At 71.0% G+C, this 100,188-nt stretch carries 95 protein-coding genes and 1 pseudogene; 68 read left to right on the top strand and 28 right to left on the bottom strand.

Going from position 1 to position 100,188, the window contains the following annotated elements; genetic code table 11:
• Positions 1-1,166, top strand: a 1,166-nt coding sequence (locus tag VLJ82_RS05035; RefSeq protein WP_408662226.1) for a glycerol-3-phosphate dehydrogenase/oxidase, incomplete at its 5' end; no start/stop codon positions are given.
• A 183-nt stretch (positions 1,167-1,349) separates the two neighbouring features.
• Positions 1,350-2,261 carry a hypothetical protein gene (locus tag VLJ82_RS05030; protein ID WP_408662225.1) on the top strand — a complete coding sequence of 304 codons (912 nt, stop codon included), beginning with the start codon at positions 1,350-1,352 and terminating at the stop codon, positions 2,259-2,261.
• 72 nt (positions 2,262-2,333) lie between these two features.
• Here VLJ82_RS05030 and VLJ82_RS05025 read toward each other — a convergent pair whose 3' ends face one another.
• The 4 genes from VLJ82_RS05025 to sdhC form a co-directional block, all read right to left on the bottom strand.
• Positions 2,334-3,080 (bottom strand): succinate dehydrogenase iron-sulfur subunit, encoded by a 747-nt coding sequence (locus VLJ82_RS05025; protein WP_408662224.1) that lies wholly within the window; start codon positions 3,078-3,080, stop codon positions 2,334-2,336.
• Between the two features lie 31 nt (positions 3,081-3,111).
• Entirely contained in the window at positions 3,112-4,857 is a 1,746-nt protein-coding gene (gene sdhA / locus VLJ82_RS05020) for a succinate dehydrogenase flavoprotein subunit (protein WP_408662223.1), read from the bottom strand.
• 129 nt (positions 4,858-4,986) lie between these two features.
• Complete coding sequence (locus VLJ82_RS05015; protein WP_408662222.1) at positions 4,987-5,406, bottom strand: succinate dehydrogenase hydrophobic membrane anchor subunit; 420 nt, start codon at positions 5,404-5,406, stop codon at positions 4,987-4,989.
• Positions 5,403-5,831 carry a succinate dehydrogenase, cytochrome b556 subunit gene (gene sdhC, locus VLJ82_RS05010; protein ID WP_408662231.1) on the bottom strand — a complete coding sequence of 143 codons (429 nt, stop codon included), beginning with the start codon at positions 5,829-5,831 and terminating at the stop codon, positions 5,403-5,405. Before sdhC ends, VLJ82_RS05015 begins: the two co-directional genes overlap by 4 nt.
• 416 nt (positions 5,832-6,247) lie before the next feature.
• Between sdhC and VLJ82_RS05005 the strand changes: the two genes are divergently transcribed.
• The 11 genes from VLJ82_RS05005 (at position 6,248) to VLJ82_RS04955 (ending at position 16,775) form a co-directional block, all read left to right on the top strand.
• Positions 6,248-7,330: a BMP family lipoprotein gene (locus VLJ82_RS05005; RefSeq protein ID WP_408662221.1), complete on the top strand. Its 1,083-nt coding sequence runs from the start codon at positions 6,248-6,250 to the stop codon at positions 7,328-7,330.
• A gap of 188 nt (positions 7,331-7,518) precedes the next feature.
• Complete coding sequence (locus tag VLJ82_RS05000; protein WP_408662220.1) at positions 7,519-9,087, top strand: ABC transporter ATP-binding protein; 1,569 nt, start codon at positions 7,519-7,521, stop codon at positions 9,085-9,087.
• A complete protein-coding gene (locus VLJ82_RS04995; protein ID WP_408662219.1) occupies positions 9,084-10,241 on the top strand; it encodes an ABC transporter permease in 1,158 nt (385 codons plus the stop codon). The genes VLJ82_RS05000 and VLJ82_RS04995 overlap by 4 nt, the downstream gene beginning before the upstream one ends.
• Positions 10,238-11,497 (top strand): ABC transporter permease, encoded by a 1,260-nt coding sequence (locus VLJ82_RS04990; RefSeq protein ID WP_408662218.1) that lies wholly within the window; start codon positions 10,238-10,240, stop codon positions 11,495-11,497. The genes VLJ82_RS04995 and VLJ82_RS04990 overlap by 4 nt, the downstream gene beginning before the upstream one ends.
• Positions 11,494-11,934, top strand: a complete 441-nt coding sequence (locus VLJ82_RS04985) for a cytidine deaminase (RefSeq protein ID WP_408662217.1) — start codon at positions 11,494-11,496, stop codon at positions 11,932-11,934. The genes VLJ82_RS04990 and VLJ82_RS04985 overlap by 4 nt, the downstream gene beginning before the upstream one ends.
• Complete coding sequence (locus tag VLJ82_RS04980; protein WP_408662216.1) at positions 11,931-13,148, top strand: cytochrome P450; 1,218 nt, start codon at positions 11,931-11,933, stop codon at positions 13,146-13,148. Before VLJ82_RS04985 ends, VLJ82_RS04980 begins: the two co-directional genes overlap by 4 nt.
• 43 nt (positions 13,149-13,191) lie before the next feature.
• The gene (locus VLJ82_RS04975; protein ID WP_408662215.1) at positions 13,192-13,461 is read left to right on the top strand and encodes a DUF2191 domain-containing protein; all 270 of its coding nucleotides are present in this window, start codon (positions 13,192-13,194) and stop codon (positions 13,459-13,461) included.
• On the top strand, positions 13,458-13,889 hold the full coding sequence (locus VLJ82_RS04970) for a TA system VapC family ribonuclease toxin (protein ID WP_408662214.1): 432 nt from the start codon (positions 13,458-13,460) through the stop codon (positions 13,887-13,889). The genes VLJ82_RS04975 and VLJ82_RS04970 overlap by 4 nt, the downstream gene beginning before the upstream one ends.
• 12 nt (positions 13,890-13,901) lie before the next feature.
• Complete coding sequence (locus tag VLJ82_RS04965; RefSeq protein ID WP_408662213.1) at positions 13,902-15,203, top strand: thymidine phosphorylase; 1,302 nt, start codon at positions 13,902-13,904, stop codon at positions 15,201-15,203.
• Positions 15,190-15,873, top strand: coding sequence for an acVLRF1 family peptidyl-tRNA hydrolase (locus VLJ82_RS04960; RefSeq protein WP_408662212.1), 684 nt, complete (start codon positions 15,190-15,192; stop codon positions 15,871-15,873). Before VLJ82_RS04965 ends, VLJ82_RS04960 begins: the two co-directional genes overlap by 14 nt.
• Before the next feature lie 59 nt (positions 15,874-15,932).
• Positions 15,933-16,775 carry an alpha/beta fold hydrolase gene (locus VLJ82_RS04955; RefSeq protein ID WP_408662211.1) on the top strand — a complete coding sequence of 281 codons (843 nt, stop codon included), beginning with the start codon at positions 15,933-15,935 and terminating at the stop codon, positions 16,773-16,775.
• A 17-nt stretch (positions 16,776-16,792) separates the two neighbouring features.
• On the opposite strand, the gene VLJ82_RS04950 is transcribed toward VLJ82_RS04955, so the two are convergent.
• Complete coding sequence (locus VLJ82_RS04950) at positions 16,793-18,556, bottom strand: DNA polymerase (protein WP_408662210.1); 1,764 nt, start codon at positions 18,554-18,556, stop codon at positions 16,793-16,795.
• A gap of 72 nt (positions 18,557-18,628) precedes the next feature.
• Positions 18,629-19,318: a class I SAM-dependent methyltransferase gene (locus tag VLJ82_RS04945; RefSeq protein WP_408662209.1), complete on the bottom strand. Its 690-nt coding sequence runs from the start codon at positions 19,316-19,318 to the stop codon at positions 18,629-18,631.
• A 152-nt stretch (positions 19,319-19,470) separates the two neighbouring features.
• On the opposite strand from VLJ82_RS04945, the gene VLJ82_RS04940 reads away from it, so the two are divergent.
• Together VLJ82_RS04940 and VLJ82_RS04935 are read left to right on the top strand one after the other, a co-directional pair.
• Positions 19,471-21,444, top strand: coding sequence for a thioredoxin domain-containing protein (locus VLJ82_RS04940; RefSeq protein WP_408662208.1), 1,974 nt, complete (start codon positions 19,471-19,473; stop codon positions 21,442-21,444).
• Positions 21,445-21,479: 35 nt separating this feature from the next.
• Positions 21,480-21,656, top strand: coding sequence for a hypothetical protein (locus VLJ82_RS04935; protein WP_408662207.1), 177 nt, complete (start codon positions 21,480-21,482; stop codon positions 21,654-21,656).
• Positions 21,657-22,169: 513 nt separating this feature from the next.
• Here VLJ82_RS04935 and VLJ82_RS04930 read toward each other — a convergent pair.
• Positions 22,170-23,741, bottom strand: a complete 1,572-nt coding sequence (locus VLJ82_RS04930; RefSeq protein ID WP_408662206.1) for an FAD-dependent oxidoreductase — start codon at positions 23,739-23,741, stop codon at positions 22,170-22,172.
• Positions 23,742-23,808: 67 nt separating this feature from the next.
• Here VLJ82_RS04930 and VLJ82_RS04925 point away from each other — a divergent pair, with 67 nt between their 5' ends.
• The 3 genes from VLJ82_RS04925 to VLJ82_RS04915 all read left to right on the top strand — a co-directional run bounded on the left by VLJ82_RS04925 (position 23,809) and on the right by VLJ82_RS04915 (position 26,812).
• Positions 23,809-24,375: a helix-turn-helix domain-containing protein gene (locus VLJ82_RS04925; protein ID WP_408662205.1), complete on the top strand. Its 567-nt coding sequence runs from the start codon at positions 23,809-23,811 to the stop codon at positions 24,373-24,375.
• 82 nt (positions 24,376-24,457) lie between these two features.
• Positions 24,458-25,219: an isoprenyl transferase gene (locus VLJ82_RS04920; RefSeq protein WP_408662230.1), complete on the top strand. Its 762-nt coding sequence runs from the start codon at positions 24,458-24,460 to the stop codon at positions 25,217-25,219.
• A 255-nt stretch (positions 25,220-25,474) separates the two neighbouring features.
• Complete coding sequence (locus tag VLJ82_RS04915) at positions 25,475-26,812, top strand: PhoH family protein (RefSeq protein WP_408662204.1); 1,338 nt, start codon at positions 25,475-25,477, stop codon at positions 26,810-26,812.
• 54 nt (positions 26,813-26,866) lie between these two features.
• Here the strand turns inward: VLJ82_RS04915 and VLJ82_RS04910 are convergent, their stop codons facing one another.
• The 4 genes and pseudogenes from VLJ82_RS04910 to glpX form a co-directional block, all read right to left on the bottom strand.
• Positions 26,867-27,460 (bottom strand): pyridoxamine 5'-phosphate oxidase family protein, encoded by a 594-nt coding sequence (locus tag VLJ82_RS04910; RefSeq protein WP_408662203.1) that lies wholly within the window; start codon positions 27,458-27,460, stop codon positions 26,867-26,869.
• Between the two features lie 15 nt (positions 27,461-27,475).
• Positions 27,476-28,927 carry a class II fumarate hydratase gene (locus tag VLJ82_RS04905; RefSeq protein ID WP_408662202.1) on the bottom strand — a complete coding sequence of 484 codons (1,452 nt, stop codon included), beginning with the start codon at positions 28,925-28,927 and terminating at the stop codon, positions 27,476-27,478.
• A 301-nt stretch (positions 28,928-29,228) separates the two neighbouring features.
• Positions 29,229-29,588: pseudogene (locus VLJ82_RS04900) on the bottom strand (YbjQ family protein); the annotation flags it as partial.
• 56 nt (positions 29,589-29,644) lie between these two features.
• Entirely contained in the window at positions 29,645-30,685 is a 1,041-nt protein-coding gene (glpX, locus tag VLJ82_RS04895) for a class II fructose-bisphosphatase (protein WP_408662201.1), read from the bottom strand.
• Between the two features lie 175 nt (positions 30,686-30,860).
• Here glpX and VLJ82_RS04890 point away from each other — a divergent pair, with 175 nt between their 5' ends.
• Entirely contained in the window at positions 30,861-31,400 is a 540-nt protein-coding gene (locus VLJ82_RS04890) for a DUF4245 family protein (RefSeq protein WP_408662200.1), read from the top strand.
• A 279-nt stretch (positions 31,401-31,679) separates the two neighbouring features.
• Positions 31,680-33,584, top strand: a complete 1,905-nt coding sequence (locus tag VLJ82_RS04885; protein WP_408662199.1) for a KedN5 family methylcobalamin-dependent radical SAM C-methyltransferase — start codon at positions 31,680-31,682, stop codon at positions 33,582-33,584.
• 65 nt (positions 33,585-33,649) lie between these two features.
• Here the strand turns inward: VLJ82_RS04885 and VLJ82_RS04880 are convergent, their stop codons facing one another.
• Genes VLJ82_RS04880 through VLJ82_RS04870 form a run of 3 tightly spaced genes read right to left on the bottom strand, consistent with a single transcriptional unit; the run spans position 33,650 to position 35,939 of the window.
• Positions 33,650-33,865 (bottom strand): exodeoxyribonuclease VII small subunit, encoded by a 216-nt coding sequence (locus VLJ82_RS04880; RefSeq protein ID WP_408662198.1) that lies wholly within the window; start codon positions 33,863-33,865, stop codon positions 33,650-33,652.
• A 26-nt stretch (positions 33,866-33,891) separates the two neighbouring features.
• Positions 33,892-35,091, bottom strand: coding sequence for an exodeoxyribonuclease VII large subunit (gene xseA, locus VLJ82_RS04875; RefSeq protein WP_408662197.1), 1,200 nt, complete (start codon positions 35,089-35,091; stop codon positions 33,892-33,894).
• Positions 35,088-35,939, bottom strand: a complete 852-nt coding sequence (locus VLJ82_RS04870) for a hypothetical protein (RefSeq protein ID WP_408662196.1) — start codon at positions 35,937-35,939, stop codon at positions 35,088-35,090. The genes xseA and VLJ82_RS04870 overlap by 4 nt, the downstream gene beginning before the upstream one ends.
• A 162-nt stretch (positions 35,940-36,101) precedes the next feature.
• Between VLJ82_RS04870 and VLJ82_RS04865 the strand changes: the two genes are divergently transcribed.
• Positions 36,102-37,085 carry a 4-hydroxy-3-methylbut-2-enyl diphosphate reductase gene (locus VLJ82_RS04865; RefSeq protein WP_408662195.1) on the top strand — a complete coding sequence of 328 codons (984 nt, stop codon included), beginning with the start codon at positions 36,102-36,104 and terminating at the stop codon, positions 37,083-37,085.
• A gap of 98 nt (positions 37,086-37,183) precedes the next feature.
• On the opposite strand, the gene VLJ82_RS04860 is transcribed toward VLJ82_RS04865, so the two are convergent.
• Positions 37,184-37,675 (bottom strand): DUF6542 domain-containing protein, encoded by a 492-nt coding sequence (locus VLJ82_RS04860; RefSeq protein WP_408662194.1) that lies wholly within the window; start codon positions 37,673-37,675, stop codon positions 37,184-37,186.
• A gap of 33 nt (positions 37,676-37,708) precedes the next feature.
• A complete protein-coding gene (locus VLJ82_RS04855; protein ID WP_408662193.1) occupies positions 37,709-38,845 on the bottom strand; it encodes a DNA recombination protein RmuC in 1,137 nt (378 codons plus the stop codon).
• Between the two features lie 109 nt (positions 38,846-38,954).
• Between VLJ82_RS04855 and ychF the strand changes: the two genes are divergently transcribed.
• Positions 38,955-40,061, top strand: coding sequence for a redox-regulated ATPase YchF (gene ychF, locus VLJ82_RS04850; protein ID WP_408662192.1), 1,107 nt, complete (start codon positions 38,955-38,957; stop codon positions 40,059-40,061).
• Positions 40,062-40,068: 7 nt separating this feature from the next.
• On the opposite strand, the gene VLJ82_RS04845 is transcribed toward ychF, so the two are convergent.
• On the bottom strand, positions 40,069-40,290 hold the full coding sequence (locus tag VLJ82_RS04845) for a hypothetical protein (protein ID WP_408662191.1): 222 nt from the start codon (positions 40,288-40,290) through the stop codon (positions 40,069-40,071).
• Positions 40,291-40,606: 316 nt separating this feature from the next.
• Here VLJ82_RS04845 and VLJ82_RS04840 point away from each other — a divergent pair, with 316 nt between their 5' ends.
• From VLJ82_RS04840 to VLJ82_RS04800, 9 genes are all read left to right on the top strand, one after another.
• On the top strand, positions 40,607-40,837 hold the full coding sequence (locus tag VLJ82_RS04840) for a hypothetical protein (protein WP_408662190.1): 231 nt from the start codon (positions 40,607-40,609) through the stop codon (positions 40,835-40,837).
• Between the two features lie 268 nt (positions 40,838-41,105).
• The gene (locus VLJ82_RS04835) at positions 41,106-41,924 is read left to right on the top strand and encodes an alpha/beta fold hydrolase (RefSeq protein ID WP_408662189.1); all 819 of its coding nucleotides are present in this window, start codon (positions 41,106-41,108) and stop codon (positions 41,922-41,924) included.
• 61 nt (positions 41,925-41,985) lie between these two features.
• Positions 41,986-42,747 (top strand): SGNH/GDSL hydrolase family protein, encoded by a 762-nt coding sequence (locus tag VLJ82_RS04830; protein ID WP_408662188.1) that lies wholly within the window; start codon positions 41,986-41,988, stop codon positions 42,745-42,747.
• A 130-nt stretch (positions 42,748-42,877) separates the two neighbouring features.
• The gene (gene ygiD, locus VLJ82_RS04825; protein WP_408662187.1) at positions 42,878-43,756 is read left to right on the top strand and encodes a 4,5-DOPA dioxygenase extradiol; all 879 of its coding nucleotides are present in this window, start codon (positions 42,878-42,880) and stop codon (positions 43,754-43,756) included.
• A 114-nt stretch (positions 43,757-43,870) separates the two neighbouring features.
• Positions 43,871-44,110, top strand: coding sequence for a type II toxin-antitoxin system Phd/YefM family antitoxin (locus VLJ82_RS04820; RefSeq protein ID WP_408662186.1), 240 nt, complete (start codon positions 43,871-43,873; stop codon positions 44,108-44,110).
• Entirely contained in the window at positions 44,110-44,523 is a 414-nt protein-coding gene (locus VLJ82_RS04815) for a type II toxin-antitoxin system VapC family toxin (RefSeq protein ID WP_408662185.1), read from the top strand. Before VLJ82_RS04820 ends, VLJ82_RS04815 begins: the two co-directional genes overlap by 1 nt.
• Before the next feature lie 76 nt (positions 44,524-44,599).
• Positions 44,600-45,499 carry an MSMEG_6728 family protein gene (locus VLJ82_RS04810; protein WP_408662184.1) on the top strand — a complete coding sequence of 300 codons (900 nt, stop codon included), beginning with the start codon at positions 44,600-44,602 and terminating at the stop codon, positions 45,497-45,499.
• A 301-nt stretch (positions 45,500-45,800) separates the two neighbouring features.
• A complete protein-coding gene (locus tag VLJ82_RS04805; protein WP_408662229.1) occupies positions 45,801-46,151 on the top strand; it encodes a histone-like nucleoid-structuring protein Lsr2 in 351 nt (116 codons plus the stop codon).
• 157 nt (positions 46,152-46,308) lie between these two features.
• Complete coding sequence (locus tag VLJ82_RS04800) at positions 46,309-46,665, top strand: YciI family protein (protein WP_408662183.1); 357 nt, start codon at positions 46,309-46,311, stop codon at positions 46,663-46,665.
• Between the two features lie 21 nt (positions 46,666-46,686).
• Here the strand turns inward: VLJ82_RS04800 and VLJ82_RS04795 are convergent, their stop codons facing one another.
• Positions 46,687-47,166: a hypothetical protein gene (locus VLJ82_RS04795; RefSeq protein ID WP_408662182.1), complete on the bottom strand. Its 480-nt coding sequence runs from the start codon at positions 47,164-47,166 to the stop codon at positions 46,687-46,689.
• Positions 47,167-47,384: 218 nt separating this feature from the next.
• Here VLJ82_RS04795 and VLJ82_RS04790 point away from each other — a divergent pair, with 218 nt between their 5' ends.
• The gene (locus VLJ82_RS04790) at positions 47,385-48,860 is read left to right on the top strand and encodes an MFS transporter (protein WP_408662181.1); all 1,476 of its coding nucleotides are present in this window, start codon (positions 47,385-47,387) and stop codon (positions 48,858-48,860) included.
• A gap of 4 nt (positions 48,861-48,864) precedes the next feature.
• On the opposite strand, the gene VLJ82_RS04785 is transcribed toward VLJ82_RS04790, so the two are convergent.
• Positions 48,865-49,764: a GNAT family N-acetyltransferase gene (locus VLJ82_RS04785; protein WP_408662180.1), complete on the bottom strand. Its 900-nt coding sequence runs from the start codon at positions 49,762-49,764 to the stop codon at positions 48,865-48,867.
• Positions 49,765-49,902: 138 nt separating this feature from the next.
• Between VLJ82_RS04785 and VLJ82_RS04780 the strand changes: the two genes are divergently transcribed.
• The 3 genes from VLJ82_RS04780 (at position 49,903) to typA (ending at position 55,841) form a co-directional block, all read left to right on the top strand.
• The gene (locus VLJ82_RS04780) at positions 49,903-53,148 is read left to right on the top strand and encodes a S41 family peptidase (RefSeq protein WP_408662179.1); all 3,246 of its coding nucleotides are present in this window, start codon (positions 49,903-49,905) and stop codon (positions 53,146-53,148) included.
• A gap of 45 nt (positions 53,149-53,193) precedes the next feature.
• Positions 53,194-53,700, top strand: coding sequence for a hypothetical protein (locus tag VLJ82_RS04775; protein ID WP_408662178.1), 507 nt, complete (start codon positions 53,194-53,196; stop codon positions 53,698-53,700).
• Positions 53,701-53,969: 269 nt separating this feature from the next.
• On the top strand, positions 53,970-55,841 hold the full coding sequence (gene typA / locus VLJ82_RS04770; protein ID WP_408662177.1) for a translational GTPase TypA: 1,872 nt from the start codon (positions 53,970-53,972) through the stop codon (positions 55,839-55,841).
• 85 nt (positions 55,842-55,926) lie between these two features.
• Here typA and VLJ82_RS04765 read toward each other — a convergent pair whose 3' ends face one another.
• Entirely contained in the window at positions 55,927-56,607 is a 681-nt protein-coding gene (locus tag VLJ82_RS04765; protein ID WP_408662176.1) for a hypothetical protein, read from the bottom strand.
• A 173-nt stretch (positions 56,608-56,780) separates the two neighbouring features.
• Here VLJ82_RS04765 and VLJ82_RS04760 point away from each other — a divergent pair, with 173 nt between their 5' ends.
• From VLJ82_RS04760 to VLJ82_RS04700, 13 genes are all read left to right on the top strand, one after another.
• Entirely contained in the window at positions 56,781-57,545 is a 765-nt protein-coding gene (locus tag VLJ82_RS04760; RefSeq protein WP_408662175.1) for a carbon-nitrogen family hydrolase, read from the top strand.
• 16 nt (positions 57,546-57,561) lie between these two features.
• On the top strand, positions 57,562-58,194 hold the full coding sequence (locus tag VLJ82_RS04755) for a (deoxy)nucleoside triphosphate pyrophosphohydrolase (protein WP_408662174.1): 633 nt from the start codon (positions 57,562-57,564) through the stop codon (positions 58,192-58,194).
• Positions 58,195-58,282: 88 nt separating this feature from the next.
• On the top strand, positions 58,283-59,266 hold the full coding sequence (locus VLJ82_RS04750; protein ID WP_408662173.1) for an ABC transporter permease: 984 nt from the start codon (positions 58,283-58,285) through the stop codon (positions 59,264-59,266).
• A 2-nt stretch (positions 59,267-59,268) separates the two neighbouring features.
• Positions 59,269-60,213 (top strand): ABC transporter permease, encoded by a 945-nt coding sequence (locus VLJ82_RS04745; RefSeq protein WP_408662172.1) that lies wholly within the window; start codon positions 59,269-59,271, stop codon positions 60,211-60,213.
• Positions 60,210-62,327 carry a dipeptide ABC transporter ATP-binding protein gene (locus VLJ82_RS04740; RefSeq protein WP_408662171.1) on the top strand — a complete coding sequence of 706 codons (2,118 nt, stop codon included), beginning with the start codon at positions 60,210-60,212 and terminating at the stop codon, positions 62,325-62,327. The genes VLJ82_RS04745 and VLJ82_RS04740 overlap by 4 nt, the downstream gene beginning before the upstream one ends.
• A gap of 181 nt (positions 62,328-62,508) precedes the next feature.
• Positions 62,509-64,197, top strand: a complete 1,689-nt coding sequence (locus tag VLJ82_RS04735) for an ABC transporter family substrate-binding protein (protein ID WP_408662170.1) — start codon at positions 62,509-62,511, stop codon at positions 64,195-64,197.
• Positions 64,198-64,540: 343 nt separating this feature from the next.
• Positions 64,541-65,539 (top strand): ABC transporter permease, encoded by a 999-nt coding sequence (locus VLJ82_RS04730; RefSeq protein WP_408662169.1) that lies wholly within the window; start codon positions 64,541-64,543, stop codon positions 65,537-65,539.
• Positions 65,540-65,683: 144 nt separating this feature from the next.
• Positions 65,684-67,474 carry an ABC transporter substrate-binding protein gene (locus VLJ82_RS04725; RefSeq protein ID WP_408662168.1) on the top strand — a complete coding sequence of 597 codons (1,791 nt, stop codon included), beginning with the start codon at positions 65,684-65,686 and terminating at the stop codon, positions 67,472-67,474.
• A 97-nt stretch (positions 67,475-67,571) separates the two neighbouring features.
• Entirely contained in the window at positions 67,572-68,579 is a 1,008-nt protein-coding gene (locus VLJ82_RS04720) for an ABC transporter permease (RefSeq protein ID WP_408662167.1), read from the top strand.
• Between the two features lie 13 nt (positions 68,580-68,592).
• Positions 68,593-69,672, top strand: a complete 1,080-nt coding sequence (locus VLJ82_RS04715; protein WP_408662166.1) for an ABC transporter ATP-binding protein — start codon at positions 68,593-68,595, stop codon at positions 69,670-69,672.
• Between the two features lie 21 nt (positions 69,673-69,693).
• Complete coding sequence (locus VLJ82_RS04710) at positions 69,694-70,842, top strand: ABC transporter ATP-binding protein (protein ID WP_408662165.1); 1,149 nt, start codon at positions 69,694-69,696, stop codon at positions 70,840-70,842.
• A gap of 43 nt (positions 70,843-70,885) precedes the next feature.
• Positions 70,886-71,815: an N-acetyl-1-D-myo-inositol-2-amino-2-deoxy-alpha-D-glucopyranoside deacetylase gene (gene mshB, locus VLJ82_RS04705; protein ID WP_408662164.1), complete on the top strand. Its 930-nt coding sequence runs from the start codon at positions 70,886-70,888 to the stop codon at positions 71,813-71,815.
• Entirely contained in the window at positions 71,812-72,315 is a 504-nt protein-coding gene (locus tag VLJ82_RS04700; protein WP_408662163.1) for a DUF6113 family protein, read from the top strand. The genes mshB and VLJ82_RS04700 overlap by 4 nt, the downstream gene beginning before the upstream one ends.
• Here VLJ82_RS04700 and VLJ82_RS04695 read toward each other — a convergent pair.
• Positions 72,266-73,201 carry a GNAT family N-acetyltransferase gene (locus tag VLJ82_RS04695; RefSeq protein WP_408662162.1) on the bottom strand — a complete coding sequence of 312 codons (936 nt, stop codon included), beginning with the start codon at positions 73,199-73,201 and terminating at the stop codon, positions 72,266-72,268. The two genes, VLJ82_RS04700 and VLJ82_RS04695, sit on opposite strands and share 50 nt — an antisense overlap.
• A gap of 88 nt (positions 73,202-73,289) precedes the next feature.
• Here VLJ82_RS04695 and fdxA point away from each other — a divergent pair, with 88 nt between their 5' ends.
• On the top strand, positions 73,290-73,616 hold the full coding sequence (fdxA, locus tag VLJ82_RS04690; protein ID WP_408662161.1) for a ferredoxin: 327 nt from the start codon (positions 73,290-73,292) through the stop codon (positions 73,614-73,616).
• Positions 73,617-73,727: 111 nt separating this feature from the next.
• Here fdxA and VLJ82_RS04685 read toward each other — a convergent pair whose 3' ends face one another.
• Both VLJ82_RS04685 and dapD read right to left on the bottom strand, forming a co-directional pair.
• On the bottom strand, positions 73,728-74,546 hold the full coding sequence (locus tag VLJ82_RS04685; RefSeq protein WP_408662160.1) for a hypothetical protein: 819 nt from the start codon (positions 74,544-74,546) through the stop codon (positions 73,728-73,730).
• 30 nt (positions 74,547-74,576) lie between these two features.
• A complete protein-coding gene (gene dapD / locus VLJ82_RS04680; protein ID WP_408662159.1) occupies positions 74,577-75,569 on the bottom strand; it encodes a 2,3,4,5-tetrahydropyridine-2,6-dicarboxylate N-succinyltransferase in 993 nt (330 codons plus the stop codon).
• 53 nt (positions 75,570-75,622) lie between these two features.
• On the opposite strand from dapD, the gene dapE reads away from it, so the two are divergent.
• The 5 genes from dapE to VLJ82_RS04655 are packed head-to-tail and all read left to right on the top strand — an operon-like array spanning position 75,623 to position 79,174.
• Positions 75,623-76,738, top strand: coding sequence for a succinyl-diaminopimelate desuccinylase (dapE, locus tag VLJ82_RS04675; protein ID WP_408662158.1), 1,116 nt, complete (start codon positions 75,623-75,625; stop codon positions 76,736-76,738).
• Between the two features lie 9 nt (positions 76,739-76,747).
• Positions 76,748-77,578: a TIGR00730 family Rossman fold protein gene (locus VLJ82_RS04670; protein ID WP_408662157.1), complete on the top strand. Its 831-nt coding sequence runs from the start codon at positions 76,748-76,750 to the stop codon at positions 77,576-77,578.
• A 47-nt stretch (positions 77,579-77,625) separates the two neighbouring features.
• Entirely contained in the window at positions 77,626-78,156 is a 531-nt protein-coding gene (locus VLJ82_RS04665) for a TIGR00730 family Rossman fold protein (RefSeq protein ID WP_408662156.1), read from the top strand.
• Positions 78,157-78,214: 58 nt separating this feature from the next.
• Positions 78,215-78,592 (top strand): DivIVA domain-containing protein, encoded by a 378-nt coding sequence (locus VLJ82_RS04660; RefSeq protein WP_408662155.1) that lies wholly within the window; start codon positions 78,215-78,217, stop codon positions 78,590-78,592.
• Positions 78,593-79,174 carry a DNA-3-methyladenine glycosylase I gene (locus VLJ82_RS04655; protein ID WP_408662154.1) on the top strand — a complete coding sequence of 194 codons (582 nt, stop codon included), beginning with the start codon at positions 78,593-78,595 and terminating at the stop codon, positions 79,172-79,174.
• A 7-nt stretch (positions 79,175-79,181) separates the two neighbouring features.
• Here VLJ82_RS04655 and VLJ82_RS04650 read toward each other — a convergent pair whose 3' ends face one another.
• The gene (locus VLJ82_RS04650; RefSeq protein WP_408662153.1) at positions 79,182-79,970 is read right to left on the bottom strand and encodes an enoyl-CoA hydratase-related protein; all 789 of its coding nucleotides are present in this window, start codon (positions 79,968-79,970) and stop codon (positions 79,182-79,184) included.
• Between the two features lie 156 nt (positions 79,971-80,126).
• On the opposite strand from VLJ82_RS04650, the gene VLJ82_RS04645 reads away from it, so the two are divergent.
• Together VLJ82_RS04645 and VLJ82_RS04640 are read left to right on the top strand one after the other, a co-directional pair.
• Positions 80,127-80,294 carry a DUF3117 domain-containing protein gene (locus VLJ82_RS04645; protein WP_408657127.1) on the top strand — a complete coding sequence of 56 codons (168 nt, stop codon included), beginning with the start codon at positions 80,127-80,129 and terminating at the stop codon, positions 80,292-80,294.
• A 143-nt stretch (positions 80,295-80,437) separates the two neighbouring features.
• Positions 80,438-81,898: a leucyl aminopeptidase family protein gene (locus tag VLJ82_RS04640; protein ID WP_408662152.1), complete on the top strand. Its 1,461-nt coding sequence runs from the start codon at positions 80,438-80,440 to the stop codon at positions 81,896-81,898.
• 57 nt (positions 81,899-81,955) lie between these two features.
• Here VLJ82_RS04640 and glgA read toward each other — a convergent pair whose 3' ends face one another.
• A complete protein-coding gene (gene glgA / locus VLJ82_RS04635; protein WP_408662151.1) occupies positions 81,956-83,128 on the bottom strand; it encodes a glycogen synthase in 1,173 nt (390 codons plus the stop codon).
• A 63-nt stretch (positions 83,129-83,191) separates the two neighbouring features.
• On the opposite strand from glgA, the gene glgC reads away from it, so the two are divergent.
• The 5 genes from glgC to VLJ82_RS04610 all read left to right on the top strand — a co-directional run bounded on the left by glgC (position 83,192) and on the right by VLJ82_RS04610 (position 88,456).
• Positions 83,192-84,412, top strand: coding sequence for a glucose-1-phosphate adenylyltransferase (gene glgC, locus VLJ82_RS04630; RefSeq protein WP_408662150.1), 1,221 nt, complete (start codon positions 83,192-83,194; stop codon positions 84,410-84,412).
• A 189-nt stretch (positions 84,413-84,601) separates the two neighbouring features.
• Positions 84,602-85,501, top strand: a complete 900-nt coding sequence (locus VLJ82_RS04625) for an ABC transporter substrate-binding protein (protein ID WP_408662149.1) — start codon at positions 84,602-84,604, stop codon at positions 85,499-85,501.
• A gap of 3 nt (positions 85,502-85,504) precedes the next feature.
• Positions 85,505-86,497, top strand: coding sequence for an amino acid ABC transporter permease (locus VLJ82_RS04620; RefSeq protein ID WP_408662148.1), 993 nt, complete (start codon positions 85,505-85,507; stop codon positions 86,495-86,497).
• 11 nt (positions 86,498-86,508) lie between these two features.
• Positions 86,509-87,261 (top strand): amino acid ABC transporter ATP-binding protein, encoded by a 753-nt coding sequence (locus VLJ82_RS04615; protein WP_408662228.1) that lies wholly within the window; start codon positions 86,509-86,511, stop codon positions 87,259-87,261.
• A gap of 13 nt (positions 87,262-87,274) precedes the next feature.
• Complete coding sequence (locus tag VLJ82_RS04610) at positions 87,275-88,456, top strand: NAD(P)/FAD-dependent oxidoreductase (RefSeq protein WP_408662147.1); 1,182 nt, start codon at positions 87,275-87,277, stop codon at positions 88,454-88,456.
• A gap of 29 nt (positions 88,457-88,485) precedes the next feature.
• Here the strand turns inward: VLJ82_RS04610 and VLJ82_RS04605 are convergent, their stop codons facing one another.
• Positions 88,486-89,385, bottom strand: a complete 900-nt coding sequence (locus VLJ82_RS04605; RefSeq protein ID WP_408662146.1) for a LysR substrate-binding domain-containing protein — start codon at positions 89,383-89,385, stop codon at positions 88,486-88,488.
• 104 nt (positions 89,386-89,489) lie between these two features.
• Between VLJ82_RS04605 and VLJ82_RS04600 the strand changes: the two genes are divergently transcribed.
• The 6 genes from VLJ82_RS04600 to VLJ82_RS04575 all read left to right on the top strand — a co-directional run bounded on the left by VLJ82_RS04600 (position 89,490) and on the right by VLJ82_RS04575 (position 96,391).
• Positions 89,490-90,827, top strand: a complete 1,338-nt coding sequence (locus VLJ82_RS04600) for a hypothetical protein (protein WP_408662145.1) — start codon at positions 89,490-89,492, stop codon at positions 90,825-90,827.
• An 80-nt stretch (positions 90,828-90,907) separates the two neighbouring features.
• Positions 90,908-93,775, top strand: coding sequence for an FAD-binding and (Fe-S)-binding domain-containing protein (locus VLJ82_RS04595; protein ID WP_408662144.1), 2,868 nt, complete (start codon positions 90,908-90,910; stop codon positions 93,773-93,775).
• A complete protein-coding gene (locus VLJ82_RS04590) occupies positions 93,772-94,866 on the top strand; it encodes an aminotransferase class I/II-fold pyridoxal phosphate-dependent enzyme (RefSeq protein ID WP_408662143.1) in 1,095 nt (364 codons plus the stop codon). The genes VLJ82_RS04595 and VLJ82_RS04590 overlap by 4 nt, the downstream gene beginning before the upstream one ends.
• 56 nt (positions 94,867-94,922) lie before the next feature.
• The gene (locus tag VLJ82_RS04585; RefSeq protein ID WP_408662142.1) at positions 94,923-95,246 is read left to right on the top strand and encodes a hypothetical protein; all 324 of its coding nucleotides are present in this window, start codon (positions 94,923-94,925) and stop codon (positions 95,244-95,246) included.
• Positions 95,247-95,331: 85 nt separating this feature from the next.
• A complete protein-coding gene (locus tag VLJ82_RS04580; RefSeq protein WP_408662141.1) occupies positions 95,332-95,847 on the top strand; it encodes a hypothetical protein in 516 nt (171 codons plus the stop codon).
• 37 nt (positions 95,848-95,884) lie between these two features.
• Positions 95,885-96,391, top strand: coding sequence for a hypothetical protein (locus VLJ82_RS04575; RefSeq protein ID WP_408662140.1), 507 nt, complete (start codon positions 95,885-95,887; stop codon positions 96,389-96,391).
• Positions 96,392-96,576: 185 nt separating this feature from the next.
• On the opposite strand, the gene VLJ82_RS04570 is transcribed toward VLJ82_RS04575, so the two are convergent.
• Positions 96,577-98,067, bottom strand: coding sequence for an aldehyde dehydrogenase family protein (locus tag VLJ82_RS04570; protein ID WP_408662227.1), 1,491 nt, complete (start codon positions 98,065-98,067; stop codon positions 96,577-96,579).
• A gap of 52 nt (positions 98,068-98,119) precedes the next feature.
• Positions 98,120-99,214 carry a saccharopine dehydrogenase family protein gene (locus VLJ82_RS04565; protein WP_408662139.1) on the bottom strand — a complete coding sequence of 365 codons (1,095 nt, stop codon included), beginning with the start codon at positions 99,212-99,214 and terminating at the stop codon, positions 98,120-98,122.
• Positions 99,215-99,372: 158 nt separating this feature from the next.
• On the opposite strand from VLJ82_RS04565, the gene VLJ82_RS04560 reads away from it, so the two are divergent.
• Positions 99,373-100,188: LysR family transcriptional regulator (locus VLJ82_RS04560; RefSeq protein ID WP_408662138.1), on the top strand; the 816-nt coding region annotated here is incomplete at its 3' end.

Here is a 100,188-nt window from a genome sequence, read left to right as displayed (position 1 = left end):
TGACGGTGGTGCGGACGGCGGTCGCCTTCGGGGCGCTGGCGGCCAACCGCACCCGGGTGCTGGACTTTCTCCACCAGGCCGGCCGGGTGACCGGCGCCCGGGTGGTCGACCTGGAGACCGGTGTGGAGTTCGACGTCCGGGCCAAGCAGGTGATCAACGCCACCGGGGTCTGGACCGATGAGACCCAGCAACTGGCTGACACCCGTGGCCAGTTCCACGTCCGGGCGTCCAAGGGCGTGCACCTGGTGGTGCCCCGGGACCGGCTGCAGTCCAGCACCGGGCTGATCCTGCGCACCGAGACCAGCGTGCTGTTCGTGATCCCGTGGGGCCGGCACTGGATCATCGGCACCACCGACACCGACTGGAACCTGGACCTGGCGCACCCGGCGGCCAGCGCCCGCGACATCGACTACCTGCTCGAGCAGGTGAACACGGTGCTGTCCGCGCCGCTGGGCCGCGACGACGTGGAGGGCGTCTACGCCGGGCTCCGGCCGCTGCTGTCGGGGGAGTCCGAGCTGACCTCGAAGCTGTCCCGCGAGCACGTGGTGGGACATCCGGTGCCGGGGCTGGTGGTGGTGGCCGGCGGCAAGTACACCACCTACCGGGTGATGGCCCGGGACGCGGTGGACGAGGCGGCCCGGGGGATGGACGCACCGGTGCCGGACTCGGTCACCGAGCGGATCCCGCTGGTCGGGGCGGAGGGCTGGCAGGGGGTGCGCAACCAGCGCCACCAGCTGGCCGCCCGGTCCGGACTGCACCTGGTCCGCATCGACCACCTGCTGGCCCGCTACGGCAGCCTGGTGCACGAGGTGCTGGACCTGATCGCCGCGGACCCGTCGCTGGCCGAGCCGCTGCCCGGAGCCGACGACTACCTGCGGGCCGAGGCGGTGTACGCGGTGACGCACGAGGGCGCCCGGCACCTGGACGACGTGCTGGCCCGGCGCACCCGGACCTCGATCGAGGCGTGGGACCGGGGCGTGGCCGCGGCACCGGTGGTGGCCTCGCTGATGGCGCCGGTGCTGGGCTGGGACTCCGCGCACACCGCGACCGAGGTGGAGCACTACCTGGCCCGGGTGGCCGCCGAGCGCGAGTCCCAGGAGCAACCGGACGACGCCACCGCCGACGCCGCCCGGCTCGGCGCCGCCGACATCGTCCCGCTCCGCTGACCTCCGCCGCTCCCTGCTCCCCGCCTTCTTTCCGCCGTTACTCCCGCCGCTGATCCGGTTCCCGCCGAACTGTCATAACGATCGATCGCTATAGCGTTCGAATTTTCTGACAGTCGGTACGAGGCCGTCCACAATCGTCGATTGACTACGCCGGAAAGTAGGTGGGCCGGCGAGACTCGCTGAGTGTCCACCAAGGCAGCTCAGCGCGCGGAACGAGCGCGCACGATTGGCCGGCGCGTGATGTCGCCGGCCGAGCTCACATTGCTGGGCGTCAGCCGATCCCAGTTGGCGGCAAACCTTGCCGCCAACCGATGGCAACGATGTGGCCGTGCGGTAGTACTCCATTCCGGCCAGCTCACCCAGCACGAGCGCTGGCATGCGGCACTGATCAATTGCGGCCCGCGGAGTGTGCTGACCGCCTTCACCGCCGCCGAACTCGCAGGTTTGCGTGGTTGGGAACGCCCGGTGATCCATGTACTCGGCCCGCAAGGTGCCGTGCTGGCTCGCGGGCACAACCTGCCGGTGCGGCTGCACCGCACCCGCTTCTGGCCGGTGGAAAGGCATCGACGATTTCGCTGTCAGGGATTGCCCGGCGCGCTGGTAGTGGCGGCCGGCACCATGTCCTCCGAACGGCCCGCCGCCGGCATCCTTGCCGCGGCGGTTCAGCAGCGGTTGGTGACGCCGGCGCAGTTGTTGACCGCGCTGCAGCATGCGCGGCGGATCCGGCATCGAGTCGCGTTGTGCCAAGCGGTGCACGACATCGCAGGCGGAGCCCAAGCACTCAGCGAGATCGACTTCGTACGGCTGTGTCGTCGAGCCGGTCTACCCATGCCGGAGAGGCAGAAGGTCCGGCGCGACAGCTCAGGGCGCAGACGCTACCTCGATGCAGCCTGGCGGCGCGGCGACGGCCGGTTGGTGGTCGTCGAGGTGGATGGTGCGCTGCACCTGAGTCCCCAGCGCTGGTGGGACGACCAGGCCCGGCAGAACGAGTTGAGTTTGGCCGACGCTCTCGTTTTGCGTTTTCCGAGCGCAATGATCCGGGCCGAGGAGAAGCTGGTCGTGGCTCAACTCCGGCGTGCCTTGCAACTGTCATAAGGATGGCAGGCCATAGCGACCGATACTTATGACAGAGGAGAACGATACGAAACCGAGAGAAGTGGGGGGCTGTCAGACGCGGCGGTACAGCAGCGCCTGCTTGACCTCCTTGATCGCCTTGGTGATCTCGATGCCACGCGGGCAGGCTTCGGTGCAGTTGAAGGTGGTCCGGCAGCGCCACACCCCTTCGCGGTCGTTGAGGATCTCCAGCCGTTCCTCGCCGCCCTGGTCGCGGGAGTCGAAGATGAACCGGTGCGCGTTGACGATCGCGGCCGGGCCGAAGTACGAGCCGTCGGTCCAGAACACCGGGCAGGACGTGGTGCACGCCGCGCACAGGATGCACTTGGTGGTGTCGTCGAAGCGGTCCCGGTCGGCCTGGGACTGCAGCCATTCCCGGGTGGGCGGGTTGCCGCCGGTGATCAGGAACGGCTTGACCGCCCGGTAGGCCTCGAAGAACGGTTCCATGTCGACGACCAGGTCCTTCTCGACCGGCAGTCCCTTGATCGGCTCGACGGTGAGCTTGGCCGGCATGTCCTTCATAAGCACCTTGCACGCCAGCCGGTTGACCCCGTTGATCCGCATCGCGTCCGACCCGCACACGCCGTGCGCGCAGGACCGGCGGAAGGTCAGCGTGCCGTCCTGCTCGTCCTTGATCTTCATCAGCAGGTTCAGCACCCGATCGGTCGGGTAGGCCTGCACCTGGTAGGTCACCCAGCGCACCTCGTCGGAGATCTCCGGGTTGTACCGGCGGATCCTCACCTCGACGGTGCGCGGCTGCGGCGCCTCGACGGCGGCCGGACGGTCGGCTACGGCGGTCATGTCAGCTCTTTCCCATGGTGAGGCAAGCAGATCAGTACTTGCGGGCCATCGGCTGGTAGCGGGTCTGCACGACCGGCTTCCAGTCCAGCACGATGCTGCCGTCGGCCTGGCGGTAGGCCATGGTGTGCTTCATGTAGTTCTCGTCGTCGCGCTCGAGGTAATCCTCGCGGGCATGGCCGCCGCGTGACTCCTTGCGGTTGCGCGCGCTGACCACCAGCACCTCGGCGAGGTCGAGCAGGAAGCCGAGCTCGACCGCCTCCAGCAGCTCGGAGTTGTAGCGTTTCCCCTTGTCGGATATGGCCACATCGGCATACCGCTCCTTGAGCTTGGCGATGTCGGCCTGCGCCTCGGCCAGCGACTCCTCGGTGCGGAAGACCTGGGCATTGCGGTCCATGCTGTTCTGCAGTTCGCCGCGCAGCACGCTGACCCGCTCGGCTCCGGTGGAGGTCAGCAGCCGCTGCACCATCGCGACGACCCCGGACTCGGGCTCCGGCGGCAGGTCGGGCAGGGCTACGCCGAGCGCGTACTCGGCGGCGGCGATCCCGGCCCGGCGGCCGAAGACGTTGATGTCCAGCAGCGAGTTGGTGCCCAGCCGGTTCGAGCCGTGCACCGACACGCAGGCCACCTCGCCGGCCGCGTACAGTCCCGGCACCACATCGGTGTTGGTACGCAGCACCTCGGCCTCGATGGTGGTCGGCACCCCGCCCATCGCGTAGTGCGCGGTGGGATAGACCGGAACCGGTTCGGTGTAGGGCTCCACGCCGAGATAGGTGCGGGCGAACTCGGTGATGTCGGGCAGCTTGGCGTCGATCTGCGCACGCGGCAGGTGCGTCAGGTCGAGCAGCACGTAGTCCTTGTCCGGGCCGGCGCCGCGCCCCTCGCGTACCTCGTTGGCCATCGACCGGGCCACGATGTCGCGCGGCGCCAGGTCCTTGATGGTGGGTGCGTAGCGCTCCATGAACCGCTCGCCCTCGCAGTTGCGCAGGATCGCGCCCTCGCCGCGGGCCGCCTCGGACAGCAGGATGCCGAGCCCGGCCAGGCCGGTCGGGTGGAACTGGAAGAACTCCATGTCCTCCAGGGGCAATCCCTTGCGCAACACCACGCCCATGCCGTCACCGGTCAGGGTGTGGGCGTTCGAGGTGGTCTTGAACACCTTGCCGAAACCGCCGGTGGCCAGCACCACCGACTTGGCGTTGAACACGTGGATCTCGCCGGTGGCCAACTGGTAGGCGACCACGCCGGAGGCGACCTCCACGCCGTCGGAGCGCCGGGTCAGCAGCAGGTCCAGCACGTAGAACTCGTTGAAGAACTCCACGCCCTGCTTGACGCAGTTCTGGTACAGCGTCTGCAGGATCATGTGGCCGGTCCGGTCCGCGGCATAACACGAGCGCCGGACGGGTGCCTCACCGTGGTTGCGGGTGTGGCCGCCGAAGCGGCGCTGGTCGATCCGGCCGGCCGGGGTGCGGTTGAACGGCAGGCCCATCTTCTCCAGGTCCAGCACCGCGTCGATGGCCTCCCGGCACATCACCTCGGCGGCGTCCTGGTCGACGAGGTAGTCACCGCCCTTGACGGTGTCGAAGGTGTGCCACTCCCAGTTGTCCTCCTCGACGTTGGCCAGCGCGGCGCACATGCCGCCCTGCGCCGCGCCGGTGTGCGACCGGGTCGGGTACAGCTTGGTCAGGACCGCGGTCCGGGCCCGGTGCGAGGACTCCAGCGCGGCACGCATCCCGGCGCCGCCGGCGCCCACGATCACCACGTCATACCTGTGCGTCTGCACTGTTCCTCCTGCTCTTCGTGCGAGCGCTCATCGCTGGCGTTCGCTCCGGTCCTCGCCCGCGAGCGGGCTGCGATCCTCGCTCACGGCCCTCCTGCTCTTCGCGCGAGCGCTCATCGCCCGAAGCCGCACCTAGCCGATGCCCGGATCGAAGGTGAAGATCACCAGCGTGCCCAGCGCGATCACCAGCGCCGATGCGGCGTACAGCGCCATCTTCAGCCAGAACCTGACCGCATCCTTGCGGGTGTAGTCGTTGATCACGGTGCGCAGGCCGTTGGTGCCGTGCAGTTGCGCCAGCCACAGCATCAGCAGGTCCCACACCTGCCAGAACGGCGACGCCCAGCGTCCTGCCACGAAACCGAAATTGATGCGCTGCACCCCGCCGTCGAGGATGTTCATGATGAACAGGTGCCCGAGCACCAGCACCACCAGCAGGATTCCCGAGACCCGCATGAACAGCCAGGCGTACAGCTCGGTGTTGGTGCGCCCGCGCAGCCGGCGGGTGTAGCCGCTGCGCGGCGGGTCGATGCGGACGCCTCCGGTGCCGCTCATGAGCCGAACAGCGTCTGGAAGGAATGCCGGAACATGAAGAACGCGCCCGGCACCATCACCACGATCCAGACCACCACGATCGCCCACAGCATCTGGCGCTGCAGGCGCGGCCCACGGCTCCAGAAGTCCACCGCCACGATGCGAAGTCCGTTGAGGGCGTGGAAGAGCACCGCACCGACCAGCCCGATCTCCATCAGGTTGACGAACGGGTTCTTGTAGGTGTCGATCACGGTGTCGTAGGACTCGGGTGACACCCGTACCAGCGCGGTGTCGAGAACATGGGCGAACAGGAAGAAGAAGGTCAGCACGCCAGTGATCCGGTGTGCCACCCACGACCACATGCCCTCCCGGCCTCGGTAGAGGGTGCCGCCGAGCTTCGTCCTGCCGCGGGGAGGACGGTCGGTGGCTGCAGTCGGCACCCCGATCTCCTCCCGACTGGCCTGCTACGTCCGGACCGCCGCCCGGGCCGGTTCCGGCACCTCGTTCTGCCGGGCGGGGCCACCTGTCGCACCCGTCGCGACGGCAACGATCCGGCACCGTCGAGCCTAGTCGGGGCCCGGGAGGCTGCCGAGGAATCCGGCGCCGTTTGTGACCGGCCGGACAGTCGCCCGAACGGACCCGACAGTCACTCCGGGGCCTGCCGGACAGTCAGCGGTGCAACCCGGCGAAGGCCAGCCGGACAGTTGCCGGAAATCACGCGAACCGGCCGCCGAACCGGCAACCGCACAACAATGTGATGACAACCAGCACGCCGGTTCCGGCGGAAATCCCCGGACCGGTTACCGTAGCGCCGGTCGTGAGGCGCGGTGCCTCCCGCTAACCGTTCATTGAGGAGATTGTTTTGCGCCGACTCAGTTCCTACCGGGTGGCTGCGATCGCCGGCGTCACGGTGTCTGCGATGCTGCTCACCGCGTGTGGCAGCGACGAAACCCCCGGCACCTCGCCCGGAACTTCCAACCCCGGCGGTTCCAGCTCGGCCGCCGGTGGCAGCGGTCTGAAGATCGGCCTGGCATACGACATCGGCGGGCGGGGCGACAAGTCGTTCAACGACTCCGCCGCGACCGGCCTGGACGCCGCCAAGAAGAAGTACGGCCTCTCCGACTCCGACGTCAAGGAGCTCGAAGCGGCCCAGGGCGAGGCCGAGGCCGACAAGGAGGCCCGGCTCACCCAGCTCGCCGACAACGGCTTCACCACCATCATCGCGGTCGGCTTCGCCTACGCCGACGCGATCAAGGCCGTGGTGGGCAAGTACCCCAACGTCAAGTTCGCGATCATCGACGACAGCTCGGTGCAGGCGCCCAACCTGGCCGACCTGACCTTCGCCGAGGAGCAGGGCTCGTTCCTGGTCGGCGTGATCGCCGCGCTCAAGAGCACCAAGCACCACGTGGGCTTCATCGGCGGCGTGAACGTGGCGCTGATCCAGAAGTTCCAGGCCGGCTTCGACGCCGGTGCGAAGGCCGCCGATTCGTCGGTCAAGCTGGAGGACAAGTACCTGACCCAGCCGCCGGACTTCGGTGGCTTCAACGACCCGACCAAGGGTGAGACCGCCGCCAACGGCATCTACGACGCCGGCGCCGACGTCATCTTCGCCGCCGCGGGCGGTTCGGGCAGCGGGGTGTTCAAGGCCGCCAAGGCCAAGGGTGCACTGGCCATCGGCACCGACTCCGACCAGTACCTGACGGCAGCCGACGACGTGAAGGACGTGGTCATCTCCTCGATGGTCAAGCGGGTCGACGTGGCCGTCGAAAAGTTCATCGACTCGGTCAAGGACGGCACCTTCAAGCCCGGCAACACCGTCTTCGACCTCAAGGCCGGTGGCGTGGACTACTCCACCTCCGGCGGCAAGATCGACGACATCAAGTCCAAGGTGGACGAGTTCAAGGCCAAGATCATCGACGGCTCCATCACGGTGCCCACCAAGTAACAAGGGTGGCCGAGTAGTCGGACCCCCGGCACCGTTGCACTGTTTGTACCGGTTCATCGGCGCCAAACTCCCGTAGTTGTCGACGGGCCCGAGGTGACTCGCTAGCGTCACCTCGGGCCCGTCTTCGTCAGTAGCGACGCCAGGGGAAACGGCCCCGCCGCGGCGGCCCAGCGCAGGAGGTTTGCAGGATGTCCCAGCCAGACCATCCCGGAACCGCCGGCTCGCCGGCCGGGTCCGAGCTGGCCATCGAGGTTCGCGGGGTCACCAAGCGGTTCCCCGGCGTGATCGCCAACGCCAACGTCAACATCGCGGTGCGGCGCGGCACGGTGCACGCCATCGTCGGGGAGAACGGCGCCGGCAAGTCCACCCTGATGAAGATGCTCTACGGCATGCAGCGCCCGGACGAGGGCGAGATCCGCATCGACGGCAAGCCGGTCACCTTCTCCTCACCCTCGGACGCGATCGCGGCCGGCGTCGGCATGGTGCACCAGCACTTCATGCTGGCCGACAACTTCACCGTGCTGGAGAACATCGTGCTGGGCAGCGAGCCGACCGCGCGCGGGGCGCTGAACTTCGGCGCCGCCCGCCGCCGGATCACCGAGCTGAGCCGCACCTACGGCCTGGACCTGGAACCGGACGCGCTGGTCGAGCACCTCGGCGTCGGCGACCGGCAGCGGGTCGAGATCGCCAAGGTGCTCTACCGCGGCGCCCGGCTGCTGATCCTGGACGAGCCCACCGCGGTGCTGGTCCCGCACGAGGTCGAGGAACTGTTCCAGAACCTGCGCGAGCTCAAGAACGAGGGGCTGACCATCCTGTTCATCTCGCACAAGCTGGACGAGGTGATCTCGGTCGCCGACGACATCACGGTGATCCGGCGCGGGCGCACCGTCGGCACCGCCAACCCGCGCTCGATCACTCCCCGGCAGCTGGCCGAGATGATGGTCGGGTCGGAGCTGCCGAGCCCGGAGACCCGCTCCGACACCGTCTCCGACCGCACCGTGCTCTCGGTCCAGGGCCTGACGGTGACCGGGGACGGCGGCCGCAAGGTGCTAGACAACCTGTCCTTCGACATCCACGCCGGTGAGATCTACGGGATCGCCGGCGTGGAGGGCAACGGCCAGAGCGAGCTGGTCGAGGCGCTGATGGGCATCCGGCCGATCGCCGCGGGCAGCATCACGCTCAACGACCGCGACATCAGCGCCGCCTCCACCCGCAACCGCCGGCTGGCCGGCGTCGGCTACATCCCGGAGGACCGGCAGCGGCAGGGGCTGCTGCTGGAGGCCACCCTGTGGGAGAACCGGGTGCTCGGGCACTCGGAATCGGCGCCCAACGTCCGGGGACCGCTGATCGACCGGGCCGGGGCCCGCCGGGACACCGAGCGGATCGTGTCCGAGTTCGACGTGCGCACCCCGGGCATCGACGTGCCGGCGCTGGCGCTGTCGGGCGGCAACCAGCAGAAGCTCATCGTGGGACGCGAGCTGTCCGGCGACCCGGTGCTGCTGATCGCCTCCCAGCCCACCCGCGGGGTGGACGTCGGGGCGCAGGCCGCCATCTGGGACCACGTCCGCCGGGCCCGGGCCGCCGGGCTCGCCGTCCTGCTGATCTCGGCAGACCTGGAGGAACTGATCGGGATGTCCGACTCGATCCGAGTGATCCTGCGCGGCCGGTTCGTCGCCGAGGCCGACCCCGCGACGGTCACCGCCGAGGACCTCGGCGCGGCGATGACCGGTGCCGGCGCCGCGGCAGGTGCCGCATGAGCGCGACCAGCGGGGCAGTGGGCACGCCGAGCCTGGCCAGCCGGTTGCGCCAGCGCTACCCGCTGCGCTCGGTGCTGCTGGGCCTGGCCGCACCGCTCGGCGCGGTGCTGTTCGCGCTGCTGGCCAGCTCGGTGATCCTGAGCCTGGGCGGGCACAGCCCGTCGACGGTCTTCCACACCATGCTCAAGCAGGCCGGACGCCCGACCTCCTTCGTCGACATGGTCAACCAGGCGATGGTGTACTACCTGTCCGCGGTGGCGGTCTCGATCGGGTTCCGGATGAACCTGTTCAACATCGGCGTGGAGGGCCAGTACAGCCTGGCCGCGCTCGGGGCGGCCTACGTCGGCGGCCAGCTGACCGGCGGCGGCCCGCTGCACGTGGTGGCCGAGGTGCTGGTGGCGGTGCTGGTGGGCGCCGCCTGGGCCGGCATCGCCGGGGTGCTCAAGGTCACCCGCGGGGTCAGCGAGGTGATCTCGACGATCATGCTCAACGCCATCGCGGTGGGCCTGGGCTCCTACCTGCTGCACAAGCTGGGCGAGTCCAGCGGCAACAACATCCGGACCAAGCCGATCAGCGGGTCCGGCCAGGTGCCGGGGCTGAGCTACTCCGGCACCCAGACCAAGATCTTCGGCTTCCTGTTCGTGGCGATCGCGGTCGGGGTGGCGTACTGGTTCGTCGCCGGGCGCACCCGGTTCGGCTTCCGGATCAAGGCGACCGGCCTGAACGAGCAGGCGGCGGTCGCCAGCGGGATCAACGTCAAGCGGATGACGTTGCTGGCGATGCTGATGTCCGGTGGCGTCGCGGGGCTGGTGGGACTGCCGGAGCTGCTCGGCCAGACCCACACCTTCAGCCAGACCGCGCAGTCCGGGCTCGGCTTCGCCGGCATCGCCATCGCGCTGCTGGGCCGCAACTCGCCGGTCGGCATGGCGCTGGCCGCGGTGCTGTGGTCCTTCCTCGGCAAGTCGGCCAACCAGCTGGACTTCATCGGGGTGCCCCGCGAGATCGCCGCGATCATGCAGGGCGTGATCCTGCTGTCGGTGGTCATCGCCTACGAGCTGGTACGCCGGTACCGGCTGGTGCTGCAACAGAAGGACGTCGCGGCCCAGCTGGCCGAGGTCCCGGCCGCTCCGGTCAGCCAGGCGGTGACCGCATGAGCATCCCGATCAGCACCAGCAGCCTCGTCCAGCCGGAGGTCCGCCCACGCCGCCGGTCCCGGCTGTCACCGCCGCTGCTGATCGCCTTCGCCCTCGGTGCCTTCCTGGTGCTGTCGGCGGTGCGCGCGTTCACCGGCGGCAACGACCTGACCAGCAGCGGCACGATCGCGGCCGGCCTGTCGGCTGCGGTGCCGATCGGGCTGGCCGGCCTCGGCGGGCTGTGGTCGGAGCGGGCCGGCGTGGTCAACATCGGCCTGGAAGGCATGATGATCCTGGGCACCTGGGGTTGTGCCTACCTGGGCTGGGAGCACGGCGCCTGGGCCGGGCTGGTGTTCGGCACCCTGCTGGGCGCGGCCGGCGGCCTGGTGCACGCGGTGGCCACCGTGACCTTCGGGGTGGATCACATCATCTCCGGCGTCGCGATCAACATCATCGCGCCCGGCCTGGCGCTGTACCTGACCAAGGTGACCTTCGCCCACTACCCGGGCGGCGGGCAGAAGCAGTCCCCGCCGATCGACGACGCGGGCACCATCACGCTGCCGTTCGCGGACTGGCTGCACACCGTGGAGGACAAGCACTGGTTCGCGGTGTCGGACCTGGCCGGCGTGCTCGGCGGGCTGGTCACCCGGCTGTCGCTGGTGACGGTGCTGGCGCTGCTGGTGGTGCTGGCCTCGGCCTGGATCCTGTGGCGGACCGCGTTCGGGCTGCGGCTGCGCTCCTGCGGCGAGGCGCCGTACGCCGCCGAGTCCCTCGGCGTCAACGTCTACAAGTACAAGTACATCGCGGTGGTGGTCTCCGGCGCGCTGGCCGGCTTCGGCGGCGCGGCGCTGGCGATCGCCGCCCACCAGTTCCGGGACGGCCAGACCGGCGGCCGCGGCTTCATCGGCCTGGCCGCGCTGATCTTCGGCAACTGGCGCCCTGGGGCGCTGGCCGCCGGCGCCGGGCTGTTCGGCTACACCGACGCGATCCAGCTGCGCAGCTCCTCGGCGGTGCACCCGCTGCTGCTGCTGATGGCGATCGCCCTGGCCCTGGTGGCGATCTGGCAGTGGCGGTCCGGCCAGCGGGCCATCGCGGCGGTCGCCGTGGTGATCGCGGTGCTGGCGGTGTTCTGGTACGTCGACACCGACCGGGTGCCCGACGAGCTGGTCGGCACCACCCCGTACGTGGTCACCATCCTGGTGCTGGCACTGGCCTCCCAGCGGCTGCGGATGCCCAAGGCCGACGGCCGGGTGTACCGCCGGGGCGAGGAGACGTGACGGCCACTCCCGAGGTCGACTGGGAGCTGTTGCGCCGCGAGGCGGTGGCGGTGATGGGCCGCGCCTATGCGCCGTACTCCAACTACCCGGTGGGCGCCGCGGCGCTGGTGTCCGACGGCCGGCTGGTGACCGGCTGCAACGTCGAGAACGCCTCCTACGGGCTGGGCCTGTGCGCCGAGTGCGGGCTGGTGTCGGCGCTGACGGCAAGCGGTGGCGGCCGGCTGGTCGCGATGGTGTGCGTCGACGGCGCGGGCGCGCTGCTGATGCCGTGCGGGCGGTGCCGTCAGCTGCTGTTCGAGCACGGCGGCCCGGAGATGCTGGTGGCTGCCGACGGCGGCCCGATCCCGGTGTCCGGCCTGCTGCCGGCGGCCTTCGGCCCGCAGGACCTGGCTGCGCTGGCGAGCAAGGCCGCTGACAGGCAGCCGGACGCGGGGTGACCAGCGAGCTGGCGTTCAGCTCGGCCGAGGTGATCGGCGATCCGTACCCGCACTTCGCAGCGGCCCGTGCCCGAGCCGGCGTGCAGTGGCACGACCGGACCGGGATGTGGCTCGCCTTCGGCTACGCCGAGGCCAACGCGGTGCTGCGCAGCCGCACCCTCGGCCGGATCTGGACGCCGCGCTGGCCGGACGTCCCGATGCCCGGCTTCGAGCTGATCCACCGCAACTCGATGCTGGAGAACGAGCCGCCGGCGCACACCCGGCTGCGCCGGCTGGTGGCGGGCGCGTTCGCCCGCGGGCACGTCGAGCGGCTGCGGCCCCGGGTGGCAGCCCTTGCCGACCGGCTGGCCGACGGGCTGGCCGAGGCCGGCCGCGACGGCCGGGCGGTGGACCTCATCGCCGGCTTCGCCGAACCGCTGCCGGTGCAGGTGATCGCCGAGCTGCTGGGCGTTCCGGAGGCCGACCGGGCGCTGCTGCGGCCGTGGTCCAACGCCATCGTGAAGATGTACGAGTACCAGGTCAGCGACGCCCAGCGGAACGCGGCCGAGACCGCCGCGCGGGAGTTCGTGGCCTACCTGCGCGAGCTGGTGGCGCAGCGGCGCCGCCGCCCGGAGCCGGACCTGATCAGCTCGCTGTTCGCCGAGACCGACTCGGCCGGCGCCCGGCTCGACGAGGACGAGCTGGTCACCACCTGCACCCTGCTGCTCAACGCCGGGCACGAGGCCAGCGTGAACGTGGTCGGCAACGGCGTGCTGGCCCTGTTCGGCCATCCCGAGCAGTGGCAGCGGCTGCTGGAGGCCGAGGCCGCGGGCCGGTCGCTGGTGGATACCGGCGTCGAGGAGCTGATCCGGTTCGACTCGCCGCTGCAGCTGTTCGAACGCACCGCGATCGCCGACACCCGGATCGGCGAGGTGACGGTCCGGACCGGGGAGAAGGTCGCCGCGCTGCTCGGCTCGGCCAACCGCGACCCGGCGGTCTTCGACGACCCGGACCGGCTGGACGTCGGGCGGACGGACAACCCGCACCTGGGCTTCGGGGCGGGCATCCACTTCTGCCTCGGCGCGCCGCTGGCCCGGGTAGAGCTGCAGACCTCGCTGCGCACCCTGCTGCGCCGCTTCCCCGGGCTGCGTCCTGCGGTCGTAGACCTGACCGGGCTGCGGCGGGCCGAGTTCGTGATCAGGGGCGTGTCGTCGCTGCCGGTGCACCTGTCCTGAGCCATGAATACCGCTAGCGGTATTTCATGGTACGGTGAGCGGTATGAAGACCAGCTTCGACCTGTCCGAGTCGCTGCTGCACCAGGTGAAGCAGCTGGCCAAGCAGCGCGGCACCACCACCAAGAGTCTGGTCGAGGAGGCGTTGATGAAACTGCTCGCCGAAGTGCAGGAGGAAGAGGCGCCCCGTTTCACTCTGCGGGATGTCAGCTTCGGCAGCGGCGGGATGACTATCGAGTTCGCCAACGCCGGCTGGGAACGGATCCGGGACGAGATCTACCCGGTGCCAGAGCCGTTCCGCTCCCAGCTCCGATGATCGCCGTTGACGCCAATGTGCTGGTGTACGCCCACCGGCCGGACAGTGCCTTCCACTCCCAAGCCGCGGTGGTCGTCCGGGGTCTTGCGGAGAGCGGCGAGTCCTGGGCATTGCCGTGGCCGTGCCTGCACGAGTTCTACGGGGTGGTGACGAACCCCCGACTGTTCTCCCAACCCACGCCGCCGGCCGTCGCGCTGGATCAGATCCTCGCGTGGTCGGAGTCGCCCACGGTGCGGTTGCTCGCCGAGTCGCCCCTGCACCTGCGCACCCTCGGTCAGCTGCTGGAATCGGCGGGGCTGGCCGGGTCGGCGGTGCAGGACGCGAAGATCGCCGCGATCTGCCTGGACCACGGGGTGCGCGCGCTGCTGACCATGGACCGCGACTTCAGCCGGTTTCCGGCCCTGACGACTCGCAGCCTGCTGGCATGAGAGGCTTCTGCCATGTCCTCCAGCCGCGCTGAACCCTTCGACGCGATCAGTGTGATCAGCACCAAGCGGGACCGCGGCCGGATCCCCGACGAGCAGATCGACTGGGTGATCGACGCCTACACCCGCGGGGTGGTGGCCGACGAGCAGATGTCGGCGCTGGCCATGGCGATCCTGCTCAACGGCATGGCGCCGGACGAGCTGGCCCGCTGGACCCGGGCAATGATCGCCTCCGGCGAGCGGCTGGACCTGTCCGGGGTCCGCCGGCCGACCACCGACAAGCACTCCACCGGCGGGGTGGGGGACAAGATCACCCTGCCGCTGGCGCCGCTGGTGGCGGCCCTGGGGGCGGCGGTGCCCCAGCTGTCCGGCCGCGGCCTCGGGCACACCGGCGGCACCCTGGACAAGCTCGAGTCGATCCCCGGCTGGCGGGCGAACCTGTCCAACGCCGAGTTCGTGGCCCAGCTGAACTCGGTCGGCGCGGTGATCTGCGCCGCCGGGGACGAGCTGGCGCCGGCCGACCGCAAGCTCTACGCGCTGCGCGACGTCACCGGCACCGTCGAGGCGATCCCGCTGATCGCCAGCTCCATCATGAGCAAGAAGATCGCCGAGGGTTCGGCCGCGCTGGTGCTCGACGTCAAGGTCGGCACCGGGGCCTTCATGAAGACGCCCGAGGACGCCCGGCGGCTGGCCGAGACCATGGTCGAGCTCGGCACCGCGGCCGGCACCCACACGGTCGCGCTGCTCACCGACATGAACACCCCGCTCGGACTGACCGCCGGCAACGCGCTGGAGGTGGCCGAGGCCGTCGAGGTGCTGGCCGGCGGCGGCCCGCCGGACGTGGTGGAGCTGACGGTGGCGCTGGCGGCGGAGATGCTGGCCGGCGCCGGCATCCCGGACGCCGACCCGGCGGCGGCGCTGGCCGACGGCCGGGCGATGGACGTCTGGCGCGCGATGATCGCCGCCCAGGGCGGGGACCCGGACGCGGCCCTGCCGGTGGCCCGGGACAAGCACGTGCTCACCGCCCCGGCCACCGGGGTGCTCACCCGGCTGGACGCCTACGCCGTCGGGGTGGCGGCCTGGCGGCTCGGTGCCGGCCGGGCCCGCAAGGAGGATCCGGTGTCGGCCGGCGCGGGTGTGGTGCTGCTGGCCAAGCCGGGCGAGCAGGTACGCGCCGGCCAGCCGCTGATGGAGTTGCACGCCGACGACCCGGACCGGTTCGCCCGGGCACTGGAGGCTCTCGACGGCGGCTTCGACATCGGCGAGCAGGCGGGTTGGTCTACCCCGCCGCTGGTGATCGAGCGTGTGTCCGCCTGAGCCGGCCGACGATCTGGAGATCCCGCAGGACGCCCGCCGGCTGACGGTGCCGGCCGCCCGGTTGCCCAAGTGGCTGGACGGCTTCGCCGACCGGCACGGCGGCCTGCAGACCCGGCTGCTGCCGACGTCGGCCGCCCCCGAGCAGGTGGTGGTCAGCGCCGCGGACGGTTCCCGGGTCTGGATCGAGGTGCCGTTCCGGCCCTGGCAGCCGGCCGCGTCCCGGCCGCTCACCTCGCTGCAGCTGCACCTGAACTCCCCGCGCCGGATCGGCGTGCTGCTGGTGCGCCGCGGCGGGTACGCCGCCGGGGTGTTCGACGGCACCCGGCTGGTCTCGTCCAAGGTCGGCTCGGCCTACGTCCAGGGCGGCACCAAGGCCGGCGGCTGGTCCCAGCAGCGCTTCGCGCGGCGCCGGGAGAACCAGGCCCGGCAGGCGTTCGCCGAGGCCGCCGAGGTCGCGGTGCGGATCCTACTGCCCGAGGCTGGCCGGCTGGCGGCGCTGATCTGCGGCGGCGACCGGGCGGCGGTGGACGCAGCGCTGTCCGACCCGCGGCTGGCGCCGCTGCTGCCACTGCGGACCGGGCCGTTCCTGCCCGTCCCGGACCCGCGGCTGAAGGTGTTGCAGGCCACTCCCGAGCAGTTCCTGGCGGTCTCGCTGGCGATCTTTCCCTGACCGGCTCCCTGACCGAGCAGGCCGCGCCGGACCGGGACCGGATGAGGCATCATGAGCCGGTGGCCACGCGCGGTGTGATCCGGCACCAGGGCAGGCTGATGTCCTACCAGGATCTCGGCCCAGTCGATGCGCCGGTGGTGTTGCTGATCCACGGCATCATGTCCGACAGCACCACCTGGACCCGCGCGGCCGGCCTGCTCGCCGACAACGGCTACCGGGTGCTGGCGCCGGACCTGCCCGGCCACGGTGAGTCCGACAAGGTCGCCGACGGCTACCAGCTGGCGGATTTCGCCGCCAGCCTGGTCACCCTGCTCACCGAGCTGCAGGCCACCGAGGTGACCGTGGTCGGCCACTCGTTCGGCGGCGCGGTCGCCATGCAGCTGGCCTACGACCATCCCGAGCTGGTGCGCCGGCTGGTGCTGGTGTCGGCCGGCGGGCTGGGCCGGCGGGTGCATCCGGTGCTGCGGGCGGCGACGCTGCCCGGCGCGCACAACCTGGTGCGGATGGTGGTCAACTCCCGCACCGCCGCGCTGTACTCGCGGCCCCGGCTGCACCGCTCGCTGCGGCTGAGCCCGGACGTGGTCACCACCCTCAGCCGGGCCGGCCGGGGGCTGTCCTCTCCGGACGGCCGGACGGCGTTCTTCCAGACCGTGCGAGGGGTGATCAGCCCGTTCGGGCAACGCGGTTCATTGCTGGAGCTCGACTACGTCCAGCTGGAGCTGCCCACCCTGATCGTCTGGTCCGAGCGGGATCCGGTGCTGCCGGTGGCGCACGCGTACGAGACCCACGCCCACCTGCGCAACAGCAGCCTGGAGGTCTTTCCCGGGGCCAGCCACCAGCCGCACCACCACCTGGCGCGGCGGTTCGTGCAGGTGCTGTCGAACTTCATCGCCACTACCTGACGCGCCACCCAGACGGGTCAGTCCTTGGCCTCCGACCAGCGCTCGATCACGCTGACGTCGGCGACGAAGCGCACCGAGCCGTCCGGTGCCCAGCGGGCCGCCGCCTCGGTGAGGCAGTCGGTGAGCAACCGCTGCACCGCCGGGCCGTGCTCGGCCGGCGTCTGGACCAGCAGCTCGTCGTGCAGGCAGAGCACCACCCGGGCCTGCAGGGGCAGCCCGCGGGCCCGGACCGTCACCGCCCAGGCCTTGAACAGCTCGGCGGCCGCACCCTGCACCACCGCGTTGCGGGCGAACCGGCCGCGGCTGGCGGAATTGGCCCGTTCCTGCTCGGCGTCCAGGCCGGCAGGGGTCTGCCACATCCGCACCAGCCGGCCGCCGTAGGTGCGCACCGACCGGCCGGCGCGGCCGGCCTCATACGCCTCGCGCAGGTAGCGCATCGCCACCGGGTAGGCCGATTCCATGTTCTGCAACGCCTGGCCGGCGGCACCGGAGGTCTGGCCGTACATGGCGGCCAGCACGGCGATCTTGGCGACCGGGCGGTCCACGCCCAGCCGGCCGGCCACCGGCGCGTACAGGTCGTCGTCCTGGGTGGCCTTGGCCAGCGCCCGGTCCCCGGAGACCGCGGCCAGCACCCGGGGTTCGATCTGGCCGAGGTCGGCGCGCACCAGTACGTGGCCGGCGGGCGCGGCGACCGCCGGCCGCAGGTCGGCCGGCAGGTTGTGCAGGCCGGCCTGCGCGGTCATCCGGCCGGCGGCGCCGTCCGAGCCGCTCCAGGCGCCGCGCAACCGGGCGTCCGGGCCGACGTTGCGGGCCAGCCACTCGTAGCCGAAGGTGGTGGCGATCCGCTCGGCCTTGCGCCAGGCCAGCAGTGCCTCGACGACCGGGTGGGCGCCGGCGAAGCGTTCCAGCCGCCACGACCGGGTGTCCGGGACGTCGATGCCGACCCGGGCCAGCAGGGTGCGCACCTGGGCCGGGTTGCGCAGGTCGATGTCGGAGGAGTTCGGCACCAGCCGCAGCACCGTGCTGTCGCGGCGCTCGCGGACCGCGGCGGCCTCGGCGGCGTCGCGCGGCCGGGGGCCGGCGAAGGAGGCGATGATCTGCTCGGCGCGCTCGGTGTCGATCGGCAGGCCGTCCACGGTCAGCTCGGCGCACAGCAGTTCCGCGGCCGACTCCGAGCGCGCGGTGGCCGGCCCGTCCCCGGTCGCGGGCGCGGCGGCCAGTCGCCGCTGCTGCAACGCACTGGCCCGCAGCGCGGTCCGGGCCCAGCCGGCCAGCCGCCGCGGGTCGCGGGCCCAGCCGCCGCCGGCCCATTCCGGGCGCAGGTGCCCGTCCGGACGTATCGGGTCCTCGGGGTCGGTGCCCTCGTCGCCGGCGCTGTCGAACAGGTCCAGCTGGCCGGTGGTCGGCATCGAGGCCGGGTCGAGATCGTGCAGGGCGGCCCAGATCAGGGCCGGATCGGCGCGCCAGCCGCCGAAGATCAGCCGGTGCACCGCGACCAGGTCCCAGCAGGTGGCCACCCGGACGCCGGCCCGGGCCAGCTCCAGCGGGGTCTGCTGCGACCACCACACCCAGCGCGGCCGGAACTCGGCCTCCAGCCGGGCCACCGCGGCCGCCGGCCGGCCAGTGGCCAGCGCCCACTGGCCACCGGACGGCTCGGCAATGCCGATGCCGGGCTCGCCGCGCTCGTCGGCCAGGCTCAGGGCGAGAAAGCCGCCCCGGACCAAGCCGTGCCGCTGGAGCGCTGCCACCAGCTCGTCGGCGGTTGCGAGCTCCGGTGGCACCGGTCCATCCTGCCAAAGCCGGCGCTCACCCGGCGGCCTTCTCGCCGGCAGCGAGGCGCTACCGGCCGCGGCTCACCTGCGGCCGACGACCACGATCCGGTCCCGCGGACCGGTCAGCGGCTTCTCGAAGGTGAACACCTGGCTCGAGACGTCGGAGAAGCCGCACTCGGCGACCTGCCGCTCCATGTAGGACTGGGAGAGGAACCAGTACGCCAGGTCGGGGTGCTTCTCCACGTCGGCATCGCCGGTCCACGGCGGATCGTTGGACAGCACCAGCAGGCTGCCCTCGGGCAACCAGGACCGGAACCGGCTGAGCACGTGCTGCAGGCCGGTGTCGGCGTCGTAGAGGTGGCCCAGGCTGCCGTCGGCAAACAGCATGGTCCACGGCTCGGCCGGCGGCGTCCAGTTCAGCACGTCCGCGCACACCGCATCGAGGCCCTTGGCCCTGGCCAGCTCGATCGCCGGCTCCATGGCGTCCACCGCGAGCACCCGGGTGCCGTCGCCGGCGATGATCGCCTCGACCATGCCGTTTCCGCAGCCCACACTGAGCATCCGGGGATCGGAGCTGTCGGCCAGCAGCCCGCGCAGCAGGCCGACGATCCAGTCCCGGTACGGCTCGCTGGAGGTGGCCGGCGTGGTCACGTTGCCCCGGCCGCCGCCTTTCTCCCAGATGTGGTAGATGCTCGGTTCGGGCCCGTTGCTGTCGTCGTCCACGTAGTACTCGCGGACCGCTCGTACCTGCTCGGTGTCTGACCTGGACATGGAGAACACCCTTTCCCGGATTACCACGCGGTACTCCAACCGACCACGTCTACCGCCCGTCGGACGGTTCGTCAACTCGGACGTGCGCGACCGATCGGCGGCCGCCGCAACGGAGGTAACCCCCGCGGGGAGGTAACCGTTAGGTTGGAACCATGGCAAACCGGCTCGCCGACGCGACCAGCCCGTACCTGGCCCAGCATGCCGACAACCCGGTGGACTGGTGGCCGTGGTGCGAGGAGGCGTTCGCCGAAGCCCGCCGGCGCAACGTCCCGGTGCTGCTGTCGGTGGGCTACGCCGCCTGCCACTGGTGCCACGTGATGGCGCACGAGTCCTTCTCCGACGCCGAGGTGGCGGCGGCCCTCAACGCGCGGTTCGTGGCGATCAAGGTCGATCGCGAGGAACGTCCCGACATCGACGCGGTCTACATGGCCGCGACCACCGCGATGACCGGCCACGGCGGCTGGCCGATGACCTGCCTGCTGACCCCGTCCGGCGAGCCGTTCTTCTGCGGAACCTACTTTCCCAAGGACGGATTCCTGCGGTTGCTGGCGGCGGCGAACCAGGCCTGGACCGAGCAGCAGGACGAGGTGCTGGCCACCGGCGGCCGGATCGTGCAGGCGCTGCAGGCGGCACTGGCCACCGGCGCCCCGCGCACGCTCGGCGTTGATGTGCTGGACCAGGCGGTAGCCCGGCTCGGCCAGCACTTCGACCGCACCTCCGGCGGCTACGGCTCGGCGCCGAAGTTCCCGCCCTCGATGGTGCTGGAGTTCCTGCTGCGCCACCATGCCCGCACCGGTTCCGCCGCCGCGCTGGAGCAGGTCCGGCACACCTGCGAGGCGATGGCCCGCGGCGGCATCTACGACCAGCTGGCCGGCGGGTTCGCCCGGTACTCCGTCGACGCGCAGTGGGTGGTGCCGCACTTCGAGAAGATGCTCTACGACAATGCCCAGCTGCTGCGGGTCTACCTGCACCTGTGGCGGGCCACCCGCTCGCCGCTGGCGGAGCGGATCGCCCACGAGACCGCGCAGTTCCTGCTGCGGGACCTGCGCACTCCCGAGGGGGTGTTCGCCTCGGCGCTGGACGCCGACACCGAGGGCGTGGAGGGCCTGACCTACGCCTGGACGCCGGACCAGCTGAGCGAGGTGCTCGGCGAGGCGGACGGTTCTTCGGCGGCCGGCCTGCTCGGGGTCACCGCGCAGGGCAGCTTCGAGCTGGGCAGCTCCACCCTGCAACTGCGCAGCGATCCGCACGATCCCGCGTGGTGGTCGGCGGTCCGGGCCCGGTTGCTGGCCGCCCGCAACCAGCGGCCGCAACCCGCCCGGGACGACAAGGCGATCACCGCCTGGAACGGGCTGGCCATCGCCGGCCTCGCCGAGGCGGGCGTGCTGCTCCAGCGGCCGGATTACCTTGCCGCCGCACGGGATTGTGCCGGTTTCCTGCTCGACCGGCACCTGGTGGACGGCCGGTTGCACCGCTCGTCGCGGGCCGGTTCGGTCAGCGCCGCAATGGGGGTGGCCGAGGACTACGGCGACCTGGCCGAAGGGCTGCTGGCGTTGCACCAGGCCACCGCCGAGCCACGCTGGCTGGCGGCGGCGGGGGAGTTGCTGGAGGTGGCGCTGACCCGGTTCGCCGACGGCGCCGGCGGTTTCTTCGACACCGCCGACGATGCCGAGGCGCTGTTCAGTCGGCCACGCGACGCCTCGGACACCGCGGCGCCGTCCGGGCAGTCGGCGCTGGCCGGTGCCCTGCTCGGTTACGCCGCGCTGACCGGTTCGGCCCGGCACCGCGAGGCCGCCGAGGCCGCGCTGGCCGCGGCCGGTGAGCTGGCGGCGGCCGAACCCCGATTCGCCGGCTGGAGCCTGGCGGTCGCCGAGGCGGCGGTGGCCGGGCCGCTGCAGGTCGCCGTCGTCGGCTCCGGCCCGGCGGCCGACGCGCTGCTGGCCGCCGCCCGGATGAGTACCTCGCCGGGGCTGGTGCTGGCCTTCGGCGAACCGGACGCCGCCGGGGTGCCACTGCTGGCCGACCGGCCGCTGCTGGCCGGCGAGCCCGCCGCCTATGTCTGCCGGGGGTTCGTGTGCGAGCGGCCGGTCGGCACTCCGGCCGAGCTGCTGGCAGCCCTCGGCTGAAGGCAGGACCCCGTCCGGGCGCCTAGGGTGATCGCATGATGAGGACGCAGCCGCCCGGCTTCCGGTGGCTGGTGGGCGGGTTCGCCCTGGTCGCCGCGATCGCTCTCGGCTGGCACTACCACACGGCCGGTGACCGGGGTGCCCTGGTGTTCGCGGTGCTGTGCCTGCTGGCTGCCGGCTACTGGTTGATCATCGACCGGGAACCGGAGTGAGCCGGCTGTCCGGGATCGGGCGGGAGGCCGCGACCCGGCCCTGGCGGTAGCGAATCCGATGGTCAGGGCGGCAGAAAAAGGAGTGCTCCGCAGGTGCCGGCAGTCCCGTACCGGTACCTGCGGAGCACCCCGGGCCCCCGCGCTTGTAGTGCTCCCCCGCTTGTACTGCATTCCCCCGTGCTTGGTACTGCCTTTCCCGCGCTGGTACTGCTTCCCCCCGTGCTGTGGTGCTCCCCGTGCTGGTACTGCATTCCCCCGTGCTGGTAGTGCTACCCCCGTTCGTACCGCATTTCCCCGTGCGGCACTGCTTCCCCCGTGCTGGTACTGCATCCCCCGCGGTCCTGCTTCCCAGGCCGGCCCGCGCAACTGCTGGTACTGCTTCCCCCGGCGGCGCTGGTCTCCCAGTTCCGCTTTCGTGTTTCCCCGTGGGCACAAGTATGGGGATCTTACGTAGACCACACAAGACGCAATCCAGTCACCAGGTCACTACGGAGCGTGCCCGGTGCGAGGGGTTCAGCTCGCCCGGTGGGCGCGCAGCACCAGGTCCTCGACGTGATGGGCGGCGGTGGCCGAGCCCGGCGGACGGGGCCGCTTGTCGTTGACCTCGATGGCCCAGCCGGGGGTGTCCCGCAGTGCCGCCACGAAGTCCTCGATCTGCAGGTAGGCGTCGGGATCGAACGGTATGCCGTGGCGGTGCGGGTCGCGCATGGCCGCCATGTCGTGACTGATGACGAGCAACCTGCCGCCCGGGGCGACGGCGGCGAGGATGTTGCAGACCCCGCGGCCATCGGGCGTCCGGGGAATCGAGGCGTAGCTGGCCGTGACGAGGTCGAACGCGCCACGGGGGAACGGCTCGAACGCGTTGGCGTCGCCCTGCCGGCAGGTGACCTGCAGCCCGCGCCGCGCCGCTTCGGCCCGGACCCGGTCGAGCGCCCGCGAGGAGATGTCGCTCGCGGTCACGTTCCAGCCCTGCTCGGCCAGCCAGATCGCGTCGCCGCCCTCGCCGGCGCCGACATCGAGCACCCGGCCGGCGGTCAGTCCGGCCGCTTCGGCGACGAGTGAGCCGTTGGGATTTCCGCTCCACATCTGCTCGCCGGAGTAGCGGTGGTCCCAGTCCGATGCCTGCCCGGAGGGGCGGCCGGCGGTGCGCACGTCCTCGTCCGCGAGGCTGAACGCGACCATTCCGCCGACCCGGCTGCCGTCCGCCGCGGCCTGCAGCAACTGCTGGCTGGGATCGGTGATGTTGCCGGCGGCGTAGATCCCCTCGACGGACGTGGCACCGGTCGCGTCGACGGCAAGCACCTCACCCAGCCCGCTGGGATGCGGCTCGGGCCGCAGTCCCAGGGCGAGGAGCGGCTCGGCCCGGGGACGGAAGCGCGGACTGACGGCGACCGCGTCGGCGCCGATCCGGGATCCGTCGGCCAGCTCGACCCCGGCCAGCCGGCCGTCAGCCCCGGCGACGACGGCCCGGACCGTGGCCGGGCGGATGTCCACCCCGGCGGCCCGCAGGGCATCGACCTGGGCGGCGTCGACCTCGACCCCGTCCTGCAGCAGCACGGTGAGCCGCTCGGTGAGCTGGCGGAACAGCGGAGCGGTGTGCAGGCCCATGGGGTGCGTGACGAGCTGCACGATCCGCTGGTCGCGGACCTCGTAGCCGTGACAGAACGGGCAATGGATCACCGCGCCGCCCCAGTGGCCGGCGAGGCCCTCGATATCGGGCAGCTCGTCGACCAGGCCGGTGGCCACGACCAGCCGCCGGGCGAGAACGGTGTGCCCCTCGGCAAGCTCGACGCGGTAGCGCTCGCCGGCCCGGCTCACCGCGAGCGCCCGTCCGGACAGGATCTCGCCGCCGTAGCCGCGCACCTCTGCCCGGCCCGCGGCGAGCAGTTCGGCCGTCGGCGTGCCGTCCCGGCCGAGGAAGCTGTGCAGGTGGGCGGCAGCCGCGTTGCGCGGCTCGCCGGAGTCGACCACGACGATGGAGCGGCGTTGCCGGCTGAGCTGCAGGGCGGCTGCCAGGCCGGCCGCCGAGCCGCCGATCACGGCGACGTCGCAGTGCCGGACGGTGGGTGCGGGAGTGTGGCTCATGCCAGCGACAGTAGCGGCGCCTGTCGATATATGCGATCCTCCTTGCAGTATCTGCAAGGAGGATTCGATGGCCGAGCTCGCCGACATCGAACATGTGGTGCGAACCCGGCTGCGCAGCCTGCGCACCACGCTCGGCCTCTCGCTGGACGAGCTTGCTGCCCGTACCAATCTCAGCCCGTCCACGATCAGCCGGGTCGAGACCGGCAAGCGCAGCATCAGCCTCGACATCCTGTTGCCGCTGGCGGCCGGACTGCAGGTCGGGCTGGATGCGCTGCTGGAGATGAGCACCGACGACGACGTGGTCATCCGGCCGGTCCCGAACCGGACGGCGGGCCGCACCACCTGGCTGCTGAGCCGGCCCGGTGGCAGCACGGTCGCGGTGAAGATGCGCCTGGAGCCGACCCGGGCGCCGGTGCGGCAGCGGGTGCATCCCGGCCATGACTGGTTGTTCGTGCTCACCGGGCGCATCCGGCTGCTGCTCGGCGAGCGCGAGATAGTCCTGGACACCGGCGAGGCGGCCGAGTTCGCCACCATGACCCCGCACGCGTTCGCCGCGATCGGCCGGCCGGCCGAGGTGGTGATGGTCTTCGACCGCGACGGGCAGCACGCCCACGTGCACAGCGGCACCGAGTGATCGCCGGCCGCGCCGCCCGGCGGGTCACTTCGAGGTTGTCCGGTAGGCCCGCCCGCCGGGTCTAGGCTAGAAAGCCGTGGACCTGCGCGCCGGGCTGTACTCGCTGTACGAGCGCCGGCTGCTGAAGGCCCTGGCGGGCCGCCCGGTTCCCCGGCACGTGGCGGTGATGCTGGACGGCAACCGGCGCTGGGCCCGGGCGGCCGGCTTCGAGGACGTCAACGACGGGCACCTGGTGGGCGCCCGCCACATCGACAACCTGCTCGCCTGGTGTGCCGAGGCCGGCGTCGAGCACGTCACCCTGTGGCTGCTGTCCACCGACAACCTGCACCGGGACCCGGCCGAGGTCGGCCCGCTGCTGGGCATCATCGCCGCCGTCGCCCAGGCGCTGTCGGCACCCGAGGAGCCGTGGCGGCTCAACGTGGTGGGCGCGCTGGACACCCTGCCCGCCGGCACCGCCGAGGCGCTCAAGACCGCGGCCGAGCGGTCGGCCGGCAAGCGGGGGATGACGGTCAACCTGGCGGTCGGCTACGGCGGCCGCCGCGAGATCGCCGACGCGGTGCGCTCGCTGCTGCAGTCGCACGCCCAGGCCGGCACGTCGATCGAGGAGCTGGCCGAGATCATCGACGTCGAGCACATCGCCGAGCACCTCTACACCCGGGGCCAGCCCGATCCGGACCTGGTGATCAGGACGTCGGGGGAGCAGCGGCTGTCCGGGTTCCTGCTGTGGCAGTCGGCGCATTCGGAGTTCTACTTCTGCGACGCCCTGTGGCCGGACTTCCGCAAGACCGACTTCCTGCGCGCGCTGCGCGACTTCTCCGAGCGGCACCGGCGCTTCGGCAGCTGAGCCCGGTACCCGCTCACCGCGGTTACGGCGTGGCGCGGGCCCGGCGCCGGTAGGCAGACGTAGCGTCCCCGGCAGGCGTCCGACCGGCAAGGGCGGGCGCTCGGGAGGTCCCTTGACGGTGGTGAAAAGCCAGCGGGGGGCCGGCATCGCCCCCGTACCATGGGGGATGACCGGAACCCTCGACCGGGCAGGCGGCGGTGCCACGCCTGTCCACGGTGTCGGTAGTGCGCGACACCGCAGCGCTCAGGAGCCCTAGTGACCCACCCTTCTTCCCCGTCCGGCCCGGCCGTCAAGACCTTCGTGCTGGACACCTCGGTACTGCTGTCGGATCCCGGAGCGCTGGCCCGCTTCGGTGAGCACCAGGTCGTCCTGCCACTGGTCGTGATCGGCGAGCTGGAAGGCAAGCGGCACCACCCCGAACTCGGCTGGTTCGCCCGCGAGACGTTGCGTGCCCTGGACGACCTGCGCATCCGGCACGGCCGGCTGGACGCGCCGGTGCCGGTGGGCGAGCAGGGCGGCACCCTGCATGTCGAGCTGAACCACTCCGACCTGGCGCTGCTGCCGGCCGGTTTCCGGGTGGAGAGCAACGACTCGCGGATCCTGGCGGTGGCGCTGAACCTGGCCAACGAGGGCCGCGAGGTGGTGCTGGTCTCCAAGGACATGCCGCTGCGGGTCAAGGCCGCGGCCGTGGGGCTGGCGTCGGACGAGTACCGGGTGCACCCGGGGATCGACTCCGGCTGGACCGGCATGGCCGAGCTGGAGGTGTCCACCGCGGTCATCGACTCGCTGTACAACGCCGACCGGGTGGAGGCCGCCGAGACCGAGGAACTGTTGGCGGTGGGCGAGCTGCCCTGCCACACCGGCCTGGTGCTGCACTCGGCCCGGGGCTCGGCGCTGGCCCGAGTGACCGCCGACAAGCAGCTGAAGCTGGTGCGCGGCGACCGGGAGGCGTTCGGCCTGCGCGGCCGGTCGGCCGAGCAGCGGATCGCGCTGGACCTGCTGCTGGACCCCGAGGTCGGCATCGTGTCCCTGGGCGGGCGGGCCGGCACCGGCAAGTCGGCACTGGCGCTGTGCGCGGGCCTGGACGCGGTGATGGAACGGCGGGCGCACAAGAAGGTGGTGGTGTTCCGGCCGCTCTACGCCGTCGGCGGCCAGGAGCTGGGCTACCTGCCGGGCAGCGAGAACGAGAAGATGGCGCCGTGGGCGCAGGCGGTCTTCGACACCCTCGGCGCGCTGGTCAGCAAGGACGTGATGGACGAGGTGATGGACCGTGGCATGGTCGAGGTGCTGCCGCTGACCCACATCCGCGGCCGCTCGCTGCACGACTCGTTCGTCATCGTGGACGAGGCGCAGTCGCTGGAGCGCAACGTGCTGCTGACCGTGCTGTCCCGGATCGGCTCGGGATCCCGGGTGGTGCTCACCCACGACGTGGCCCAGCGGGACAACCTGCGGGTCGGCCGGCACGACGGGGTGGCCGCGGTGATCGAGGCGCTGCGCGGGCACCCGCTGTTCGCGCACGTCACGCTCACCCGCTCCGAGCGCTCGCCGATCGCCGCGCTGGTCACCGAGCTGCTCGAGGACGTCGGCCTGTAGGTCCGACCGGTGCCGGGCTGGTAGCCGCTACCGGCCCGGCACACCTTCGGGGGCTCAGTCCGCCGGCGGTGCCAGTGGCTCCCGGGTCCGGTCGCCGAGGTCGCCGAGGGCGGGCAGGCCGTCGATGGACACCGCGTTCTTGGTCTCCGGGTACTCCCGGTAGACCGCCGGCCCCTTCTTCTCCTGGCGCAGGTCGAGCACGTCACGGTGCGCGGCGAAGTCCATCAGCGGCACCGCGTAGCCGCAGGAGTCGCTGACCCGGTCCAGGTCGACCAGCACGATGGCACGCTGGGCGGTGGTGCGCTGCTTGGCGAAGGCGGGCCGGAGCTCGGCGAACTCGGGATCCTGGGTGAGCACGATCCGGCCGGTGCCCGACAGCCGGACGATGGTGGGCCGGCCGGTGAAGGCGGCGAACATCAGGGTGATCCGGCCGTTCTCACGCAAGTGGGCGATGGTCTCCGCACCCGAGCCGTAGTAGTCGAGGTAGCCGACCCGGTGGGAGTCGAAGACCACGAAGGTGCCGGCCATCCCCTTCGGGGAGACGTTGACGTGGCCGTCGGCGGCCAGCGGGGCGGTGGCCACGAAGAACACCGGCTGGCTGGTCAGCCAGGCTGCCAGCTTGTCGTCGATGCCGTCGTAGACGTTCACCGCCCGCCCGGTCTGCTAGGGCTGCCCGGCCGGCCGGGTCATCGACAGCACGTCCAGCACCTCGTCCAGCTTGTCCTCGGTGATGGCGCCGGAGCTGACGTGGCCGCGCTCGATGACCACCTGCCGGATGGTCTTGCGCTCGGCCAGCGCCTGCTTGGCGATCTTGGCGGCCTCGTCGTAGCCGACGTAGTGGTTGAGCGGGGTGACGATCGAGGGCGAGGACTCGGCGTACTCGCGGCAGCGCTCGACGTTGGCCTCGATGCCGGCCACGCACCGGTCGGCGAACACCGTGCTGACGTTGCCGATCAGCCGGATCGACTCCAGCACGTTGCGGGCCATCACCGGCAGCATGACGTTCAGCTCGAAGTTGCCGGCGGCACCGGCGAAGGCCACCGCGGCGTCGTTGCCGATCACCTGGGCCACCACCTGGCAGACCGCCTCGCACAGCACCGGGTTGACCTTGCCGGGCATGATCGACGAGCCCGGCTGCAGGTCGGGCAGGAACAGCTCGGTCAACCCGGTCCGCGGGCCGGAGCCCATCCAGCGGATGTCGTTGCTGATCTTGTTGAGGCTGACCGCGACGGTGCGCAGCACGCCGGACAGCTCCACCAGCGCGTCCCGGGCGCCCTGGGCTTCGAAGTGGTCGCGTGCCTCGGTCAGCGGCAGCCCGGTCTCGGCGGCGATCAGGGCGATGACGTCGGCGGCGAAGCCGGCCGGGGCGTTGATGCCGGTGCCCACCGCGGTGCCGCCCAGCGGCAGCTCGGCCACCCGCGGCAGGCAGGCCTGCAGGCGCTCGATGCCGTAGCGGACCTGCGCGGCGTAACCGGCGAACTCCTGGCCCAGGGTGACCGGGGTGGCGTCCATCAGGTGGGTACGCCCGGACTTCACCACGGTGGCGAACTCGCCGGCCTTGGCCTCCAGCGCGCCGGCCAGGTGGTCCAGCGCGGGGATCAGGTCGGTGACCACGCCCTTGGTGGCGGCGACGTGGATCGCCGACGGGAACTGGTCGTTGGACGACAGCGGGTCGTTGACGTCGTCGTTGGGGTGCACGCTCGCGCCGAGTCTCTCGGCGCCCAGCGAGGCCAGCACCTCGTTGGCGTTCATGTTCGAGGAGGTGCCCGACCCGGTCTGGAACACGTCGATCGGGAACTCGGCGTCCCAGTCGCCGCGGGCCACCTCGGCGGCCGCGGCGGCGATGGCCTCGGCCTTGGCCGCATCCAGCAGCCCGCGCTCGGCTCGCACCCGCGCCCCGGCGCCCTTGATCAGGGCCAGCCCCGCGATCAGCTCCCGCTCGATCGGCTGGCCGGAGATCGGGAAGTTCTGCACCGCCCGCTGGGTCTGGGCCCGCCACTTGGCGCGGGCCGGCACTTCGACCTCGCCCATCGAGTCCTTCTCGATCCGGTACTCGACCGCTGCGGCGTCCGGCGAAACCTGCGGGTTCGAGTGCGCGCTGGGCTGCTCAGACATCAGCCGATGCTCCCTGGGTGTCGGCGTTCCTACCAAACAATTGGACACTCCAGAGCCTAGCCAGCCCGGCCTCGGCGAGCGTGCGGCTGTGGCGGGACTAACCCTGCCGTCCCGGCTCGTGCGAAAGGGGCTACTGCCCGCCCTGCGGCTGCTGCCAGCCGGACTGGCCGGCCGGCTGCTCCCAGGCCGGCCGGGCCGGCTGCTGCCAGCCGCCGGCGGGCTGGCCGGCGCTGGGCTGGCCCTGGCCACCGGGCTGGCTGGCGCCGGGCTGGCCCTGGCCGCCGGCGGCGCTGCCCGGCTGGCCGTAGCCCAGCTGCAGGGCGGTCTGCTTGGCGGCCTCGGTGACCGGAACCGCCACCACCGCGGTGGCGTAGGCGCAGATCTCGCTCCAGTTGCCGCCCAGCTCGGTGGTGTCGAACCGCATCGCGACCAGGGCGTTGCCGCCCCGGGCCTGGGCCTCGGCGAACAGCCGGGTCATCGCCTCGTTGCGGCTGGCCAGCACGTTGCGGGTCATGCCCTGCAACTCACCACCCACCAGGGACTTGAACCCGGCGCCCATCTGGGAGAAGGCGTTGCGGGAGCGCACGGTCACTCCGAACACCTCGCCGCAGACCCGCTGGATCTCCCAACCCGGGATGTCGTTCATGGTGACGCAGAGCATGCTGGCTCTCCCCTGGTAGCTGTCAGCCGGTGGTAACCGCTGTCCGACGGGACAGCCTAGTTCCGATCGAAGTCCACCGAGGCGTAAGCCCGCAGCTTGGACAGCTGGTGCAGCGAGTCGACGGTGCGGATGGTGCCGGACTTCGAGCGCATCACGATCGAGGAGGTGGCGACCGCGCCGCGGTCGTAGCGCACCCCGCGCAGCAGCTCCCCGTCGGTGATGCCGGTGGCGCAGAAGAAGACGTTCTCCCCGGTGACCAGGTCGCGGGTGGTGAGCACCCGGGACAGGTCGTGCCCGGCGTCGATGGCCTTCTCGCGTTCCTCGGGGGTCTGCGGCCAGAGCCGGCCCTGGATGGCGCCGCCCATGCAGCTGATCGCGGCGGCCGCGATGATGCCCTCCGGGGTGCCGCCGATGCCCAGCAGCAGGTCCACGCCGGTGCCGGCCCGGGCCGCCATGATGGCGCCGGCCACGTCCCCGTCGGAGATGAACTTGATCCGGGCTCCGGACGCGCGCACCTCGGAGACCAGGTCGGCATGCCGGGGCCGGTCCAGGATCACCACCGTGACGTCCTCGGGCTTGCCGCCCTTGGCCTTGGCCACCCGGGCGACGTTCTCCCGCACCGGCGCGGTGAGGTCGATGACGTCGGCGGCCTCCGGCCCGGTGGCGATCTTCTCCATGTAGAACACCGCGGACGGGTCGAACATCGAGCCGCGCTCGGCCACCGCGATCACCGCGATCGCGTTGGGCATGCCCTTGGCCATCAGGGTGGTGCCGTCGATCGGGTCGACCGCCACGTCGCACTCGGGCCCGGTGCCGTCCCCCACCCGCTCGCCGTTGTAGAGCATCGGGGCGTGGTCCTTCTCGCCCTCGCCGATCACCACCACGCCGTCCATCGCGACGGTGCCGATCAGGGTGCGCATCGCGTCGACCGCGGCGCCGTCACCACCGTTCTTGTCCCCCCGGCCGACCCAGCGGGCCGCGGCCATCGCGGCGGCCTCGGTGACCCGCACCAGCTCCAGCGCGAGGTTGCGGTCCGGTGCCTGGTGGCTGACGGCCAGTTCCGGAGGGACGTGACCGGACGGTGCGGGGTCAGTCATGCAAGTTCGGCCCTTCTCGACGTCGGCGGCTTCAGGCTCGATGAGCTGCACCCTATCCGGGGTCCGGGACGGCCAGCCACCGGTAGGCCTGCTCGGCGGGCCCGTCCGTCCGGCGGCCAGCCGTGGCCGGCCACCCGGTTGGCGGCCGGCCACCGGCACCGGTGACCATGGAGGGGTGACCCGTCCGCCCGACCCGGCTGCCCGGCAACGGCTGCGCACCCCGGCGAACCTGTGGCGGGCGCTGATCCCGCTGCTGGTGATCGTCGGCCTGGTGGTGCTGCTGAACCGGCCGGCCGGGCAGGGCAGCGACGGGGTGCACGTCATCGACCCCGGTCCGGCGATCGCGGCCGCCCGGCAACAGTCCGGCTTCGCGGTGCTGGTGCCGACCGGGCTGCCCGCCGGCTGGCGGCCGACCTCGAGCGAGCTGGTCCCGGCCGAGCCTGCCGCCCCGGCCGGCCTGCGGATCGGCTACGTCAGCCCGGCCGGCAAGTACGCCGAGCTGTTCGAGAGCCCGGACGCCCCGGAGGCGGTGGCGGCCCGGTACGGGCCGCTGACCACCGACGGCACCGCGCCGGTGGCCGGAGCCAGCTGGCAGCGGTACCAGACCTCGGCCGGCCGGCTGCTGTTGCGCCACACCGTGGGCACGGTCACCGCCGTGGTCACCGGCAGTGCCTCGCAGGCCGAACTGGTCGAGCTGGCGGGTTCGCTGCGCTGACCCGGCTGGCCGGTTAGCGCGCATCCGGGTCGGCGGGGGAGCGCGCCGGAGGTACGCCCGAGGCTGCCGTCCGGGCTTTCGCGACCGGGTCGCCCGCGACCGGTGGCACTAACCCCAGCCGCATCGCAATGACTGCGCGTGGCGCATCTTTTGCCGGGCTGTTACCGAATTAGCCATTCCGGACGGCCGGGTCAGCAGGTAGGGTGACGCCACCCCCGTTGTGACGGCGGTCACCTGCTTTGGCCGTCCTTCCGCTCACGCTGAAGCAGGAGATCACCCATGCGCCGTAAGCGTATTGCTCTCGTTCAACAAGGCGTGTGGGCAATGCCCCTGGAATCGATGCCGCTGGCAATCGGGTATATGAAAGCCGCTGTCGACGCCGATGAAATACTGCGCGACGAATTCGAGACCAGGATTGTCAATTTCCGGGGTGCCACCACTGTCGGCACCGCCATCGCCGCAATCTTCGGCGAGGCCGTTCCAGATGTGCTGGCAATCTCGGTGTTCGGCTGGAACTTCCGCGAGGCCCTGGTGCTGTCGGAGACGTTCAAGCAGCTCAACCCCGCCGGCCTGGTGGTGCTCGGCGGAACCCATGTCGCCAACCAGGGCGAACGAATTTTCCGGTTGTGTCCCGAAGTGGACGTCGTCGTCAACGGCGAGGGGGAGCTGGCGCTGCCCGAACTGCTGCGCGCCTGGGTGGCTGGTGAGTTCCCGCAGCCACGCGGGCCGGAGATCGCCGGCATCTCCTACCGGGCACCGGACGGCACCGCGGTGACTACAAAGAACCGGCCGGGAATCGCCGATCTTTCTCTGATCGTGTCACCCTTCCTGTCCGGCGCCATCGAGATGACCGACCCGGCGGGCCGGTTCCGCTACGACGTGGCGATCATGGAAACCAATCGCGGTTGCCCGTACCACTGTGCCTTCTGTTACTGGGGTGGCGCGATCGGCCAGAAATTCCGCAACTTCCCGCGCGAACGGCTGCTCGCCGAATTGGAGATATTCGCGCACTACAAGGTGCACAGCGTCATCCTGTGCGATTCGAACTTCGGTATGCAGGCCGCCGACGAACAATTCCTAGAAGACGTGATCAAGCTCCGGGAGCGGACCGGATATCCGCGCTCGATCGAATCGTCCTGGACCAAGAACAAGTCCCAGACCTTCTACCGCATCGTGCAGAAGATGAAGGCCGCCGGCCTGCACACCTCGTTCACCATCGCCCTGCAGACCCTCGACGATACCGCGCTGCGCGGCATGAACCGGCGCAACATGAAGCTCAACGACTGGCAGGCGCTGGCCCGGTGGCTGGCCGCGGAGGGCCTGGACACCTATGCCGAGATCCTCTGGGGCGCGCCGGGGGAGACCACCGAGTCCTTCCTGCGCGGCTACGACGAGCTGTCGCTGCACGTGCCGCGGATCGCGGCCTACCCGCTGATGCTGCTGCCCAACACCGAGTACTCCGACCGGCGCGCGCAGTTCGGCCTGGTCACCACCCGGGGCCAGTCGGACGACTTCGAGTACGTGCTGGCCTCCAACACCATGACCTTCGCCGAGAACCTCGCCATGCAGGGCTTCCTGCTGTGGGCCCGGGCCTGCGCGGAGAACTCCTTCTTCCGCTACATCTGGCGCCCGCTGCGCAGCTACGCCGGGCTCACCCAGTCCCAGGTGCTGTTCTCCCTGGCCGGCTGGTTCGACCGCTGCACCGACCCGGCGGCGCGGGCGCTGACCTCGCCGACCACCATCCTGGAGCCCGCCGCGGTGAACGCCGCGGTCCGCGCGCTGCTACTGGACCCGCGGGTGCGCGAGCTGCTGGTGCAGTGGTGGGCCGAGGAGATCCGTCCCCAGGTGCCGGCCGCCCGCCAGGCGCTGCTGGACGAGGTCTTCCGGTTCGACATGACGACGCTGCCGCTGATCGCCGGCCAGCTGGACCCGGCCGAGCTGACCGAGGAGGACGGGATGCTGCTGCACCGGCGCAGCGAGCCGTTCGACCTCGACGTCCCGGCGTTGGTGGCGGCGCTGCGGGCCGACCCGGCCGGCGAGCTGCCGGCGCCGGCGCCGACCATGTTCGAGCTGTGCTGGCGGCTGGGCCTGGAGGCCTACGTCGACAACCACGAGGAGGCCCTGCAGTACATGGGCCAGATCGTGCGTACCGACCAGCTGGAGGACCTGCCGGCCGCAGGCTGAGACCGTCCCGGCGGGGTTCGTCCGGGCTGGTCGAGACTTTCCTGGCCGCGTTCGGCCAGCCGGTTTCAGCCGCGCTCGTCGCTGGTCGCGATGGCCGCGTCCAGCCGGGCGCGGGCGCCGTCGAGCCAGCGCTGGCAGATGCCGGCCAGCTCCTCGCCGCGCTGCCACAGCGACAGCGACTCCTCCAGCGGCTGGCCGCCGCTCTCCAGCGCCTGCACGATCTCGCGCAGCTCGGCGCGGGCGGCCTCGTAGCTGATCTCCGGTTCGGGGTGTGCGCTCATCGCAGGCAAGGTTAGCCCGCTGAAAGTCAGTGGCTGACCTGCACTCCGAACTCCCCGTCGGCCACCCGCACCTGCAGCAGCTCGCCGGCCTGCGCCTGGCCGGTGCTGCGCACCAGCTCGCCGGCGGAGTTCCACAGCACCGCGTAGCCACGGTTGAGCACCGCCTGCGGCGACAGGCTCACCACCCGGGCCAGCAGCTGCGCGGTGTCGGCCTCGGCCAGTTGCAGCCGGCCGGCCAGGATGGCCCGGTTGCGCTGCACGGCCCGCTCGCACTCCTCGGCGCCCAGCGCGATCAGCCGGCCCACCCCGCGCCGCAGCCGCTGCGGCAGCCCCGCCATCAGCTGGTCCTCGGTGTCGAGCCGGCGGTGCACGCTGGCCCGCAGCCGGGCCCGGGCATCGGCCAGCTGGTCGAGCTCGGCGGCGAGGTCCGGCACGATCCGCTTGGCGGCGTCGGTGGGGGTGGAGACCGCCAGGTCCGCGACCAGGTCCAGCAACGGCTGGTCGGTCTCGTGGCCGATGGCGCTGACCACCGGCGTGCGCAGCTCGGCGACCGCGCGCAGCAGCCCCTCGTTGGAGAACGGCAGCAGGTCCTCCACGCTGCCGCCGCCGCGGGCGATCACGATCACCTCGACGTCCGGCCGGGCATCCAGGCGGCGCAGCGCGGCGATGATCTCCGACACCGCGGTGCTGCCCTGGGTGGCGGTGTTCTCGATCGCGAACACCGCACCGGGCAACCGCCGCAGGGTGTTCTCGACCACGTCCCGTTCGGCGGCGCTGGCCCGGCCGGTGACCAGGCCGATGGCGCGGGGCAGGAAGGGCAGCGGGCGCTTGCGGGCGGCCGCGAACAGGCCCTCGGCGGCCAGCAGCTGCTTCAACCGCTCGATGCGGGCCAGCAGCTCACCCAGTCCCACCTGCCGGATCTCGGTCGCGCGCAGGCTGAGGGTGCCCCGCTCGGCGTAGAAGTCCGGGCGGGCCCGCAGCACCACCCGGGTGCCCTCGGCGAGCGGTTCCACCAGCACCGAACGGTGGCAGGTGACCTGGATGGAGATGTTGGCGTCGACGTCGCGCAGCGTCAGGAAGTAGGTGGCCACGCCGGGCCGGCGGACGAACTGGGCGACCTGGCCCTCCACCCACACCTCGCCGAGCCGGCCGATCCAGTCCGCGAGGGCCTGGCTGATCCGCCGTAACGGCAGCGGAGCTTCCGGGCTGGACTCCAGCTTGCTCACTCGTCGGCGGGGTTGGCTTCGTGTGCGTGCAGGATCTCTGCGGCCATGGTGGACGGGGTCGGCGCTCCGGACGGGTCGGCCTTGCTGGCTGCCACCTCGAGCGGCTCGGCCTTGCGGGGGGCCCGCTTGGCCTTGGCCGGGCCGGTCTTGGCCGGGCTGGCCTTGGTTCCAGCCGCCTTGGCGGGTGCCTTGGCCGGTGCAGCCTTGGCGGCCTTCTTCGCGGCCTTCGCGGGCGCCTTGGCCGGGGCTGCCGGCAGGTCGGGGTGGGACACCGCGTCGGCCAGCGACGCAGCGGGCGGGGCCGGCTCGACGCCGCTCGGCGGCGGCGCGGTCCCGTCGTCGGCACCGGCTGCGCCAGCACCGGCGGTATCAGCACCAGCTGCGCCAGCACCGGCTGCGCCAGTACCGGCTGCGGCGGTGCCGGTCGTATCGAGGTCGGGAGTGGCGGTGCTGGCATCCGACTGGGTGCCGCCCACTCCGACGGCGTCCCAGCGGTCCTGGCCGTCGTCGGAGTTGCTCTCGGCGAAGCCGGTGCCGTCGTAGTCGATCCGGTCGAAGGCCGCCTTGCCGGCCTGCGGGTCGGCAGTGGCGGGCGACTCGTCGAAGGTCGCCCAGCTCGGCGGCTCCGCGGAGCTGCCGCGCAGCTGGCTGAGCACCTCGTCGCCGCGGGCGCTGAGGGTGGCCAGGTGCTGCTGCAGTCGCAACGACGCCTGCATGGCCGTCGAGACCGCGCGCAGCGGGACCGTGCTGACCATCTGCGGCAGCGTCTCAGGAAGTTTGCGTGCCTCGTCCACGGCGGTGGCGGCCAGGCCGAGGGCTGCTCTGATCGGAGTCGGGATGTTCGGCATGCCTCCAGCCTGCACCACGGCTTGACGGTGCGCGAGAGCGGGCCGTCCGCGGTGCCCGGTTGCCGGTAGCGGACGGGCCGGTGGGCCGGGCTACCGGACGAACCGCTCAGGCCGCCGGGTGAACGGCTCATGGTCCCCGCGCCGGTACGTAAGATTGGGCACATGCCCGAAGCTGCAACCCCGCCCGCCCCCGCCAAGCGGGTCCTGCTCGCCATCCCCCGTGGCTACTGCGCGGGGGTGGATCGGGCCGTCCAGACGGTGGAACGGGCGCTGGAGCACTACGGTGCGCCGGTCTACGTCCGCAAGCAGATCGTGCACAACCTGTACGTGGTGCGCTCGCTGGAGGCGCGCGGGGCGATCTTCGTCGACGAGACCGACGAGGTTCCCGAGGGTGCGATCGTGGTGTTCTCGGCGCACGGGGTGGCGCCCGAGGTGCACACCGAGGCGGCCGGCCGCGGCCTGCGGACCATCGACGCGACCTGCCCGCTGGTGACCAAGGTCCACCAGGAGGCCCGCCGGTTCGCCGCCGAGGACTACGACATCGTGCTGATCGGCCACGAGGGCCATGAAGAGGTGGTCGGCACCACCGGCGAGGCGCCCGAGCACATCAAGCTGGTGGACGGCCCGGCCGACGTCGCCGAGGTCGAGGTGCGCGACCCGGAGCGGGTGGTGTGGCTGTCCCAGACCACGCTCTCGGTGGACGAGACGATGGAGACCGTCGCCGCGCTGCAGCAGCGGTTCCCGTTGCTGCAGTCCCCGCCCAGCGACGACATCTGCTACGCCACCCAGAACCGGCAGGCCGCGGTCAAGGCCATCGCGCCGCAGGCGGAGCTGTTCCTGGTGGTCGGCTCGGCGAACTCCTCCAACTCGGTGCGGATGGTCGAGGTGGCCCGGGCCGCCGGCGCCCGGCAGGCCCACCTGATCGACAGCGCCGCCGACATCCGGCCGGAATGGCTGGCCGGGGTGACCACGGTGGGGCTCTCGTCCGGTGCCTCGGTCCCCGAGGTGCTGGTGCGTGAGGTGGCGGACTGGCTGGCCGCCCGCGGCTGGAGCGACCTGCAGGAGGTCACCCACACCGAGGAGCGGCTGACGTTCGCGCTGCCCCAGGAACTGCGCCGGGACCTGAAGCTGGCCGCCAAGCGCTGAGCCTGCGGTTTGCCGGTACACCGGCAGCGTTCCAGGGTCAGGGCCAGCCGGGCCCCGCCGGTCGATCCCGTCAGGCCGCTTCGTCGGTCAGCTGAGAGTCAGCGCCGCGCCATCAGCCGGATGCCGGCGACCACCAGCACCACCGCCGTGGCGCCCGCGATGGCCGGAAAGCCGTAGACGATCCAGTTGGTCGCCGCGTCGATCAGCTTGCCCCGGTTGTGCAGGCCGCCGCTGCGTACGTAGAGCAGCCCGGCCGAGGCGGCGAAGTACACCAGCGGCGGTGCGATCACCACGCTGAACATCTCGCTGCGCCGCACCGCCAGGATGGCCACCAGCGACGCGAGCACCAGGCTGTAGTTGAACACGCCCCGGATCGCGGAGCCGCTCACCGAGTCGATCAGGCCGCCGATCCCGGCGATGGCCACCAGCAGCAGCACCGCCAACCAGCCGGGCAGGCCGGGTTCGCGCCGGCTGCGTTGCTCCAGCCGGGTGCGCCGGGGAACCTCACCCGGCGCGGGAGAGCGGTAGGCCGGCTCGCCGTACGGACGCTGGCCGGCGACGCGGGAGTACGTCTCTGGCTGGTCCGGCACGGACGTCGCTCCGTTCGCAGGGTGCACGGAGGCCTACGGTACTCGGCTCATCAGTTCTTCCGCCGTGAGCGTGCGGGTGGCCGCCAGGATCTGTTCGGTCTCGGCAAGCTCGCCGTCGACGGCCGGGTCGACGACCGACAGCTCGGCCAGCCGCCGGGCGCTGACCAGCACCCGGCCCTCCAGGGTTCCCACCGTGTTGTTGAAGCTGCCCACCGCCGCGTTGAGCGAGCGGCCCAGCTTGTCTAGGTGCGCGCCCATGCCGGCCAGCCGCTGGTAGAGCTCGCGGCCGAGCTGGTTGACCTCGGCGGTGTTGCGGGCCAGTGACTGCTGGCGCCAGGTGTAGCCGACGGTCCGCAGCAGGGCCACCAGCGTGGTCGGGGTGGCCAGGATGACGTTGCGGGCGAAGGCGTGCTCCAGCAGGCCCGGGTCCTCCCGCAGCGCGGCGTCCAGGAACGCCTCCGCCGGGACGAAGCACACCACGAACTCCGGCGTCGGGCTGAACCGGTTCCAGTACGCCTTGGCGCCCAGGTCGTCGACGTGCCGGCGCAGCTGGCGGGCATGGGCCTTCAGCCGGGCGGCCCGGGTGAACTCGTCGCGTGCCTCCATGGCCTCCAGATAACCGGCGAAGGCCACCTTCGAGTCGACGACGATGCGCTTGCCGTCCACCAGGTTGACCACCAGGTCCGGTCGCAACGCGCCGTCGTTGGCCGGCGTGCCGGGGGAGGTCGGCTGCACCAGGTAGTCGACGTGCTCGACCAGCCCGGCGATCTCGACGGCGCGCTCCAGCTGCAGCTCACCCCACCGGCCGCGCACCTGCGGCGCCCGCAGCGCGGTCACCAGTTGCGCGGTCTCGGTGCGCAGGCCGTCGGCGGACAGCCGCATCGCCGACAGGTGCTCGTCCAGCGCCGAGGTGGCCGACAGCCGGTCGCGTTCGGCGCTGTGCAGCTGGGCCTGCACCTGGTGCAGGGTGTCGCGGATCGGGCCGACCAGCGTCTCGATCGCGTGCTGGCGCTCGGCGAGGTCACCGGCGGCGGCGCCCCGGGCCGCGTCCAGCCGGGCTTCGGAGAGCTCGGACAGGGCCCGGCGGGCGCGGCCCCACCAGAAACCGGCGGCTAGGCCGGCGACCGACCCGAGCAGCAGGCCGAGCAACAGGAATACCAGTGCGGTCATGTGTCCATGCTGACCGCTGCCTCTGACAGTTTCGCCGAAGGCGCGCGCACCGGTTCGCCGAACGCTGGCCGGTCAGCGGCGTCCGGGCCACGCCGTAGACTGCAGGCCTGTGGCCCTCACTATCGGCATTGTCGGACTTCCCAACGTCGGCAAGTCGACCCTGTTCAACGCCCTGACCCGCAACAGCGTGCTCGCCGCGAACTACCCGTTCGCCACCATCGAGCCCAACGTCGGGGTGGTGGGGGTGCCCGACGACCGGCTGCAGGTGCTGTCCGGCATCTTCGGTTCCGCCCGGATCGTGCCGGCCACGGTGAGCTTCGTCGACATCGCCGGCATCGTCCGCGGGGCGTCCGAGGGCGCCGGGCTCGGCAACAAGTTCCTCGCCAACATCCGCGAGGCCGACGCGATCTGCCAGGTGATCCGGGCCTTCACCGATCCCGACGTGGTGCACGTGGACGGCAAGGTGTCGCCGGCCGACGACATCGAGACCATCAACACCGAGCTGATCCTGGCCGACCTGCAGACCATCGACAAGGCGTTGCCGCGGCTGGAGAAGGAGGCCCGGATCGCCAAGGACAAGCAGCCGGTGCTGGCGGCCGTCAAGCAGGCCCGGGAGGTGCTCGACTCCGGCCGCACGGTGTTCGCCGCGGGCCATGCCGGCCTGGACCTGGAGCCGCTGCGCGAGCTGCACCTGATGACCGCCAAGCCGTTCCTGTACGTGTTCAACGTCGACCCGGGCGAGCTTGCCAACGCCGACTTCCTGGCGTCACTGCGCGAGCTGGTGGCGCCGGCCGAGGCGGTCTTCCTCGACGCCAAGACCGAGGCCGAGCTGGTCGAGCTGGAACCGGACGAGGCGCTGGAGCTGCTGCAGTCGATGGGGGTGGCCGAGTCCGGGCTGAACCAGCTGGCCAGGATCGGCTTCGCCACCCTCGGGCTGCAGACCTACCTCACCGCCGGGCCCAAGGAGGCGCGGGCCTGGACGATCCCACAGGGCGCCACCGCGCCGCAGGCTGCCGGAGTCATTCACACCGACTTCGAAAGGGGATTCATCAAGGCCGAGGTGGTCTCCTTCGACGAGCTGGTGGCCGCCGGGTCGATGGCCGAGGCCAAGGCGCGCGGCAAGGTGCGCATCGAGGGCAAGGACTACGTGATGGCCGACGGCGACGTGGTGGAGTTCCGCTTCGGAAAGGCGTCAGGCGGCAAAGCCGTTCAGTGACGCGCGTTTAGAGGTGCTGCCTCAACCAGTCAGGCAGGGTCGGGTCGTCGACTCCCCAGGCTTGTTGAAGCGTCTCGTCCTGCTGCCAGGTGCTCTCTTTGCCATCGAAGAACTTCTGCCGGTGACACTTGTACTTGACCACGGTGTCGCCTTCGCGCCTGTACTCGTTCCAGTAGTAGTTCTGCTTTCCGTAGCCGTCCCACTCTTGAGTTGTGTAGATCGTCGTCATGGGCCGTGAGCGTAGCCGAGAGGGGCAGGCCTTCACGCGCATTCGCGAACGCACAGCCCGCTGCGGCCGCTCGGTGTCAGGCCGCGTAGAGGTGGAGTTCCGCTTCAACGTTTAGTTCGGGAGGGGGCCAAATGAGCGGCGACCGCTCGGAGGACGTGCGAGTTGAATGGCCCGCAGGGCTTAGAGTTGGACTGATCGCTGGCCCCATGGAAGCGCAGTGCTCCGCGGACGATGAGAATTGGGTGACGACAACTAGTCGAGACGTCGGAGTGCTGCTTTGAATAACTCCTGGGCAGCTGAAGTGGGAGGGTGAGTCGTGACCATCGAGTACCGGCACAGCACCGACTACACGTTGTTCACCACCTCCAGCCAAAGTGGCAGCAACCATACTGCCGACCTGGATGCGCATATGAAGAAGTGGTCTGAGGCTGGGTGGACGCTTCATTCGATCTCGTCGGCTAATGGCGGCGACGTGTACATGGGTTTCTGCATCCAATACGTGATGGTGTGGCAACGCGAGGTGGGAGTCAATCGCGGCAATGCCTGACGGCGACGTGGTGGAGTTCCGCTTCAATGTGTAGCGGGCTTGGCTTCACCGGGCTTGCAGGCCGAGCAGTGATGGTCGGATGCTCGGCACGGCATGCGTCATACGTCCGGCATCGGCTCTGCCCTAGGCCCGTTCGAACCGGGCCAGGGTGGGTTACTCGCGGTCGTCGTCGCCGAACTCAGGCATCCGGCGAGTGTGAAATGGCTTGCGGCACAGCAGCCCGGTTGGGTTGAGTGGGCGTCCGACCCTTGGAAATGACAGGAGCTGGATGACGCTTCGTTCGACCTCTGGCATCGCCTACGACCGTGCCGGTCCGACCGGCCGGACGCCCGTCGTGCTGGTCCATGCCGGGATCGCCGATCGGCGGATGTGGGATCCGCAGTGGCCGGCGCTGGCGACCGACCGCGACGTGCTGCGACTGGACCTGCGCGGGTTCGGCGAGTCCGTCCGACGTCCGGCCGGGTCGCTGTCGCCCGTCGACGACCTGCTCGACACCCTCGACTCCGCCGGCATCGACCGGTGCCACCTGGTCGGTGCCTCGTTCGGGGCCGGAGTCGTGGTCGAGGCGGCCCTGGTTCGCCCCGGACTGGCGCGGAGCCTGTTCCTGAGCGCCCCCGGCGGTTCGCTGATCGCCGAGGCGACGCCGCAGCTGAGGGAGTTCTTCGCCGCCGAGCGCACCGCGTTGGCCGCCGATGACCTCCAGGCCGCGGTCGAGGCAAACCTGCGCTGGTGGGTGGACGGACCGCATCGGGCGCCCGGGACGGTGCCCGCGGCCGTCCGCGAGAAGGTGGCGGCCATGCAGCGGCTGGCGTTCGAACTCACCGCCAGCTGGGACGAGGTGCCGGAGGCCGAGCTGGACCCGCCGGCGCTGGAACGGCTCGGTGAGATAGGCATCCCCACCCTGGTGCTGGTCGGGGCGCAGGACATCGACGCCATCGCAGACACCGCGGCGCGGGTCAGCGCGGGAGTTCCGCGGGCCCGGCAGGTGGAGTGGCCGGACGTGGCGCACCTGCCGTCGCTGGAGCGTCCGGAGGACTTCCTGACGCTGCTGCGCCAGTGGCTGGCCGAGGCCGAAGCCGCCGGCTGAAACGCACGTCGCGCCCCGGCCGCGATCCGCTCGCACCGGCTCGGTTAACGTCTGGATTCCTATGCGATACGTGGCGATCGGGGACAGCTTCACCGAGGGCGTCGGCGACGAGCTGCCGGACGGCACGGTGCGCGGCTGGGCCGACCTGGTCGCCGAGGGCTTAGCCGGCAGCGGTGAGCCAGCCGGCACCGGAGGTCCGGTGCACTACGCCAACCTGGCGGTCCGGGGCCGGCTGTTGGACTCGATCGTCAGCGAGCAGGTGCCGGCCGCGCTCGGGCTCACCCCGGCGCCCACCCTGGTCACCTTCAACGGCGGCGGCAACGACGTGATGCGGCCGGGCGTGGAGCTGCAGCAGCTGCTCGACCTCACCGAGCTGGCCGTCCGGCAGGTAGCCGACGCCGGGGTGCGGCTGGTGCTGCTGGCCGGCGCCGATCCGTCTGAGCGGCTGCCGTTCGGCCGCACCATCCACCGCCGGGCTGCCGCGCTGACCGACGGAGTGGCCGAGCTGGCCGCCCGGTACCAGCTGACTTTCGTCAACGCGTTCGCAGACGCCGAGCTGCGCCGGCCGCAGTACTGGTCGGCCGACCGGCTGCACCTCGGACCAGCAGGGCACCGGCGGGTGGCCGGCCTGGTACTGGCCGCGCTCGGCCATCCGGGCGCCGCACACCAGGTCGAGGCCGCCGCGCCGACCGGGCGGCGGCTGCCGGCCGAGCTGCGGTACTACCGCGAGCACGTACTGCCCTGGCTGCACCGGCGGGTGCGGGGCCGGTCGTCCGGCGACGGCCGTACCGGCAAGTACCCGACCTGGATTGCGATCGAGTAGCCGGGAGTGCCCGGCAGGTCGCGGTCCTAGTACGTGCATCCCGAGGCTGACGCCGTTGCGGTGGACCGGTGGAGTTTCCGCTTCAATGGGTGCCAGCCGCGAGCGGCGGCGGGGACAGCGAGGAGCGGCCATGCCCGAGGAGATCCCGACCACCGAGCAGCTGATGCCAGCCGCGTTCTTCGGCCACGGCAGCCCGATGAACGCCCTGGAGAGCAACCGCTACACCGCGTCCTGGCAGGCGTTCGGCCGGTCGGTGCCCCGGCCGCGGTGCATCCTGGTGATCAGCGCCCACTGGTACGTCAACGCCACCGCGGTGACCGCCATGCCGCGGCCGCGCACCATCCACGACTTCTACGGCTTTCCGCGCGCGCTGTTTGAGGTCGACTACCCGGCACCCGGCCTGCCCGAGCTGGCCGGGGAGATCAGCGAGATCGTCAAGCCCACCTGGGTGGGTGCGGACGCCGACAGCTGGGGCATCGACCACGGCACCTGGTCGGTGCTGGTGCATGCCTTCCCGGACGCCTCGATCCCGGTGGTGCAACTGAGCATCAACGCCGACCGGCCCTTCGACTACCACCTGGAACTCGGCGCGAAGCTGGCCCCGCTGCGCGCCCGCGGAGTGCTGGTCGTCGGAAGCGGAAACGTCGTGCACAACCTGCGCGGGCTGAACTGGGCCATGGTGGACGGCGGGTTCGAATGGGCCCAGCGGTTCGACAGCGATGCACAGGAGCGGATGCTCACCGACCCGACCGGGTTCGCCGCGCTGGACGCCCACCCGGACTACCGCACCGCGGTGCCCACCCCGGACCACTTCCTGCCGGCGCTGTACTTCGCCGGCCTCGCCGGTGCGGCGCCGGCGGACCGGCCCGAGGTCCTGATCGGCGGCTACGCCTACGGCTCGCTGTCGATGACCGCCTACACCTTGGGGATGGCCTGCCCCTCGACCGGCGAGGGCGCCGGGTCGCCGGCGGTCGGCACCCAGGCTCCGCCGGAGTCGTCCAACCTCTGAGCGGTAGAGGAGTCAGGCGCCCCGGACGACTTGTAGGTTCTGCCCCGGCGGATTGCTCGTACCAGCTGCTACCGTAAGATGTAGTTACATGTACTACTTTACGAAGGGGTGGCCATGGCGATCGTTACCGCAGCCGAGTTCAACCAGCGACCCAGCCACGTCAAGCGCGTAGCCCAGGAAGAGCCGGTGATCATCACCGAGCACAGCCGCCCCTCCTTCGTTCTTCTGACCTACGCCGAGTATCAACGGCTCCTCCGCATGCCCGGCGACCTTGCGCAGTGGCTGGAGATGGACGAAGAGATCGAGTTCGAGATCGAGCCGGTGGGCCTGGATATTCGACCCGCGAATATCTGATGTTCCTGCTGGATACCAACGTCATCAGCGAGCTCCGCAAGCGGCACGGCAACCGCGGAGTGAAGCAGTGGGTGGCCGGTCAGAGTGTGGCTGATCTCGCCATCAGTGTCGTGACCGTCATCGAAATCGAGATCGGAATCCTGCGGAAAGAACGGACCGACCCGGACCAGGCCCGCATCCTGACCCAGTGGTTCGAGCAGAACGTGCTCACCGGCTTCGCCGACCGCATCCTTCCCCTTGATCTTGCCGCGGCTCGCCGGGTTGCCTCGCTGCACGTACCCGATCAGGCACCGCAACATGACGCTCTTATCTCGGGTATCGCACTTGCTCGCGGCCTGACCGTCGTCACCCGCAACATCCGCGATTTCGAACGTGCCGGAGTCGAGTGCCTCAACCCCTGGTCGGATAGCTGATATCGACAGCTGCGCCGGTCGAGGCCCTGGCGGATCGCGACGAGTAGGCCGTCGATAGTCAGGCACCCTGGAAGGCATGCAGACGTTCCTGCCCTACCCCGACTTCCTGGCGACGGCCCACGTGCTCGACCGCAAGCGGCTGGGCAAGCAACGAGTGGAAGTCCTGCAGATCCTGCGGGCGCTGGAACTGCCCGACTACGGCTGGCAGAACCACCCGGCGGTCCGGATGTGGCAGGGCTACACGCCGGCCCTGGTGCGCTACGGGCTGGACTGCGTCCGGGCCTGGACCGCGCGCGGGCACGGTGACTCGACGGCCGGCCAGATCGCGGAGTTCGCGCCCTGGGTTATCGAGCTCAGCCAGGCGGACCTGGAACGGGAGTCGCTGCTGCCGGGCTGGCTGGGCGACGAGCGGCTGCACCGCTCGCACCGCAGCCAGCTGATAGCCAAGGATCCGGAGTTCTACCGGCCGCTCTTTCCGGAAAGCCCCGAAGGACTCGACTACTTCTGGCCCGAGCCGGCCCCGCCGGTCGATACCGCGGAGCCCGGCCCGCCCGGCTTTCTCTGGGTGCTGCGGCCGGAGACCGAGCAGGCACTGGGCCGGTCGGTGCTGACCGGGGTGGCCGGGTTCGGGCCGGCCACCGGCGTGCCGGTGGATGCCTCGGTGGGGGAGCTCGCCGCGCTGCGCGCCCTGCAGGGCAATCCCGGACGGCGTCCCAGCCGCGCGGTGCGGGCGCTGGCCGACTTCGTCCTGGCAGTGCGACCCGGGGACGAGATCGGCGTGCTGGTCTCGGACGGCCGCTCCCTGCTGGTCGGGCGGGTAACCGGTCCTTATGCTTTCACCCCGCGTGACACCGCCGGTTTGCTGCACCGCCGCAGTGTCACCTGGGAGCGGATTGTTACCCGCTCGTCCCTGCCGCGGCCGGCCGCATTGCAAGATGTCCGGCCACTTTTCTCAGTCACCTGGAACGCGAAGTAGTCGTGGTAACCGCGCCGCCGTTGTGCTGCAGTTCCGGCCGGCGAACAATAGCCGTCCGGCACCTGTTGTATACGTTTCGACAGCGGTTATCGACGGCGCTGCCGATATCAACTCACCGGCTTGTCCGATGTGAGTTTACCGTGCCATGGACAGGTGATCCGCGCCACCACTTGCCTTCGGACCAGTATGCTGCACTAGACGAAGTATCCTAACCCGATGGTGCTGGAGAGGGTTTATCACCCATATAGTTCCATAACCATTAAAGAAAGTTCTCGAAGGAAATTTGACTGCGGACTTGATCATGCTGGACGATGCGTCCATGGCAAAAACAGTGGTTACCACCGACGACATCGACGGCTCTCCCAACGCAGAGACCGTGACCTTCTCCTTTGAAGGGCGGAACTTCGAGATTGATTTGAGCAAGAAGAGCCGCAGCGCGCTGGAAAAGGCGTTGAAGCCCTACATCGACGCCGCCCGTCCGGTCGGCACCAGCCGGGGCTCCCGCAGCGGGAGCGGCCGGAGCCGCAGCCGCCGGTCGAGTTCGGTGGACCTCGCCGCGGTGCGGGCCTGGGCCGCCGAGAACGGGATCACGGTCTCCGACCGCGGCCGGATCAGTGCCAGCGTGCTGGAGCAGTACCAGGCCGCCCAGTAGTCCCACCCGCGCAGCGGCAGATCCATGCCGCGCGACCCGACGAACACCGGCAGCCGGCCGGAAATTTTCCGCCGGCTGTCGATTCGGCTTCGGTGCGTTCGTTGTCCGGGTGAAGATCGGCAGGGAGCCGGTCGCGGAGTTCACCCAGGAGAGTGCCATGAAGCAGTACCTGTTGTCGGTGTACATGGTCGACGGTGCCGAGCAGCCCTCGCCGGAGGAGCTGCAGCAGGCCTACGCCGACGTCGACCAGCTCAACTCCCGGATGCAGGCCGAGGGCGCCTGGGTCTTCGGCGGCGGCCTGCACCCGGCCGACACCGCCACCGTGCTGGCGGTGCGGGACGGCGACCTGGTGACCACCGACGGCCCGTTCGCCGAGACCAAGGAGCACCTCGGCGGGTTCTGGGTGATCCGGGCCGCCGACCTCGACGCCGCGCTGGCCTGGGCCGCCGACGCGACCAGGGCCTGCCGGGCGCCGGTCGAGGTGCGGCCGTTCCAGGACGAGCCGGACGCCTGAGTTCCGATCGCGGGCGGGCGGTCAGTCCTCCTGGGCCGCCGCCCGCAGCACCTCGACGTCCCGGGCGGCCTGCTGACCGGCCCACACCATCGCACCGACCACCGCGCCGGCGATCAGGCCCCACATCGCTCCCATGGTGCAGTTCTCGCCGACCGGTTCGCCGGCGCGCATCAGCGCCACCAGCCCGCCCGAGATCAGGCCCCACACGCCGAAGCCGGCAGCCCAGCCGCCCACCTCGCGAACCGCCGTGACGGTCCGGACCAGGGTGGCCGGCACGAACCCGTTGGCCAGGCCCACCCGCGGGCCGATGTCGAAGGGCGGCGCCTTCCAGAACCAGGCTCCGACGACGAGGAAGGCGGCCAGCACCACCAGCTGACGCGGCGGCAGGTGCCCGGTCAGGGTCGCCAGCGCGACGAGCACCCCGACGATCAGCCGGACGGCCGAGATCTGGGGCGTACGCGGCTGCTGGTCGTCGATCGCGGCCAGTTCTGTCTCGTCCACTGTCCGTTGCCCCTTTGCCAGCGCTGCCTGCATGCTACTGGGCGGCCGTGCCGGCGGGCCGGGTCCGGAATTTTCCAGCCGGTGTCCGGCGTTACCGCGGCGGGCCGCCGGACGATGATCGTCCGGCGCAGGATCGGAGAAAACGCCGATCCGGTAACCGCTAGGCTGAGGCGCATAGGCGGAGCTGGTGCTCCGCCTTTTGTATGGGAGTTCCACTGATGTCACCGAATGTGCGCCGGGCGCGCTACCAACTCACCTTCCTGGTCCTGGCCGTCGGCGTCGGTACCTTCTCGCTGTTGCAGTCATTGGTCTCGCCGGTGCTGGCGCTGCTGCAGCACAGCCTGCACACCACCCAGAGCACGGTGACCTGGGTGCTGACCGCCTACCTGCTGTCGGCGTCGGTGTGCACCCCGATCCTGGGGCGGATCGGCGACATGATCGGCAAGAAGAAGGTGCTGGTCGCGGTGCTGGCGACCCTGGCGCTCGGCTCGATCCTGGCGGCGCTGGCCAGCTCCATCGCGGTGATGATCGTCGCCCGGGTCATCCAGGGTGTCGGCGGCGGCCTGATCCCGCTGGCCTTCGGCATCATCCGCGACGAGTTCCCCCGCGACAAGGTGGCCGGCGCCGTCGGGGCGATCGCGGCGTTGCTGGCCGTCGGCGGCGGCCTGGGCCTGGTGCTGGCCGGCCCGATCGTCGACCTGCTCGACTACCACTGGCTGTTCTGGATTCCCGGCGCGGCGATGGCCGTGGCGACGGTGGCCACCCATTTCGTGGTGCCCGAGTCGCCGGTCCGCACTCCGGGCCGGATCAGCTGGCTGGCGGCCGGGCTGCTGTCGGCCTGGCTGGTCGCGCTGCTGCTGGCCGTCAGCCAGGCGCCGAGCTGGGGCTGGGCGTCGGGCTGGGTGATCGGGTTGCTGGCGGTTTCGGTGCTGCTGGCCGCGGCCTGGATGGCGGTGGAACTGCGGTCCCGGCAGCCGTTGATCGACATGCGGATGATGCGGATTCCCGCGGTCTGGGCGACCAACCTGGTCGGGTTCCTCTTCGGCGTCGGGATGTACTCGATCTTCGCCTTCCTGCCCGAGTTCCTGCAGGCGCCGTCGGAGGCCGGCTACGGCTTCGCCGCCAGCATCACCTCCTCGGGCCTGATCCTGCTGCCGATGTCGGTGTCGATGTTCGCCTTCGGGGTGTTCTCCGGCCGGCTGGCGAGGTGGTTCAGCACCAAGGCGGTACTGGTGTTCGGCTCGGCGTTGAGCGTGCTGCCGCTGCTGATCCTGGCCTTCGCCCATGCCCACATCTGGGAGATCACCGTGGCCACCTTCCTGCTGGGTGCCGGCTTCGGGCTGGCCTTCTCGGCGATGTCGAACATCATCGTCGACTCGGTGCCCAGCAGCCAGACCGGCGTGGCCAGCGGCATGAACGCCAACATCCGCACCATCGGCGGGTCGGTCGGCGCGGCGGTGATGGCAAGCGTCGTCACCTCGGAGGTGCTGCCCGACGGCCTGCCGACCGAGTCCAGCTACACGGCCGGGTTCGCGATGCTGGCCGGAGCGCTGCTGCTGGCGGCGCTGGCCGGGCTGCTCATCCCGTCGCTGCGGGCCGTGCGGGACGACCACCAGCAGGAGCAGGCCGCGATGTCGCACCCGGAGCTGGCGATCGTGGCCGGCGGCACCCTGGTCGGCAACGACCCGGAATAGCTGCCTACCGCACCTCCACCAGCAGCAGCTCATCGGTCGTCGCGACCGGCAGTCCGGCCACCACGGGCGCCAGGTGCGGATCGTCGACATGCCCGTCCAGCTCGACCGTCCGGTAGCCGCGATCGGCCAGCACGGTCAGCGATCGCGCCAGCGCCGCGCTCAGCAGGACCGCGCCGCCGCTCTCGTCCCGGCGCTGCGTCTCGGCCACCAGCGAGACCGAGCCGTCCGGCTCGGGAAAGGCGAACACCGCCGCGGCGACCCGGCCGTTCCGCCATCCGCAACTGCTGGCGGCCAGGTCGGCATCGGCCACCGTCGCCGACGAGATCCGGGCCAACCAGGGCCGGGACGTCACCGGTGACCACCGCTCGTGCACCCAGCGGTACTGCTCCTCGAACAGGGCCGCGATCTGGTCCCGGTCCAGCTCGCCCATCGACGTCGAGGGGTCGGTCGATGCCGAGGCATCGCGGCACCAGGCGGTCAGCCCGGGTGCCGCCAGGTCGAGCCGGGGGCACAGGCAGCGCTGGTAGGGGCGGGCTCCCATCGCCTGTCCGAACAGCCGGGCGGCGGCGTCGGACTCGTGGATCTTGCCGGCCAGCGGCAGCGGCTCGGGTCGCAGCTCGCGCAGCGCCCGGACGAGCGCCGTTGCCACCCCGCGGCGGCGCCAGCCGGTGGCCACCTCGACGGCACCGGCATACCGGCCCGCGTGCACCGGATTGCGCACCACCGTCCCGGCACCCAGCACCTGGTCCCGGTGGCAGGCCACCAGCGTCCGGCGCCACCGCTCGCCCTCGCGTGCGGGGCCGTGCAGCGCATGTCCCTGAGCGGCCCACAGCGGGTCGCCGTCCGGATCGAGCAGCGCGGCGACCGCGGCCGCGTCGTGCTGCTGCCAGGGCCGAAGCTCCATGTCCTGGCACCTGCTCCCCGCCGAAGCCACCCGTCGCGCGCAGCCAGACCCTACTTCGGAGATACCCGGTTTCGCTGCGGGCGTAGCGGGGGTGGCCGTCCTGGCATCTTGTCAGGACCCGTCACTAGGGTCGGCTTCATGACAGCTGCCCCGGGTTACCTGCGGTTTCCGCACCTGCGCGCCGACCTGCTCACCTTCGTCGCCGAGAACGACGTCTGGCTGGCCGGCGCGGACGGCGGCCCGGCCCGGCGGCTGACCGCGGACGCCGTTGCGGTGGCGCGGCCGCGGCTGTCCCCGGACGGCACCCTGCTGGCCTGGACGTCGCGGCGGCGCGGCGAGCCGGAGGTCTTCGTGATGCCGGTCGCCGGCGGCCCGCCGCGCCAGCTGACCTTCTTCGGGGTCACCAGCACCAACGTGCTCGGCTTCGCCCCGGACGGCCGGCTGCTGGTCATGTCGTCGGGCTCGCAGGCGTTTCGCAGCTGGTGGTGGGCCTATGCCATCGACGTGACCGAGGGCGCCGACCCGACCCCGCGCAGGCTGCCCTACGGGCCGGTGACCGCGCTGGCGGTGGGCGAGCCGTCGGTGGTGGTCAGCACCGGCTACCTGCGCGACCCGGCGCACTGGAAGCGATACCGCGGTGGCACCGCCAACCGGCTGTGGCTCGACGCCAGCGGCGGCGGCGAGTTCACCGAACTGCTGGCCGAGCTGCCCGGCCCGAAGACCTCGCCGGTCTGGACCGGTGGCCGGCTGGCGTTCCTGGCCGACGCCGAAGGCCACGGCAACGTCTACTCGGTGGCCGCCGACGGGTCGGACCTGCGCCGGCACACCGACCACGGCACCTTCTACGCCCGGCAGCTGGCCGGGGACGGCAGCAGGCTGGTCTACCAGCACGCCGGCCAGATCTGGCGGCTGGACTCGTTGGAGCCCGATTCCCAACCCCGCCGGCTCGACATCGAGCTCGGCAGCAGCCGGTCGCTGCGCGCCAGCACGCCGCTCAAGGCCGCCGACCACCTCGGCGCGCTGGCCGTCGACTCCACCGGCCGGGCGAGCGCGATCGAGATCCGCGGCAACATCGTCTGGCTGACCCACCGCAACGGGCCGGCCCGGGTGGTCGCCTCCCGGCCCGGCGTCCGGCACCGGTTGCCGGCGGTGCTGGCCGACGCCGGCCCGGACGGGCAGTACTCGGTCGCCTACGTCACCGACGCCGAGGGCGAGGACGCCGTCGAGATCGCCGACGGCAGCGGCACCCGCCGGTACGGCACCGGCCGGCTCGGGCGGGTGCTGGAGCTGGTGGCCAGCCCCGACGGCACCCGGCTGGCCGCGGCCACCCACGACGGCCGGCTGCTGACCATCGCCACCGCCGACGGCACCGTCACCGAGCTGGAGGCCAACCCCAATGGCGACCCGAGGAACCTGGCGTTCTCCCCGGACTCGGCGTGGCTGGCCTACTCCGCGGCCGAGCCGACCGGCGGCGAGCTGCGCAGCATCCGGCTGGCCGAGCTCGCCGGCGGCCGGATCACGGCCGTCACCTCGCACCGGTTCCTCGACACCGCCCCGGTCTTCACCGGCGACGGCAAGTACCTGGCGTTCCTGTCGGCCCGCACCTTCGACCCGGTCTATGACGCCCATGTCTTCGACCTGGTGTTCCCGCTGGCAGTCCGGCCGTACCTGGTCACCCTGGCCGCCGACACCCCGTCCCCGTTCGACCCCGAGCTGCAGGGCCGGGGCGACCAGCCCCCCGGCGCGGCGCCGAAACCCGAGGACGGTGCCGCCGAGGACGCGGTGCCGCCGGTCCGGGTCGACCTCGAGGGCCTGGCCGATCGGGTGGAGCCCTTTCCGGTGCCGGCCGGCCGGCTGGCCGACCTGCGCCCGGCCCGCGGCGGGCTGGTCTGGACCGACAGCCCGGTTGCCGGGGAACTCGGCGAGTCCCGCAACCCCGACGACGACATCCGCCCCTCGCTGCAGCGCTGGGACTTCGGCAAGCGCAAGCAGCTGGAGCTGGCCGCCCGGATCGACGACTTCGCCGTATCCGGCAACGGCGCGAAGCTGGTGGTGCGCGACGGCAAGGCGCTCAGCCTGGTGCCGGCCGACCGCAAGCCCGCCGAGGACTCCGACGACGCCGTGCCGATCGACCTCGACCGGATCCGGCTGACGATCGACCCGCCGGCCGAGTGGCGGCAGATGGTGGACGAGACCGGCCGGCTGATGCGCGACCACTACTGGATCGCCGACATGGCCGGCATCGACTGGGACGCCCAGGTCGCCAAGTACCGGCCGCTGGTCGACCAGCTCGGCAGCCGGGACGACCTGTCCGACCTGCTGTGGGAGATCAACGGCGAGACCGGCTCCTCGCACGCCTACGAGACCCCGCCGGCCACCGAGCCGGACGCCGCACTGGCACCGGCCTTCCTCGGCGCCGATCTGGAGCGCACCGAGCAGGGCCAGTGGCAGATCAGCAGGATCATCGCCGGCGACAACTCCTCCCGACAGGCTCGCTCACCGCTGCAGGCGCCCGGCGTGGGGGCCCGGCCCGGTGACCTGATCCTGGCGGTGAACGGCCGGCCGGTCGGACCGGCGGGCCCCGCGGAGCTGCTGCGCGGCACCGCGAACAAGCCGGTCGAGCTGCGGCTGTCCCGGGCGGGCGTCGAACGGTCGGTGGTGGTGCGGCCGCTGGCCAAGGACACCGAGCTGCGCTACCTGGACTGGGTGGCCAGCCGGCGGGCCGCGGTGCACCGGGCCAGCGACGGCCGGATCGGCTACGTGCACGTGCCGGACATGGTGCCCACCGGCTGGGCCGCCTTCCACCGTGACCTGCGGATCGAGATCGCCAGGGACGCGCTGCTGGTCGACACCCGGGACAACAACGGCGGCCACACCTCCCAGCTGATCATCGAGAAGCTGGCGCGGCGGGTGCTGGGCTGGTCCACCGCGCGGCACTACCCCGTCACCTCCTACCCGTCCAGCGCGCCGCGCGGGCCGCTGGCGTCCCTGGCCAACGAGTGGGCGGGTTCGGACGGCGACATCGTCAACACCGCCTTCCAGGCGATGAAGCTGGGCCCGGTGATCGGCACCCGGACCTGGGGCGGGGTGATCGGCATCGACGGCCGGTACAAGCTGGTCGACGGCACCGACGTCACCCAGCCGCGGTACTCCTACTGGTTCGAGAACTACGGCTGGGGAGTGGAGAACCACGGCGTGGATCCCGACATCGTGGTGGAGCTGCCACCGCACGCCTGGGGGCAGGGATCGGACCCGCAGCTGCAGGCCGGCATCGACTACCTGCTCGGCGAGCTGGACCGCCGCCCGGCGCCACCCCGGCCGGACCTGTCCCAGCGGCCGTCCCGCCGGGCGCCGGAGCTGCCACCCCGCGGCCGGCTGAGCTGACGCGGCGGCAGGACCGGCACCTCGAAGATGTGATGATGTCCGGTGATGACCGCCGAGAACTCCACCGGGCCGGGCCACCCGCCCGGGACCGCCAGCCAGCTCGCCGAAGCCTCCGGCGAGCTGGTGCCGATGTCGTTCCCGGGCGCCCGCCGGGTCGCCGGGTTGCTGTTCTGGGTGGTGTTCCCGGTGCTGTGCCTGGGGGCGCTCGCCCTGTCGGCGCACAACATCGCCGACCACATCGGCGACCGGCCCACCGGGATCCGGGGAACCTTCGTGGTCAGCCCGCGCACCTGCGTGCAGGGCATCTGCTCCTTCGGCGGCCTGTTCACCAGCGACGACGGCAGCATCAAGAACCTGCCGCTGCTCGGCGATCCGCGCTGGCATTCCCGCGACGTGCACCACGTGGTCTATGACCCCAGCAGCGTCGAGGTGACCGCGCTGCCCGGCCACTGGGACGCGACGCCGTCGGTGCTCGCCGCGCTCGGCGCCGTGGCCTACCTGGGCCTGGTCGGCTCGCTGGCGCGTGGCGCCCGGCGCGAGCGGCCGCAGTAGCCGGCGCGCGGCCGCAGTAGCCGGCGCGCGGCCGCAGCAGCCGGCGCGAGCGAGAGGCAGTCCGGCAGGAACGGGGAGCAGCCCGGCGGGAGCGGGGGAGTAGCCGGGCCGATCAGCCGCAGTAGCGGGCTGGCCTCCGGTCGAGCCCGGCCCGCCCAGCCGCCCGCTGGCCAGGGCGAGCCCGTCGCGCCGGTAAACTGGCAGGAGGATTGCTCATCTGAAGCGATCGCCTCCGCCGTTGATCGCACCAGACAGGACGCACCCCACCGATGGCACTCAGTACCCGCAACGACATTCGCAACGTCGCGATCGTCGCCCACGTCGACCACGGCAAGACCACCCTGGTCGATGCCATGCTGTGGCAGACCGGGGCCTTCGGAGCGCACCAGCACGTCGACGAGCGGGCGATGGACTCCAACGACCTGGAGCGTGAGAAGGGCATCACGATCCTGGCCAAGAACACCGCAGTGAACTACGCCTCGCCCGACGGCGACAAGGTCGTCATCAACATCATCGACACCCCCGGCCACGCCGACTTCGGCGGCGAGGTGGAGCGCGGCCTGTCGATGGTCGACGGAATCGTGCTGCTGGTGGACGCCTCCGAGGGCCCGCTGCCGCAGACCCGGTTCGTGCTGCGCAAGGCGCTGGCCGCCAAGCTCCCGGTGATCCTGGTGATCAACAAGGTGGACCGGCCGGACGCCCGGATCGCCGAGGTGGTCGACGAGACCTACGAGCTGTTCCTGGACCTGGACGCGAGCGAGTCCCAGATCGAGTTCCCGATCGTCTACGCCTGCGCCCGGGACGGCAAGGCCTCGCTGGAGCGGCCCGAGGACGGCACCATGCCCAAGTCCGACGACCTGCAGCCGCTGTTCGCCACCATCCTGGACACCATCCCGGCCCCGTCCTACCGGGCCGGCGCACCGCTGCAGGCGCACGTCACCAACCTCGACGCCTCGCCGTTCCTGGGCCGGATCGCGCTGTGCCGGGTGTACCAGGGCACCATCAGCAAGGGCCAGCAGGTGGCATGGTGCCGGCACGACGGCACCATCAGCGGAGTCCGGATCACCGAACTGCTGATGACCGAGGCGCTGGAGCGCAAGCCCGCCGAGTCGGCGGGCCCCGGCGACATCATCGCGATCGCCGGCATCCCCGAGATCATGATCGGCGAGACGCTGGCCGACCCGGACGACCCGGTGCCGCTGCCGCTGATCACCGTCGACGAGCCGGCCATCTCGATGACCATCGGCACCAACACCTCGCCGCTGGCCGGCCGGGTGAAGGGCTCGAAGGTCACCGCGCGGCTGGTCAAGGACCGGTTGGACCGGGAGCTGGTCGGCAACGTCTCGTTGCGGGTGCTGCCCACCGAACGTCCCGACACCTGGGAGGTGCAGGGCCGCGGTGAGCTGGCACTGGCGATCCTGGTCGAGCAGATGCGCCGGGAGGGCTTTGAGCTGACCGTCGGCAAGCCGCAGGTGGTCACCAGGACCATCGACGGCAAGGTGCACGAGCCGATGGAACGGCTGACCGTGGACGCCCCGGAGGAGTACCTGGGCACCATCACCCAGCTGCTCGCGGTGCGCAAGGGCCGGATGGAGACCATGACCAACCACGGCACCGGCTGGGTGCGGATGGAGTTCCTGGTGCCGTCCCGCGGCCTGATCGGCTTCCGCACCGAGTTCCTCACCGACACCCGGGGAACCGGCATCGTGCACCACGTCTTCGACTCCTACGAGCCGTGGGTCGGCGAGTTGCGCACCCGCAGCTCCGGCTCCCTGGTGGCCGACCGGGCCGGGGTGGCCACCCCGTTCGCGATGATCAACCTGCAGGAGCGCGGCACCCTGTTCGTCGAGCCCGCCACCGAGGTGTACGAGGGAATGGTGGTGGGGGAGAACTCCCGCTCCGACGACATGGACGTCAACATCACCAAGGAGAAGAAGCTCACCAACATGCGGTCCTCGACCTCGGACGAGTTCGAGAAACTGGTGCCGCCCCGCCGGCTGTCGCTGGAGCAGTCGCTGGAGTTCTGCCGGGAGGACGAGTGCGTCGAGGTCACCCCGGAGACGGTGCGCATCCGCAAGGTGATGCTGGCCGCGCACGACCGGCAACGCCAGCGCGGCGCCCGGTTCAAGGCCAGCCAGTAAGGCTGGACCTCCCCGGGCGCCGCGCCGGCAGCCGCGTGCTGGCGGGCCGCCGCGTCGGTGCCGGCCGCCCGCCGGTGGATCCGGCCTAGAGGTCGGGTCCCTGGGCGCGCAGCTTGTCGACCTCGGACATCGCCTCGCGCAGGCTGGCCAGCCACTCCTCGGTGTGCTGGCCGACCAGGTTCACCGCCCAGGCGAGTGCCTCCGAGCGGGACCGGGCCACCCCGGCGTCGACCAGGGTGTCTAGCACCTGGCGTTCCGGCTGGCGCAACCGCGTCATCACCGGCACCGACAGGTGGGTGAACAGCACCCGGGTGCTGCCCAGCTGGGCCCCCCAGGCGACCTTGCGCCCGTAGCGGGCCTCGGCCTCGGCCGCGATCTTCATCCGCTCGGCCCGGGTGTCCTCCCGGAACCGGCTGATCCGGCCGGCTGCCGCCGCCTCGCTCTGCGCGCCGGCCGGCTCCTCACCGGCAGCCGGGCTGCCGACCGGCGGCAGCTCTCCGACCACGATGATCTCCTCGCGGTCCACGCTGACCGACGCCGGTCCGGTGAACCAGTCCGACGGCAGCCGGCCGGTGAACCAGTCCGCGGCGTCGTCCGCCGGCGGGAGTTCGGCCTGCTGCCAGCCACCCGGCCGGCCGAAGCCGCCGCCCCGGGGACCGCCACGGCGCGGGCCACCGGGCCCGCGGTGGCCCCGACCCGGGCCGAAGCCAGGTCCTCCTTCGTGTTCCGGGCCGCCTCGGGGCGGCCCCTCCTCTGCGTTACGCATCTGCGTACCTCCTACTTACTTAACTACAACAATTACATGATTACATCGTAACAATGAAAGCACAACCGCTGCTCGCCCACGGCCTGAAACGGCTGGTGGCGTCCGGCTGCCGGACAGGCAGACATCGGCACTCCGAAGCTCGCGTCCGGCCCGGGATCAGGGATGATGGGCCGATGAAGGTTGCCGCGATCCAGCACGACATCGTCTGGGAAGACGGCCCGGCCACCCGCGCCCGGCTCGAACCCCTGATCGCCCAGGCCGCCGCCGGCGGCGCGAAGCTGATCGTGCTGTCGGAGATGTATGCCACCGGCTTCTCCATGCAGCCCGAGAGCGTCGCCGAGCAGCCGGGCGGTCCCAACGAACGCTTCCTCGTCGAGCAGGCCGAGCGGCACGGTGCCTGGCTGATCGGTTCGATCGCCCAGTGGAGCGGGCCGGCCGGGGACCCGCTGGCGGCCAACGTCGCGGTGCTGGCGGGCCCGTCCGGCGAGGTGTTCCGCTACGACAAGATCCATCCGTTCAGCTATGCCGGCGAGCACGAGCACTACCGGGCCGGCAAGGACTTCCTGACCGTCGACGTCGGCGGGCTGCGGGTCAGCGTGTTCATCTGCTACGACCTGCGCTTCGCCGACGAGTTCTGGGCGCTGGCTGCCGACACCGACCTCTACGTGGTGCCGGCCAACTGGCCGCAACCGCGCTACCAGCACTGGCGCACCCTGCTGCGGGCCCGGGCGATCGAGAACCAGGCCTATGTGCTGGGCTGCAACCGGGTCGGCGAGGCCGACCGGCTCAGCTACCGGGGCGATTCGGCGATCATCGACCCGATGGGCCAGACCCTGGCCGAGGCCAGCCACACCGAGGCGGTGCTGAGCGTGGAGGTGGACCCGGCCGAGGTGCGCCGGGTGCGGGAGCGCTTCCCGTTCCTCGCCGACCGCCGGTGAGCGCGGCGGTCTGCGCTTGCTGAGCCGGCGCCGGCCGCCGGCCGCCGGCCGGGTGCTGCGGGTGGCCGAGCTGATCGACGCCGATCCCGCCGCGGTACGCCGGCTGGCCGCCGGGCTGCCGGACCCGGTCACCGCCTCGGTCGTCGAGCTGCCGGCCGGCACCCTGCTCACCCTGGAGCAGCGGTTGCCGTGGTGGGACCGCCGGCCCCGCACCACGGTGCTCGCCGGGCTGGACCGGACGCTGCGCGACATCGAGCGGCAGGTGCACCGGCGGACCGTGGTGGCCGCGGCGCTGATCCGCGATGCCACCCTGCTGATCGCCCAGCGGGCCCGTCCGGCGGCGCTTGCCGGGCAGTGGGAGTTCCCCGGTGGCAAGGTGGAACGGGGTGAGAGCGCCCGGGCGGCGCTGGTCCGGGAATGCCGCGAAGAACTAGGTTGCCAGGTGGTGGTCGGAGATGAGATCGGCCGGCAGGTGCTGCCCGACGGCGCCCTGTTCATCCTGTTCCAGGCCACCCTGGCAGCCGGCTCGCCGGACCCCGCGGCCCTGGAGCACCGCCAGCTGCGCTGGGCCCGGGCCGCCGAGCTGGCAGATCTGGACTGGGTAGCCACCAACCGTATATATGTGACCGACGTGACTACACGGTTATAGAACTCGACTACAGTCGGCGCGCTGGGAAGATCGGCGGCGCCGGAAGGTGCCCCGGAGAACCACCTACCCGCGGTCAGGAAACGGATACATGTTCAAATTCATCGCTCGGCGATTCGTGAACTACCTGGTGCTGGTGTTCATCGCGACCAGCCTGGCCTACATCCTGGGTTCGCTGACCCTGGACCCGCGCGCCCGCTACGAGGGCCGCAACCCGCCGATCTCGGAGGCCTCCCTGCATGCCAGCCTGCAGGAGCGTAACGCCGACCCGAGCACTCCGGTGCTCACCCGGTACGGCCACTGGATCAACGGCGTGGTGCACGGCGACTTCGGCATGCAGATCGTCGGCGACACCCAGGTCTCGACCGAGATCAAGCGCCGGGCGGGGGTGAGCCTGCGGCTGCTGCTGCTCGGAACCGTCTTCGGCGCGGTGGGCGGGGTGCTGGTCGGCGTGCTGGGAGCCGTCCGACAACGAAAACCCGTCGACGTCGGCTCGACGGTGGCCTCCTACGTCCTGCTGGCCTCGCCCACGGTCGTGGTGATCGTGGTGGTCCAGACCATCTTCGTCTGGATCTACCACAAGGGCGGCCCGCTGATCCCGGCGACCGGTGAGTACAACTCCAACCTGCACGGCCTGGAGTTCTGGACCGACCGGGCCAAACGGCTGATCATGCCCACCATGGTGCTGGCGCTGTTCGGCATCTCCTTCTTCAGCCGCTACCAGCGCAGCGCGATGCTGGACGTGCTGGGCAGCGACTTCCTGCGAACCGCCCGGGCCAAGGGCCTCACCCGGCAGCGGGCGCTGTTCAAGCACGGCGTGCGCACCGCTCTGATCCCGATCGTGACGTTCTTCGCCTACTCCTTCGGCCTGCTGCTGACCGGCGCCACCTTCACCGAGAAGCTGTTCGGCTGGCACGGCATGGGGGAGTACCTGATCAACTCGGTGCAGTCCCACGACGTCAACGCGGTAGCCGCGGTCGCCTGCTTCACGGCGGTGCTGGTGCTCTTCTCCGGCCTGCTGTCCGACATCCTGTACGCGGCGCTCGACCCCCGCGTCCGGTCCTCTAGGAGCTGACCATGTCGATGTCACCCCAGGAGATCTTCGAGGTCGCCTCGCCGGCGACGGCCGAGCCCGACGCCACCGAACAGCGGGTGGACCCGGGCCAGCCGATCACCCGCGGCCGGCTGATCCTGCGCCGGTTCCTGCGCCAGAAGTCCGGAGTGGCGGCGCTGGTGATACTGGTGCTGATCTTCCTGCTGGCCTACGTCGGGCCGCACCTGACCCAGTGGAAGTTCGACGACTTCGACCAGGGCAACATCCTCACCGGACCGGACAGCAACCACTACATGGGCGTCGACGAGGTCGGCCGGGACGTCTATGCCCGCACCCTCAAGGGCCTGCAGAAGTCCCTGGTGATCGGCCTGGTGGCAGCCCTGGTGACCACCAGCATCGCGGCCGTGGCGGGCTCGCTGGCCGGCTACTTCGGCAAGTACGTCGACATGACGGTGGTCTGGATCATCGACCTGCTGCTGGTGCTGCCCGGCTTCCTGATCCTGGCGATCCTCAGCCCGGCGCTGTCCGGCAAGACCTGGCTGTGGCTGGTGGTGCTGCTGGCGATGTTCGGCTGGATGGTCACCGGCCGGGTGGTCCGCGGCATGGCGATGAGCCTGCGAGAACGCGACTACGTGCACGCCGCCAAGTTCATGGGGGTGCCCTCGCTGACCATCATCCGCCGCCACCTGTTGCCCAACATGGCCTCGCTGCTGATCGTCGACGTCACCATCAACGTCGGCGGCACCATCCTGGCCGAGACCGGCCTGAGCTTCTTCGGCTTCGGGGTCCAGCCGCCGGACGTCTCGCTGGGCACGGTGCTGTCGGACGCCCAGCCGCTGGCCACCACCTACCCGCACGTGTTCATGTTCGGTGCCGGCCTGCTGGTGCTCACCGTGCTCTGCGTGAGCGTCATCGGTGACGCGCTGCGGGATGCCATCGACCCGTCGTCAGGATCGAGCAGGTTGTGACCGTCTCCACCACTTCTACCAGTCCCGAGCAGGCCGCCACCCGGCCCGGCGGCCCGCTCCTGGAGGTCTCCGACCTCACCGTCAGCTTCGGCAGCGAGGCGGGCGCGGTACGGGCCGTGCGGGGGGTGTCCTACACCGTCCGGCCGGGCGAGACGCTGGCCATCGTCGGCGAGTCCGGTTCCGGCAAGTCGGTCAGCTCGCTGGCCGTGATGGGGCTGCTGCCGTCCAACGCGGTGGTCACCGGCTCGATCCGGTTCAAGGGCACCGAGATGCTGGGCATGTCCGACCGGAAGCTGTCCAGGCTGCGCGGCTCGGGCATCTCGATGGTCTTCCAGGACCCGCTGTCGGCCCTGACCCCGGTGTACACCATCGGCGACCAGATCGCCGAGGCGGTCCGGATCCACCAGGACGTCTCCAAGAGCCAGGCCCACCAGCGCGCCGTCGAGCTGCTGGACCTGGTGGGAATCCCCAACCCGCGGCTGCGGTCCGGCTCGTTCCCGCACGAGTTCTCCGGCGGCATGCGCCAGCGCGCCATGATCGCCATGGCGATCGCCAACGACCCCGACCTGATCATCGCCGACGAGCCCACCACGGCCCTGGACGTCACCATCCAGGCCCAGGTGCTCGACGTGCTGGCCAAGGCCAAGGAGGCCACCAACGCCGCCACCGTGCTGATCACCCACGACCTCGGGGTGGTGGCCGGCTTCGCCGACCGGGTGATGGTCATGTACGCCGGCAAGGCGGTGGAACTGGCCACCGTGGACGACGTCTTCTACGCCCCGCGGATGCCGTACACGATGGGCCTGCTGGGCTCCATCCCGCGGATGGACGTGGAGGAGAAGGAGCCGCTGATCCCGATCGAGGGCACCCCGCCGTCGCTGGTCAACCTGCCCTCGGGCTGCCCGTTCCGGCCCCGCTGCCCGCTGGCGGTGGACGTCTGCCGGACCACCGAGCCGGAACTGGTCGACACCGACCGGCCGCAGCACCGGGCCGCCTGCCACCGCAGCCTGGAGATCGCCCAGCGCCAGTGGAGCGCCGGCGACGTGTTCTCCCGGCCGCAGCTGCCGGTGCTGAGCTCCACCCTGCCGCCGCGGCGGGAGGAGCGCGAGGTGGTGCTGGCCCTGGACGACGTGCACCGCACCTTCCCGATTCGCAAGGGCGCGGTGATCCGCCGGACCATCGGCCAGGTGCGCGCGGTCGACGGGGTGTCCCTCGACATCCGGCAGGGCGAGACGCTCGGCCTGGTCGGGGAGTCCGGGTGCGGCAAGACCACCACGATCATGGAGGTCATGAACCTGCTCAAGCCGCAGCAGGGCAACATCGTGGTGCTCGGCAGGGACACCAGCGACCTCAAGGCCGCCGAGCGGCGCCGGATGCGGGCGGAGCTGTCCATCGTCTTCCAGGACCCGATGGCCTCGCTGGACCCCCGGATGCCGATCGGCGACATCCTCGCCGAGCCGATGTGGGTGCAGAAGGTGCCCGAGGAGCGGATCAAGGCCCGGACGGCGGAGCTGCTGAAGATGGTGGGGCTGGCGCCGGAACACGCCAGCCGGTACCCGGCCGAGTTCTCCGGCGGCCAGCGGCAGCGGATCGGCATCGCCCGGGCGCTGGCGCTGGACCCCAAGGTGATCGTGCTGGACGAGCCGGTCTCGGCGCTGGACGTCTCGATCCAGGCCGGCGTGATCAACCTGCTGGACGAGCTGAAGGCCCGGATGGGGCTGAGCTACCTGTTCGTGGCCCACGATCTGTCGGTGGTGCGCCACATCGCCGACCGGGTGGCGGTGATGTACCTGGGCCGGATCGTCGAGATCGGCACCACCCGAGAGATCTTCACCGCGCCTTCACATCCCTACACCCAGGCGCTGCTGTCGGCGATCCCGCTGCCGGACCCGATCAAGGAGCGCAGCCGCAAGCGGATCCTGCTCTCCGGCGACCTGCCCAGCCCCGCCGACGTGCCGTCCGGGTGCCGGTTCTCCAGCCGGTGCTTCGTCTACGCCGAGCAGCTGAGCGCCGAGGAGCAGGCCACCTGCAAGGGCGTCGACCCGGGGCTCTACGAGCTCGGCGGCGACCACCGGGCAGCCTGCCATTTCGCGAAGGTACGCGAGGTGGTGTGACACCACTTCAAGGTGTCAGCAGCAAATTCCAGGGTTCGGTTTCCTATCCGAACGGTACCGATTCGGCAACGACCCTGGCACCCGGCGCTCGGAGTGCGTAGCAAGTAGCTGTCTGTGCGACATTTCTCGGGCTGCTCCAAGTCCCCCGTGCAGCATCGTGATACTCCCCGAAGGAGGAAGTGTGAAGGTTTTCGGCAAGGCAGGGCTCGCCGCGGTGATCGCCGCGTCGGTGGCCCTGACGGCCTGCAGCAGCTCGAAGGACTCGGGCGGCAGCAACAACAACGGCAACAACGGCAAGAAGGCCCAGGCGGCCTCCAACCTCAACGACACCAACCCGATGCCCTATGACCAGGTGCCCGCCGGCGGGACCCTGCGCTGGCCGATCGACAGCTACCCGGCCAACTTCAACACCAACGAGATCGACGGCAACGAGGCCAACACCAACAACCTCATGAACTCCACCCTGCCGATCGTGTGGCACTTCGACGCCGGCAGCAAGCCGACGCTGAACACCGACGTGGTGGACAAGGCCGACCAGACCTCGACCAGCCCGCAGACGCTGGAGTACCACATCAACCCCAAGGCCGTGTGGAGCGATGGCAGCCCCATCACCTACAAGGACTTCGTCGCCCAGTGGCAGGCCCTCAACGGCACCAACAAGGCGTACAAGATCGCCTCGAGCAACGGCTACGAGCAGATCCAGAGCGTCGAGAAGGGCGCCAGCGACCAGGACGTCAAGGTGGTCTTCAAGGACCCGTACCCGGACTGGAAGGCCCTGTTCACCCCGATCATGCCGGCCAGCCTGAACGCCAGCCCGGCCGCGTTCAACACCTCGTGGGTCAACGGCCCGACGCTCGCCGGCGGCCCGTTCAAGATCAGCTCGCTGGACAAGACCGCCAAGACCATCACCGTGGTGCACAACGACAAGTGGTGGGGCAAGACGCCCAAGCTGGACAAGATCCAGTTCATCGTGCTGGACCAGGAGGCCCAGGCCAAGGCGCTGCAGTCCGACCAGATCGACCTGGTCGACATCGCCTCCAGCGTGGCGACCTACGCCACCGTCAAGGCGACCCCGGGCGTGACCATCCACAAGGCCGGCGGCCCGAACTGGCGCCACATCGACATCGGCAGCAGCGGTCCGCTGGCCGACGTCAAGGTGCGCCAGGCCATCGAGCTGGCGATCGACCGGACCGGCGATGCCAAGACCATGCTGAGCCCGCTGGACTGGCCGGCCACCGTGCTGGACAGCCACATCTGGATGAACAACCAGAGCCAGTACAAGCAGACCTGCGGTGACTTCTGCAAGCGGGACATCGCCAAGGCGGGCAGCCTGCTCGAGTCGGCCGGCTTCGCCAAGGGCTCCGACGGCATCTACGCCAAGAACGGCAAGCCGCTCAGCCTGAACTTCGTCATCCCGGCCGGTGTCAAGACCTCCGCCGACGAGTCCGCCCTGCAGCAGAAGGCGCTGCAGGAGGCCGGCATCAAGGTCGTCATCAAGACGGTGCCCTCGGACCCGTTCTTCTCCGACTACGTGCTGGTCGGCAAGTTCGACCTGACCATCTTCAGCTGGATCGGCACGCCGTTCCCGGTCTCGTCGGCCCAGTCGATCTACACCACCACCGGTGGCCAGAACTACGCCAAGATCGGCACCCCGGAGATCGACACGCTCTACAAGCAGGCGGTCTCCGAGCTCGACCCGCAGAAGGCCACCGACCTGACCTACCAGATCGACCAGAAGATCTGGGAGGCCGGCCACTCGGTGCCGCTCTACCAGCGTCCGGACCTGGTGGGCACCAAGTCCAACCTGGTCAACTTCGGTTCGATGGGCTTCGCCGACTACGTCTACGAAGACATCGGTTTCAAGAAGTAAGTCCGGTTTCGAGCACCACGCACGGAAGTACCGCAGTCTCGAGCAGCACCTGAGACAGCACCAGCACTAGGCAGGACGCACGAGGCCCCGGCATCTCGGGGCCTCGTGCGCAAGCTGCTCCGGCCGGCGGGGATCTGCGCAATAACGATTGAGGCAGATCCCCGCCACCGGGCCCGCTGCTGTCCGGCGGTGGGCTAAGGTCCCACACCGCTGGTCACCCTTCGGTCACGATCTGATCGAGGGTTCGCACTTGTAGCCCCGGCGTTACCAGGAACGCCTAACGTTCCCCGCTGGCGAGATCTGCAGACCGCAGGTCCCGTGACCCGAAGGAGGCCTGTCGCCGATGTCGATGCCCCAGCAGGGCGATATCGAGGTTGCCGCCGTCGATCTCGCGGTTCCGCACGAAGAGCAAGCGATCCAGGGCCGGTCGCTGCGCCAGATCGCCTGGCGGCGGCTCAAGCACGACAAGATCGCGATGGCCGGCGCGTTCGGCATCGTGTTCGTGACGCTGGTGGCCATCTTCGCCTCGTTGATCAACAAGCTGATCGGCAACGAGCCCGGTGACTACCACTCCTCGCTGACCAGCATCGACACCACCATGCCGCTGGGCCGGTTGAGCGGTGCGTCCGCCCAGCACTGGCTGGGCATCGAGCCGGTCAACGGCCGCGACATCCTGGCCCGGTTGATCGCAGGCTCGCGCACCTCGCTGATGATCTCGGTCTCGGCGATGGTGCTGTCGCTGGTGCTGGGCCTGACCGTCGGCATCATCTCCGGCTACTACCGGGGCGCGGTGGACGCCGTGGTGGCCCGGGTGCTCGACGTGCTGCTGGCCTTCCCGACGCTGCTGTTCGCGCTGGCCCTGCTGGCCATCTTCAACCAGTCGCCGTCCTTCCTCGGGATGTCGGGCCAGACCCTGAACTTCGCGGTGCTGATCTTCGTCCTGGGCTTCTTCGGCTTCGCCTACCTGGCCCGTATCGTCCGCGGCCAGGTGCTCTCGCTGCGCGAGAAGGAGTTCGTCGACGCCGCCCGCAGCCTCGGCGCCAGCGACTGGCGGATCATCAGCCGCGAGATCCTGCCCAACCTGATGGGCCCGGTGCTGGTGTGGGCGACCCTGATCATCCCGACCTACATCCTCGGTGAGGCGGGCCTGTCCTTCCTGGGTGTCGGCGTGCAGCCGCCGACCGCGTCCTGGGGGCAGATGCTGTCGGTCGCCGGGCAGTTCTTCCAGAACGACCCGATGTTCCTGGTGTGGCCCGGCATGGCCCTGTTCCTGACCGTGCTGTCGTTCAACCTCTTCGGAGACGGCCTGCGCGACGCGCTGGATCCGAAGTCCACTCGTTGACGCCTCGCGTCGACTCTCGAGTTGCCCTCGCCTGCGGGGGGTTTCAAACCCGGCATCAGCCGGATCGGCCGATCCTGGCCGGCAGATAGTTCCGATCGCCTAGGAGGGTGAAGAACCGAAATGCTACGACACAGAAAGCTCGCGATGGCGGTCGGATTGACCGCTGCCGCGAGCATGGTGATCACTGCCTGTGGCAGTGGCGGCGACAGCGGTAACGACAACAAGCCGCAAGCCAGCTCGAGCAACCAGAACGGCAGCGACCAGTCGCTGTCGGCGGCGTTCAACGCGGCCACCATCGGCTTCGTCAACAAGTCCGACAAGACCGGCGGCAGCCTGAACCTGCTCGCCACCGGTGACTGCGACGCGTGGGACCCGGCCAACACCTACTACGGCTGGTGCTGGAACATGCAGCGGCTGTTCACCCGCACCCTGGTGGGCTACTCCTCGGTGCCGGGCGCCAACAACGTCAAGATCGAGCCTGACCTGGCGACCGCCCTCGGTGAGCACAACGGCGACTTCACCGAGTGGACCTACCACCTGAAGCCCAACATCAAGTGGGAGGACGGCACCACCGTCACCAGCAAGGAGATCAAGTACGGCATCGAGCGGGTCTTCGCGACCGACCTGTTCACCAACGGCCCGTCGTCGTACTACCTGTGCCTGCTGGCCAAGTGCGACGCCACCGGCAACCCGCCGTACACCGGCCCGTACAAGCAGCCGGACAAGCACCTCGACAGCATCACCACCCCGGACGACACCACCATCAGCTTCAAGCTGCAGACGTCGACCCCGGACTTCGACTACCTGATGTCGCTGCCGGCCTCGGCCCCCGTGCCGCTGGCCGAGAACGGTGCCAACAAGGGCTCGAAGTACACCCTGCACCCGCTGTCCAACGGCCCCTTCAAGTTCCAGAGCTACACCCCGGAGCAGAAGGTGGTCTGGGTCCGCAACGACAAGTACGACCAGTCCACGGACAAGATCCGTCACCCGTTGGTTGACAAGATCACGCTGAGCATCAGCACCAACGCCGACGACAACGACAAGCAGCTGCAGGCCGGCACCGCCGACTTCCAGGCTGACGGTGGCGTGCAGGCCGCGTTCCAGACCAACATCATCAACAACCCGGACCTGAAGAAGAACGCCGATGACCCGGTGTCCTCCTACACCCGGTACTTCTCGGTGTTCCCGTCGGTCAAGCCGCTGGACAACGTCCACTGCCGTCGCGCGATCTTCTACGCGATGAACAAGGTCGACCTGCAGCGCGCCCGCGGTGGCACCTACGGTGGCGACATCGCCCACACCATGGCTCAGCCGACCGTGCCCGGTCACGACCCGAAGGCCGACCCGTACCCCAGCGGTCCGGACAACACCGGTGACCTGGCCAAGGCCAAGGACGAGCTGCAGCAGTGTGGCCAGCCCAACGGCTTCGCCACCAAGATGGCCTACGTGAACGCGGGCAAGGGCCCGGCCGTCTTCACCGCGGCCCAGTCGGCGCTGAACCGGGTCGGCATCAAGCTGTCGGCCGCCGTGCACGCCCAGTCCGGTTACTACGGTGGCTACATCGGCAAGCCCGAGACGGTCAAGAGCGTGGGCATCGGTATGGCCCAGGCCGGCTGGGGTGCCGACTACCCGACCGGTGGCGGTTTCTGGACCTCCATCGTGGCCAGCTACGCGCCTCCGGGTGGCGGTAACTACACCCAGATCAAGGACTCCAAGATCGACGGCCTGCTGGCTGAGGCCGCCAAGTCGACGGGTCGGCACGACGATCTGTTCAAGGAACTTGACGCCCGCGTGATGGAGCTTGCGGTTGACTTGCCGTTCGTCTACGACAAGACGCTGTACTACCGCAACCCGCGTCTGACCAACGTGCGGAACAACTTCGCACTCGGTTCGTACTACGACGCCGTCAACATCGGTGTCAGCGACGGCAAGTAGCCGCTGACTCAGCGAGTTAGGTTCGACTGACTAGAGAGGTGGCAGTGTCGGTGGCCGGCCCGGGTAAGCCCGGGTCGGCCACCGACGCGCAAACGCGATGATCAGATATGTCATCCGCCGCTCGATCGGCGGCTTGCTGGTACTTCTGGTGACGAGCTTCGTCACGTTCTTCATCTTCCAGGTGGGACCCAAGATCGCGCATGTCTCACCGGCCCTCTTCTACGTCGGCAAGATCCCTCCCACGGAGGCCGGCCAGAAGCTGATCGAGCACCGCTTTGGCTTCGACCTGCCGCTGTGGAAGCAGTACTTCAACTGGGCGCACGGCATCATCTTCGGCCGTGACCTCGGAGACGACACCGGCGCGGTGGTGCACTGCGCCAAGCCGTGCCTGGGCTACTCCTTCCGCCAGCAACTGCCGGTGACCCACATGATCCGGGAGGCGCTGCCGGTCGAGCTGAGCATCGCCTTCGGCGCCTCGGTGCTCTGGCTGGTCGGCGGCCTGGTGATCGGCTCGATCTCCGCCCTCAAGCGCGGTTCGTTCTTCGACCGTGCCGCGATGACCATGGCGCTGGCCGCCGTGTCGCTGCCGATCTTCTTCACCGGCCCGATCCTGCTGCTGATCTTCAAGTACAAGCTGGAGTGGCTGCCCGACACCCACTACGAGTCGGTGTTCTCCCATCCGGTGCAGTGGTTCAAATCGATGATCCTGGCCTGGTTGGCCCTGGCGTTCATCTTCGCCGCGCTCTACGCCCGGCTCACCCGCGCCAACATGCTCGAGACGATGAGCGAGGACTACGTCCGCACCGCGCGTGCCAAGGGCCTGTCCCGGCGCACCGTGGTGATCAAGCACGGCCTGCGCGCCGCGCTCACCCCGATCGTGACCATCTTCGGCCTCGACCTCGGCCAGCTGATCGGCAACGCCGTCATCACCGAGTCGGTGTTCAACCTCCCCGGCCTCGGCCTGATCAGCATCCGCGCCATCAACAGCCAGGACCTGCCGGTCATCCTGGGTGTCACCCTGGTGGCGACATTCGCCGTCGTGGTGGCCAATATCCTGGTAGACATCGGCTACGCCTTCGTTGATCCGCGCGTGAGCTACAGCTAGAGACCGGGAGAACATGTCAGTGACTGCCCAGCCGCAGGTACGACTCGACAAGCCGAACGTCGGCGACGCATTCCTCTCGGTGCGGGACCTGCGGGTGCACTTCCCGACCGCGGACGGCCTGGTCAAGGGTGTGGACGGCCTGTCCTTCGACGTGCGACGCGGTGAGATCCTGGGCATCGTCGGCGAGTCCGGGTCCGGCAAGTCGGTCACCTCGCAGGCCATCCTCGGCCTGCACAAGGGCAGCCAGGCCCGGATCACCGGCGAGATCTGGCTCGACGGGCACGAGCTGGTGGGTGCCTCCGAGGACCAGATGCGCTCGCTGCGCGGCGATCAGATGGCGATGATCTTCCAGGACCCGCTGTCGGCGATGCACCCGTTCTACCGGGTCGGCGCCCAGATCTCCGAGGCCTACCTGGTGCACAACAAGGTGTCCAAGGCGGTCGCGAAGAAGCGTGCCATCGAGATGCTCGACCGGGTCGGCATCCCGAACCCGGACAAGCGCTACAGCGACTACCCGCACCAGTTCTCCGGCGGCATGCGCCAGCGGGCCATGATCGCGATGGCGCTGGTGTGCGACCCGAAGCTGCTGATCGCCGACGAGCCCACCACCGCCCTGGACGTCACGGTGCAGGCCCAGATCCTGGACCTGATGAAGAACCTGCAGAAGGAGTTCAACTCCGCCATCATCCTGATCACCCACGACCTCGGGGTGGTGGCCGAGACCTGTGACCACGTGGTGGTCATGTACGGCGGCCAGTGCGTGGAGACCGGGTCGGTGAACGACCTGTTCTACGAGCCGGAGATGCCCTACGCGTGGGGCCTGCTGACCTCGATGCCACGGATGGACCGGACACGGCAGGAGCGCCTGCAGCCGATCCCCGGCCAGCCGCCCTCGCTGATCCAGGTCCCCAAGGGATGCGTGTTCAACCCCCGCTGCAAGTTCACCGACCACGTGCCCGGCCGGCGCTGCTTCACCGAGCGCCCGGAGCTGCTGCCCACCTCGGGTGGCTCGGCGGGCCACGCGGTGCGCTGCCATATCGACCCGGACGAGCGGCGTCGGCTGTGGGCCGCCGACATCCAGCCCACGCTGTAGCCGACGAGGAGACCACCACCCATGAGCACCGCTGCTACTCGTTCGGATGCGCCTGAGAGCCCGAGCAGCCCCGCAGACGACACCGACGCCCTGCTTCGGGTCAGCAACATGAGCAAGTACTTTCCGATCAAACAGGGCATCTTCATCCAGCGCCAGATCGGTGCGGTCAAGGCCGTGGACGGCGTCTCCTTCGCCGTCCGGGCCGGTGAGACGCTCGGCCTGGTGGGGGAGTCCGGCTGCGGCAAGTCCACCACCGGCCGGGTCGTCGCCAAGCTGCTCGATCCGACCGCGGGCGAGATCTACTTCGACGGCAAGGACCTCGCCAAGTACAGCCGGCGCCAGATGCGCGAGATGCGCACCGACATCCAGATGATCTTCCAGGATCCGTATTCCTCGCTGAACCCCCGGCACACCATCGGCACCATCGTCGGGGCACCGTTCCGGATCCAGCGGACCAAGACCGAGAAGGGCGTCAAGGCCGAGGTCCAGGGCCTGATGGAGCGGGTCGGGCTGAATCCCGAGCACTACAACCGCTACCCGCACGAGTTCTCCGGCGGACAGCGCCAGCGCATCGGCATCGCCCGCGCCATCGCACTGCGGCCGAAGCTGATCGTCTGCGACGAGCCGGTGTCTGCCCTGGACGTCTCGATCCAGGCCCAGGTGGTCAACCTGCTGGAGGACCTGCAGAACGAGTACGGGCTGGCCTACATCTTCGTGGCCCACGACCTGTCGGTGGTGCGCCACATCGCCGACCGGGTCGCGGTGATGTACCTGGGCAAGGTCATGGAGCTGGCCCCGCGCGACACCCTGTACTCCACCCCGATGCACCCCTACACGCACTCGCTGATGTCGGCGGTGCCGGTGCCGGACCCGAAGAAGGAGGGCCGCCGCGAGCGGATCCTGCTGATCGGCGACCTGCCGAGCCCGATCAACCCGCCGTCCGGCTGCGTGTTCCACACCCGCTGCCCCAAGTACCGGGCGGTGCTGGGCGAGTCGGACCGGGAACGCTGCCGCACCGAGATCCCGCTGCTGACAGCCAAGGCGCCGCAGCAGTTCGTGGCCTGCCACTTCCCGGAGGTGCGGGCCGACATCGCCGCCGGCGAGGACGCCGGAATCACGGCCGGCACCGAGTCCGGCACCGGCACCGGCACCGGCACCACCGCGCCGTAGTCCTGCCGGCCGGCTGCCCGGCGGGTTTCGCTAGGTTGCTGGGGTGAGTTCTGACTCCGGCACCGGCCGGCGGCTGCTGCTGGTGCACGCCCACCCGGACGACGAGACGATCAACACCGGCGCCACCATGGCGCACTACGCCGCTGCCGGCGCGCAGGTCACCCTGGTCACCTGCACCCTCGGCGAGGAGGGCGAGATCCTGGTGCCGGAGCTGGCGCTGCTCGCCGCCGGGCACGCCGACCAGCTGGGCGGCTGGCGGATCGGCGAGCTGGCTGCCGCGATGGCCGAGCTCGGCGTTGTCGACCACCGGTTCCTGGGCGGCGCCGGCCGGTTCCGCGACAGCGGCATGATGGGCGATCCGGCCAACGCCAAGCCGCGGGCCTTCTGGCGGGCCGCCACCGAGCCCGCGGTGTTCACCGCCGCGGTCACCGCGCTGGTCGAGGTGATCCGCGAGGTCCGGCCGCAGGTCCTCGTCACCTACGACGACACCGGCGGCTACGGCCATCCGGACCACATCCTGGCGCACCGGGTGGCCACCGCGGCGGCCGACGCCGCCGCCGACCCGGCCTTCATCGCGGCCGGTCCCTGCTGGCAGATCTCCAAGCTGTACTGGACGGCGGTGCCCTCCTCGGTGCTTGCCGACGGCCTGCGGGCGGTGCGCGCCGCCGCCGGCGAGCACCCGTTCACCGTGGTGGACTCGGTCGCCGAGCTGGGCTTCGGCTGCGCCGACGAGCTGGTCAGCACCGCGATCGCCGCCGCCCCCGCGCAGGCCGGTGCCAAGCTGCGGGCACTGGCCGCCCACCGCACCCAGCTCAGCGTGCACCCCCCGTTCTTCGCGCTGTCGAACAACCTGGGCCAGCGGGTGGAGGCCACCGAGTACTTCCGGCTGGTGCGCGGCGTCCCGGCCGGCGAGCGCGACGCCGCCGGCCGCGAGACCGACCTGTTCGCCGGCATCGCCGGGGAGTCCGGATGAGCCGGCGCGACCGGGCCGCCGAACCGGTCGCGGCCCAGCGGGTCGAGGCCCGGCCCGCCCCGCGACCGGGCCCCGGCCTGCTGGCGCTGGGATACCTGCTGTTCGCGGTGGCAGGTGCCATGACCGCGGCGATCGAGGTGCTGCTGGTGCCCAGCCGGATCGGCCAGACCCTGGTACCGCTGGCCCCGGCGCTGGCGGTGCTGTCCAATGTGGCGCTGCCGATGCTGTCCCGCGGCCTGACCGACACCCGGGCCTCCGCGGTGCCGCCGTACGCCGGCTGGCTGGTGACCACCCTGGTGCTGGCCGGGGCCCGGCCCGAGGGCGACGTGCTGCTGCCGGCCGGCGATGCCGCCTACATCTCCTACTCGCTGCTGGGACTGGGCACGCTGGCCGGCGCGGTCACCGTCGCGCGGGCCAACCGTGCCGGCCGGCTCAGCCGTCCCGACCGGCTCAGCTTTCCCCGGGGGCGAGCCGGTAGTGGTAGCGATGGTGCTCGGTGAAGCCCAGCCGCTGGTAGAAGGCCAGCGCCGCCGGATTGTCGGCATCGACCTGCAGGTAGCATCGGTCGGCACCGCAGCGCCGGCCCCAGCCCAGCAGGGCGGCCATCAGGGCCCGGCCGACTCCCGAGCGGCGCTGCTCCGGGGCCACCTCTACCGCGGTGACGCCCAGCCAGCCCTCGTCCACCGCGCCCCGGGCGATGCCGGCCACCGAGCCTGCCGAGCGCACCGAGGCGAACCGCACCTGGTCGTGGCGGGTCAGCAGCCGTACCGCGTACTCGGGCAGCCGGCCGCCGCGGTAGTGGTAGCCGTCCAGCCAGGCCGCTGACGGCGCCTCCTCCAGTGTCACCGGCTCGCGGCCCGGCGGCGGGTCGGCCGGCTCGCCGATCGGCCGGGTGAGCATCACGGTGGGCCGCTGCAGCGTCCAGCACCGGCCGGCGAGGTCGGCGTCGAGCAGGCCGCGGGCCGGCAGCGGCAGCAGGACCTGCAGCGGCAGCCCGCGCTCGGCGTAGAACCGGCCGGCCTCGGCCAGCAGCACCGGCAGCGGCCGGTGCGGGGTGGCCAGCGGCAGCACCGAGTTGGCGCGGCCGGTCCAGCCCTGGTCGGCAGACAGCAGCCAGCCGTCCAGCTCGGCCACCTCGGCGGCGCGCCAGCCGCGCCGGGCGATGCGCTGCAGCTCCAGGATCTCGCGCCGGTGCGGGGCCACCGCCCGGGCGGCAACGATCGCGGCACGATCGACGGTGACCGGACCGTCCGGACCGGTCAGGATGGCGGTGGTCTCGGTCAGCGACGCCAGCTCGCCGACCACGTCCGACAACGGCGGAAGGACCCCGTCCGAACGCCGGTACCGCAGCACCACTCGCCGCCCCACAAGCCTTGCAGACAGCATGACCGGCATACTATGCACCGGTGTGCCGGTGCACCGCGACCAGCACCCACGACGACCAGCACCAACCCCGTACCGGGAGGACCCTCAAGTGACCTACGTGATCGCCGAACCCTGCGTCGATGTGCTGGACAAGGCATGCATCGAGGAGTGCCCGGTCGACTGCATCTACGAGGGCGCCCGGATGCTCTACATCCATCCGGACGAGTGCGTGGACTGCGGTGCGTGCGAGCCGGTGTGCCCGGTGGAGGCGATCTTCTACGAGGACGACGTGCCGGAGAAGTGGCGCGAGTACACCCAGGCCAACGTCGACTTCTTCGACGAGCTCGGCTCGCCGGGCGGTGCCTCCAAGGTCGGCAAGACCGAGGCGGACCCGGCCTTCGTGATGGGCCTGCCGCCGCAGGCCGGCGACCACTAGGGCCCGCTCCTCGCGGGGAGCAGCACGCCGCCCGCGGTCGCCGGGCAGGGCCCACCGGTCCAGTGGGCTCAGCGGCTCAGCGGGTCTAGTGGCCCAGTGGGCTCAGCGGGCCTAGTGGGCCAGGGTCGCCACCACGGCCGAGCTGGTCGCGCCCTGGTCGTCCTTCCAGCCGCCGGAGTAGCTCCAGCGCTTGCCGTCGTGGCGCACCGTGGCGATGCCCAGCCGGTCGGCGTTGCAGACGAACCAGGCGGCGGTCGCCCAGCCCGCGCCGGGAACGCTGACCGTCTTGGCCGAGGCCACCGGCTTGCCGACCGGCAGGTCCTTGGTCAGCGCGGCCGCCACCGAGGCCGGTGCCGCCGAACGATCCGGCTTGTCCAGCCGGCAGGACACCGCGGCGGGGGCGTCGCCGAACAGCGCGTCGGCGATCGCCTGCGCCTGCTCCTCGTGCCGGGCGTAGGCCGAGCCGTCCGCGGAGAACTGCACGGTCTGCACCACGGTGGCCAGCGAGTCGTCCTGCCAGTTGGGCACCCGCACCACCGCGTCCAGGAACTTGCCGGTGGCGTAGCGGACGTCGGAGATCTGCTCGGCGGTGCCCCAGCCTTGCGAGGGGCGCTGCTGCAGGATGCCCACCGAGTCCCGGTCACCCTGGCCGGCCGGGATGTTGCGCAGCTTGGACTCCTGCAGCGCGGCACCGATGGTCAGCACGGCAGCCCGCTCGGGCAGGTCGCGCCGGAGCACCACCCCGACGACGACCGAGGCGATCTGGGCCTGGCTGAGGTCGAGGGAGTAGCTGCCGAAGTCGCAACCGTTCGGGCGCACCACCGACTGGGCGGCGCGCCAGAGCGTCCGGGCGCCGAAGGCCAGCGCGCCCAGCACGACCACCACCACCAGCAGGGCAGCGCCACTGCGCCGCCCCCGACTCGCCCTCACCGCGCTCCGTCCGATCTCGATAGCCCTCTTCTAGTTGGCGTGCAGGTCGGTGTTCAGTTCGATCGGGGCTCCGCTGCGCTGCCGGACCTCCAACGCCCCGGTCACCGAGTTCTGCCAGAACTGCAACCCGGATTGCCCAGACAACTCCCGCGCCTTGCGGACGGTTCCATCCGGCAGCAGCACCTTCGAACCGGCCGTGACGTAGGTGCCGGCCGCCACCACGCAGTCGTCGCCGAGCGAGATGCCGATGCCGGCATTGGCCCCGATCAGGCAGCGGCGGCCGACCGAGATGACCTCGGTGCCGCCGCCGGACAGGGTGCCCATGATCGAGGCGCCGCCACCGACGTCCGAGCCGTCGCCGACCACCACGCCGGCCGAGATCCGGCCCTCGACCATCGACGTGCCGAGGGTGCCGGCGTTGTAGTTGACGAAGCCCTCGTGCATCACGGTGGTGCCGGCCGCCAGGTGGGCGCCCAGCCGCACCCGGTCGGCGTCGGCGATCCGCACCCCGGCCGGCAGCACGTAGTCGACCATCCGGGGGAACTTGTCCACGCCGTACACGGTGACCGGACCGCGGGCCCGCAGCCGGGTCCGCAGCTGGTCGAAGCCGGCCACCGGGCACGGCCCGTGGTTGGTCCACACCACGTTGGTCAGCAGCCCGAAGATGCCCGCGAGGCTCAGCCCGTGCGGGGCCACCAGCCGGTGTGAGAGCAGGTGCAGCCGCAGGTAGACGTCGGCGGCGTCGACCGGTGCGGCGGCGAGCTCCAGCTGCCGCAACAGCACCTCGGTACGCACCCCGCGCAGCTCGTCGAAGCCGGCCAGCGCGGCGAGCTCGGCGGGGGCCGCGGCGTCCGGGCCGGGCCGTCCCAGTGCCGGGGCGGGGTAGAAGACGTCGAGCACCGAGCCGTCGGCGGCGATGCTGGCCAGCCCGAAGCCGTAGGCGGTGGCTGAGCCGGCCGCGCCGGCCGCGCCTTCGGCAGAGTCGGCGGCGGTGCTGGTCTGGCCGTGCGGGCTGGAGGTCACGCTCGACACCCTAACCATCCCGAGCCCCCGGAGCGGGGACTAACCTGCCTGCCGTGACCACAGCTGCCGACCAACCTGCCGCCCTGGATCTGAGCAGGTCGGTGGCCCAGCTCACCGCCGACCTGGTCGACATCGAGTCGGTGTCCGGCAACGAGGCCCGGATCGCCGACGCGGTGGAGGCGGCCGCCCGGCGGCACGGGTCGCTGTCGGTGCGGCGGCTGGGCAACGTGGTGATCGTCCGGACCGAGCTGGGCCGCCCGGATCGGGTGGTGCTGGCCGGCCACCTGGACACCGTGCCGGTCGCGGGCAACCTGCCGTCCCGGCTGGCCGACGGCCGGCTGCACGGCTGCGGGACGTCGGACATGAAGTCCGGCGTGGCGGTGCAGCTGCGGGTGCTGGAACACGTCGGCAGCGGGGCGCTGCGGCCGCAGGTCGACCTGACCTGGCTGTTCTACGACTGCGAGGAGGTGGACTCGGCCCGCAACGGGTTGAACCGGGTGGCCGCCGAGCATCCGGAGCTGCTGGCCGCCGACCTGGCCATCCTGCTGGAGCCGACCAACGGAACCGTCGAGGGTGGCTGCCAGGGCAGCATGCGGGCTGGGGTGAGCACCGAGGGCCGGCGGGCGCACAGCGCCCGGTCGTGGCTGGGCAGCAACGCCATCCACGCCGCCGCGCCGATCCTGCAGCGGCTGGCCGACTACCGCGCCCGGGAGGTGGAGGTCGAGGGGCTGACCTACCGGGAGGGACTGAACGCGGTGTTCATCGAGGGCGGGGTGGCCGGCAACGTGATCCCGGACCGCTGCCTGGTGACCGTCAACTACCGCTTCGCGCCGGACCGGTCCGAGGCCGAGGCTGAGCAGCACCTGCGGTCGGTCTTCGATGGTTTCTCCCTGACCGTGCTGGACTCGGCGCCGGCGGCCCGGCCGGGCCTGGACCGGCCGCTGGCCCGCCGCGCGGTGGCCGCGCTGGGCGGCGAGGTGGCCGCCAAGCTGGGCTGGACCGACGTCGCCCGGTTCAGCGCGCTGGGCATCCCGGCGCTGAACTTCAGCCCCGGCGACCCCAACCTCGCCCACCGTCCGGACGAGTCGGTGGAGCTGGCGCAGCTGGACCGCTGCGAGCGGCTGCTGGTGGACTTCTTGCGGGCCGGTCCGGAGCAGGCCGGCGACTAGGGTGAGCCGATGACCGACGGACGTCCTGAGGGCAAGCTGCCCGCCGAGCGGCACCGCGGCCCGGTGGTGCTGCGGCGGCGCCAGATCGAGCCGGACGCGACGACCACCGACCAGCGGCTGCTGGACTCGGCCGGCCCGACCGACTGGTTGCACACCGACCCGTGGCGGGTGTTGCGCATCCAGTCGGAGTTCGTGGAGGGCTTCGGGCTGCTCGCCGAGCTGGGACCGGCGGTGTCGGTGTTCGGCTCGGCCCGCACCCCGGCCGACCACCCGGACTACCGGACCGCCCAGCAGTTGGGCGCGGCGCTCGCCGCGGCCGGCTACGCGGTGATCACCGGTGGTGGCCCAGGCACCATGGAGGCCGCCAACCGGGGCGCCTCCGAGGCCGGCGGCACCTCGGTGGGGCTCGGCATCGAGCTGCCCTTCGAGCAGCGCCTCAACGACTGGGTCGACCTCGGCCTGACCTTCCGGTACTTCTTCGCCCGCAAGACGATGTTCGTCAAGTACGCCCAGGCGTTCGTGATCCTGCCCGGCGGGTTCGGCACCCTGGACGAGTTCTTCGAGGCGCTCACCCTGGTGCAGACCCGCAAGGTCACCCGGTTCCCGGTGATCCTGTTCGGCGAGCAGTACTGGTCCGGGCTGATGGACTGGATCCGCACCACGGTGCTGCCCGAGGCCAAGATCGGCGCCGCGGACCTGGAGCTGATCCGGGTCACCTCCGACATCGACGAGGCGGTGTCGATCATCGTCGAGGCCGACGCGCACCGCTCGGCACAGGACCTGTCCGAGAAGGCCGCGCACGCCGAGGCCCGCTCGGCCGGCGCCGCCGATGCGCAGTGACCACCGGCGCTGACCCGGTGGCCGCCGGCGGTGCGGTGGTCTAGCCGATGGCCTCGATCTGCGTCTTCTGCGCGTCCGCGACCGGCATCGACCCCTCCTACCTGCAGCTGGCTGCCGAGGTGGGCGCCCGGATCGGCAAGGACGGCCACCAGCTGGTCTCCGGCGGCGGCCGGGTCTCGATGATGGGGGAGGTGGCCGCTGCTGCCCGTGCGCACGGCGCCCGCACCCTCGGGGTGATCCCGAAGCACCTGATGGGCTACGAGGTGGCCGACACCGAGTCCGACGAGCTGCTGGTGGTCGACACCATGCGCGAGCGCAAGGCGCTGATGGACGCGCACGCCGATGCCTTCCTGGTGCTGCCCGGCGGCATCGGGACCCTGGAGGAGTTCTTCGAGGTGTGGACCGCGGGCTCGCTGGGCATGCATCCCAAGCCGGTGATCGTGCTCGACCCGGACGGCTTCTACGCGCCGCTGTGGCAGTTCCTGCAGTCCCTGACCGAGCGCGGCTTCGTCCGGCCGGCCGCCTGGCAGGGATTGCACCGGGTCGGCGACCTCGATGCGGCGTTCGCGCTGGTCTGATCGGGCTGGCCGGCCGGGGCGGATGACGGTTGTCAGCCGGCCGTGTCAGGATTTGGCCATGTTGCTGCTCGGCTACCTGCTGCTGGCCCTGGTGGTCGCCGCGCTGGTGTTCTACGGCGTGGTGGCGATGCTTCCGGGCGGGCTGTCGCTTACCCCGCAGCGGGACAACCGGCCCTTCGAGCTGCCGGTCGACCGCCGGATGGTGCCTGCGGACCTGGACCGGGTGCGCATACCGGTCAGCGTGCGCGGCTACCGGTTCGCCGAGACAGACGACCTGATCGATCGGCTGGCGGCCGAGATCGTGGTGCGCGACGAGGAGATCGCCCGGTTGCGCTCCCGGGTGGGGGAGGTGCCGGACCGGCAGGTGGTGCAGCGGCCCTCCGAGCAACCGTCGATGGGGGATCAGTCGAACGCCGAACCCGGCAAGGAGTTCTGAATGGCCGAGGAGGACGCGGACGCCTCGGCTCGCCGCCGGTGCGACTGGGGCGACAGCACGCCGGACTACGTCGTCTACCACGACACCGAGTGGGGCGTGCCGCTGCGCGGTGACAACGAACTGTTCGAACGGCTGAGCCTGGAGGCTTTCCAGTCCGGGCTGTCGTGGCTGACCATCCTGCGCAAGCGGGAGAACTTCCGGGCCGCCTTCGCCGGCTTCGACATCGCCACCGTGGCCGGCTTCGGCGAGGCCGACCGGCAGCGGCTGATGGCCGACCCCGGCATCGTCCGCAACCGGGCCAAGGTCGACGCGGCGATCACCAACGCCCGCGCCATCCTCGACAACGTGCCGGAGGGGCTCACCGAGCTGCTGTGGTCCTTCGCCCCGGCCGAGCACCAGCGACCGGCGCTGATGACCGACATCCTGGCGCTGACGCCGGAGTCCAAGGCGATGGCCAAGGAGCTCAAGCGGCGCGGGTTCGCCTTCGTCGGGCCGACCACCGCGTACGCGATGATGCAGGCCACCGGCATGGTGGACGACCACGTCGCCTACTGCTGGCGCGCCACCCCGGCTCCGGTCTGACAGCGGTTCAGCGGCCGGTGAAGACCGGCTTCTGCTTGGCGACGAAGGCCGCCACGGACGCCTTGTGGTCCTCGGTCGCCCCGGCGGCGGCCTGCAGCACGGCCTCGTTGGCCAGGGCCTGCTCGAAGGTGGCGTCGGCGGCGTAGTGGATCGCGCTCTTGATGCTGGCGTAGGCCAGGGTGGGCCCGGCGGCCAGCTGGGCGGCCAGCTGCTGGGCGGTGGGCAGCACCTGATCGGCCGGCACCAGCTGGGTCACCAGCCCGTACTGCTGGGCCTGCTGCGCGGTGATCGGACGGCCCAGCAACGACAGCTCCAGCGCCCGGCCGGCGCCGATCAGCCGGGGCAGCGTCCAGGAGGCACCGCTGTCCAGGCTCAGCCCGACGTTGGCGAAGGCCAGCAGGAACTTCGCCTCCTCGGCCACGATCCGGAAGTCGCAGGCGAAGCTGAACGAGGCGCCGGCGCCGGCCGCCGTTCCGTTCACCGCGGCGATCACCGGCTTGGGCATCTGGGCCAGTGACAGCGCGATCGGGTTGTAGTGCTCGACCACGGTGCTCAGCGGAGCCGGGTCGCCGGCGTCCAGCAACTGGATGTGCTCGCTCAGATCCTGTCCGACGCAAAAGCCCCGGCCGTTGCCGGTCAGCACCACGGCGCGCACCGAACTGTCTGCCCCGACATCTGCCAGCGCCTGGACCAAGGCGTCCTTGAGCTCGGTCGACAGCGAGTTCATCGACTCCGGACGGTTCATCGTCAGCGTCGCCACACCCTCGGTGCGGTCGACCAGCAACACCTCAGCCATAGCGGCAGCCTAGGACATCGGGCCCCGCGGCGCGGCTGTCCCCGGCCCGCTTTGGCTGCCCTGCCGAGGATGCGAGACAATGGAAAGCAGCACTGCCCGGGTTGCAGGCTGATCGGCTGAGGTGATGGTGCAGTTCTTAGCGCATAGGAGGCACGGATGGCGGCGATGAAGCCGCGGACGGGTGATGGTCCGCTGGAAGTCACCAAGGAAGGACGGGGCTTGGTGATGCGCGTTCCGCTCGAAGGCGGTGGCCGTCTCGTCGTCGAGCTCTCCGCCGATGAGGCCAGTGCGCTGTCCCAGGCGCTGTCAGCGGCCGTCGGCTAGCGGACCACCGACCGGCCCCAGCCGGGTTCCGCGCCCGCGCGCACGGAGCGTGGCTGGGGCCGCGTCATGCGTGCCGCAGCTGCCACCCGACAGCCGGCCGTACTTCGTTTGACCAGCACACCCGTTCCACCGGAGAGGTCCTCGTGATCCTGCTGCAGATACCCGAACGCCGCGACGCTGCCGACGTGGTGGCCATCGGCCTGATCGGTACCGAGTTGCAGCTGCACGAGGTGTCCACCACGGTGCTGCCGGTGGCCGCCGCCGAAGCCTGCGCGCAGTACGTCTCGGCCGAGCAGCCCGATTCCGAGGCGGGCGCGCTGCACACCGTGACGCTGCCCGGCGCGGTTCCGGCCACCGTGCTGATCGCCGGCCTCGGCGACGGCGGCCCGGACGACCTGCGGGTGGCCGCGGTGGCCCTGGGCCGGCGGATCGAGCGGCTGCCCGAGTCGCGCAGCGTGTGCGTGGCCATCGACGCCCCCAGCCCGCAGCAGAGCCGGGCGCTGGCCGAGGGCCTGGTGCTCGGCGGCTACCAGTACAGCCTGGCCTCCGACGCCTCCGAGCCGCTGCACCAGATCGACCTGGTCGGCAACCTGGACCGGGCCGGTCTGACGGCCGGCGACGAGGCCGCCGACGCCGCCGGCTGGGCCCGGGACCTCGGCAACACCCCGGCCAACGACCTGACCCCGGCCCGGCTCGGCGAGCTGGCCGAGCAGCAGCTCACCCCGGCCGGCTGCAAGGTGACCGTGTACGACCCGGCGTGGCTGGCCGACCAGGGCTTCGGCGGCATGCTGGCCGTCGGAGGTGGCGCGGCCGCCGGTCCCCGGCTGATCGAGGCCAGCTACCGGCCGCGCCGCAAGAGCGGCACGCCCCGGCTGCCGCACGTGGTGCTGGTCGGCAAGGGGATCACCTTCGACTCCGGCGGCCTGAACCTCAAGCCCGCCGAGGGCATGCGCAACATGCACACCGACATGTGCGGCGGCGCCGCGGTGCTGGGCGCCATCCAGTACGCGGCGATGCAGAAGCTGCCGATCACGGTGACCGCCCTGGTGCCGGCCGCCGAGAACGCGGTGTCCGGCACCGCGATGCGCCCCTCGGACGTGATCACCCACTACAGCGGCCGGACCACCGAGGTAGGCAACACCGACGCCGAGGGCCGGCTGGTGCTCGCCGACGCGATCGGCTACGCCGTCAGCCGGCTCAAGCCGGACGTGCTGATCGACATCGCCACCCTGACCGGCGCCATGCGGATCGCCCTGGGGACCGAGACGGCCGGCTACTTCGCCAACGACGACGACCTGGCCGGACGGCTGGAGGCGGCGGCCGCCGAGACCGGCGAGCCGATCTGGCGGATGCCGCTGGAGCACCGCTACGCCAAGCAGCTGAAGTCGCCGGTTGCCGACGCCCGCAACAACCCGGGCATTCCCGGCGCGATCACCGCGGCGCTGTTCCTGCAGCCGTTCGTCGGCGAGCTGCCCTGGGCGCACCTGGACATCGCGGGTCCGGCCCGGGCGGCCGAGGACGGGCCGCTGCTGTGCCGCGGCGCGACCGGCTTCGGCACCCGGCTGCTGGCCCGCTACCTGGAGGCCACCGCCGGCGTTCTGTAGGCCGGCCAATCTGGCACCGCCGGCGTGTCGTAGGCCGGCTGTCAGACAGTCGCCGGGTCAGAGCAGCGATTCGTACAGCCGCACCGTCCGGGCCGCGATCGCGTCCCAGCCGTACTCGGTGACCGCGCGCTCCCGGCCGGCCAGACCCATGGCGCGCGTCCGGCCCGGGTCGCCGATCAACGCGTTCACCGCAGTGGCGAAGCCGCTCTCGAACTGCTCGGGCTCGGCCGGGTCGTAGTCCACCAGTAGGCCGGTCTCGCCCTCGACCACCACGTCCGGGATGCCGCCGACCCGGGAGGCCACCACCGCGGTCTCACAGGCCATCGCCTCCAGGTTGACGATGCCCTGCGGCTCGTAGATCGACGGGCACAGGAACACGTCGGCGGCGGTGAGCAGCTGCAGCAGCTCGGGCCGGGGCAGCATCTCCTGGATCCAGACCACGCCCTCCCGGCCGGCCTGCAGCCGCTGGACGGCGCCGGCGATCTCCTCGGCCAGCTCCGGGGTGTCCGGAGCGCCGGCGCACAGGGCCAGCTGCACGCCAGGGTCGAACCCGGCGGCGGCCGCGACCAGGTGGCCCACCCCCTTCTGCCGGGTGATCCGGCCGACGAAGAGCGCGATCGGCCGGTCCGGGTCCAGCCCGTACCGGGCCAGCACGTCGCGTCCGGGCACCGGGGCGTAGAGCTCGGTGTCGATGCCGTTCGGGATCAGGTGCACCCGGGCGGGGTCCAGCGCCGGGTAGGCGGCGAGGATGTCGGCGCGCATCCCGGTGCTGACCGCCACCACCGCCGCGGCCGCCTCGTAGGCGCTGCGCTCGGCCCAGGACGAGATCCGGTAGCCGCCGCCGAGCTGCTCGGCCTTCCACGGCCGCAGCGGCTCCAGCGAGTGCGCGGTCACCACGTGCGGAATGCCGTACAGCATCGAGGCCAGGTAGCCGGCCAGGTTGGCGTACCAGGTGTGCGAGTGCACCAGGTCGGCGACCGGCCGGCCGCCGGCGGTCAGGCCCGCGACCATCTCCAGGTCCACCCCCAGGGTGGCCAGGGCCGGATTGGCGCCGGCCAGCCCGGCGGGCGGCCGGTAGGCGTGCACGTCCTCGGCACCCCGGTCGCCGCCGAAGCAGTGCACCTCGACCTCGATCAGCCTGCGCAGCTCGCGGGCCAGGAACTCGATGTGGACACCGGCCCCGCCGTAGACCTCGGGCGGGTACTCGCGACTGAGCAGGGCGGCGCGCATGCCCAGACGCTATCGCCTGCCGGGCAGCTGTGACAGCGTCGGCAATCCCGCTAGGGTGACGATATGGCAGCAGGCGTCCGGGTACTCGGCATCGTGCTGGCCGGCGGCGAGGGCAAGCGGCTGTGGCCGCTCACCGCGGACCGGGCCAAGCCCGCGGTGCCCTTCGGGGGCAACTACCGGCTGATCGACTTCGTGCTGTCGAACATGGTCAACGCCGGCTTCCTGCGGATCTGCGTGCTCACCCAGTACAAGTCGCACTCGCTCGACCGGCACATCACCCAGACCTGGCGGATGTCGCAGCTGCTGGGCAACTACGTGACCCCGGTGCCGGCCCAGCAGCGGCTCGGGCCGCGCTGGTACACCGGCAGCGCCGACGCGATCCTGCAGTCGATGAACCTGATCACCGACGCCAATCCCACCCACATCGTGGTCTTCGGCGCCGACCACGTGTACCGGATGGATCCCAAGCAGATGCTGGACCGGCACATCGACTCCGGCTGCGGGGTCACCGTGGCCGGCATCCGGGTGCCGCGGGAGAGCGCCGACCAGTTCGGCGTGATCGACGCCGACGCCAACGGCAAGGTGCTGCAGTTCCTGGAGAAGCCGGCCGACCCGCCGGGCCTGCCGGACGACCCGGACTCCAGCTACGCCTCGATGGGCAACTACATCTTCTCGACCGAAGCCCTGGTCGAGGCGCTGCGGGCCGACGCCGAGGACCCGACCTCGGTGCACGACATGGGCGGCTCGATCATGCCCTGGATGGTGGAGCGCGGCCGGGCGTCGGTGTACGACTTCGACGACAACGACGTGCCGGGCTCGGAGGACCGGGACCGGGGCTACTGGCGCGACGTCGGGACGATGGACGCCTACTACGACGCCAACATGGACCTGGTCAGCGTCCACCCGATCTTCAACCTCTACAACTCGCAGTGGCCGATCTACACCTTCCACGAGCAGCTGCCGCCGGCGAAGTTCGTCGACGGCGGCCTGGCCCAGGAGTCCATCGTCGGCGCCGGGGCGATCATCTCCGGCTGCACGGTGCGCGGCAGCGTGATCTCGCCCAACGTCAAGATCCGCAACGGCGCCTACGTCGAGGGCTCGGTGATCATGGACAACGCGGTGATCGGCGAGGGCGCGGTGATCCGCCGGGCGATCCTGGACAAGAACGTGGTGGTCGCCCCGGGTGCCCACATCGGGGTCGACCTGGAACACGACCGGGAGCACTACCACGTCTCCGAGGGCGGCGTGGTGGTGCTCGGCAAGGCTGCCCGGGTCGGTTTCTGAGCCGCCGGGCCTCCCGCCGGCCGATCCGGGCAGGGGGCCAGCGTGGCGAAACCGGCGTAGCCGAAAAATGGCGCGCTAACCGGTCACGGTTGCATTGCTAGCGGAGGGTTCCTGCCTGCAGCCCGCGGCGGGAGGCCTAGAGTCGCGCCCAACCATGCCCGGAACCCTTCATCGAAGAGAGAAGTGAGAATGCGCCGTTCTATCGTCGTCTTCGCCGGACTCGCCGTCGCCGGCTCGCTGGTACTGGGCGGCTGCGCCAGCAACAAGCCCAAGAACAGCACGCCGACCACCTCGGCGACGGTGGGCGCGGTCTCCAAGGACCAGGCCGCCATCGACCTGCTGCCCGCCGCGGTCAAGTCCTCGGGCAAGCTCATCGTCGGCATCAACGTGCCGTACGCCCCGAACGAGTACAAGGACTCCTCCGGCAAGATCGTCGGCTGGGAGGTCGAGCTGTTCGACGCGTGGGCGGCCAAGCTCGGCCTCACCACGACCTACCAGGAGTCCGGCTTCGACAACATCATCCCGTCGGTCAAGGGCGGCAAGTTCAACGTGGGCCTGTCCTCCTTCACCGACAACAAGACCCGCGAGGCGCAGGTCGACTTCGTCAACTACTACAACGCCGGCATCCAGTGGGCGGCCCCGGCCGGCAAGACCGTCGACCCGGACAACGCCTGCGGGCTGAAGGTCGCCGTGCAGGCGACCACCACCGAGGAGACCGAGGACCTGCCGGCCAAGAGCAAGGCCTGCACGGCGGCCGGCAAGAAGCCGATCACCATCATCAAGATCGAGAGCCAGGACCAGGTGAACCAGTCCGTCATCCTGGGCCAGGCCGACGCGCTGGACGCCGACTCGCCGATCACCCAGTACGCCGTCAAGCAGTCCAACGGCAAGCTCGTGCTGGCCGGTGACATCTACGGTGCGGCGCCGTACGGTCTAGTGGTGGGCAAGGATGCCGGCACGCTCAAGGAGGCGCTGCAGAAGGGACTCCAGTCGATGATCGATGACGGCACGTACAAGCAGATCCTGGCCAAGTGGGGCGTCGAGGCAGGTGCCATTCCGCAGGCCACCGTCAACGGCGCGCAGAGCTGAGCCATGGCCGTCTCGCACTCCGGGACCGGTTCCGAGGCCGGGACCGGTCCCGAGCCCGGCACCGGTCCCGGAGTGGAGCCGGGCAGCCCGGCCGCCCCTGAGCTGATCCAGGCGGTGCCGCTGCGCCGCCCCGGCCGCTGGATCGCGGCCACGCTGGTCGTCATCCTGCTGTTCCTGTTCCTGTACGGGGCGGCCACCAACTCCGCCTACGACTGGTCGACCTACGGGCGGTACCTGTTCGACCAGCGGGTCAGCAAGGCGGCCGGCGTCACCCTGTCGCTGACCGTCCTGGCGATGTTCTTCGGCATCGTGCTCGGGGTGGTGCTGGCGGTGATGCGGCTCTCGCCCAACCCGGTCCTGAAATGGGTGAGCTTCGGCTGGCTCTGGTTCTTCCGCGGCACCCCGATCTACGTCCAGCTGGTGTTCTGGGGCCTGATCGTGGTGATCTACAAGCGCATCGACCTGGGCATCCCGTTCGTGCACCAGTTCGCCCACATCAGCACCCAGAACCTCCTCACCGTCTACTGGCTCGCGGTACTCGGCCTGGCCCTCAACGAGTCGGCCTACATGGCCGAGATCGTCCGGGCCGGGCTGACCAGCGTCGACGAGGGACAGGACGAGGCGGCCCGGGCACTGGGCATGTCCTGGGGCCAGACGATGCGGCGGATCGTGCTGCCGCAGGCGATGCGGGTGATCATCCCGCCGACCGGCAACGAGGTGATCTCGATGCTCAAGACCACCTCGCTGGTGATCGCGGTGCCGCTGACCACCGAGCTCTACAGCCGCACCCGGGACCTGTCGGTGGAGACCTTCAACCCGATCCCGATGCTGCTGGTGGCCTCGACCTGGTACCTGTTCTTCACCTCGGTCCTGATGACCGGGCAGTTCTACCTGGAGCGCTACTTCGCCCGCGGGGCATCGCGCAAGATGTCGGCCCGGCAGTTGCAGGCACTGGCCGACGCCCAGGCCACCGGCAACCAGAAGGGGCTCATCTGATGAGCCAGCCGATGGTCCGCAGCGAGCTGGTGTGCAAGAACTTCGGGGCGCTGCGGGTGCTCAAGGGCATCTCGCTGACCGTGGACCGCGGCGAGGTGATGTGCCTGGTCGGGCCGTCCGGCTCGGGGAAGTCCACCTTCCTGCGCTGCATCAACCACCTGGAGCAGGTGACCGCCGGCCGGCTCTGGGTGGACGGCGAGCTGATCGGCTACCACGAGCGTGGCGGCAAGCTGCACGAGATGCCGGCCAAGGACGCCGCCCGGCAACGCCGCGACATCGGGATGGTGTTCCAGAAGTTCAACCTGTTCCCGCACCTGACGGCGCTGGAGAACATCACCGAGGCGCCGATCCGGGTCAAGAAGCAGAAGAAGGCAGCAGCGGTCGACCGGGCCCGCGAGCTGCTGGCCCAGGTCGGACTGTCCGAGAAGGCCAAGGCCTACCCGGCGCAGCTGTCCGGCGGCCAGCAGCAGCGGGTCGCGATCGCCCGGGCGCTGGCGATGGACCCCAAGCTGATGCTCTTCGACGAGCCGACCTCGGCGCTGGACCCGGAGCTGGTCGGCGAGGTGCTCGACGTGATGAAGGAGCTCGCCCGCGGCGGCATGACCATGATCGTGGTCACCCACGAGATGGGTTTCGCCCGCGAGGTGGCCGACTCGCTGGTGTTCATGGACGGCGGCGTGGTGGTGGAGTCCGGCAAGCCGCGCGAGGTGCTGAGCAACCCGCAGCACGAGCGGACCAAGTCGTTCCTGTCCAAGGTGCTGTGAGCATTCCTTCCAGTTGCACGGCCGGCGCTCACCCGTGAGCGAGGTCGGCTGGGACAGCGATCCTCTGGTGGCCGGTTGGGCCGGGCTGCCGTCACTGAGCGGCGACCTGCGCGCCGACGTCTGCGTGGTGGGGCTGGGCGGCAGCGGGCTGGCCGCGGTCGGCGAGGTACTGCGGCGCGGGCTGTCGGTGGTGGGCCTGGACGCCGGCCGGGTGGCGGCCGGCGCGGCCGGTCGCAACGGCGGCTTCCTGCTGGCCGGCCCGGCCATCGCCATCCACCAGGCCGAGGCCGGCTGGGGGCTGGACGCCGCGCTGGCGCTGTACCGCCAGACGCTGGCCGAGATCGCCGAGCTGGCCCGGCTGCTCGGGCCCGGAGTGGTGCGGCAGGCGGGCTCGCTGCGGATCGCGGGGCTGCCCGGCGAGCCCGCGGATGCGGCCGAGGAGGCCGATCGGGACAAGGAGCTGGCCGACTGCGAGCAGCAGTACCAGGCGATGCTCCGGCACGGCATCGCGGTGCAGCGCTACGACGGTGAGCTCGGCCGCGGGCTGTTCCTGCCCGGCGACGCGGCGATGAACCCGGCCCGCCGGGCGCTGGGGCTGGCCACCTTGTACTCCGCGCAGGCCCGGCTGTTCGAGCACAGCCCGGTCACCGCGATCGACGGCGGCCAGGTCCGGACGGCGGCGGGCACGGTGTCGGCCGGCCTGGTGGTGGTGGCGGTGGACGGCCGGCTGGAGCTGCTGCTGCCCGAGCTCGCCGGCCGGGTGCGCACCGCCCGGCTGCAGATGCTGGCCACCGAGCCGATGCGCCCGGGCCGGCTGCCCTGTCCGGTCTACGGCCGGTGGGGCTACGACTACGCCCAGCAGGACGCGGCCGGCCGGGTGTACGTCGGCGGCGGCCGGGACCACTTCGTCGAGCAGGAGTGGACTCACCTGACGGCGCCGACCGCCGGGGTACAGGCCTGGATCGAGCAGGTCGCGGCCCGGTTCACCGGCGGCCCGGTGCGGGTCAGCCACCGCTGGGCGGCCTCGGTCGGCTACACCCCGGACGCCCGGCCGCTGGTCACCGAGGCCCGTCCCGGCGTGGTGGCCTGCGGCGGCTACAACGGCACCGGCAACCTGGTCGGGCCGGTCGCGGCCCGGGCGGCGGTGGCGCTGGGCCTGGACGGCACCGCGCCGCCGGACTGCTTCACCCGCTGAGACCGGGCTTCGACGGTTCGGCTTTCGGTTCAGGCCAGCGCGCTGCTGGTGGCCCGGATCGCTTCCAGGGCGGCGGCGATCAGGCTGCTGCCGGCGGCCGGCCGGTGCAGCGCCAGCACCGCCCGCCGCGGCGGCCGGCCCTGCAGCGGGGTGGCCAGCACCCCCTCGGTGTCGGCCAGGCCCAGCCGGGGGACCAGCGCCACCCCGAGGCCGGCCGCGACCAGGCCGCGGACCACCGAGTAGTCGTTGCTGCGGTAGCTGACCCGGGGCGAGAAGCCGGCCCGGGCCGCCAGCCGGTCCAGGTTCAGCGCGCCGGGGGAATCGGCCAGCGGCGCCACCCACCGCTCGGCGGCCAGCGCCGCCAGCCGCACCGGCCCGGTGTCGGCCAACCGGTGGCCGGCCGGCAGCAGCAGCGACAGCGGCTCGCGCAGCAGCTCGGTCTCGGCCAGCCGGGCCGGCCAGCCGGCCGGCGCCGTGTCGTAGCGGTAGGCCAGCGCCAGGTCCAGCTCACCGGACAGCAGCCGGGGCAGCAGCTCGGCGAGCTCGCCCTCGTCCACCTCGATCTCGACACCGGGCCGTTGGCGGCGCAGCGTCGCCAGCGCCGCCGGCAGCAGCCGGGCTGACGCGGTCGGAAAGCTGCCGATCCGCAGCTGGCCGGCCTCGCCGCGGGCGATCGCGGCCACCTCGCGGTCCAGGCCGTCCAGCAGCGCCAGCACCTCGGCGGCCCGCTCGGCCAGCAGCTGGGCGTGCGGGGTGGGCCGGATGCTGTGCGCGCTGCGCTCGAACAGCTGCAGGCCGCTGGCTCGCTCCAGCGCCGTCATCTGCTGGGAGACGGCGGACGGGGTGTAGCGCAGCTCGGCCGCCGCCGCGGCGTACGAGCCGGTGGCCAGCACGGTGCGCAGGGTGTGCAGCTGGTGCGGTGACAGCACCTGCCGAGAATAGCCGATGCCATTAGCAGTTCTGATGCTCAGCTGGAAAAGAATTCATACTGCTCACTTTGGTCCTGGACCGCCGGCCGGGCGAAAATGGCTGCATGAGCACCTACGACTGGCAATTGCACCCGCACGCCGAGGCCCTGGTCGACCGGCTGGTGACCGAGGCGACCGGCAAGAGCACCGAGCTCGCCGCGTTCACCGACCGGCTGGCGACCGAGACCGCCACCCGGCCGCAGGACTGGCTGGACACGGTTGCGGGCCCGGTGACCGAGGAGGAGCTGGCGGCCGTCGGCTACCGGCTGGTCGAGCAGTCCGGGCTGTGGCGGCACCCCGGTGCCCAGCTGCCGGCCGTGATCGTGGCCGAGCACTACGAGCTGGTGCTGCGCGTCGACGACATCGCCGCGGCCGCCACCAGCTACGCCCGGACCACCGGCACCGGCACCGCCGCCCCGCTGGAGGGCTCGCCGCTGTCCGGCTACCGCCGGGTGGTGCTCACCGAGCAGAACGGGGTGCTGCTGGCCTGTGCGGAGCGGCGCTCCTGGGCAGCCGGCGTCCAGCCACAGATCTTCTCCGACGAGCAGGCCCGGGCCGCCGGCCAGGCCTGGCAGGTGCTGGCCGAGCGGCCCCGGACGCTGACCGGCCCGGCCGGGGTGCGCGCCCAGCTGCCGGCGGCCCGGACGGCGGTGGAGCTGGTCGGCCCGGACCTGGCCGCCGCCTACTTCCTGCAGCAGGAGCGCGAGTACTGGCAGCGGCACAACACCGCGGGCACCCTGCAGCACGCCCGGCAGGACCGGCTGGGGCTGGGCTGGGGCAACAACGACCACCACACCTTCCGCTCGTCGCGGGCCGCGTTCGCGCCGCTGATCGGCTTCCTGACCCTGCTCGGGTTCCGGACCCGGGAGCGGTTCTACGCCGGCGCCCAGGCCGGCTGGGGCGCCCAGGTGCTGGAGCACCCGGGCTGCGGCGGGGTGATCTTCGCCGACGTGGACCTCACCGACTCCGAGGTCGACCTGGACTTCGCGCACGTCCCGCTGCCCGAGACCGGCCGGTACGGCACGGTGGGGATGTGGTGCGCGCTGCACGGAGAGTCGGTGCTGGGTGCCGGCATGCACCACCTGGAGGGCCAGTTCTCCTTCGACGAGCTGGCCGCGTCGCTGGCAGAGCTCGGCCAGCCGTCGATGCGGCCGTTCTCCGACCAGCCCTACCTGCGGCAGGCGTTCACCGAGGCGGAATGGTGGCCGGTGCCGGCCGACCGGCTGGCGGCGCTGGTGGCCGCCGGCCATCTGGACTCCCAGCGCGCCGCCGAGATCGCCAGCACCGGGGCGGCCGGCTCGCACCTGGAGAACCTGGCCCGCCGGGGCGGCTTCAAGGGCTTCAACCAGGCCAACGTCTCGGTCACCATGCGGGCCACCGACCCGCGGGAGTACCGCCGGTGAGCATCGGCTGGGCTCTTCGGGAGTGCGTTCGGCGGCCGCTGCTCACCCAGCCAGCCCGGTCGTAGGCCAAGATTGACGGCGTGAACCCCGAGACGCTGGCGGCCGAGCTGCGCCGGGCCGGCGTCGCCGAGGTGGACGGGAGCAGCCGGCGCCGCGCCGAGTACTCCACCGACGCCTCCAACTACCGGGTGGTGCCGCAGGTGGTGGCCTTTCCCCGGCATGCCGCGGAGGTGGCGCTGGCCTGCGAGGTGGCCCGCCGGACCGGCACGCCGGTGACCGCCCGGGGCGGCGGCACCTCGTGTGCCGGCAACGCTGTCGGGCCCGGCCTGGTGCTGGACTTCTCCCGGCACCTGAACCGGCTTCTCGCCCTGGATCCCGAGGCCCGCACCGCCACCGTGCAGCCCGGCCTGATCCTGGCCGAGCTGCAGCGGGCGGCCGCCGTGCACGGGCTGCGGTTCGGCCCGGACCCCTCCACCCAGGCCCGCTGCACGCTGGGCGGGATGATCGCCAACAACGCCTGCGGCCCGCACGCGCTGGCCTACGGCCGGACCGCCGACAACGTCGAGTCGCTGTCGCTGCTGCTGGCCGACGGGCGCAGCCTCGACACCCGCCCGCTGGCCGAGCTGGCCGACCCGGTCGGCGCCCGGCTGACCGAGCTGGTGCGGGCCGACCTGGCGCTGATCCGCACCGAGTTCGGCCGCTTCTCCCGGCAGATCTCGGGCTACTCGATGGAGCACCTGCTGCCCGAGAACGGCGGCAACCTGGCCCGGTTCCTGGCCGGCACCGAGGGCAGCCTGGCGATCAGCACCGCGGCCACCGTCACCCTGGTGCCGCGGGCCGCGGCGACCGCGCTGGCGGTGCTGGCCTATCCGGACATGCCGGCCGCCGCCGACGCGGTGCCGGCCGTGCTGCCGTACCGGCCGCTGGCCCTGGAGGGCATGGACGCCCGGCTGGTCGAGGTGGTCCGCCGCCGGCGTGGTCCGGCCGCCGTCCCGCCGCTGCCGGCCGGCGGCGGCTGGCTGTTCGTCGAGACCGGTGGCCAGACCGAGGCCGAGGCGGTCGCCGCGGCCGAGCAGATCGTCCGGGCTGCCGGGCCTGCCGGGTCGGCGGTGGTGACCGGCTCGCAAGCGCAGCGGCTGTGGCGGATTCGCGAGGACGGCGCCGGGCTGGGCGGCCGGACGCCGGCCAACGCACCGGCCTGGCCCGGCTGGGAGGACGCCGCGGTGCCGCCGGAGCGGCTGGGGTCCTACCTGCGCGAGTTCTTCGCCCTGCTGGCCGAGCACCGGATGGACGGGCTCGCCTACGGCCACTTCGGGGACGGCTGCGTGCACGTCCGGCTGGACTTCGACCTGGCCGACCGGCCGGCCTTTAGACGGTTCCTGCTGGATGCGGCCACCCTGGTGGCCGGGCACGGCGGCTCGATGTCCGGCGAGCACGGCGACGGCCGGGCTCGCGGCGAGCTGCTGCCGGCGATGTACTCGACCGCCGCGATCGAGCTGTTCGGCGCGGTCAAGGCGGTCTTCGACCCGGCCAACCTGTTCAACCCCGGCGTGATCGTGGACCCGGCACCGGCCGCGGCCGACCTGCGGCTGGCGGCGGCGCGTCCGCTGACCGGTTCGGGCGGCCGGTCGCTGGGCTTTGCCTATCCGCACGACGGCGGCTCGCTCAGCGCGGCGGTGCACCGCTGCGTCGGGGTGGGCAAGTGCCGCGCCGACCTGACCGCCGCCGGCGGGGTGATGTGCCCGTCCTACCTGGCCACCGGCGACGAGACCCACTCCACCCGGGGACGGGCCCGGGTGCTGCAGGAGCTGGCCAACGGCGGGCTGATCACCGGCGGCTGGCGCTCGCCCGAGCTGGCCGAGGCGCTCGACCTGTGCCTGGCCTGCAAGGGCTGCAGCTCGGACTGCCCGGCCGGGGTGGACATGGCCACCTACAAGGCCGAGACCCTCTACCAGCGCTACCGCCGCCGACCCCGGCCGGCCGCGCACTACGCGCTGGGCTGGCTGCCGCGCTGGAGCCGGCTGGCCACCCGGGCGCCGCGGCTGGCCAATGCGGCGCTGCGTCCTGCCCCGCTGGCGGCGCTGGCCAAGCGGGCCGGCGGCATCGACCGGCGCCGGCCGCTGCCGGCCTTCGCCCGGCAGTCGTTCCGGGACTGGTTCGCCGGCCGCCCCGCCGCGCCCGGCGACCCGGTGCTGCTGTGGGTCGACACCTGGACCAACGCCTTCTCACCAGAGGTCGGGCAGGCCGCCGTCGAGGTGCTGGAGGCCGCCGGCTGCTCGGTGCGCATCCCGGACCAGCAAGTCTGCTGCGGCCTGACCTGGATCTCCACCGGCCAGCTGGACGGCGCCCGCCGGCAGCTGCGCCGCAGCCTCGACGCGCTGGCGCCGGCGCTGTCCGAGGGGCTGCCGGTGGTCGGGCTGGAACCGTCCTGCACCGCGGTGCTGCGCTCGGACGCGGTCGAGCTGCTGCCCGGCGACGACCGGGCCCGACAGCTGCAGGCCGGCACCCGGACGCTGGCCGAGCTGCTCACCGAGCGCGACTGGCAGCCGCCGTCGCTGGCGGGCGTGGAGGCGGTGGCACAGCCGCACTGCCACCAGCACGCGGTGCTCGGCTTCACCGCCGATACGGCGCTGCTGGCCCGGGCCGGCGCCCAGTTGCAGGCCCTCGGCGGCTGCTGCGGCCTGGCCGGCAACTTCGGCGTCGAGCGCGGCCACTACGAGGTGTCGGTGGCGGTGGCCGAGCAGGCACTGTTGCCCGCGGTACGCGGCGCCGGCCCGGACACCGTGCTGCTCGCCGACGGCTTCTCCTGCCGCACCCAGCTCGACCAGCTCAGCAGCCGCACCGGGCTGCACCTCGCCCAGCTGCTGGCGAGCCGGCTGCCCGCCCGCTCACCGGCCGACGACGTCCCGACCTCCGATCCCCTGAACCCCGCTAGGACCCTGCCATGACCTCCGGTTTCGTTCCGCCGCCCTACCCGTACGAGCGCCTCGGCGAGATCAAGGCGATCGCCAACCGGCACCCGGGCGGTGCGATCGACCTGTCGGTGGGCACCCCGTGCGACCCGGCGCCGCCGCAGGTGATCGCGGCGCTGGCCGAGCCCGGCCGGGCCGAGGGCTACCCGCCCTCGATCGGCACCCCGGAGCTGCGGACCGCAGCGGCCGACTGGATCGCCCGCCGGCTGGGCGCGAAGGTGGACCCGGACGCCGAGGTGGCCGCCTGCGTCGGCACCAAGGAGTTCGTCGCCTCGGTGCCGCAGCACCTGCGGCTGCGCACCCCGTCCCGCGACACCGTGCTGTACCCGGCGATCAGCTACCCGACCTATGAGATGGGGGCGATCCTGGCCGGGCTGCGGGCGGTGCCGTACCAGAGCCTGGCCGAGATCGCCGACGCCGACGCCGAGCGGGCGCTGTGCCTGTGGGTGAACTCGCCGAACAACCCCACCGGCGCGCTGCACGACCTGACCGAGGCGGCCGGCTGGGGACGGGAGCGGGACGTGCCGGTGCTGTCGGACGAGTGCTACGCCGAGTTCAGCTACCGCCGGCCGGCCGGCACCATCCTCGGCGCCGGCACCGCCGGGGTGCTGGCGCTGCACTCGCTGTCCAAGCGGGACAACTTCGCCGGCGCCCGGATCGGCTTCTACGCCGGCGACGCCGAGCTGGTGCACTACCTGCGCGAGGTCCGCAAGCACGCCGGGCTGATGCCGTCCGGGCCGGTGCAGCGGGCGGCCGCGGTGGCGCTGGCCGACGACGAGCACGTCGAGGCCCAGCGCGACCGGTACTGGCGCCGGATGCAGCGGCTGTGCCAGATGCTGGACGCCGTGGGGTTGCACGCTGACCTGCCGGACGGCGCGTTCTACCTGTGGTTCGCCGCACCCGACGGTGACGCGTGGGCCGCCACCCGGATGCTGGCCGAGCGGGCCGGCATCGTGGCCTCGCCGGGGGAGTTCTACGGCCCGGTCTCGACCGGCTACCTGCGGCTGGCCGCGGTGGCGCCGGACGAGAAGATCGAGCTGGCCGCCCAGCGGGTCGGCCTCACCTGATCGACTGCTTCACCTCAACCGGCAGGTTGTCAGAGCTAGGTCATAGTCTCGCGGCCATGACGACCTACCTCTTTAACTCGTCGGGCCACTGGATCGCATTTCGCACCTCAGTCGACGATCGTTATCTGTACGACAAGCATGGAAAGTGGATCGGATGGTTTCCATGGGGCGATCAAGATGCTGTTACCAAGCAGGGCAAGTATCTGGGCACTGTGATCGGTGATCGTCTGCTTCGAAGGAGCTACAGCCCATATCGCGGCTACCCCGGATATCCGGGATACCCAGGCTATCCTGGATATCCGGGCTACCCGGGCTTCGCTGGGTATTGCCCTCGCCCATCCGGCTTCATCGATGTAGCCGAGGAGTTTCTGGCGGCGTAACTACGTGCGGGCGGGTCCGGACCCTCGGGTTTACGGTGACCGGATGACGAGTTTCCGTGACCCGCTATGTCCTACGCATGGCTGGATGACCCATGTGTTTATCCACGAGGCCGCTCATGCCGTTGCAGCTCTTGATCGTCACATACCGTTTAATGGGGTCTTTATCCAAGACCTTGCCGGTTGGGTTCGCTGGAACGCCACCGGCTTGATGTTGGGGGGCGTCCAGATCAGCTCCGATCCGGCGATTTGGCTACTACCCGATCCAGTGGCGGCCTTGGAGTTCGTCCTAGCGGGCAGCGCTGCCGAGTCGGTTGTGTTGGGCCACATATTAGAAGGATCGTATGTCGGCGATGTTGAGGTGTGGCGCCGTGGCATGGGTGAAACCGGAAGGTTGAGCCCTTCGCGACTTGACGAACTGGCTGGAGGCTCGTTCGTCAAGGTGGGGTCGCGGACCAAGGCCTGGGTGGAAGAGAACCGGGCCCGCATACGAGCCGTGGCCACCGCTTTAGGGGGTGGCGAACAGATGGGTTTTGGTATACAGGCGGTCGGTGCAGGCCCATGGCGGCTCACATCAGGCCAAGTTGCGGCCGTCGCGAGTTAGATGCCGTACCGAAACGCTCGCCGTAGTGTTGCCAGATGTGGCCGAATCCAACGACGAACAGATCGATCAGTTCATCATCTTTGCTGGCTATGGCGAGGTGATGCACCGCTTTCAACTTCTTGAAATGGGCCTGTGGGGCTTGCTTTCTAAAAGTATCAAGCCGGCTACAACGATGGACCAAGCGATCGCTAAGGTCAAAAAATGGAATGGTACAACCCTCGGTGAACTGATGCGCGGAATGAAGGGTCAGACTCACTGGCCGCCTGAGTTGTTGGCCAAGCTGCTTCGCTCGGTTGAGATTCGCAACTACCTTGCTCATCACTTCCTCCGCGAGTACTTCATCGCCGAACGCTCTATGGAGAACCGGAAGACCGCAACCCAAGAGCTTGCTGACCTCGCCAACTGGCTTGATGCTCTCTCGGCCGAACTTGACGATCATCTCGCCACACAGGGGATAACAACTCTCGAGGTACTCGACCCCGAAACGGCTGCGGAAATCGATGCGCTGCGGCCTAAAGATTGGCTCTATTTCATTGATCAATAGCAGGCTGGTTAGTAAACAGAAGAGCGGCGGTATCCTGCGGTAACTGTCCACCTGTGACTGGCCGCACCATCAGCCCTGAACGACGGCGGGCCGGTATGCCGTGACCGCTCGCGCGATCAGCGGGCATACCGGCCCTCGACGCCCAGCCCGGAGCCGTTGACCAGGCGGCACCGGGCTGTGGCCGCTCAGCCGAACTCGACGCCCTGTGCCAGCGGCAGTTCGGTCGAGTAGTTGATGGTGTTGGTGGCCCGGCGCATGTAGGCCCGCCACGAGTCCGAGCCGGACTCGCGGCCGCCGCCGGTCTCCTTCTCGCCGCCGAACGCCCCGCCGATCTCGGCGCCGGACGGGCCGATGTTGACGTTGGCGATGCCGCAGTCCGAGCCCGCCGCGGACAGGAACAGCTCCGCCTCGCGCAGGTCGAGGGTGAAGATCGAGGACGACAGGCCCTGGGCCACGTCGTTCTGCATCTCGATGGCCTCTTCGATGGTGTCGTAGCTGAGCACGTACAGCACCGGCGAGAACGTCTCGTGCTTGACGATGTCGGTCTGCCGGGGCATCTTCACGATCGCCGGCTGCACGTAGAAGGACTGCTGGGCCTGCTCGCCCTCGCCGACCAGCACCCGCTCGCCGCCGACCACCAGCTCGCCGCCGTCGGCCTGTGCCGCCGCCAGCGCCTTCTCGAAGCCTTCGAAGGACGTGCTGTCGATCAGCGGGCCGACCAGGGTGCCCTCGGCCAGCGGCGAGCCGATCGGCAGGCTGGCATAGGCACTGGCCAGCGCCTCGACCAGCCGGTCCACGATCGAGGAGTGCGCGATCACCCGGCGCAGCGTGGTGCAGCGCTGCCCGGCGGTGCCGGCGGCCGCGAACACGATGCCGCGCACGGTCAGGTCCAGGTCGGCGCTGGGGGTCACAATGGCGGCGTTGTTGCCGCCGAGCTCCAGCAGCAGCCGGCCGAACCGGCCGGCCACCCGGGGTGCCACCTGCTTGCCCATCCGGGTCGAGCCGGTCACCGACACCAGCGCCACCCGCGGGTCGTCCACCAGCGCCTGGCCGATGGCCGGGCCGCCGATGACCAGCTGGCAGAGGTCGGCCGGGGCGCCGACCCGGCGGGCCGCCTCGGCGACCAGCGCCTGGCAGGCCAGTGCGGTCAGCAGGGTCTTCTCCGACGGCTTCCAGACCACCGGGTCACCGCAGACCAGCGCCAGGGCGGAGTTCCAGGACCACACCGCGACCGGGAAGTTGAACGCCGAGACGACACCGACCACGCCGAGCGGGTGCCACTGCTCCATCATCCGGTGGCCCGGCCGCTCGGTGGCGATGGTGTTGCCGAACAGCTGCCGGGACTGCCCGACCGCCAGCTCGCAGATGTCGATCATCTCCTGGACCTCGCCGAGGCCCTCGGAGACGATCTTGCCGGCCTCGATGGACACCAGCGCGCCCAGGTCGGCCTTGTGCTCGCGCAGCAGCAGGCCGAGCTCGCGGACCAGCTGGCCGCGTACCGGGCCCGGCACCAGGCGCCACTGGCCGAAGGCCTGCTGGGCCCGGCCGACCACGGCGGCGACCTCCTCGGTGGTGTGCGAGGTCATCCGGCCCAGCTCGCCGCCGGTGATCGGGGTGCGGCAGCTGAGGTCGCCGCCGTCGGTGAACGGGTCGCCGACGCCGAGCCGGGACAGGATCTCGGTGGTGCGGGTGCGGACGTCGTCATGGGAGATGGTGGAAGTCACTTCTTCAGACCTTTCCGAGGTCGCCGAACAGGGCGCCGTTCTTGGTGGACAGCAGATCGACGAAGGAGATGTCCTCCTGCTTGATGAAGCCGGTCTGCGGCAGCCGGCCGTCGGCGACCAGCTCGACCACCGCGGCAGCCGAGGCGGCCGTGGTCCAGGAGATGGCGCGCCAGTGCCGGCCGTTGATGGTCAGCGGCTGGTAGGCCCGGACGTACTGCTTGCGGTAGGCCCGCTCGCCGGTGGCGTCGGCGTGGCCCTCGACCGCGGCGTGCAGGTACACCACATCGTCGTCGACCGGCGGCTTGGCCTGCACCAGGATCTCGCCGGCCAGCTCCCGGCGGTCGCGCAGGCCCAGCTCGTCGAAGAAGAACCGCATCAGCTCGAAGTGGCCCGGGTAGCGCATGGTCTTGTAGTCCAGCCGCTGCACCCGGCCCTCGTAGGTCTCGCACATGGTGCCCAGGCCGCCGGAGGTGAGCGAGGCCTCCAGCTCGATGCCGCCGATCACCACCCGCTCCTGCTCGGTCATCGCCGGCACCATCTGCCGGCGCCCGGACCGCAGCACCTCGCAGTCGTTGAGGTACTCGTTCACCACGCCCTCGGCCGACCAGTTGAAGGCGTAGCCGAGCAGGCCCGCCGGGTGCCGCGGCAGCGCGCCGACCTTGAGCTCGATCGAGCGGATCTCGTCGAACTGCTTGGCAAGCCAGGAGCCGACGATGCCGATCAGGCCCGGCGCCAGCCCGCACTGCGGCGCGTAGACGTTGCGCGCCTCGCCGCTGCCGGCCAGCTCCAGCACCCGGTTGGTGGTCGGCACGTCCTCGGTGAGGTCGAAGTAGTGCACGCCGAGGTCGTGCGCCGCCTCGGCGACGCCCAGGTTCAGGTGGTACGGCAGGCAGGACACCACCGCGTCGGCGCCGGTCAGCGCGGACCGCAGAGCCGCGCCGTCGCGCACGTCCAGCTCCTTGCAGGCGAACGGCAGGTCGCTGCGGGTGCGGGCGTCGTAGGCGGTGACGGTGAAGCCGGAGTCCGACAGCAGCAGGGCGACCAGCTCGCCGACCTTGCCCAGTCCCACTACCCGAACCTCGTTGATCGAGCGCGTCATGAAGACAGGTTCCTTCCTTCGTATGCGCCAGGGCCGCCGAATGGTGCATCCGGCGCGGGAAGCTGGTCCGCTTTCCATCCCTGCAAGTTGTACTTAAGTTACTCTATTAAGGGTCGTTAGAGAAAGTAACGGCTCGGCAGAGCGTGAGGATGGCAACGGTGAACCCAGCGCTGGACGTCGGCAGGCTCAGGCTGCTGCGCGAGGTCGAGCTGCGTGGCTCCATCGCGGCCGCCGCCCGGGAGGTCGGGCTGACCCCGTCGGCGGTGTCGCAGCAGCTGGCCATCCTCGAACGCGAGGCCGGCACCCCGCTGCTGGACCGCTCGCCGCGTGGCGTGCTGCTGACCGGGGCGGGGCAGGCGCTGGTGGCCCGGGCCCGGTCGATCCTGCAGCTGCTGGAGGAGGCCCGGGCCGACCTCGACCGGCTGACCGGCGAGCTGTCCGGGCACGTGCGGATCGGCACCGTCGCCTCGGCGGCCGCCACCCTGGTCAGCGAGGCGGCGATCCGGCTGGCCGAGCACGCCGCCCTGGAACTGACCGTCACCGTGGCCGAACCGGCCCGCAGCATCGACCAGCTGCTCGACGGCGACCTCGACCTGGCAGTGGTGGACGTCTACGACGGGGTGCCGGTACCGGTGCCGGACTACCTGGTGTCGGTGGACCTGGCCACCGAGCCGCTGGTGGTGGTCAGCGCGATGGACGCCCTGCCCGAGCTGTCCGGGCAGCGCGCGGTGAAGCTGTCGGCGCTGTCGGAGGCCAACTGGGTGATGCCGCCGCTGGATGCCGCCTGCGGGCAGGCCGTCCGGTTCGCCTGCCGGGCCGAGGGCTTCGAGCCGCGGGTGCGCTGGGAGACCGACGACATGCTGTTGCTGGTGCGGGCGGTGGCGGCCGGGCACGGCGTCGCGGTGCTGCCCCGGCTGGCGGTGGCCGACAACGTCGCCGACACCGAGATCCGGCCGCTGGCCGAGCCGAGCATG

Origin of the sequence: Jatrophihabitans sp., from assembly GCF_035474675.1 — a bacterium.
GTDB lineage: Bacteria > Actinomycetota > Actinomycetes > Mycobacteriales > Jatrophihabitantaceae > Jatrophihabitans_A.
This window is presented reverse-complemented; position numbering and strand designations above follow the sequence as displayed.

Coding starts and splice junctions, on each gene's coding strand:
- typA (WP_408662177.1), top strand. CDS start 53,970: ATGGCACTCAGTACCCGCAACGACATTCGCAACGTCGCGATCGTCGCC.
- VLJ82_RS04565 (WP_408662139.1), bottom strand. CDS start 99,214: ATGACGCGCTCGATCAACGAGGTTCGGGTAGTGGGACTGGGCAAGGTC.
- VLJ82_RS04620 (WP_408662148.1), top strand. CDS start 85,505: ATGGCCGTCTCGCACTCCGGGACCGGTTCCGAGGCCGGGACCGGTCCC.
- VLJ82_RS04930 (WP_408662206.1), bottom strand. CDS start 23,741: ATGAGCCACACTCCCGCACCCACCGTCCGGCACTGCGACGTCGCCGTG.
- VLJ82_RS04945 (WP_408662209.1), bottom strand. CDS start 19,318: ATGTCCAGGTCAGACACCGAGCAGGTACGAGCGGTCCGCGAGTACTAC.
- VLJ82_RS04835 (WP_408662189.1), top strand. CDS start 41,106: ATGACGCTTCGTTCGACCTCTGGCATCGCCTACGACCGTGCCGGTCCG.
- glpX (WP_408662201.1), bottom strand. CDS start 30,685: ATGACTGACCCCGCACCGTCCGGTCACGTCCCTCCGGAACTGGCCGTC.
- VLJ82_RS04845 (WP_408662191.1), bottom strand. CDS start 40,290: ATGACGACGATCTACACAACTCAAGAGTGGGACGGCTACGGAAAGCAG.
- VLJ82_RS04870 (WP_408662196.1), bottom strand. CDS start 35,939: ATGCCGAACATCCCGACTCCGATCAGAGCAGCCCTCGGCCTGGCCGCC.
- VLJ82_RS04625 (WP_408662149.1), top strand. CDS start 84,602: ATGCGCCGTTCTATCGTCGTCTTCGCCGGACTCGCCGTCGCCGGCTCG.
- VLJ82_RS04995 (WP_408662219.1), top strand. CDS start 9,084: ATGAGCGCGACCAGCGGGGCAGTGGGCACGCCGAGCCTGGCCAGCCGG.
- VLJ82_RS04820 (WP_408662186.1), top strand. CDS start 43,871: ATGGCGATCGTTACCGCAGCCGAGTTCAACCAGCGACCCAGCCACGTC.
- VLJ82_RS04720 (WP_408662167.1), top strand. CDS start 67,572: ATGATCAGATATGTCATCCGCCGCTCGATCGGCGGCTTGCTGGTACTT.
- VLJ82_RS04745 (WP_408662172.1), top strand. CDS start 59,269: ATGTCGATGTCACCCCAGGAGATCTTCGAGGTCGCCTCGCCGGCGACG.
- VLJ82_RS04965 (WP_408662213.1), top strand. CDS start 13,902: ATGTCCTCCAGCCGCGCTGAACCCTTCGACGCGATCAGTGTGATCAGC.
- VLJ82_RS04600 (WP_408662145.1), top strand. CDS start 89,490: ATGAGCACCTACGACTGGCAATTGCACCCGCACGCCGAGGCCCTGGTC.
- VLJ82_RS04710 (WP_408662165.1), top strand. CDS start 69,694: ATGAGCACCGCTGCTACTCGTTCGGATGCGCCTGAGAGCCCGAGCAGC.
- VLJ82_RS05000 (WP_408662220.1), top strand. CDS start 7,519: ATGTCCCAGCCAGACCATCCCGGAACCGCCGGCTCGCCGGCCGGGTCC.
- VLJ82_RS04940 (WP_408662208.1), top strand. CDS start 19,471: ATGGCAAACCGGCTCGCCGACGCGACCAGCCCGTACCTGGCCCAGCAT.
- VLJ82_RS04810 (WP_408662184.1), top strand. CDS start 44,600: ATGCAGACGTTCCTGCCCTACCCCGACTTCCTGGCGACGGCCCACGTG.
- VLJ82_RS04790 (WP_408662181.1), top strand. CDS start 47,385: ATGTCACCGAATGTGCGCCGGGCGCGCTACCAACTCACCTTCCTGGTC.
- VLJ82_RS04855 (WP_408662193.1), bottom strand. CDS start 38,845: ATGACCGCACTGGTATTCCTGTTGCTCGGCCTGCTGCTCGGGTCGGTC.
- VLJ82_RS04760 (WP_408662175.1), top strand. CDS start 56,781: ATGAAGGTTGCCGCGATCCAGCACGACATCGTCTGGGAAGACGGCCCG.
- VLJ82_RS04715 (WP_408662166.1), top strand. CDS start 68,593: ATGTCAGTGACTGCCCAGCCGCAGGTACGACTCGACAAGCCGAACGTC.
- VLJ82_RS04580 (WP_408662141.1), top strand. CDS start 95,332: ATGACCCATGTGTTTATCCACGAGGCCGCTCATGCCGTTGCAGCTCTT.
- VLJ82_RS04815 (WP_408662185.1), top strand. CDS start 44,110: ATGTTCCTGCTGGATACCAACGTCATCAGCGAGCTCCGCAAGCGGCAC.
- VLJ82_RS04775 (WP_408662178.1), top strand. CDS start 53,194: ATGACCGCCGAGAACTCCACCGGGCCGGGCCACCCGCCCGGGACCGCC.
- VLJ82_RS04885 (WP_408662199.1), top strand. CDS start 31,680: ATGCGCCGTAAGCGTATTGCTCTCGTTCAACAAGGCGTGTGGGCAATG.
- VLJ82_RS04700 (WP_408662163.1), top strand. CDS start 71,812: ATGAGCCGGCGCGACCGGGCCGCCGAACCGGTCGCGGCCCAGCGGGTC.
- VLJ82_RS04665 (WP_408662156.1), top strand. CDS start 77,626: ATGGCCTCGATCTGCGTCTTCTGCGCGTCCGCGACCGGCATCGACCCC.
- VLJ82_RS04655 (WP_408662154.1), top strand. CDS start 78,593: ATGGCCGAGGAGGACGCGGACGCCTCGGCTCGCCGCCGGTGCGACTGG.
- VLJ82_RS04615 (WP_408662228.1), top strand. CDS start 86,509: ATGGTCCGCAGCGAGCTGGTGTGCAAGAACTTCGGGGCGCTGCGGGTG.
- VLJ82_RS04990 (WP_408662218.1), top strand. CDS start 10,238: ATGAGCATCCCGATCAGCACCAGCAGCCTCGTCCAGCCGGAGGTCCGC.
- VLJ82_RS04830 (WP_408662188.1), top strand. CDS start 41,986: ATGCGATACGTGGCGATCGGGGACAGCTTCACCGAGGGCGTCGGCGAC.
- VLJ82_RS04645 (WP_408657127.1), top strand. CDS start 80,127: ATGGCGGCGATGAAGCCGCGGACGGGTGATGGTCCGCTGGAAGTCACC.
- VLJ82_RS04585 (WP_408662142.1), top strand. CDS start 94,923: ATGACGACCTACCTCTTTAACTCGTCGGGCCACTGGATCGCATTTCGC.
- VLJ82_RS04805 (WP_408662229.1), top strand. CDS start 45,801: ATGCTGGACGATGCGTCCATGGCAAAAACAGTGGTTACCACCGACGAC.
- VLJ82_RS04785 (WP_408662180.1), bottom strand. CDS start 49,764: ATGGAGCTTCGGCCCTGGCAGCAGCACGACGCGGCCGCGGTCGCCGCG.
- VLJ82_RS04800 (WP_408662183.1), top strand. CDS start 46,309: ATGAAGCAGTACCTGTTGTCGGTGTACATGGTCGACGGTGCCGAGCAG.
- VLJ82_RS04725 (WP_408662168.1), top strand. CDS start 65,684: ATGGCGGTCGGATTGACCGCTGCCGCGAGCATGGTGATCACTGCCTGT.
- VLJ82_RS04970 (WP_408662214.1), top strand. CDS start 13,458: ATGATCGCCGTTGACGCCAATGTGCTGGTGTACGCCCACCGGCCGGAC.
- VLJ82_RS04730 (WP_408662169.1), top strand. CDS start 64,541: ATGTCGATGCCCCAGCAGGGCGATATCGAGGTTGCCGCCGTCGATCTC.
- VLJ82_RS05025 (WP_408662224.1), bottom strand. CDS start 3,080: ATGACCGCCGTAGCCGACCGTCCGGCCGCCGTCGAGGCGCCGCAGCCG.
- VLJ82_RS04695 (WP_408662162.1), bottom strand. CDS start 73,201: ATGCTGTCTGCAAGGCTTGTGGGGCGGCGAGTGGTGCTGCGGTACCGG.
- VLJ82_RS04925 (WP_408662205.1), top strand. CDS start 23,809: ATGGCCGAGCTCGCCGACATCGAACATGTGGTGCGAACCCGGCTGCGC.
- VLJ82_RS05015 (WP_408662222.1), bottom strand. CDS start 5,406: ATGAGCGGCACCGGAGGCGTCCGCATCGACCCGCCGCGCAGCGGCTAC.
- VLJ82_RS04590 (WP_408662143.1), top strand. CDS start 93,772: ATGACCTCCGGTTTCGTTCCGCCGCCCTACCCGTACGAGCGCCTCGGC.
- VLJ82_RS04975 (WP_408662215.1), top strand. CDS start 13,192: ATGAAGACCAGCTTCGACCTGTCCGAGTCGCTGCTGCACCAGGTGAAG.
- VLJ82_RS04660 (WP_408662155.1), top strand. CDS start 78,215: ATGTTGCTGCTCGGCTACCTGCTGCTGGCCCTGGTGGTCGCCGCGCTG.
- VLJ82_RS04935 (WP_408662207.1), top strand. CDS start 21,480: ATGATGAGGACGCAGCCGCCCGGCTTCCGGTGGCTGGTGGGCGGGTTC.
- VLJ82_RS04650 (WP_408662153.1), bottom strand. CDS start 79,970: ATGGCTGAGGTGTTGCTGGTCGACCGCACCGAGGGTGTGGCGACGCTG.
- VLJ82_RS04905 (WP_408662202.1), bottom strand. CDS start 28,927: ATGTCTGAGCAGCCCAGCGCGCACTCGAACCCGCAGGTTTCGCCGGAC.
- glgC (WP_408662150.1), top strand. CDS start 83,192: ATGGCAGCAGGCGTCCGGGTACTCGGCATCGTGCTGGCCGGCGGCGAG.
- VLJ82_RS04780 (WP_408662179.1), top strand. CDS start 49,903: ATGACAGCTGCCCCGGGTTACCTGCGGTTTCCGCACCTGCGCGCCGAC.
- VLJ82_RS04765 (WP_408662176.1), bottom strand. CDS start 56,607: ATGCGTAACGCAGAGGAGGGGCCGCCCCGAGGCGGCCCGGAACACGAA.
- VLJ82_RS04670 (WP_408662157.1), top strand. CDS start 76,748: ATGACCGACGGACGTCCTGAGGGCAAGCTGCCCGCCGAGCGGCACCGC.
- VLJ82_RS04865 (WP_408662195.1), top strand. CDS start 36,102: ATGCCCGAAGCTGCAACCCCGCCCGCCCCCGCCAAGCGGGTCCTGCTC.
- VLJ82_RS04880 (WP_408662198.1), bottom strand. CDS start 33,865: ATGAGCGCACACCCCGAACCGGAGATCAGCTACGAGGCCGCCCGCGCC.
- ygiD (WP_408662187.1), top strand. CDS start 42,878: ATGCCCGAGGAGATCCCGACCACCGAGCAGCTGATGCCAGCCGCGTTC.
- VLJ82_RS04750 (WP_408662173.1), top strand. CDS start 58,283: ATGTTCAAATTCATCGCTCGGCGATTCGTGAACTACCTGGTGCTGGTG.
- glgA (WP_408662151.1), bottom strand. CDS start 83,128: ATGCGCGCCGCCCTGCTCAGTCGCGAGTACCCGCCCGAGGTCTACGGC.